Raw genomic sequence first — 114763 nt, forward strand, 5'->3', positions numbered from 1 at the left:
CCAGCATACGCGCCACGACTAATGCTCCGACGCATTGCGACAAAACCGACCACGCCAGGGTCTCGCTCTCAAGTATCTGTGCCCAACGCTCCTGAAGCCTGCAAATCCACAGTTCGGCCTGCTCGCGCACCTGAACATCTGATCGGGCGATTTCTGCGCCCAGCGCCGGCAACGCGCAACCGGCCTCAGGCTGTTCTACGTGAGCCATGCTCAGATAGTGTTTGAGACAGCGCTCCAGTCGCTCACGATCCTGCGTGCCCTCGCCTCCCAGTCGCTCAAGGCTTTGCCCCAACTCTCGCTCGACGATGGCGGTGAACAACGCATCTTTCGACGAGAAGTGGCTGTAGAACGCCGCACCACTCAATCCGATAGCCTTCATCAAACCATCGACGCCCACCGTGGAAAACCCGGAGCGCTTTGCTGACAGCGCGCTGCTCTGCAGTAGCTTTTCCCGTGTTTCCAGCTTGTGACTGGCGGAGTAACGCATGTGTTTGCCCTCGAATCGACTGCCTTGACGTTGCCTGGATCCTAGCATAACGTTCGTTCACTTAACGATCGTTTAATAAAGGGACTCACCCATGAATAACAAGAAGGTCGTATTGGTTGTCGGCGCCGGCGATGCCACGGGCGGAGCGATTGCCAAGCGTTTTGCCAGAGAAGGATTCATCGCCTGCGTCACCCGGCGCAGCGCCGACAAACTGCAACCGCTGGTGGACGCGATCAAGGCTGAAGGCGGCGAAGCTCATGGTTTTGCCTGCGATGCGCGCAAGGAAGAAGACGTCATCGTCTTGATTGAAGACATCGAAACCCGACTCGGTCCGATCGAAGCCTTTGTGTTCAACATCGGCGCCAATGTGCCGTGCAGCATCCTCGAGGAAACCGCTCGCAAGTATTTCAAGATTTGGGAAATGGCCTGCTTCTCAGGTTTCCTCAATGCCCGTGAAGTGGCCAAACGCATGGTCACGCGCAAACGCGGCACTATACTGTTTACCGGTGCCACCGCCGGACTTCGCGGCGCCTCCGGGTTCGCCGCATTCGCCGGTGCCAAACACGGTATCCGCGCGCTGGCGCAAAGCATGGCGCGGGAACTGGGGCCGATGAACATCCACGTCGCCCATGTGGTGGTCGATGGTGCGATCGACACCGATTTCATTCGCAACAGTTTCCCCGAGAAGTACGCCACCAAAGATCAGGATGGCATTCTCAATCCCGAGCACATCGCCGAGAACTACTGGTATCTGCACAGTCAACCACGGGATGCCTGGACGTTCGAGCTGGATCTGCGCCCGTGGAACGAACGCTGGTAAGACCCCTGCCATAACAATAACGACAGAGACGCAAAAATGACTAAAACCGTGGAGTTCTATTTCGACCTCGGCAGCCCTGCCACCTATCTGGCCTTCACCCAACTGCCGAAGATTTGCGCCGAAACGAACAGTGAACTGATCTACATCCCGATGCTGCTGGGTGGCGTGTTCAAGGCAACCGGCAACGCATCGCCGGCGATGATTCCGGCGAAAGGTCGGTATATGTTTCAGGATCTGGATCGCTACGCGAAACGCTACGGGGTGCCGCTGACATTCAATCCGCATTTCCCGATCAACACACTGATGTTGATGCGTGCGGTCACTGGCATCCAGTTGCGGCAACCGGAACGCTTCCAGGCGTTTATCGATTGTCTGTTCACGGCGTTATGGGTTGAAGGACGTAGCCTCGACGAGCCTGCGACCGTCGCTGCCGTGCTGAGCGAACACGGTTTCGATCCGCTTGAAGTGCTGGCACTGACTAACGACGAGTCCGTCAAAGCCGTTCTCAAGGACAACACCGAAACCGCGGTTAAACGCGGTGTGTTCGGGGCACCCAGTATGTTTATCGGCAATCAGCTGTTCTTCGGCCAGGATCGGCTCGACTTTGTTGGGGAAGCCTTGCGCCAAGGCTAAGCGATCATTCAGGCGCTGAAAACAGCGCCTGAATTCCAACCGGTCAGATGGCAGCAGTACGAGTGTTCAACCATTCCAGCGCAGCACCCTCAAGCAATGGACTCAAGCGCTCACGCACTTGTGCGTGGTAGGCGTTGAACCACTGCTTCTCTTCCTCCGTCAGCAGCGCTGGCAGCAGGCAACGTGTGTCGATCGGGCACAGCGTCAAGGTTTCAAACTTGAGGAATTCACCGAATTCGCTGCTGCCCGCCTCGCGGTTCATCGCCAGGTTTTCGATACGCACGCCCCAACGACCCGGACGGTAAGTGCCCGGCTCGATCGAAGTGATCATTCCCGGCTGCATGGCCGTCTGCGGTGCCGGCGCTGCCTGATACGCAATCACCTGTGGACCTTCATGAACGTTGAGGAAATAGCCAACGCCGTGCCCCGTACCGTGACCGTAATCCACGCTGTCGGCCCAGATCGGCGCACGGGCAATGGCGTCCAGCAGCGGCGACAGAATGCCTTTCGGGAACTGCGCGCGCGACAGGGCAATCACGCCCTTCAACACGCGCGTGCAATCGCGCTTCTGCTCTTCGCTCGGCGTACCGACCGGCACCATCCGCGTGATGTCCGTGGTGCCGCCCAGGTATTGACCACCCGAGTCAATCAGCAGCAAGCCGTCACCCTCGATCACCGCATGCTCTTCTTCGGTGGCGTGGTAATGCGGCATGGCGCCGTTGGCGTTGAACGCGGCGATGGTGTTGAAACTCAGCGATACATAATCCGGACGACGTTGGCGGGCAGCGGTGAGTTTTTCGTCGATAGTCAGTTCGGTGATGCGTTCGCGGCCCCAGGCCGATTCCAGCCAGGCGAAAAACTCGCACAGCGCGGCACCGTCCTGCTCCATCGCTTGGCGGATGTGCTGAGCATCGGCTTCACTTTTCTGCGACTTGGCCAACGTAGTCGGGTTCAAGCCTTCGACCAGTTTCACGCCGCTGTCGAGGCTATCCAGCAAACCGCTGGTCACTCGCGCCGGGTCGACCAGCAGGCTCGCGCCACTCGGCACGGCACGCAGGGCATCGGCGACTTCGCTGTAATCACGCAACGTCACGCCGTCCGTCTCCAGCACCGCGCGCAAATCCGCGTCGACCTTGCTCAGTGCTACGAACAAAGTGGCCTGCTGCTGACCGATCAAGGCAAACGAAACAAACACCGGGTTGAACGACACATCGCCACCGCGCAGGTTGAACAGCCAGGCAATGTCGTCGAGGGTGGCGATGAAATGCCAGTCAGCCCCACGCTCTTGCAAGGTTTCGCGCAGCTTGGCGAGTTTCTCGCCACGGCTGACGGTCGCTTGCGGTGGCAGATGCTGATAGATCGGTGCATTCGGCAGGCTCGGGCGATCACTCCAGACTTCCTGCAGCAGATCGATATCGGTACGCAGGCGCGCACCGCGTGCTTCGAGCTTGCTGCTCAGGGTACGCGCCGACGCCACGGCCATCACCGCACCGTCAACCGCGACCACACCACCTTCCGGTGTCTGCTCGGCGAGCCAGTCCAGCGGGCTCGGCTGACCCGGTTGCAGTTTCACCAGTTCAATGCCACTGCCCTTGAGCTCCTTCGTCGCTTGCTCCCAATAACGGCTGTCGGCCCAGACGCCGGCGAAATCAGCGGTGACGATCAACGTCCCGACCGAACCATGGAAGCCCGACAACCACTGCCGGCCCTGCCAGTAACCCGGCAGATATTCCGACAAATGCGGGTCGGCGGACGGCACCAGCAGTGCGTGAATGCCTTCGCGGCGCATCAGTTCGCGAGTGTGCGCCAGGCGCTGGGGCACCGATCCTTCGGTCGAGGTCTGGGTACTCATCATGTCTCCTGCTAATCACTTCATCGTTATTGTTCGTAGCCGTGAGATCGGCTCGTTTAAAGCCCTGTCGCCCAGAATGCCGGAGCACTGGCGCAGGCGGTCTTGATCAGTTGAACAGCCTTGTCGATATCCTCGGCAGTGGTGAAACGGCCGAGGCTCAAGCGAATGGTGCGACCGGCCAGATGCGCGTCATGCCCCAGCGCCAACAGCACGTGGGACGGCGCGTTACTCGCCGAGTTGCAAGCCGAGGTCGCGGAAAAGGCGATCGAATGGCTCAATGCCGCACTGTTGAACTCGCCTTCACTGAAAGTCAGGCTCAAGGTGTGCGGAATGCGCTGAGTGGCGCAGCCGTTCAAGCGTACGCCCGGCAAACTCAGCAGTTGTTCGAGCAAGCGTTCGCGCAGCGCGACGATGGTCTTTTTCTCGGCATCGAACGCATCGGCGGCCAAGGCAAACGCGGCGCCCATGCCGGCAATCTGGTGCGTCGCCAAGGTTCCGGAGCGCAAACCACCTTCGTGACCGCCGCCGTGAATCTGCGCTTGCAATCGCTGCTGCGCCCGTGGGCCGACGTACAACGCGCCGATGCCTTTGGGGCCGTAAAGTTTGTGCGCCGAAAACGACATCAGATCCACCGGCCATTGCGCCAGATCGATGGCGACTTTGCCGGCGCCCTGGGCCGCATCAACATGGAACAACGCCTCACGACCACGCACAACGGCGCCAATCGCTTGAACATCGTTAACGGTGCCCAACTCGTTGTTGACCAGCATCAGCGACACCAGAAAGGTGTCGTCGCGCATGGCTTCACTGACCGCTTGCGGCGTGATCAGGCCATCGGCGTCCGGCACCAGATAGGTCACGGCGATTCCCGCGTCCTGCAATTGGCGGGCGGTATCGAGGATGGCTTTGTGTTCGATCTGACTGGTAATGATGTGGCCGCCGGACACACCTCGGGCCTGCGCCACGCCTTTGAGGGCGAGGTTATTGGACTCGGTGGCACCGGAGGTCCAGACAATCTGTTCGGCATTGGCGCCGACCAGTTCGGCGACTTGCCGGCGGGCCTGCTCGACCGTGTGCCGGGCCTGCTGGCCGTAAGCATGGGAGCTGGAAGCCGGGTTACCAAAGTTACCGTGAAACCCCAGACACTCGATCATCACCTGGATGACCCGCTCGTCAACCGGGGTGGTGGCGGCGTAATCGAAATACAACGGACGTGTGTTCATAAAAGACTCGCAGAGCGTGTTCCGGGATCAGGAGGCTCGTGTCTGCAAACGGTACGGCGCAGCCTTGTGAGCTGCGCGTCGGTTCGAGAGCGTCATCAATACCTGATCGGATGCCGTTAAAGAAGAACAACTTCATTTAAAAGTGCGTAGGAACGCTCCTGAAGTCGAGCTTAACAGGCATCCGGCCTGCGGTTGAAGCGATGCGTCAGCTAAAGCTTTCGAGAAGTAACGGGTACAGCGAAATCACCAACAGCGCCGCCATGCCCCAGTTGAACACGCGTAACCAGCGCGGATCCTTCAGCACATTGCGCAACAACGTACCGCAGGCCGCCCAGACGCCGACGCTGGGCAGGTTGATGATGGCGAACACTGCAGCAATCACCACGACATTGGTGAAATAGCCCTGCATCGGCGTGTAGGTGCTGATGGCCCCGATGGCCATGATCCACGCCTTGGGATTGACCCACTGAAACGCGGCGGCGCCGAGGTAGCTGATCGGCTTGGCCTCGCCTTCGGCACTGTCACCGACAGGTCCCGAGTGAGCGATTTTCCACGCCAGATACAACAGATATGCCGCGCCAACATAGCGCAGAACCGTGTAGAGAATCGGGTAAGTCTGAAACACCGCGCCGAGGCCAAAGCCCACGGCCACGACCAGAACGAAGAAGCCGCAAGTGATCCCGAGCATGTGCGGGATGGTGCGGTTAAAGCCGAAATTCACCCCCGATGCCAGCAACATGGTGTTGTTCGGCCCCGGCGTAATCGAGGTGACAAGGGCAAACAGGGCAAAGCCCAACAGCAGGTCAAGCGAGAGGTTCATGGCAGGCAATCCATCAGGGTCATTCAGGTGTTGACCCTATCCCACGTCGTCCGGCAAGCCCACGGACAGTTGGGTAAAACTTCGAGCAGTACAGTTTGCTTTCAGCTAGGACGCCCGTGCAGCTGTACGGCACGTTCGGCACTCATTTCAGCTTTTTTGTCGAACTGCGTCTGACCGAGCAATTGCGCTTTTTTCGCGTGGTATTCGTCGAAAGACAAGCCGCTGCGATTCAGTGCTTCCATCGCCAATTCGCGGGATTCTTCGTCGGTGTAAGGGCGCAACTCCGGCGAAACATGTCCGGCACAACCGGCGAGTACAGAGACAGCGAGCAACAGGGAAACAGTCAGTAAACGATTCATGGGAGCGTCCTGGCGAGCAATGGGGAGTCGATGAACAAAGGCTACGCCCGAGCACGCTCGCGCAGAAATCAACGCTCTCAATAGTGGCTATCAGGAAATTGACACGCGTCGACGCATATCTCTTAACGATCTATAAATATCGATTAACGTTCTTTTACGGAATAACAAACAGCCTTTATAACTTCACCCATGCGGTGAGCACTGTTGCTCCAGCAACTGTTGCTCAGCCAACACCGATTCAACAAAGCGCCCCGCTACTCACAGGGGCGAACACCACGCTAACGCTCAACGCCTTGTAAACCGGGGCTTCCAGGAATTGGTACAGCGCTTGCTCAGACCCGGTGACTTACTCACTGCTCGCTGAGCAACTGTTGAAAAAAGGAACTGATCATGTCGCGTCCCCTGAAAGTCGTCGCCCTCTCCGGCGGCACCTGGCGTCCGTCCCGTACCTTGGTGCTGACCCAGGCCCTGCTCGCCGAACTGGCCGGGCACCTGACCATCGAAAGCCATTTGATCGAACTCGGTGATATCGCCCGTCCGCTCGGCGGCGCGCTGTCGCGTCAGGAACTCGGTGCTGAGGTTGAAGCCGAGTTGCAGGCCATTGAACAGGCCGATCTGCTGATCGTTGCCGCGCCGGTGTATCGCGGTTCCTACCCGGGCCTGCTCAAGCATCTGTTCGACCTGATCGACCTCAACGCACTGATCGACACGCCGGTGCTGCTGGCCGCAACCGGCGGCAGCGAACGCCATGCGCTGGTCCTCGATCACCAGTTGCGGCCGCTGTTCAGCTTTTTCCAGGCCATGACCTTGCCGATCGGCGTGTACGCCACCGAAGCCGACTTCGCCGATTACCAGATCACCAGCGAACTGTTGAAGGCGCGCATCCGCCTGGCCGCCGAACGCGCGGCGCCGCTGTTCGCCACACAAATCAAACCCTTGCTGAAAATCGCCTGAGGAGCCGTTCATGGATGTTTTCTGGTTCCTGCCGACCCACGGTGATGGCCACTATCTGGGCACCACCCAAGGTGCGCGCCCGGTCACTCTCAATTATCTGAAACAAGTGGCGCAGGCGGCTGACAGCCTCGGCTACCACGGCGTGCTGATTCCCACCGGACGCTCCTGCGAAGACTCCTGGGTGATCGCTTCGGCGCTGGTGCCGTTGACCGAACGTCTGCGTTATCTGGTGGCGATCCGTCCGGGGATCATCTCGCCGACGGTGTCGGCGCGCATGGCGGCAACTCTGGATCGGTTATCCAACGGGCGCTTGTTGATCAACGTGGTGACCGGCGGCGATCCGGATGAAAACCGTGGCGACGGCAGTTTCCTCAGCCACGCCGAACGCTACGAAGTCACCGATGAATTCCTGAAGATCTGGCGCCGCGTGTTGCAAGGCGAAGCGGTGGATTTCGACGGCAAACACCTGAAGGTGCAGAACGCCAAAGCGCTGTATCCGCCGGTGCAGAAACCCTATCCGCCGCTGTACTTTGGTGGTTCCTCCGATGCCGCGCATGATCTGGCCGCCGAACAGGTCGATGTCTATCTGACCTGGGGCGAACCACCGGCCGCTGTCGCGGAAAAACTCGCCGACGTACGCGAACGCGCCGCGCGACATGGACGCAAGGTCAAGTTCGGCATCCGCCTGCATGTGATCGTGCGCGAGACCGCCGAAGAGGCCTGGAAAGCCGCGGACAAACTGATCGAACACATCAGCGACGAGACCATTGAGGCGGCACAGAAATCCTTTTCGCGTTTCGACTCCGAAGGTCAGCGGCGCATGGCGGCGTTGCATGATGGCCGTCGCGATAACCTCGAAATCGCCCCGAACCTGTGGGCCGGTGTCGGTCTGGTGCGCGGCGGTGCCGGTACGGCGCTGGTTGGCGATCCGCAGCAAGTGGCGGCGCGGATCAAGGAATACGCGGATCTGGGCATCGAGAGTTTCATCTTCTCCGGTTATCCGCATCTGGAAGAGGCTTACCGCTTTGCCGAGCTGGTGTTCCCGTTGCTGCCTGAGCCTTACGCGAGTCTGGCCGGGCGTGGCGTGACCAATCTGACCGGGCCGTTTGGCGAAATGATTGCCAATGATGTGCTGCCCACAAAAGCCTCGGCATAAACAAATCCCCTGTAGGAGCTGCCGCAGGCTGCGATCTTTTGATCTGGTGTTTAAAAATCAACGTCAAAAGATCGCAGCCTGCGGCAGCTCCTACACCGGCTGAGTGAATTCAGGAGTGTTGGTGTGACCGCCAAACCGCAAAGTACTTTGTTATCCCCGCTGCAGACCGCCCGCCAACTGGCGGCCGAATTTGCCCTGACTGCCGTTGAGCGTGATGAACGTGGCGGCACGCCGAAAGTCGAGCGTGATGCCCTGCGCGACAGCGGCCTGCTGGCCCTGAGTATTCCCACTCGCTACGGCGGCCTCGGCGCGAGCTGGAGCGAAACCCTGCAAGTCGTCCGTGAGTTCGCCAAAGTCGACAGCTCGATCGCCCACGTCTTCGGCTTTCATCACTTGATGCTCGCCACCGTGCGCCTGTTCTCCCGGCCGGAACAATGGCAGCCGTGGTTCGAACAGACCGCACGGCAGAACTGGTTCTGGGGCAATGCGCTCAACCCGCTCGACACCCGCACCGTGGTCAAGGATCTCGGCGGCTGGCGCGAATTTTCCGGGAAGAAAAGCTTCTGTTCCGGCGCCAGCGACTCACAGATGCTGATCGCCTCGGCCGTCGATGAAAGCGCCGGCGGCAAGTTGCTGATCGCGGCGATTCCCAGCGGCCGCAGTGGCATCACCCTGCACAACGACTGGAACAACATCGGCCAGCGTCAGACCGACAGTGGCAGCGCGACGTTTGAACGGGTGCGCGTCGAAGAGTCGGAGCTACTCCTCGATCCCGGTCCGTTGAGCACGCCGTTCGCTTGTTTACGGCCATTGATCGCACAGCTGACCTTCACACACATGTTTCTCGGGATTGCCGAAGGCGCCTTTGAAGAAGCGCGGCAATACACCCTCAGCGAAACCCGGCTCTGGCATAAATCCTCGGCGCGCGATGTGCGTGAAGATCCATACGTACTCGCGCATTACGGCGAGTTCTGGGTAGCGCTGGAAGGCATTCGTCTGCTGGTCGAACGCGCGGCCGCATTGCTCGATGAGGCCTGGGCCAAGGGTGCGAGTCTCAGCGCCGAAGAGCGCGGTCATGTCGCCACCGCGATTGCCACGGCAAAAGTCGCCGCCAGCCGCCAGGGTCTGGATATTTGCAGTCGTCTGTTCGAAGTGACCGGCGCGCGCTCAACCCACGCGTCCCTGCGCCTCGACCGCCACTGGCGCAACCTGCGCACGCAAACCCTGCACGACCCGCTGGACTACAAACTCCATGAGCTGGGCGACTGGGCGCTGAACCAGTCGCTGCCGGTGCCGACTTTCTATTCCTGACCTGCCTGCATTTGAACTAAAAAGAAGGACGAGCCCATGCAACTGCTGACCCTACCGCCCTCCCCCGCGCTCGCCACCTCGATCCGCGCCACCGCGCAGGTGTTCGAAGACCCGAAGTCCCAGGCCCTGCTTGCGCATTTGCAACAGGTCGCGCCGAGTGAAGCCAGTGTGCTGATCATCGGTGAGACCGGCACCGGCAAAGAGCTGGTGGCGCGGCATATTCATAACCTCAGCAACCGTCGCCACCGGCCGTTTATCGCGGTCAATTGCGGGGCGTTTTCCGAATCGCTGGTGGAGGCAGAATTATTCGGTCATGAAAAAGGCGCGTTCACCGGTGCGCTGAGTGCCAAGGCCGGATGGTTCGAGGAAGCGGACGGCGGCACCTTGTTTCTCGATGAGATCGGCGATCTGCCGATGGCGATTCAGGTGAAGTTGCTGCGGGTTTTGCAGGAGCGCGAAGTGGTGCGGCTTGGCTCACGCAAAAGCATTCCCATCGATGTGCGGGTGCTGGCAGCGACCAACGTGCAGCTGGAGAAGGCCATCAATGCCGGCCATTTCCGCGAGGATCTGTATTACCGCCTTAATGTGGTCAATCTGGAATTGAGCCCGTTGCGTGAGCGTCCCGGCGATATCCTCCCGCTCACGCGCCATTTCATCGAGGCCTACAGTCAGCGCCTCGGTTACGGGCGGGTCAGCATCAGCCCGGGCGCCGAACACAAACTGCGTGCTTACAGTTGGCCGGGCAACATCCGCGAACTGGAAAACGTCATCCACCACACGTTGTTGATCTGCCGCAATGGCGTGATCGAACGCGATGATTTGCGCCTGTCGAATCTGCGCATCGATCGCCCGGACGATCATCACAGCAGTGCCGACGATTCACCGGAGGCGTTGCTGGAACAGGCCTTTCAAAAACTGTTCGCGCAACAGGCCGGCGCTTTGCACGAGAAAGTCGAAGACGCCTTGCTGCGCGCAGCGTATCGCTTTTGCCATTACAACCAGGTGCACACCGCAGCATTGCTCGGTCTGAGCCGCAACGTCACGCGTACGCGACTGATCAAGATCGGTGAACTGGCGGTGAACAAGCGGCGACTCACGGAAAATCTGCAAGGCGAGCGCTTGATCCAGTTGTCGATCTAGCCGATCAGGTTGCAGTGCAGCGCATCGTCGTGGCTGCGGGCGATGCTGCTCAGCACCTGGAACGAATTGAAGGTGATGGTTTTCGCCTGATGGGTATGGATCAGTTGCCAGAAATCCTGCTCGCCACTCTCAAAGCTGCGAAACGCTGCCTCACCCGCCTCGCGGGACTGCCATTGGAGAAAACTCAACACACGCCGGCCGTCATCGCTGGCCTGCACACTGGCGCTGACAAAACCGTCATAGCGCTGAGCCAGACGTTCGGTTTGCCTCGATAGTGCGGTCACCAGCGCAGGTTGTTGGCGTGGTTCGATTTCAAATTCGATCAATTGGGTGAAACTGCGGTTGTTCATGGAATGCCCCCACTCAGCGTAAGACGAGCCTTGCGACTCGAAGACCTGCAGGGTAAAACCTCTAGTTAAGTCAAGGTCAAGAGCTGTCTGCAGATGATCAGCAAAGAAAATGTGCACAAGCAGTTAACAGTCGGTGAAGTCGCCGCACGCAGTGGCGTGGCCGTCACCGCCCTGCACTTTTATGAATCCAAAGGCTTGATCAAGAGCCAACGCAATGCCGGCAATCAGCGGCGCTATCCGCGCGAAGTACTGCGCCGGGTGGCGTTGATCAAAGTCGCGCAGCGGCTGGGGATTCCGCTGGCAGAGATTGGCGAAGCGCTGAAAACTCTCCCGGACGATCGCGCACCCAGCGCGGCAGACTGGAAAATCCTCTCGCAGCAATGGCGCCGGGAACTGGATCAGCGGATCGAGCAATTGACCCTACTGCGCGATCGGCTCAATGGCTGCATCGGTTGCGGGTGTTTGTCGATGGAGGCCTGCCCGCTGCGTAATCAGGGCGATGTGCTGGGTGAACAGGGACCGGGGCCGCACTTTCCCGAAGACTGACGCTCGTCGGGCAAAAATTTGCACGGCGAAGACGGTTCTATAGTGAATCTTCCACAAATCCGGTGGAGCCACATTCATAGAACAAAAATCAGGGAGAACGTCATGAGCGTCAAACCCATTCCCGAGGGCTATCACAGCATTACCCCGTATCTCGGCATCCACAAAGCCGCCGAGGCCATCGATTTTTATAAAAAAGCCTTCGGTGCCACCGAAGTCATGCGCCTGGCCATGCCCGACGGCGGCATCGGCCACGCCGAACTGCGCATTGGCGACAGCGCGATCATGCTCGGTTCGCCGTGCGATCAGGGGCCGCTGAGCATTCCTGATAAAGCCGTGTCAGTTGGTTTGCATCTGTATGTGACCGATGTCGACAAATCATTTCAACGAGCGCTGGATGCCGGCGCGACGACGGTGTCCGAGGTCAAGGATCAGTTTTACGGTGATCGCAGCGGAACATTGAAGGATCCGTATGGGCATCTGTGGTTTCTCGCCTCGCGCAAGGAGGATCTGACTGAAGAGCAGATCAAGCAGCGGGCGATGGAGATGTTTAGCCAAGGCTGATTTTTTCTGTGTGTTCAATGGCCTCATCGCGGGCAAGCCCGCTCCCACAGGGTTTTGTGGTTGGACATAGATCGCGACCACACCAAAGATCCCTGTGGGAGCGGGCTTGCCCGCGATGGGGCCGGAACGGCCAGCACCCATCACACTTCATGAACCGGCCCACCACGCTTTGCCCCTTGCCGCGAACGCCGGACAATTTCAGGATGCAGCCAACAAGAACCCTGAAACAGGATCAGCCCGATGTTTGCCGGATTCCGCAAAGACCAGCGCCACGTCAACGGCGTCGACATCGCCTACCGCCTCGGCGGCAACGGCCCCGGCCTGTTGCTGTTGCACGGGCACCCGCAGACCCACGTGATCTGGCACAAGATTGCCGAACAACTGGCCGCACACTTCAGCGTGGTCGCCGCCGACCTGCGCGGTTACGGTGACAGCAGCCGCCCGGCTGCGGATGAGTTGCACATTAATTATTCGAAACGCGAAATGGCCTGCGACAATGTCGAGCTGATGCAGTCGCTGGGCTTCGAGCAGTTTTCGATCCTCGCTCACGACCGTGGCGCGCGGGTCGCCCATCGCCTGGCGCTCGATCACCCCGCCGCCGTGCAACGGATGATGCTGCTGGACATCGCACCGACTCTGTCGATGTACGCGCAAACCAACGAAGCCTTTGCCCGCGCCTACTGGCACTGGTTCTTCCTGATCCGCCCGGCGCCACTGCCGGAAACCTTGCTCGAAGCCGATCCCGAAAGCTATCTGCGCAGCGTGATGGGCAGTCGCAGCGCCGGGCTCAAGCCGTTTACCGATGAAGCCTTCGGCGAATACCTGCGCTGCCTGCGACAACCGGGCAGCGCCCGCGGTATCTGCGAAGACTATCGCGCCAGCGCCGGCATCGATCTTGAGCACGACCGCGCCGACATCGCCGCCGGGAATCATCTGAGTCTGCCACTGCGCGTGTTGTGGGGCGCCGAGGGCACGGTCGGGCGCTGCTTCGAGCCGCTCAAGGAATGGCAGCAAGTGGCGACCAACGTCAGCGGTCAGGCATTGCCCGCCGGCCACTACATTGCCGAAGAAGTCCCCGAACTGTTGCTCGCCGAAGCACTGGCCTTTTTGCGCTGAGCCGAGCCGCCGGATCTCGGTGCTATGCTGGCGGCTTCTGCCGCCAGTGTTCGTTTTGACATGTCCCAGAAGAAAGACACCGTGCCCCTGCCCGAAGACCTGCGCGTGCTGCTCACCGTGATCCGCAAGAACGGCTTTGCCGCCGCGGCCGATGAACTTGGCCTGTCACCGGCCTACGTCAGCAAACGCATCCAGATTCTCGAAACCACCCTCGGCACGCGCCTGCTGCACCGCACCAGCCGGCGCGTCTCGCTGACCGAGGATGGTGAACGCGTGCAACGTTGGGCGTTGCGCATTCTCGATGATTTCCAGCAACTGCACGACGAATTGTCCGACGCCCACGACAGCCCGCGTGGGCGTTTGCACATTTGCAGCAGTTTCGGTTTCGGTCGCAATCACGTAGCCCCAGCGGTGTCGTTGCTGGCGGAACGTTATCCCGAACTGGAAATTCGCCTCGACCTGTTTGACCGGGTGGTGGACATCATCAATGAAGGCTTCGACCTGGAGATCCGCGTCGGCGACGACATTCCCGGTCAGCACATTGGTCGGCGCCTGGTCAGCAATCGGCGCGTACTGTGTGCCGCCCCCGGTTATCTGCAGCGTCGCGGCACCCCGCAGACGCTGGACGAACTGCAACAGCACGATTGCCTGGTGATCAAGGAGCGCGACAACGCCTTCGGTATCTGGAACCTGGACCGTGATGGCGGGCAAGAGAGCGTGCGAGTCAGCGGGCCCTTGTCGTCAAACAACGGCGAGATCGTTTTGCAGTGGGCGCTGGATGGGCGCGGGGTGTTGTTGCGCTCGTTGTGGGATGTGAAGCCGCTGCTGGAGCAAGGACGCCTGGTGCAGGTGCTGGAGGATTGCAGCCAGAGTGCCAATGTCTGGGCGGTGTACCCGACGCGGCTCGCGCATTCGGGGAAGTTGCGCGCGTGCGTGGAGTTTTTGCAGGCGCATTTCAAAGGATTGTCGCTGTAGCCCAGACACCCAGGCACCACAAAGTCCTGTGGAAGCTGGCTTGCCAGCGATAGGGCCAGCATATCCAACACCTGTGCCGGCTGAACTGACGCCATCGCTGGCAAGCCAGCTCCCACAGGGTATGCGTTCAGCCTAACCAAGGGTTGTTGGCCAGGTGCTCGCGTTCGAAATCTTTGATCTGTTCGCGGCGTTGCAGGGTGCTGCCGATGGCGTCCAGCCCCAAGAGCAATGCGGTTTTACGCAAAGTATCGATCTGGAACTCGAGCACGCTGCCATCCGCCAGGCCAATCTGCTGCGCCTCCAGATCGATGCTGATCCGCGCCGTTTCAGCCTGACCTACAAGCCGTCCGATGCGTTGCACCTGCGCCTCTTCCAGCGTGATCAACAACACCCCGTTACGCTGGCAATTGTCGTAGAAGATCCCGGCGAAACTGCTGCCGATCAACGCGCGAATGCCCATCTGCTGCAAGCCCCAGACCGCATGTTCACGGCTGGAACCGCAGCCGAAATTCGGCCCGACCAGCAGAAAACTCGCCCCGTGCCACGGCGCTTTGTTCAACACAAAATCGGGGTCGGGACTGCCATCGCGCAGAAACCGCAGATCGAAAAACAGCCCGCGATCGAGTCCCTGGCGATCAATGCCTTTGAGGAACTGCTTGGGCATGATCACGTCCGTGTCGACATTGGCCGCCAGTAACGGCGCGGCCTGACAGCTGACGCAGGTGAAGGGTTGCAGGCTCATGGACGTTCTCCAAAGTGGCGAATATCGGTGAGTCGACCGCTGATCGCAGCGGCGGCGACCATCGCCGGGCTCATCAAATGAGTGCGCGCGCCGGCACCCTGACGGCCCTCGAAATTGCGGTTGGTGCTGGACGCACAGCGGTCGCCGGGCGCCAGTACGTCGTCGTTCATCGCCAGACACATTGAGCAGCCCGACTGGCGCCATTCGAACCCGGCGTCGATAAAGATCTGCGCCAGCCCTTCGGCCTCGGCCTGCGCGCGAACTTCGCTGGACCCGGGGACGATCATCGCCCGTACATGCCCGGCCACTTGCTGACCACGCACGACGCTGGCGGCATCGCGCAGGTCTTCGATCCGCGCATTGGTGCACGAACCGATAAAGGCGTGGCTGATGACGATATCGCTGAGCGCCATGCCCGCTTCGAGGCCCATGTAGTTGAGGGCGCGGCGCATGTCCTGACGCAGGATCGGGTCGCTGATCGCTTGCGGATCTGGTACCCGCGCACCGATTGCAGCGGCCTGATCGGGGCTGGTGCCCCAAGTGACCATCGGTTCCAGAATGCTGGCATCGAGGTGAATCTCGCGGTCAAACAGCGCTCCGGGATCACTGCGCAGTTCGCGCCACTTCTCCACGCCCCGTTCCCACAGCTCAGCTTGCGGCGCGCGCGGCTTGCCCTTGAGATAGGCGAAGACCTTGTCATCCGGCGCCATGAACGCCCCGCGCGCGCCGGCCTCGACGGCCATGTTGCAGATGGTCATGCGCGCTTCAACGCTGAGGGCATCGATGGTCGAGCCGCAGAACTCGATCGCGTAACCGCTGGCCCCGGAAGCACCGATGCGGCCGATCAGGGCCATGATCACGTCTTTCGACGTCAGGCCCGCTGCCAGGTCGCCGTCGACGGTCACGCGCAGGCTTTTCAGGCGTTTGTAGACCAGGGTCTGCGAGGCCAGCAGGTGTTCGATCTCCGATGTGCCGATGCCAAAACCGAAGGCGCCGAGCGCGCCATAGGTGGTGGTGTGGCTATCGCCAGCGGCAATGACCATGCCGGGCAGAATAAAGCCCTGCTCGGGAGCGATCACGTGCTCGATGCCCTGACGTTTGTCGAGGATGTCCAGCAACTCGATGCCGAAGTCCCGGCAGTTCTCCGCCAGATACGACACTTGCCGCGCGCCGCCCGCATCAGGCATTGCCGCGATGCGCACAGGCGTGGTCGGGTTGACGTGATCGACCACCGCCAGCGCCGTGCCCGGCCGCCAGACCTCGCGCCCGGCCGCGCGCAAACCGCTGAACGCCTGCGGGCTGGTGTATTCGTTGATCACCTGACGATCGATATACAGCAGGACATGGCCCTGATCGTCGAGGCGGCACACCGTGTGCGAATCGATGTGTTTGTCGTAGAGGGTTCTGGCGGTCATCAAGGCGCTCACTCAGGGAAATCGGGTGATTCCCATCATAGGGAGCGTGGGTCGGCCATCAATTGGCAGAGAGTGATGGCGTAAATCATGAATCGTGTTTGATCGGCCGGACCGCAAAATCCAGTAGGAGCTGTCGAGTGCAACGAGGCTGCGATCTTTTGATCTTGTTTTTAAAGATCAAGATCAAAAGATCGCAGCGTGCCGCAGCTCCTACAGTTGAATCTCTCACACCCTGCGAACTGGGAAACATTTGCTTTCATATCACCTTTCGGGATTTACCTCGCTCATCCGTCCTATAGAGATGCAGGCCGTTCGCGTAGGCAAAAGCCACGAACGCCTTTCGGGACTCCCGTGCTGCGAAGCCCGTAGCCAGGCACCCTTTCACCGCTATCAAGACGCACAATCATGTCGAAGAAATCCCGCTCCAAACTGTGGTTCCTCGTTCATAGCTGGCTGGCGTTACCGATCTGGTTCTTTGTGCTGATCGTCTGTGTCACCGGCACACTGGCGGTGGTCAGCCAGGAAATCGTCTGGCTGGCCAACCCGCAGATGCGCGCCAGCCAGCCTGCCGACGATGCACCGCTGCTCAGCTATGACCAGATTCTCGCCGCCATCAAGAAGGCCGAACCGCAAACGGTCGTGCAGAGCATCAGCCGCCCCGACGAATCGCATTTCGCCCTGGACGTCGACGTCAGCTACCCCGATGGTCGCTCGCAGACCGTTTACGTCAATCCGTACACCGGCGTGATTCAGGGCGGTGCACCGGATTTCAACTTCAAGGCCTTCACCCGCGCGTTGCATGGCTGGTGGCTGGTGCCGTTCACCAATGGTTACAGCTGGGGCTGGTATCTGGTGTCGTTCCTCGGCCTGCCGTTGCTGGTCTCGCTGATCACCGGGCTAGTGGTCTATAAACGCTTCTGGAAGGGTTTCTTTAATCCGACCCTGCGTTTTCGCCACGGTGCGCGGATTTTCTGGGGCGACTTCCACCGTCTGAGCGGTATCTGGTCGATCTGGTTTATCGCGGTGATCTCGGTCACCGGCACCTGGTTCCTGATCGAAGCGCTGCTGTCCGACAACCACATCTCCATCTCCAGCGAGCCGATCATTCCGGCGATGGCCCGTGAAGCCGTGCCGATTTCGGCTGACGGCACACCACCGCCGCGCATCAGTCTGGATCGCGCCATCGAAGTCGCCCAACAGAAAATTCCCGGACTGGAGGTCAGCTTCGTCAGCTTGCCGGGCAACGCCTACAGCCATATGAGCCTCGGCGGCCGTGGCTGGTATCCGCTGATGTTCCAGACCGCGACGCTCAACCCGTTCAACGGGGAAGTGGCGGCTTCGCGTCTGTTGTCCGATCGCACTTCGCTGGAGTTCGTCACCGAATCCATGCGCCCCCTGCATACCGGTGATTTTGGCGGGCTGTGGATCAAGCTGATCTGGTTCTTCTTCGGCCTGATACTGAGCATGATGGTGCTCAGCGGCTTGTTGATCTGGACCAAACGCACCGCGCTGGCCACGGCCAATGCACTCAAGCGTGAGTCGAAGAAAAACCGCGTTCAGGCTCAACCGGCCATGAACCGTGAAGCGTCGGAGGTCAACGCGTGAGCAAATCCACTGCCGCACCTCAACCGTCGCGTCTGAGCCTGTTCTGGCACAAATGGCGCTTTCACATCAACGTGCTGTTGCTCCTGATTCCGCTGGGCTTCATGCCCAAGTACTTCGCCGATGCCGCACTGTTTCGTGGCGACATCGGCCTCGGGGAACGGGACGTCGGCGAGGTCACGGTCGGCCCCTGGAGCCTGCGCCTGGCCGAGCTGCGCAACGAAGCGCCACGCCTCGAAGGCCCGGCCGGTTACATGAAAGGTTTCAACGCCGCCCTCTGCGATACCTGCATCGATCAGGTCAAAGCCACCTACCTGCGAATCGGCAAACCTCGCAGCCTGCGCGCCGCCGGGGTGATTTTCTTCGGTACGCCCTACCGCATGGGCGCGCAATTGCCGGTGCCGGAAAAAACCAAAGCCGACGCTGAACTGTGGATCACCATGGAGGGCTGGGACGGCAGCATGCATCAGGCTTCGATCCCTCTGAGTCAGGCCTCCCCCGCCACCATTGCCTGGTTGAACCAACAAGGAGCCAAACGATGACCCGCCCGCAACGCCCTTTCCGCCTGCGGCTGAGCGCCGCGCTGCTGGTGCTCGGCGCCGGCTTCAGTGCCAGCGCTCTGGCGCATAACCCGATGTGCGAATGCAAAGCCATCGACGCCGAGCAGATCAAATGCACCGGAGGTTTTTCAGATGGCAGCGGCGCGCCGGGGGTGACCCTCGATGTGATCGGCTATGACGAAACGATTCTGGTGCCGGGCAAACTCGGCAGTGACTCGACCCTGACCTTCAAGAAACCTGGCGCCGAGTTCTACGTGCTGTTCGATGCGGGCCCGGGCCACGTGGTGGAAATCGACCAAGCGGATATCGAAGCGCCATGAGCACGCCAACCACACAAATCGTGCGTCCGGCCGGCGCCGGTCATGAAACCCTCAATGTGCTGCTGCTGTGCCTGTTGATTCTCGCGGTCGCCGGCTCGGTCGTCGCGTGGCGCGGGGTTTCCCACGAACCGGAGCCGGTGGCGACAAATCAACTCGACGCGCGCCGCGACCTCAGCGCTTCAGAGCAAGGCATCTACGCCGACCTGCGAGTGACCCTCGACGAAATCCGCTTGCTGCGCGAAGAGCAGCAAGCCCTGCCGACCCCGCAAACCCTGGCAGACGAAGGCTTTGCCCCGTTTGCCCGGGATGCGAGTTCGGTCAGCCGCGGTGGCCATGCCTGGCAGTTGCTGGCGAATACCGCCTATTTCGGCCACAGCCAAAGCACAGCTGTCGCCGGTTCGTTCGTGATGCTCCTGAGCGCCGACGACAAGGCAGCGCCGGACATCTGGCTCAACCGCGGTGCCAATCTGACAGCGCCGAGCGAACTGACCGAAGCCGCCCTGTCCGCCTCTGGCTGGAAACAGATCGTCGCGCAATACGATGCCGGGGTTACCCGCGAACATCGTCATTGATTCCTCGCCCTCATCCGAGAGAAGACCGTTTTCCCATGTCTATTTCATCGCCTCGCCGCCCATTGTTGCGTCTGTTTCTGCTCGGCCTCTGCGCCTGCCTGCTGAGCCCACTGGCCAGTGCCGATCAGGCCAAACGCCTGCGTATCGGTATCACCCTGCACCCTTATTACAGCTATGTGGCGAACATCGTCGGCGACAAAGCCGAGGTGGTGCCGCTGATCCCCGCCGGTTTCAACCCGCACGCCTACGAGCCGCGCGCCGAGGACATCAAACGCATCAGCGGGCTGGATGTGATCGTGCTCAACGGTGTCGGCCATGACGACTTCGCCGACCGCATGATCGCCGCCAGCGAAACGCCGGACATCAAAACCATCGAAGCCAACGAGAACGTGCCGCTGCTGGCGGCCACCGGGGTTGCCGCACGCGGCGCCGGCAAAGTGGTGAACCCGCACACGTTCCTGTCGATCAGCGCCTCCATCGCCCAGGTCAACAACATTGCCCGCGAACTGGGCAAGCTCGACCCGGACAACGCCAAGACCTACACCCAGAACGCCCGCGCCTATGGCAAACGCCTGCGGCAGATGCGCGCCGATGCCCTGGCCAAACTGACTCAGGCGCCCAACGCCGAGCTACGCGTGGCCACGGTGCATGCGGCTTACGACTATCTGCTGCGCGAGTTCGGCCTGGAAGTGACCGCCGTGGTCGAGCCCGCCCATGGCATCGAGCCGAGCCCAAGCCAGTTGAAGAAGACCATCGACCAGTTGCGTGAACTGGACGTGAAAGTGATCTTTTCGGAGATGGATTTCCCCTCCACTTACGTCGAAACGATTCAGCGTGAGTCCGGGGTGAAGCTGTATCCGCTGTCGCACATTTCCTACGGTGAATACACCGCCGACAAGTACGAAAAGGAAATGACCGGCAACCTCAACACCGTGGTGCGGGCGATTCAGGAGTCTGGCGCATGACTTCCAAAGAAACGATTTCGAACGAACTCCAATCCCCTGTGGGAGCGAGTTTGCTCGCGAAGGCGCCGGGTCAGCCAACATCTTTATCGAATGACACACCGCATTCGCGAGCAAGTCGAATCGTCGCACCGTCGCTCCCACAAGTCTGTGGGCCGACTCTGGATTTTGCGGGGGTTGGTCTGACGCTGGGGCGCACAACGATTTTGGACAACGTCACCTTCCAGGTGCAGCCCGGCAGCGTGCATGCCCTGGTCGGCCCCAACGGTGGTGGCAAGAGTTCGCTGATAAAGACCCTGCTCGGGCAAATGCCGCATCAGGGCCAGCTCAGCCTGCAATGGCCCGACGAACCCGGCACCATCGGTTACGTGCCGCAGGCGCTGGAATTCGATCGCGGTCTGCCGATGACCGTCGACGATTTCATGGCTGCGATGTGTCAGCGACGCCCGGCGTTTCTCGGTTTGAGCAAGCGTTACGCCAGTGCCATTGGTGAAGCGCTGGAACGCGTCGGTATGCAGGACAAACGCAAGCGTCGCATGGGCGCGTTGTCCGGCGGTGAGCGGCAGCGGGTTCTGCTCGCCCAAGGGCTGATCCCGGCGCCGCAATTGCTGGTGCTGGATGAGCCGATGTCGGCCCTCGATGAAGCCGGGATTCAGGTATTCGAACGCCTGCTAAATGACTGGCGCGCGGCGGGCATCACTGTGTTGTGGATCGAGCACGACCTGGAAGCAGTCGGCCGTCTGGCCAGTCGTGTCACCGGTCTTAACCGTCGGGTGCTGTTCGATGCCACACCACAAGAGGCGCTGACCCCGGAACGCCTGCTGACGCTGTTCTCGACCCATCCACGGAGCGCTGCCTGATGAGTTACGAAGCCTTTCGTTTGATGGTGCAAGGCTGGGCCTCCTCCGGTTACCTGCCGGAGGCGCTGGCCTACGGTTTTGTGGTCAATGCGCTACTTGCCGGGCTGTTGATCGGCCCGGTACTCGGCGGCCTCGGCACGCTGGTGGTGGTCAAGCGTTTCGCGTTTTTCTCCGAAGCGGTGGGCCACGCTGCGCTGACCGGTGTCGCCATCGGTATTCTGCTCGGCGAACCTTACACCGGCCCCTATGGCAGCCTGTTCGGTTACTGCCTGTTGTTCGGCATTCTGCTCAATTACCTGCGCAACCGCACCGGTCTGGCACCGGACACACTGATCGGCGTGTTCCTCTCGGTGTCGTTGGCACTGGGCGCGAGTCTGCTGCTGATTCTGGCGGGCAAGATCAATGTGCACATTCTCGAGAACGTATTGTTCGGCTCAGTGCTGACCGTCAACGGCAACGATCTGGCGGTGCTGGCCATCGTCGGTTCGCTGGTCATGGCCCTGGCCTTGCCGCTGTACAACCGCATCATGCTCGCCAGTTTCAACCCGCAACTGGCTGCGGTGCGCGGGGTGGCGGTGAAGACCCTGGATTATCTGTTCGTGATTCTGGTGACGTTGATCACCGTGGCGGCGGTGAAAGTCATCGGTGCGATTCTGGTCGGTGCACTGCTGGTGATCCCAGCGGCGGCGGCGCGTTTGCTCAGCCAGTCGCTCAAGGGCTTTTTCTGGTGCTCGGTGCTGATCGCCACGGTCAGCACGCTGTGCGGGATTCTGGCGCCCATCGTGTTTGATCTGCCGATTCCGTCCGGCGCCGCGATCATTCTGGTCGCCGGCATCGCTTTCGCCCTCGCCGCCATTGCGCGCGGGGTTGTCCCGAGTCTGAAAGGGAATCTTGGATAAATGACTTTTTCACTGCGCAAACTGACCCTGGCCATGACCCTGTGCGGCGTGGTCTGCACACCATTGATGGCTGCCGAAAATGCTAAACCGCTGCGAGTGCTGGCCTCGTTGCCGATCACCTTTGGCTTGGGCGAAGTGCTACTCAAAGGCACTGACGTCAGTCTGGAACGTGCGGCACCCGCCAATTTGCCGGGCAGTCGCCAGACCGCGTATTTCACCGGTCGCGGTGCGCCGGCGCTGAGCAAACTGGCAACCGGCGCTGACGCGGTGATTGGCGTGCGCTCACTGTGGGCCGATGATCCGCTGTACCCGATCGCCCGTCGGAGCAATATCCGCATCGTTGAAGTCGATGCCGCGCGTCCGGTGGATGGCGCCCTGCCCGGCATCGCCGTACAAGCGGATCTGAAGATTGATGGTTTGAACAGTCAACCGTGGCTGGCGAGCAACAACATGGGGCGCATGGCGGATGTGATGGCGGCGGATCTGGTGCGCCTGGCACCGAATGCCAAGCCTGCGATCGAAGCGAATCTGGCGACGTTGAAGCAGCGTTTGCTGAAGCTCAGCGCCGACAGCGAGGCGCGTCTGGCCAACGCCGACAATCTGAGCGTGTTGAGTTTGAGCGATCATTTCGGCTATTTGATCGGCAGTCTGAATCTGGAGCTGGTCGGCGAGGATCCACGACCTGATACGGAGTGGACGCCCCAGGATCTGAAAAAACTCACGGCAACGCTCAAGGACAATGATGTCGCGGTGGTGCTGCATCATCGGCAGCCATCGGACGCGGTGAAAGCGGCAATTGCCGAGTCGGGCAGCCGACTGGTGGTGCTGAGTACCGATGCGGCGGATCCGGTGGCGGAGCTGGAAGGCAATGTGGATTTGGTGCTGAAGGGTTTGAGCGGGGCGTGATTCGAGTTGCACCGCGTTATCGTTCATCGCTGGCAAGCCAGCTCCCACAGGGTTCTCGGTGAACTCAGATTTTATAATCACCAAAATACCTGTGGGAGCTGGCTTGCCAGCGATGAGGCCCTAAAAGACAACACAAACTCCAGCCATAAAAAAACCCGCTGACTGTCACCAGTCCAGCGGGTTTGTTTTTGCCCGGCCGCTTATTGCGCTGCGGCCTGCCCTTCCATCTTCTGACGCAGGCTCAGTGGACGCATGTCAGTCCAGACTTCTTCGATGTAGGCCAGGCATTCCTTTTTCAGGCCGCTCTTGCCCACGGTGCGCCAGCCTTCCGGCACGGCTTTGTAATCCGGCCAGATCGAGTATTGCTCTTCGTGGTTGACCACGACCTGAAAGAGGATGTCCTCGCGGTCGAATACTGACGTCATGCTGGTTCTCCATCGTTGTAAGGGTAGGCTGCACGCGGGGTGCAGCCGGGTATGTAGAAAGAACGTTCGGCGCGGCGAAAAATTTACAGCGCCGTGGTGGCAGCGGCCAAAGCTCGACCAAAGATTTCCGCAACGCGGTCGATCTCGGCGGCAGTGATCACCAGTGGTGGCAGGAAACGCACCACCGCGCCGTGCCGACCGCCCAGCTCCAGAATCAGCCCGCGCTTGAGGCATTCGCGCTGGACCAGCGGCGCCAGTCGCGCAAACGCCGGCGGATGACCGAGCGCATCCGGTGTGCCGTTCGGCTCGACCAGTTCAACGCCAAGCATCAGGCCACAACCGCGAATGTCGCCCAGTTGCGGGAAGTCGCGTTGCAGGATGCGCAGGTGTTCGCTCAGGCGCTCGCCCATGGCGGCGGCGTGTTCGCAGACCTTGTGTTCGACCAGGTAACGCATCACCGCAGAACCTGCCGCCATGGCCATCTGATTGCCACGAAAGGTGCCGGCATGCGCGCCCGGTTGCCAGGTGTCAAGCCAGTCGCGATAGACCACCACGGCCAACGGCAGGCTGCCGCCGATGGCTTTGGACAACACCACCACATCCGGGATGATGCCGGCATGCTCGAAGGCAAACATCTTGCCGGTGCGGGCGAAACCGCTCTGGATCTCGTCGACGATCAGCGCCACACCAGCCTTCTCGGTGATCCGGCGCAAACCGCGCAGCCACTCGATGTCCGCCGGAATCACGCCGCCTTCGCCCTGTACCGCCTCGACGATCACCGCAGCAGGCAGTTGCACGCCGGCCTCGGGGTCGTTGAGGAGGTTTTCCAGGTAGCTCAGGTTAGCCTTCACGCCTGCTTCGCCACCGAGGCCGAACGGGCAACGGTAGTCATACGGGAACGGCATGAACTGCACGCCGTTGCTGAGCAGCGCGCCCAGCGGTTTCTTCGGGCCCAGGCTGCCCATCAGGCTCAGCGCGCCCTGGCTCATGCCGTGGTAACCGCCGGAAAACGACAGCACGGTGCTGCGCCCGGTCGCCGTGCGTACCAGCTTCAACGCCGCTTCCACCGCATCGGTGCCGGTCGGGCCGCAGAACTGGATTTTCGCTTCAGCCGCGAGGGCGGGCGGCAGCAAACCGAACAGGTCCTGGACGAACTGATCCTTGACCGGCGTGGTCAGGTCGAGAGTGTGCAGTGGCAATTCATCGGCCAGCACCTGCTGGATCGCTTCGATCACCACCGGGTGGTTATGCCCCAGTGCCAGCGTGCCGGCGCCGGCCAGGCAGTCGATGAAGGTGCGCCCTTCGACGTCTTCAACATACAAGCCTTTGGCGCGCTTCAGGGCCAGCGGAATGCGCCGTGGATAGCTGCGCGCGTTGGATTCCTGTTGAGCCTGACGGGCCAGCAATGGCGACTCATTGAACTGGTACAACGTTTCGGCCGGCGCCGAGGTAACCCGGGACGACGACTCTTCGATAAGGCTGGTGGCGACTGACATCTCTCGACCCCTCAATTGGCTATGGATAGTGACCAAAACAGCACACCGGACAGGTGCGCATTCCGATCGCGGGGCGCACTTGCAGGTTTTCCTGTTCTGGAGACGCTTAAGGGGCCTGAGGATTTAGCCTGTGATCGCGTTGTCAGACCGGCGCGATCAACAACTTGTGCATGGGTATGGTCTGCAAGCCTTGGTATTCGAGGGTCGGCGCTGACTCGCAATAGCCCAGACGGCGATAAAAGGCGTGACCGGTGCGCGTACTGTTGAGATCCGCGTGAGGCGCTTCGCGGATCCGCAACCAGCCCTCCAGATCCAGCATCAGCGCCCGCCCGACGCCCCGGCGAAATGACTCCGGCTGGACATGACACAGCAAAATGTCGCCGCTGGCCTGCGCCATGCCGACACCGACCGGTTTGTCCGCCAACGACGCTATGCAGAGATAGAAGTGCGGATCGGCCAGTAGAGCACTGATGAAATCGGCGGATTGCCGGCCGATCCATTGGCTGACGAGTGACGGATCGTTACGGTGATCGAGTGCACAACCAATGCGGATCGAACGCTCGATGATGCGGCTGATGATGCCGGCGTCGGCCAGTGTGGCCGGACGAATGCAGATGGGTGCTTCCATGGCGCAGTTCCCTCAATCCATTGAGTCAAAGCTGCGCTGACCTTACCCCCACCCCGGCTGGATAGCGAACGCCGAGAAGTTACATTTGATGTGCCACAACACCTTCCCCTGTGGGAGCGAGCCTGCTCGCGAAAGCGGTTTGGCAACCACATTGATGCTAAGTGTGCCGCCGTCTTCGCGAGCAGGCTCGCTCCCACAGGAGATTTGCGGTGGAATCAGACAGGCTGCAACGGCATGGTCAGTTCGACGCGCAGGCCATCCGGACGGCTGTCGAAATGCAGGGCGCAGTCACAACGCTGGACAATCGCCTGGACAATTGCCAAACCGAGGCCGCATCCGGTGCTCTGGCCGTTACGCCAGAAGCGTTGGGTCAAGTGTTGCAGGTCATCCGGCGCAATCCCCGGGCCATGGTCGCGCACGACAAAACGAACACGGTTGCCAATGGTTTCCAGGCTCAGCTCAACCGCACAGTCTTCGAGCGTATGGCGCAAGGCGTTGTCGAGCAGGTTGCGCAGCGCCGCAATCGACAGCACGGCCGGCATCTGCAGCGGTGCAGCCGACAGGTCGGTGGGCAGCTTCAGTTTGATGCGCAAACGCTCTCCCCCCGTGGCGTCCTGGATCGCCAGACGTGCCACTTGCTCGGCACTGCATTGCGAACCGTCATCGAACGACAGACTGCCCTCTACCCGCGCCAGCAACAGCAATTGCTCAAGGGTGCGATGCAAGCGATCGGCGCCCTCCTCCGCCCGCGCCAGCGATTGATCGCGGGCACTGCCATCGGTCATGCGCGCGACTTGCAGGTGCGTCTTGATCGCCGTCAGTGGGCTGCGCAGTTCATGGGCCGCGTCACCGGTCAGACGGCGTTCGCGCTCGATGGTCTTGCCAATGCGCTGGAACAACTGGTTTTGCGTTTCGAGCAGCGGCTTCAGTTCACTGGGGAAGGTCTGGATCTGCAACGGCTCAAGCGAGTCGGCATTGCGCCGCATCAACGCTTCACGCAGTCGGTTGAGCGGCGCCAGCCCCTGGCCGATGCCCAGCCATAGCAAACACAGACAACCGAGCAAGGCCACACCCACCGGCACCGACGCCGCCAGCAGAATCGACATGTTCAGGGCTTCGCGCTCGATCTGCCGGTCGGCGGTGGTGATGCGCACATCGCCGCGGGCGAGGGTGAAGCTGCGCCACGGCGCGCCGTCGATCATCTGGTCATGGAAGCCCATTTTCTCGGCTTCCAGCGCTTGTTCGGGATTGTTGTGACTGCGCGCGAGAATTTCCCCGCGCAACGAACTGACCTGACAGGCCATGCCGCCGGGAATATTCAATTGCTCGGCACTGAAGTGAGTGCCCTCGCCTTTGCTCGGCAGTGTCGGCAACTGTTCCAGCAGCCCGGCAACCATGCGCGCCGATGCAACCAGACGCTGGTCGAGGGAGAACATCATCTGATTGCGCAAATCACTGAGCATCCAGGCCGCCGCCAGCGCCCAGATCAGCGCAAACGCGGCGCCGAGGGTCAGGCTCAGGCGCAGTCGCAGGCTCATCACTTGCCTTGATCTCCACCGTCAGCCGGGCCGAGGCGATAGCCCAGACCGCGCACGGTTTCGACGATGCCTTTGCCCAGTTTGCTGCGCAGGTGATGGATGTGCACGTTCAGCGCGTTGCTTTCCAGTTCATCGTTGAAGCCGTAGACACTGTCCTTCAATTGCTCGGTGGACAGCACCCGGCCACGATTGTGCAGCAGCGCCTGCAACAGCGATTGCTCGCGGCGCGACAAGTCCACCGGTTGCCCGGCCAGCATGGTTTCGCGACTGCTCGGGTCGTACGTCAGTGCACCGTGCTCAATCAGGTTTACGCTGCGCCCGGCGACCCGGCGCAACAGGGTTTGCAGACGGGCGAACAGTTCACGCAGATCGAATGGTTTGAGCAGGTAATCGTCCGCCCCGGCCTGCAAGCCGTCGACACGGTCGGTGACCGAATCGCGCGCGGTCAGGATCAGCACCGGAATTTCCAGGCCGCTCTGACGCAGTTGTTGCAGCAACTTGAGGCCATCTTCGTCGGGCAGGCCAAGATCGAGCACCATCACGTCGAATTCAGCAACTTTAAGTATCGCGCGGGCCTTCGATGCCGTGTTGACGTGTTCGACGGTCAGGCCTTGGGCACTGAGCCCCGCAACAATACCGCTGGCGATCAGTTCATCGTCTTCGCAAACCAGTACGTGCATGGGTACTCCGGAAACAAAAAGGCGAGTGAAACAGGCGAGGATTAAGGCGCAATTATGGCCGTCACCGACGCTGACGGGAAGCCGGGCGCAAAGACGTGTCTGCCCCCGGCTGCGGAAAACCATAGCTACGCGGCATCGAAACTTCTCCCAACTAATAAAGAAACAATTCCTGCCTTTGTAAGAATCCTTCGATCATTTAGTTTTCAGTCGGCAATTACCTACAACTTTTAAAGGGACTTAATAAACATGCCTCAACTAAAAAACTTCGTCGCGATCGATTGGCGCTCCGGCCCCGACCGGATTTATTTCTTCTTCAAAGACAGCGACACCTATTCCCGATTCGATCTCGGTGACAACAAGGTATCCAGCAACTATCCCGCCCCGGTTGCCGATAGCTGGGACAGCTTTGGCCCCCATGCCAAAGACTTGCGTTTCGGACTGACAACCACCTCATTCGGCTGGAACACCTCATCCGACGAAGATATTGCCTGGTTGTTCTTCTATCAGGGCACCACACCCGTGGTGTGTAAATACAATCAAGACAAAGACAAGGTCGATGCCTTTTATAAAGTTTCCGATTCGATCTGGAAGCCGATATTGCCCTACTTCGACAAGATCATCGCCGGCACCTGGTTCCAACTGACCGGTCACCCGTTTCTGTTCAGGTTCATCCTCAACGACGGACACTATCTATCGTTTAACTACAAGGCAAAGACCCTGACTTACAAATCCTTCGGGGATCATCAGCTTGGCGCACTGATACCGTACAAGGACCGCATCATCACAGCGGCGCAAAATGACCGGTCTTTTGCCGACAGCTACTGGTACATCTTCCTGACGGGCAACCAATACCTGACTTACAACATTCAGTCCGACCGCCTGGTCTCCGGACCGAAAACCATCAATGACGCGAACTGGCCCGGACTGCTGCGAGGCTGATTGGCCGAAGCCCGGAGGGCCTTGTAGGATACGGTTAATTATCGGTTAATCGCAGCCGCCCATTCTGCGCCTCACTTGCACAGGGACAAGGCTCCTCCATGCGTCATTTTTTTCTATTGTTTGCTCTGCTGATTTCCAGCCTGGCCCAGGCGGGGAACAATCCATTTGAGTCAAAACCGGAGTTTCTGCCGGTCGACAAGGCGTTTGTGCTCACGTCCGAACGTCTGGAATCCGGTGAAACCCAGCTGTTCTGGCAAATCACCGACGGCTATTACCTGTATCAGAAACGCTTGAAGTTCGACGGGCTGAGCGCGGCACAGCAACCGACGCTGCCGGAAGGCGAATCCCACAGCGACGAGTTTTTCGGAGAGCAACCGGTCTATCGCCAAGGGCTGGAAGTGAAAATCCCGGCGGCAGCCACGGGGCAGATCAAGGTCAGCTATCAGGGCTGTGCCGATGCCGGTCTGTGCTATCCGCCGCAAACCCGGGTGATTGATCTGGGCGGCAAAGCAGCGGTGGCTGCAGGCGCCGAAGCACCGGATCAGGCGTTGGCCAGCAGTCTGCAACAACGGGCGCTGGGCTGGAGTCTGCTGGTGTTTTTCGGCCTAGGTCTGTTGCTCGCGTTTACACCTTGCACGTTGCCGATGCTGCCGATTCTGGCCGGCATGGTGGTCGGCAGTGGTGCCACCCCGCGTCGCGGTTTCGCGCTGGCCGGCAGTTACGTGATTTGCATGGCGCTGGTGTATGCGGCGATGGGCGTGATTGCTGCGCTGCTCGGCGCGAACCTGCAGGCGTGGTTGCAGAACCCTTGGCTGCTCGGCACATTCGCCGCAATCTTTGTGGTGCTGGCCTTGCCGATGTTTGGCTTCTTTGAATTGCAATTGCCGGTGGCCCTGCGTGATCGCCTGGAACACGCCTCGCGCAGTCGCAGCGGTGGCAGCCTGATCGGCGCCGGGGTGCTCGGTGCCTTGTCCGGTCTGTTGGTCGGGCCTTGCATGACCGCGCCGCTGGCCGGTGCATTGCTGTATATCGCGCAGAGCGGCAACGCCCTGCACGGTGGCTTGATCCTGTTCTCGCTGGGCATCGGCATTGGTGTGCCGTTGCTGTTGCTGGTGACTGTGGGCAATCGCTTCCTGCCCAAACCCGGCGCCTGGATGAACCTGCTCAAAGGCGTGTTCGGTTTCCTCTTCCTCGCCACCGCGCTGTTGATGCTGCGTCCGGTGCTGGATGCTTCGTTGTGGCTGGGCCTGTGCGGTGCACTGCTGTTGATCGCCGCGTTCTGCGCCTGGAAACAGTCCGAAGGTTTTGGCCGCGTCGCGCAGTTGTTCGGCGCCAGTTCGTTGCTGCTCGGGTTGTGGGGCAGTCTGCTGGTGATCGGTGCGGCGGGCGGCAGCGATGATCCGTATCAACCGTTGCAGGTCTACAGTGCCGGCCGCGCCAGCACAGCGGCGTCGTCGGCTCACGATGCGTTCACCACGATCAAGGAGCCGGCCGCGCTGCAACGCGAACTCGATGCCGCCAAGGCTCAAGGCCAGTGGGTGCTGCTCGACTACTACGCCGACTGGTGTGTGTCGTGCAAGGTCATGGAGAAGCAGGTGTTCGGCAAGGACAAGGTCATGCAGGCGTTGAGTGATGTACGCCTGCTGCGGCTCGATGTGACTGCCGACAATGCCGCCAGCCGTGAACTGCTCAGCCGCTACAAAGTACCGGGGCCGCCGAGCTTCGTCTGGATCGGTACCGATGGCGAAGAACGCCGCAGCCAGCGCATCACCGGCGAAGTTGATGCCGAGACGTTCCTGCAACGCTGGGCCACCACCCGGGACGCTAATTAATGCTGACTCTCACCCTCGGCACCTTTGCCATCGCGCTTAATCACCTGCTGCTGATCAGTGCCCTGGCGCTGGCGACCTTTGTCGGCTGGCGGGTGGCCAAACGTGGTGGCGATAACCCCGAGTCGGCATTGTTCAGTCTGTTTCTGCTGGGCCTGCTCGCGGCGCGCATTGCCTTTGTGCTGCTGTACTGGTCGCACTATCGCAACGACCCGTGGCAGATCATCGATTTGCGTGACGGTGGTTTCCTCGCCTGGCCGGGGGTGATCGTGCTGTTACTGGCGGCGCTGTATCGCGGCTGGCGCCGTCCGGGCTTGCGTCGCCCGCTGGGTTTTGGCGTAGCCAGCGGCGTGGCGTTCTGGCTGTTGGCGACGCTGTCGTTGAACATCTATGAACAAGGCACCCGACTGCCGGACATCTCCCTGCGCAATGCGGCCGGGGAAACCATCCAGCTCAGCGACTATCAGGGCGGCCCGCTGGTGATCAATCTGTGGGCGACCTGGTGCCCGCCGTGCCGACGCGAGATGCCGGTGCTGGAAAACGCCCAGCAACAACGCCCGGACCTGACCTTCCTGTTCGTCAATCAGGCCGAAAGCATGCAAAGCGTGGCGACGTTTCTCGAAACCCAGGGCCTGAGCCTGAACAACGTGCTGTTCGACCGCAGCGGTCGGCTAGGTCAGGCCGTGGGCTCCATGGCATTGCCGACTACGCTGTTCTATAGCCCTGACGGTCGGTTGCTGAGCAGTCACCTTGGTGAGCTATCGAACGCCAGCCTGGCGCGCGCGCTGGAAAATTTCGCCACGCCGAATCCGAATTCGACCCCGGCCACTGCACCGGCCACCTCTGCAAGGAAACTGCCATGCCCCGCCTCCGCCACCTGCTGACGCTGACTCTGGGCACCGCCCTGCTGCACTTGCCGTCGGTGCTGGCCGCTGAAGAATTGCCTGCGGCGATCAAGCAGATCGAAGCCAAAGGCGCGAAAATCGTCGGCCAGTTCGACGCCCCCGATGGCCTGCGCGGGTATGCGGCGCAGTATCAGAACCGTGGTATGGCGCTGTACCTGACCCCGGATGGCAAACACGTTTTGCTCGGTAATCTGTACGACGCCGACGGCAAGGACTTGAGCAGCGAGCCACTGCAAAAACTGGTTTATGCGCCGATGGCCAAGGAAGTCTGGGCCAAGTTCGAAGCGAGCAACTGGATTCAGGACGGCAACAAGGATGCACCGCGCACCGTTTACCTGTTCAGCGATCCGAACTGCCCGTACTGCAACATGTTCTGGGAACAGGCGCGGCCATGGGTGAAATCCGGCAAGGTGCAACTGCGGCACATTATGGTCGGTATCATCCGCGAGGACAGCCCGGGCAAATCGGCCGCGTTGCTGGCCGCGAAAGATCCGGCCAAAGCCCTGGAAGATCACGAAAAGGCTGGCAAGGGCAGCTCGCTCAAAGCGCTGAAAGATATTCCGGCGGCCGTGCAGACCAAACTGGCGGCGAACATGCAGTTGATGGAAGACCTCGATTTGCAGGCGACGCCGGCGATCTTCTACATGGATGACAAGGGTGAACTGCAACAGCAGCAAGGCGCGCCTTCGCCGGACAAGTTGGCGAAGATTCTCGGGCCTAAATAAGCAAAATCAAAAGATCGCAGCCTGCGGCAGCTCCTACATGGAACGCGTTTTCTGTAGGAGCTGCCGCAGGCTGCGATCTTTTCAACGGCGTTCAGCCAGGAAGGAAAACAGCACCTCGGTGACAAACTCGGGATTCTCCAGATTGGAGATATGCCCCGCCTCCGGTACCAGCACCCATGGGCAACCGATCAACTCGGCCATTTCCTTTGCTTCGGACGGTGGTCGTGGTTTGTCCTGATCGCCGCACAGGACCAGCGTAGTCGGCGCATTCAATTCGCCCAGACGTGGCAACAGATCATCCCGGCCAAAGGTGATACGCCCCATCGGTACGATGCTTTCGCGTAAACGATCGGACGAGTACGCCGCCAGTTTCGCGCGAAAATCCTGATACAGCGCCGACTGCGGATCGATGCCCGGACGGAAGAAGATCGGCACGACGATATCCAGTAATTGCTCGGAGATTTCGCCGGTTTCTTCAATCTGTTTGAACAGCGAGAAGTAGTACTGACGAGTCGGCTCCGGCTCGACGCCAACATACGTGTCCATCAGCACCAGACCGTTGATCCGCTGTGGGGCCGACAGTGCCAGGCGCACACCCCACATGCCGCCGACCGACAGCCCGACAAGAGTGACCTGATCGATATCCAGATGATCGAGCAAGGCCTGCGCCTGACGGGCGATGTCGTCCAGTGATGTCGTGCCTTCCGGCAATCGCCCCGACTGGCCGTGCCCCCACAGGTCCAGCGCAATCACCCGATAGTGCGGCGACAACGCGGCAATCTGCGGTGCCCACATGGCCTGGTCCCATAGATAGCTGCCAGCCAGCAACACCGCCGGACCAGTGCCTTGATCAATGTAATGCAGCGCTTGTCCGTCAACCGTGAAAAAAGGCATCGACCACCCCCACGACAAAAAAGAGAACCGGCAGACTGAGCTGCCGGTTGCTGGTCGTCAATCCTCGAAATGTACGTGAATGTAGCGGTTTAATTGTGTTGAACGCACTGACGCCATCGCTGGCAAGCCAGCTCCCACAGAGATCGAATGTGTTCACAGGTTTCGTGCTCACATCAGGACATTGTGGGAGCTGGCTTGCCAGCGATGAGGCCGGTACAGACACTAGAGAACTAGAGGCCCTCCAGCTCCGCCATCAGATCATTCAACCGATCCACTTTCTCCTCGGTAATATCACTCGCCGCCAACCCATCGATGTACTCGGCCAACTCCTCCACCGTGCTGCACTCGAACATCGCCCGCAGCGGCACATCGCGCTGCAGGGTTTTCTGCACCCGCGAGGCGATCTGCGTGGCCAGCAACGAATGCCCGCCCAGTTCGAAGAAGTTGTCGCGTACACCAACCTGCTCGACCTTCAGCACCTCAGCCCAGATATCAGCCAGCGTCTGCTCCAGCTCATTGCGCGGGGCCAGATAATCCTGACTCTGCAACTGACCGATCTCCAGCGCCGGCAAGGCTTTGCGATCCAGTTTGCCGTTGGCATTCAGCGGCAGCTGATCGAGCCACAACCAGTGCAGCGGCACCATGTATTCCGGCAGTTCGGCGCGCAGGCGCTGCTTGATCCGCTCCAGTCGTTCACTCGGATTCAGCGCGCTATCAGCAGCCACCAGATAACCGACCAAGTGTTTACCGTTGACGCCCTCCTGCACACCGACCGCACCATCGCGCACTTCCGGTTGTTCATGCAGACGCGCTTCGATCTCGCCCAGCTCGATGCGGTAACCGCGAATCTTCACCTGATGATCGACCCGGCCAACGTACTCCAACACTCCGTCGCTGCGACGCCGCGCCAGGTCTCCGGTGCGATACAGACGTTCGCCCGGTGCACCGAACGGGTTCGGCACAAACACCGGTGCGGTGCGTAACGGGTCGCTGACATAACCACGACCGACGCCCGTCCCGGCGACACACAACTCACCCACCGCGCCCAACGGCACCAGTTCCAGCGCACCATCGACCAGATACAGCAAGTTGTTGTCGGTCGGCGTACCGATCGGCAAGTAACTGCCGCGCGTCGAGGCCATGTCGACGCGGAAGAACGCCACGTCATCCGAGCATTCCGCCGGGCCGTAGGCGTTGACCAGACCGATGTCCGGGTAACGCAGCAGCCACTGGTGCGCCAGCTCCGGCGGCATTGCCTCACCGGTCGGCAGCATCCAGCGCAAGCCATCAAGGCTCAGGCGATCCGCGGCGAGCATGCCCTGAATCAGCGACGGCACGCTCTCCAGCACAGTGATGCCCTGCGTTTGTACATGCACCAGCAACCCTTGCGGATCGTGAGCAATCGTATTTGGCACGATGTCCACGCGAGCGCCGAACAGCGGCGCGGCGAGGAACTGCCAGACCGAAATATCGAAGCTTTGCGAAGCGGTCTGGGCGATCACGTCGGCGTCGCTCAGATTCAGGTAAGGCACCTTGCTCAACTGGTTATTGAGCATGCCGCGCTGCTCGACCATCACGCCTTTCGGCAGGCCTGTCGAACCCGAGGTATAGATCACGTAGGCGAGGTTGTCCGGGCCGCTGTAAATGCCCAAGTCCTGCGCCGACGTCGCCGCCGCTTGAATCTCTTCCCACACCAGCAAGCGCGGGCGATTGGCGCAGCTGAATTCATCCAGCAAGGTCTGTGCCTGTGTGCGGCACGCCTCGCTGCAGACCAGCACCGGCGTGCGGCTCAGCTCGATGATGCGTTGCAGACGCTGGCTCGGCAGGCCCGGATCCAGCGGCAGATAACCCGCGCCAGCCTTGAAGCTGCCGATGATCATGCCGAGCAGATCGAGATTGCGTTCGCCGAGCAAGGCCACCGGTTGATCCATCTGCACACCGGCGGCGACCAGTGCATGGCCGAGACGGTTGGCGTTGTGGTTCAGTTCGGTGTAGCTCTGTTGCTGATACAGGCAACTGGCGGCGATGCGCTGCGGATGCGCGGCAACCTGCGCTTCGAACAGCGCAACGTAGCTCTGCTCCAGCGGATAATCGTGGGCACTCTGGTTGCAACCGTGGAGCAGGAAGTCCTGTTCCTCGACGCCCAGCAGCGGCAAGTCAGCCATGTCGCCATGGAAACCATCGACCAGCGCCAGCAACAGACGCTTGAACTCGCCGAGCATGCGCTCGATGGTCGATTCGTCGAAATAACGCTGGTCATAAGACAGATGCAGGCCAAGGTCATCGCCCGGGTAGCACACCGCCGTCAGCGGGAAGTTGGTGTGGGTACGGCCCGAGTCCGAGGTCGCGTTCAGGCTCTGCGCCCGATCGAGCACCGACACTTCCACCGGGGCATTTTCGAAGACGAACAGGCTGTCGAACAGCGGCTGGCCTTTCGGCAGTTCGCTCTGTTCCTGAATGTTCACCAGCGGCAGGTATTCGTACTCGCGCAGCTGCATGTTGCTGTCGAGCAGACCACTGAGCCACTGCCGCACGCTGCTGCGCTGATCGTCCTCAGGCATTTTCACCCGCAGCGCGATACTGTTGATGAACAGGCCTACCGTGCGTTGCATCTCCGGCATTTCCACCGGCCGCCCGGCGACGGTCACGCCGAACAGCACGTCACGATCACCGCTCATACGCCGCAGCACCAAGGCCCACGCTGCTTGAGCAAAAGTGTTGATGGTCAGTTGATGGGCCTGCGCCAGTTCACGCAGACGCGCACCGTCCTCGACATTGAGGCGGGTGTAGCGGTCGCCGACGATCATGCCGCCGCTTTCACCGGCGTGTTCACGCAGGAACGGCCGGTCGCTAGGGATCGGCGTGGTGCGCTCGAACCCTTGCAGATTCTGCTGCCACCACTGCCGCGCTTCGGCCAGGCTCTGGCGTTGCAGCCAGCCGATGTAATCGCGGTAACGCGGTGGCGTGCTCAATTGCGCTTCGCGACCTTCACCCAGAGCGGTGTAGATCTCGAAGAAATCGTTCATCAGCAACGAGCGGCACCAGGCATCGATGAGGATGTGGTGGTTGCTCATCATGAACCAATAACGCGCCGCGCCGACCTTGATCAGGCGCAAGTGGAACGGTGCCTGATTGAGCAGATCGAACCCGGCCTCGCGCTCGCTTTTCAGCAACGCTTGCAGCTTGGGCTCCTGCTCGGTTTCGGCGATGGCGCTCCAGTCCAGATACTCGATCGGCGTGCGACCCGGCGTGTGAATCACCTGCAGCATGTCTTCGCCAACGTTCCAGCAAAACGACGCGCGCAGCGCTTCGTGACGGGCGACCACCGCTTGCCAGGCCTGGGCGAAACGCTCGGCGTCGAGTTCGCTGTTGATGCGGTAGCGATCCTGCATGTAGTACAGACCGGTGCCCGGTTCGAGCAAGGTGTGCAGCAACATGCCTTCCTGCATCGGCGTCAGCGGATAGACATCTTCGATATGCGCGGCCGGCACCGGCAAGGCATCCAGTTGCGTCTGAGTCAATTTCGCCAACGGGAAGTCCGACGGCGTCAGGCCGCCGGCCTCGTCTTGCAGGCAATGGGCGATCAGGCTTTGCAGCTCGCCGAGGTAGGCATCGGCCAGATCGTTGATGGTTTGCGCCTCGTAACGCTCGGCGCTGAAGGTCCAGCGCAGGAGCAATTCACCGCCGTAAACCTGACTGTCGACGCTCAGCTCGTTTGGTAACGGCGCGTGCGGATCGTGGGCGGCACCGATCGGCTCATCCAGCGGACGGAACAGCGCATCGCTACCGAAACTCTGGTCGAACTGACCGAGGTAGTTGAAGGTGACCGGCGCGTTCGGCAGCGCGGCCATGCTGCGCTGGCTGAGGTCATCGGCGAGATATCGCAGCACGCCATAACCGAGGCCTTTGTGCGGCACGGCACGCAGTTGCTCCTTGATCGCCTTGATCGAAGCGCCCTGCCCGGCGGCTTCTTCGATGTTGTGCGGGGTCAGGCGCAACGGATAGGCGCTGGTGAACCAGCCGACGGTGCGGGTCAGGTCGATCTCGTCGAACAGGGTTTCGCGGCCGTGGCCTTCCAGTTGAATCAGTGCCGACGGCTGACCGCTCCAGCGGCACAACACGCGGGCCAGTGCGGTCAGCAGCAAGTCGTTGACCTGTGTGCGGTAGGCACTTGGCGCCTGTTGCAGCAGTTGTTTGGTGTACTCGGCATCGAGGCGCACGCTGACGGTTTGCGCGTGGCGATTCTGCTGGCCGCCCTGCGGGTTTTCGCACGGCAGATCGGCATTCGGCCCGGCCAGTTGGGTCTGCCACCAGTCGAGTTCTTCGCGCAGGGATTCGCTGCCGGCGTAGGCCTGCAGGCGTGCCGTCCAGTCCTTGAAGGCACTGGTTTTCGCCGGCAGTTTCACCGCTTGGTCGGCTTCGAGTTGGCGGTAAACGATTTGCACATCGTCGAGCAGGACACGCCACGACACGCCGTCGACCACCAAGTGATGAATCGCGATAAACAGACGTTGTTGACCTTGCGGGCCATCGACCAGCACGGCGCGCACCAACGGCCCTTGTTCAAGGTCGAGGCTGCGCTGGGCATCGGCGAACAGCGCTTCGCACTTGTCCATCGAGGTCACGCGCACTTGCCACAGTACGGCGGCATCGGACACCGGTTGGTGCGTCGCTTGCCATTGACCGTTAGCCTCGGTGAAGCGCAGACGCAAAGCGTCATGCTGCTCGATCACCGCCAGCAACGCCCGCTCCAGACGAAGAGGCTCCAGCGCCACGGTCGGCTCCAGCAACAGCGCCTGGTTCCAGTGCTGACGTTCAGGGATTTCCGTGTCGAAGAACCAGTGCTGAATCGGCGTCAGCGCCGATTCACCAACCACCAGACCTTGCTCGGCCGTCACCTGCTCGGTGCGGCTGGCCACGGCGGCGAGGGTCTGCACGGTCTGATGCTGGAACAGATCGCGCGGGCTGAAATGAATGCCTTGCTGGCGTGCACGACTGACCACTTGAATCGACAGAATCGAGTCGCCGCCGAGTTCGAAGAAGTTGTCGTTGAGGCCGACCTGCTCGACGTTGAGCACTTCGCACCAGATCTGCGCCAGGGTGATTTCCAGCTCGTTGCTCGGGGCGACGTAGTCCTGACGATTCAACTCAGGATCCGGCGCCGGCAAGGCGCGGCGGTCGAGTTTACCGTTGGCGGTCAGCGGCATGCTCGCCAGCAGAATCAGGTGGGTCGGCACCATGTAATCCGGCAACTGTGCCTTGAGGTGCGCCTTGAGGGCGTCGCGCAATTCAGCCTGTCTGGCTTCGCTTTGCTCGGCGACTTCAGTCACCAGATAGCCCACCAGTTGTTTGCCGCTTGGTGCATCGAGTGCAAGCACCACGGCTTCGCGGATCGAATCATGATCGAGCAGACGGGTTTCGATTTCGCCGAGTTCGATACGGAATCCACGGATTTTCACCTGATGGTCGATCCGGCCCAGGTATTCCACCAAACCATCGGCGCGCTGGCGCACCAGGTCGCCGGTGCGGTACATGCGCCCGCCATCAGTGGCAAACGGGTCCGCGACAAAACGTTCGGCGGTAATGCCCGGACGATCGTGATAAGCCTGCGCCAGACCGGCGCCGCCAACGAACAACTCACCGGTCGCACCTTGCGGCACCAGCGCCAGATCGGCGTCGAGAATGTACGCCACCCGCGCACCGATCACGCTGCCGATCGGCACGCTGCCGGCGCCCTCTTCCAGCACCTCCGGCGCCAGACTGGCCAGTGGCATGACCACGGTTTCGGTCGGGCCGTAGGCGTTGAAGAACATCGCCGGTTTGAACGCTGCGCGAATCCGTTGCAGATGCTCGCCGGTCAATGCTTCACCGCCGGTGATGATCATCCGCACCGGGAGGATTTCATTTTGCGTTGAGAGGAACTGCGCCAACTGGCTGCCGTAGCTCGGGGTGAAACCGAGCACGTTGATTTTATGCGTGCGGATCAAACCGCAGATTTCTTCCGCGTCCCACTGACCCTGAGCACGCAACACCACCTGCGCACCGCTGAGCAACGGCACCAATAGGCGCTCGGTGGCGGCGTCGAAGTTGATCGAATAGAAGTGCAGTTCACAGTCGTCCGGGCGCATGCCGAAACGCTCGATCACGGCTTGGCAGTGCATGGCGATTTCGCCGTGGGAGACCACCACGCCTTTCGGTTTACCGGTCGAACCCGAGGTGTAAATCAGGTACGCCTGATGCTGCGGCAGGCTGATAAACGGCAGCTCGCTGGCCGGGTAAGCGGCGAGTGCTGCGCTGTCATCTTCCAGGCACCAGCGCACCACATTTGGCGGCAGATCGCCGAGGGCTTTGAACATCGCTCGATCGCTGAGCAGCACGCCGATGCGGCTGTCTTCGATCATGTAGTGCAGACGGTCGAGCGGGTATTCCGGGTCCAGCGGCACATACGCACCGCCAGCCTTGAGAATCGCCAGCAGGCCGATGACCATTTCCAGAGAACGCTCCAGCGCCAGACCAACCCGTACTTGCGGGCCGACGCCACGCTCTCGCAGCGCCCAGGCCAGACGATTGGCGCGCGCATCGAGTTCGGCGTAGCTCAGGGTCTGCCCGGCGAAGGTCAGGGCCGGCGCGTCTTTGCGCGCCAGCGCCTGCTCGGCGAACAGGTGATGAATGCACTGGTCGAGGCGATGCTCGCCCGGCTCGATGCCGAGGCTGTCGAGCAACTGCTGTTGTTCCGGTTGATCGAGCAGCGGCAATTCGCTGAGACGTTGTTGCGGATCGGCGATCAACGCTTCGAGCAGATTGCGCCAATGTTTGGCCATGCGCGCGATGGTCGGTTCGTCGAACAGATCGGTGCTGTAAGTCAGGCAGCAACCCAGGCGGTGGTCGAGGTCGGTGACTTCCAGGTTGAGGTCGAACTTGGTCGCCCGCGCATCGTTGGCCAGATACTCGACGGTCATGCCGGCGAGCATGCGGCTCTGCTGGAACTCCCAGCGCTGCACGTTGCACATCACCTGGAACAGCGGGTTGTAAGCAGCACTGCGCGGCGGCTGCAACGCTTCGACCAGATGATCGAACGGCAGATCCTGATGCGACTGTCCTTCGATCACGGTGTGGCGCACCTGCTCGAACAGTTCACCGACCGACATCATGCCGTCGAGCTGGCAACGCAGCACTTGGGTGTTGAGGAACGCACCGATCAGCCCTTCGCTTTCCGGACGGATGCGGTTGGCCACTGGTGCGCCGATGCGCAGATCGGTCTGGCCGCTGTAGCGGTAAAGCAGTGTAGCGAGCGCGGCGGTCATGGTCATGAACAGGGTCAGACCGTTTTGCGCATTGAACGCACGAACGCGCGCGGCGAGGTCATCGCTCAGGTCGAAGCGGAACAGTTCGCCCTGATGGCTTTGCACTGGCGGACGCGGACGATCGCCGGGCAATTCCAGCAGCGGATGTTCACGGCCGAGTTGCGCGGTCCAGTAGTCGAGCTGGCGCTGACGCTCGCCGGACTCCAGCCAGTTACGCTGCCAAACGCTGTAGTCGAGATACTGCACCGGCAGCGGCTCAAGCGGCGAATCGCGGTCGTCGACAAACGCTTCGTACAACGCGCTGAGCTCGCGGGCGAAGATATCCATTGCCCAGCCTTCGGTGACGATGTGGTGCAGGGTCAGCACGAAGTAATGTTCGTGCTCGGCAGTCTTCACCAGGCAGGCGCGCAGCAGTGGGCCGGTTTCCAGATCGAACGGCAGATGCGCCTCTTCGTCGGCGAATTGCTGAACCTTTTGCTCACGCACGTCGGCGGCAAGTTTTGAGAAATCCTTCCAGCTCATGCGCACGCCGGTTTCGGCATGCACCTGCTGACGGGCAACGCCGTCGACGCTCGGGAACGTGGTGCGCAGGGTTTCGTGACGCAGGATCAGTGCTTGCAGCGCCGACTCGAAACGCTCGACATGCAACACGCCACGCAAGCGCGCCATGCCGCCAACGTTGTACGCCGGGCTGTCCGGTTCCATTTGCCAGAGAAACCACATGCGCTGTTGCGAGTAGGACAGCGGCACCGGTTTGCTGCGATCAACCTTGTCGATCGGCGGCTGTTTGTTGGTGCGGCCGCTGGCCTGGATCAGGCGGATCTGTTCGGCGAAATCACCAAGTTCGCTGTGCTCGAACAAGGCGCGCAACGGCAGTTCGACGTCACAGGCCTGACGGCTGCGCGAGATGATTTGCGTGGCCAGCAGCGAGTGACCGCCGAGGGCGAAGAAGTCGTCGCGCAGGCCAACTTGTGCCAGACCGAGCACTTCGCGCCAGATCGCGGCGATCTGCTGTTGCAGTTCAGTGACCGGTTCGACGTGTTCACGCACTTGCCATTGCGGTTCGGGCAAGGCGCGGCGGTCGAGTTTACCGCTTGGGCTGAGGGGCATTGCGTCGAGACGCATCAGTTGCGCCGGGACCATGTACTCCGGCAGTTCAGCGGCCAGTGCGGTTTTCAGCCGAGTGATTTGTTCGTCTGCGTCTTCGCTGGCATAGGTTGCGGTGAAGTAGCCAATCAGCTGTGCGCCGGCAGCGGTTTCGCGCACCAGCACCACGGCTTGAGCGACGCCGTTCTGGGCGAGCAAGCGTGCTTCGATTTCTTCCGGTTCGACGCGGAAGCCACGCAGTTTGACCTGCTGATCGAGACGACCGAGGTATTCGATCACGCCATCGGACGTCCAACGCGCACGGTCACCGGTGCGGTACAGCCGCGCGCCCTGCTCGCCCAGCGGATCGACGACAAAACGCTCTGCGGTCAACGATGGACGGCCGAGGTAGCCGCGAGCCAGACCGATGCCGCTGATGCACAATTCACCCGGCACACCGGCCGGCACTGGATTGAGATCGGCATCGAGAACGCGGCAAATCACGTTGCCCAGCGGCCGGCCAATCGGTGAGCGCTCGCCATCGGCCGTGGTGCAATGCCAATGGGTGACGTTGATTGCGGTTTCGGTCGGGCCATAACGGTTGTGCAATTGCACTGCTGGTAGTTGCGCGATTACGCGATTGCGCAGTTCGGCTGGCAGCGCTTCACCACCGGAAAACACCCGGCGCAGGCTGGTGCATTCGGCGCTCAGCGGTTCGTCGATAAACAGCGAAAGCAGCGGCGGCACAAAATGCAGCGTGGTCACGCCATATTCTTTAACAAGCTGCGCGATGCGATGCGGATCGCGATGTTCACCGGGGCCGGCGATCAGCAGGCGCGCACCGGTGATCAGCGGCCAGAAGCATTCCCACACCGACACGTCGAAACTGATCGGCGCCTTTTGCATCAGCACATCGGTTTCGTTGAGCGCGTAAGCGTTCTGCATCCATTGCAGACGTTCGGCCAGCGCGGCGTGAGTGTTGCCGACGCCTTTCGGTTGGCCGGTGGAGCCCGAGGTGTAAATCACATAGGCGAGGTTGTCGCCGTGCAAGTGCAGACCCGGTGCCTGGCTCGGCCAGTTTTCCAGGTGCAGCGCGTCCATGGCGATCACGCTGACGCCGTCGCTGGCCGGCAAACGCTTGAGCAATTCGGTCTGGGTCAGCAGCAATTCGACGCCGCTGTCGCTGAGCATGTAGGCCAGGCGGTCGGTCGGGTAATCCGGGTCCAGCGGCACATAGGCGCCGCCGGCCTTGATGATCGCCAACAGGCCGATCAGCAATTGTGGCGAACGCTCGGCAGCGATGGCCACGCAGACATCCGGGCCGACGCCTTTGTCGCGCAGATAGTGCGCGAGACGGTTGGATTGCGCGTGCAGCTCGGCGAAGTCGAGGCTGCCGCCCTCCCACACCAGCGCGGTGCGTTCCGGGGTCAGACGCGCCTGTTCATTCAGCAGGTCTGGCAGCCAATGTTGTGCTGGGGTGCACGGAGCGACGCTCCAGTTTTTTTGCAGATCGTGCTCGCCGACGGTAAGCAGTTGCAGGTCGCCAATGGCGTGTTGCGGGTGTTCGCAGACGTCGCGCAGCAGGTTGCTGAAGTGCTCGGCCAGACGCTCGATGGTCGCGGCGTCGAACAATTCGTTGGCGTAGTCGAACGACAAGGTCAACCGACCATTCCGATCTTCTTCGCTATGCAATTGCAGATCGAACTTGGCTTCGCGGCTGTGCCACGGCAGTTCTTCGGCGAGCAGACCCGGCAGACGCTTGAGCGCACTCAGATCACGCTGCTGGTGGTTGAACATGACCTGGAACAGACCTTGTTCGCGGGCCTGCGGGAAGGCTTCGAGCAGTTGTTCAAAGGGCAGATCCTGATTCGCTTGCGCACCGAGTGCGGCCTGGCGAGTCTGGGCTAACAGCTCAACAAACGGCAGGCGCGAATCGATCTCGGCGCGCAGCACCTGGGTGTTGATGAAGAAGCCGATCAGGCCCTGGGTTTCCAGACGCGGACGGTTGGCGTTGGGCACGCCGATGCGGATGTCGCGCTGACCGCTGTAGCGATGCAGCAGGGTCTGGAATGCTGCGAGCAACAGCATGAACGGTGTTGCTTGATGAGACTGAGCGGTGTGGCGAATCGCATCGCTGAGGCTCGCGCCCAGACGCACAGTGTGGCGTGCGGCGCTGTGGATTTGTTGAGCCGAACGCGGATGATCGGTGGCCAGTTCCAGGGTTGGATGTTCGTCGCCCAACTGCGCTGTCCAATACGCCAATTGCCGCTCACCCTCGCCTTGCGCCAGCCATTGGCGCTGCCAACTGCCATAGTCGGCGTACTGGGTTGGTAGAGGCGCAAGGTTGGCGGTTGCGCCTTGCGAAGCGGCGGCATACAGGCGTGAGAATTCGTCGATCAGCACGTTCAGCGACCAGCCGTCGGCGATGATGTGGTGCAGCGTTACCAGCAGTTGATGATCTTCGTCATCAAGGCGCACCAGCGTTACCCACAGCAACGGACCGTTTTCCAGGTCGAACTGAGTGCGCGCTTCGTCCTCGCGGATTAGCTGAGCGCGAGCTTCGCGCTCATGCGCCGGCAGGTCGCTAATGTCGATCAGTTGGAGGTTGAATTCGGCAGCGGCATCGACTTGTTGCAGGGCTACGCCGTCGCGTTCAAAGAAGCGCGTGCGCAGGGATTCGTGGCGTTCGATCAGTTGCTGGAAGCTGGCGCGCAAGGCGTCTTCGTCCAGTTCACCGCGCAGACGCAGGGCACCGGGAATGTTGTAGGCGCTGCTCTGCGGGTCGAGTTGCCAAGTGATCCACAGACGGTTTTGCGCCAGCGATTGCGGCATCGGCTCGCTGCGCGACAACGCGGTGATTGCACCTTGGGCGCTGCCGCCGTCCTGTTGCTGTTGCGCCACGGCGGCGGCGAACGCGGACAAAGTCGGCGCTTCGAAGAGCAGGCGCAGGTTCAGCTCAAGCGCGAGTTCTTCGCGGACGCGGGCGATCACTTGGGTGGCGGCGATCGAGTTACCGCCGAGCAGGAAGAAGTGATCGTCGGCATTGACCTGTTTGACGTTGAGTTGCTCGGCCCAGATTTTGCCGATCAAGGCTTCGAGTTCAGAAGCGCTGGCTGTCGGGTCCTGCGTTTCTGACGTGGTCGAAGGGAACACCGCGTAGCTGTCGAGGCTGCCATCGGCCAGTCGATTGCGGCACGCCGAGCGCTGCAATTTGCCGCTGGAGGTCTTCGGCAGCGCACCCGGATTGAGCAACACCACCACGCTCGGCGCTTCCTGATACGCCTCGGCCACCGCTTGGCGAATGGCTTTGATCAGCGCTTCCGGCGGCAGGATTTTCTGCACGCTGCGGCTGATTTCCGCCGCGATACCGATGCCCTCTTCGCCATTCTGGCTGACGGCGAAGGCCGCGACGCGACCCTTGCGCACCACTTCCACTTCGTTCTCGACGGTCTTCTCGATGTCCTGCGGATACAGATTGTGACCGCGCACGATCAGCATGTCTTTCAGGCGACCGGTGATGAACAGCTCGCCGTCGCGGATAAAACCCAGGTCACCGGTGCGTAGCCAGGTGCGGCCGGCGTGCTGAACGAAAGTCTTGGCGCTGGCCCCGGGGTTGCGCCAGTAACCGTGAGCGATGCTCGGGCCGGCCGCCCAGACTTCACCGACGGCGTTGTCGGCCAGTTCTGCGAGCGTGTTCGGCTCTACGATCAGCACCGCGTGTTCCGGCTGGCTGATGCCGCAACTCATGATCGGGCTGCCATCGCCAGGCTCGGCACGGTTTTGCGCCAGGGCTTGATCATCCACGCGCAATGCCGGAATGCCGGTGCCCCGCGGGGTGCCGGCAACGAACAACGTCGCTTCGGCCAGACCGTAGGAGGCCATGAAGCTGTCTTCGCTGAAACCACACGTCACGAATTTCTCGGCGAAGCGCTCCAGCGTGTCGAGACGAATCGGCTCGGACCCGGAATAGGCCACGCGCCAACGGCTCAGGTCGAGACGTTCGAGTGCCGACTCACTGACCCGCTCGCTGCACAAGCGATAGGCGAAGTCAGGCCCGCCGCTGATGGTGCCGCCGTATTGGCTGATCGCTTCCAGCCAGCGCAGTGGTCGACCGAGGAAGTACGCCGGTGACATCAGAATGCACGGCACGCCGCTGAAAATCGGCTGCAGCAGACCGCCGATCAGACCCATGTCGTGATACAGCGGCAGCCAGCTGACGATGACGTCGTCCGGGTTCACGTCGATGCCGAAACCGTGACGGATCAGCAGTTCGTTGGCGACCAGGTTGCCGTGGCTGACCTGCACGCCTTTGGGTAATGCGGTGGAGCCGGAGGTGTATTGCAGGAAGGCGATGTGGTCGGGCGGCAAGGTCGGTTCTTGCCAGTTGTCGGCCAGCGCGCTGTCGAGGGTATCGACACATAGCAGCGGCGGCGCGCCTTCGATCTGCTGCAAGGCGTCGCGCAGGTCGGCACTGGTCAGCAGCAGACGCGGTTCGGCGTCGGCGATGATCGACAGCAAACGCTCCTGATGGTGACGACGCGCGGATTCCGGCGGATAGGCCGGCACCGCGATCACACCGGCGTACAGGCAACCAAAAAACGCCGCGACGTAATCTGGGCCACTGGGAAACAGCAGCACCGCACGATCACCGAATTCAGTATCAGCCTGCAACGCGGCGGCGATCATGCGTGCGCGTTGATCCAGCTCGCGATAACTGAGTACCACAGCCTGTTCTTCGTTATCGGCAAGAAAACGCAAGGCCAGTTGATCCGGTGTCAGGGCCGCGCGGCGCTGGAGGGCTTGGACCAGGGTGCTGGGGAGTTCGAACGCGTCGGTCATGAGGTTTCCTGCCTGAATTCGGCTTGCTAATGGAATCGGGTTGCTGCGTCACGCCCCTCGAAGGGCATGCAGGGCGCGGTCTTTGCCGACCGCGCAAGGCATTGGAATGCTGTCTGGCCGGGTGCTTTACCCGGAACCATTCACCAATGAGAACGGATGACGTCTTGAAATAATTAGTCGGCAGGCTGGATCGTCAATGGGGCCGGGGTGTGGCGGCGTGTCGCAGTTCTCAGAACGCACCTATGTGGCGCATTACTTCTCTTTCTCAATTGACAATCATTATCATTCAACATAATTTGTCGCTCGATGTGTAGGACGGCCCCGTCCCCAGGCGTCCCACTAACCTATTTGGCAGCAAGGTGATTTCCATGACGGAACAAGTATCCACAAGCAGGTGCGATTCACCGCTACTTCAGGCATTCGTCGACAATCGACTGATTCTGGTCAAGATTGCAGCCCGCATTACCGGCTGCCGATCGCGCGCCGAGGACGTGGTGCAGGATGCGTTTTTCCGACTGCAATCGGCGCCACCGATCACGTCGTCGATCAAGGCTCAACTGAGCTATCTGTTCCAGATCGTGCGCAACCTTGCCATCGATCACTACCGCAAACAGGCGCTTGAGCAGAAGTACTCCGGCCCTGAAGAGGAAGGGCTGAATGTGGTCATCCAGGGTGCTTCGCCGGAAACCTCGCACATCAACTTCTCGACCCTGGAAAACATCGCCGACGCGCTGACCGAACTGCCCAGCCGCACGCGCTACGCGTTCGAGATGTACCGCCTGCACGGCGTGCCGCAAAAGGACATCGCCAAGGAACTCGGCGTGTCGCCAACCCTGGTCAACTTCATGATTCGTGATGCCCTGGTGCACTGCCGCAAGGTCTCGGGCAGTCGTCGGGATGTGGTGATTGCGGGTCGTCGCTAAGACCGCGTTGCCAGATAAAAAGATCGCAACCTTCGGCAGCTCCTACATGGAAATGCATTCCTCTGCAGGAGCTGCCGAAGGCTGCGATCTTTTGCTTTTAAATCACCTCAGGCCAGTTTGCACCGATCAAAAAACCGCTCACGCCCCAGCATCATCAGCGCCGCGCGTTTATGCGGGAAGTCGAACTCCTTCTCGCAGTGGAAGCACTGATTCTGCATGTGGCCAATCATCTTCGCGTTGTCGGCACGCGGCTCGGCGACTACGCGCTGCGTGCGCGGATCATCGAGAAACAGGTAATGCACCAGCGCCGATAACCAGCTCGCCACTTTGTGCGGGCCGCGATGATCTTCCTCGCCCACCAGCATGTGAATGCCACGATCGTAATTGTCGGCATCGTAGAACGGTGCAATGCGATCTTCCTTGGCCCAATAGGCTTCGAAATAGGCGAACGGTTGATCATCGAAGCAGCCGATCAAGGTCAGCGTGTGCGGGTCGGCATCGAGTTTGCTCAGGTATTCGCGGTGCTTCTCGAGACTGCCCTCTTCCTGCCAGAAACTGGCCACCCTTGGGCTGTTCTGCCAGCGATTGAAACGCGGCAAGTCTTCCTCAATCTCTACGGTGCGCAGGGAAATCCACGCACCCAGACGCGCATCGAAACGCCGATACACTTCACCGCGCGGCTTCACCGGCCGCAGTGGATGACGCTTGCCCTGGCTGATAACCATTTGCTGCGGATAACTGCCGGTCAGCGAAGTGCCAAGCCACGGTTGTGGCAGTTGCCAGAACAGCGTGCGTTCACAGCGGTATTCACCCGCGACTTCGGTGTTCACCAGCAAGCCACTGAGCAAGGCCTCGGTTGGCGGCTGATCCAGTTGCCAGGTCAATTGCCGGCACGCCGGATCCCGCGCGAACAGCCAGTAACAGGCCGCCCATAACGCCTGCCCGGGCGGCAGCGCAAAGCACTCATCGATCTGGATCGGCCCCTTGACCTCCCGATCAAGGCGCAGGCGGATCAGCGGTTGCCCGTCCAGGCTCAGGCTCAGACGGCTTTCGGTAGCATCAGCGATCAGTTGACTGCCCGAAGGCAAGGCCAGGGCAGTCAGGTCATTCAGATTGGACATGGGTCGGGCTCACGATAATCGTCGACAGTTCAACGATGGGACGTGAGCCGGCAAGGAAAATTTAGGCTTTACCCAGAAATCGGTGCCTCAGTGGTGAGGCACCGGCACGACGGCAATCTTGTACGGATCGAAAATCTTCAGCATTTCGCCGTTGTCGCGCAGACCCTGCAGCAACTTGCCGAACGCAGCGCCGGTGATCGGCGCCGTCGGGCGAAGAATGGCGTAATGGTGATAGACCTGATCAATGCGCTGCGACACCAGCAATTCGTCGCGCACCTTCTCGTTACGCAGCAGGTAATCGAACAGATACGAACGCGTCACCAGGGCGATATCCGCCCGCGAACGCAAGACCATCAGCAGATTGCTGTCGTGGGAATAGGTCAGCGTGGCGTTGTAATTCTGAGCCAGATACTTGGGGTCGGCGTTGAAGTTGGCGAACTCGTAGTGATAACCGCTGAAAAGCGCCAGACGCTTGCCGGTGAGATCGGCGAAATAGTTTTGCTGGCGACCGTCTTCGCGTTGCGCGACGAAAATCTCTGCGTCCTCAAGGCCCATGTCGACATCCGTGTGCGGAATGTCTTTCCAGCCCCAATCGGGATTCTCGAAAATGGCCATGTCGATTCGGCCCTGCTTGAAATCACCGAAACGCCGGGGGATGGAGGTAGGCACAAGGACGAACTGATAGTCGCTTTGCAGGCGATTGAGGGCCTCGACCAATTGCGGCAAGAGGCCGGTGTCGGCACCGCTTTCCGGGCGAATGGTGTAAGGCGGAAAATGCGCCGCGCCAACCCGGACCAGTTGCGCTGCCTGAGCGGGCAAAACCCAAAATGCAGCCAGCGCTGCGAGCATCAACCCCGCGGCCGTCCGAATTGGCGAAGACTTCAAAACACCCCACTCCCCGAAAAAATACCGATCAATGCATTCAAGCTAGGCGGTTTCGCCCAGTTAGCCAGTTTCCCGGCCGGATAGAAAGTGCTTCAACGCGCTTCGAGGACCAGAATCAACGCCTCTTCGGCCAACTGTTCAAGGCTCAGACTGCCGCCGGCACGGAACCAAGTGGTGGTCCAGGACAATGCGCCAGTGAGGAAACGTCGAGTAATAAAAACATCGCCACGAATAAATCCGGCCTCTTTGGCTTCACCCAGCACTTGCAGCCAGATGTCTTCGTAGACATCGCGCAGCGCCAGCACTTGGGCCTGGCCGTCTTCGGACAGCGAGCGCCACTCATAGACCAGCACCGCCATGGCTTCACCGCTGCCACCCATGATCGACTGCAATTCGCAGCGGATCAGCGCCAGCACGCGTTCGCGCACATCAGCCGCGTCGGCCAGCGCCGCGCGCATCAGTGCCGTGTTGTAGCGGATGGTTTCTTCCATCACCGCACGGAGGATTTCATCCTTGCTTTTGAAGTGATGAAAAATGCTTCCCGACTGGATACCCACGGCACCGGCCAGATCGCGCACCGTGGTGCGTTCGTAACCTTTGTTGCGAAACAGGTGAGCGGCCACTTGCAGCAATTTGCCGCGAGCGCTGTCGGGATCGGTCAACTGGCCCCCGTCGACCAAATCGCGCATGACCCTCAGGGCTTTTTGCTCGTCCACCCGTTCTCTCCTACAGTCGATCAGTCTGTTGCCCCCTGAAACCGCAGGGTTGCGCGCAATTTAAGCCGCCAGCGGCAACCAAGCAAGCGCTTGGGCAGAAGATAGTTTCAACTGTTTACAAACCAAGCGCTTGCTTGGTAGCCTCCAGACACTTCTGTCGCAGGTTGCTGAGTCGGAGATAAAAATGCCCACCACCGTCCGTATCGGATGCGCCAGTGCCTTCTGGGGTGACACCTCGACCGCCGCCGCCCAGCTTGTGGCCGGCGGACGCCTGGATTATCTGGTGTTCGATTACCTGGCCGAGATCACCATGTCGATCATGGCCGGCGCACGCATGAAGGACCCGCAGGCAGGGTTCGCCGCTGATTTCATCGAAGTCCTTGCCCCCCTGCTGCCGCAGTTGGCCGAGCAGAACATCCGCGTGATCAGCAATGCTGGCGGGGTCAATCCACAAGCCTGCGCCGCTGCACTGCAAGCTGCCTGCGACAAGGCCGGCATCGATTTGAAAATCGCCGTACTGCTCGGCGATGACCTGCAACCACAGTTCAAACAACTCAGCGGCATCACCGAGATGTTCAGCGGCGCCCCGCTGCCAGCGATGTGCGTATCCACCAACGCCTACCTCGGCGCGCCGGGCATTGTCGAAGCGCTACGCCTGGGTGCCGATATCGTCATCACCGGCCGAGTAGTCGACAGCGCGGTGGTCAGTGCGGCGCTGGTGCATGAATTCTCCTGGTCGTGGCACGACTACGACAAACTCGCCCAGGCCGCGCTGGCCGGGCACATCATCGAATGCGGCGCACAATGCACCGGCGGCAATTTCACCGACTGGCGTGACGTGCCGGATTACGAACACATCGGTTTCCCGATCGTAGAAGTCAGCGCTGACGGCCAGTTCATCGTCAGCAAACCCGAAGGCAGCGGCGGACTGGTCACACCGCTGACCGTCGGCGAGCAGATGCTGTATGAAATCGGCGATCCGCAGGCCTATCTGTTGCCTGACGTGGTCTGCGATTTCACGCAGGTCAAACTTCAGCAACAAGGCAAAAACGCGGTGCACGTGCACGGCGCCAAAGGCCTGCCACCGAGCGATAAGTACAAGGTCAGCGCCACGTATCCTGACGGTTTTCGCTGCACTGCCAGTTGCCTGATCGCCGGTATCGATGCGGTGGACAAGGCGCATCGGGTCAGTCAGGCGATCATCGACAAGACAGCGGAAATGTTCAGCCAACGCGGCTGGGCGCCTTACTCCGAAACCCATATCGAACTGCTCGGCAGCGAAGCCACCTACGGCCCCCACGGCCAGCGCCACGACAGTCGGGAAGTGGTGATCAAACTCGCTGTGCGCCACCCGAATAAACAGGCACTGGTGCTGTTCTCCCGGGAAATTGCCCAGGCCGCCACCGGCATGGCGCCGGGGCTGACCGGCATCGTCGGCGGGCGGCCAACGGTGTATCCGCTGATTCGTCTGTTCTCTTTTCTGATCGACAAAAGCGCTTGCTCGCTGCACATCGACATGGCCGGTGAACATTATCCGTGTGCCCTGCCCTCACTGAGCGCGCTCGACAGCGAGGATTTGCCTCTGCCCCATCAACCGCCCAAACCACCGGGCCGCGCCGATGCCAGTGTGGCGCTGGTGAAACTGGCCGTGGCGCGCTCCGGCGACAAAGGCAATCACAGCAACATCGGCGTGATGCCGCGCAAACCCGAATACCTGCCGTGGATCGCCGAGGCGCTGACCCCGGCCGTCATTGTCGACTGGATGAGTCACGTGCTCGACCCGATCCACGGCCGGGTCGAGCGCTGGTATCTGCCCGGCACCCACAGCCTCAATTTTCTCTTGGAAAACGCCCTCGGCGGTGGCGGTGTGGCGAGTCTGCGCATCGACCCGCAAGGCAAAGCCTTCGCCCAGCAATTATTGGAAATCCAGATCCCGGTGCCGCAGAGCATCGCCGAACAGCTCGACTAGAGGATTGTTTGCATGGCTTACGCGTCGATTTTCAACGCCGATCTGTTCTGCGGCCAGACCATCATCGTCACCGGCGGCGGCAGCGGCATCGGCCGTTGCACCGCGCATGAACTGGCAGCGCTCGGCGCGAATGTGCTGCTGGTCGGACGCAAGCCGGAAAAGCTCGAAAAAGTAGCCGCCGAAATCGCCGAGGACGGTGGTCGCGCACACTGGAAGGCCTGCGATATCCGTGATGAAGAAGCGGTGAAGCAACTGGTCAAGGAGCTGATCGTCGAGCACGGGCCGATTCATGGTCTGGTCAACAATGCCGGCGGCCAGTACCCGTCGCCATTGGCCTCGATCAATCAGAAAGGTTTCGAAACCGTGTTGCGCACCAATCTGGTCGGCGGCTTCCTGATGGCGCGGGAAGTGTTCAACCAGTCGATGAGCAAACACGGCGGCAACATCGTCAACATGCTCGCCGACATGTGGGGCGGCATGCCCGGCATGGGTCACTCTGGAGCGGCGCGTTCGGGCATGGACAACTTCACCAAGACTGCCGCGTTCGAATGGGGTTACGCCGGCGTGCGAGTCAACGCGGTGGCGCCGGGCTGGATTGCCTCCAGCGGCATGGACACTTACGAAGGTGCGTTCAAAGCGGTGATTCCAACCCTGCGTGAACATGTACCGCTCAAACGTATTGGCACCGAATCGGAAGTCAGTGCGGCGATTGTGTTTCTGCTCAGTCCGGCGGCAGCGTTCATCAGTGGCAGCACCTTGAAAATCGATGGCGCGGCCAGCCTCGGCAGCCGTGCATGGCCACTGCACAAGGCCACTCACAGCGAGTCGTTCAACGGGTTCCACCGGGCGTACCTTCCCGATGTCCTCAAGGACAAGGAGTAAGCCATGCCGCAGATCCAGTCCCGACTCGACCCCCACAGCGAGGCCTTCGCCAGCAACCGCACGGCCATGCTCGCGGCCATCGAGCAGGTGCAGCAACTCGAACAGAACCTGCTGAAAAAGGCCGCCGAAGCGAAAGCCAAATTTGACAAGCGCGGGCAACTGCTGCCGCGCGAACGCCTGAACCTGTTGCTCGATCCCGGCGCGCCATTTCTCGAACTGGCCAGCCTTGCCGGCTATAAATTGCACGACGACAAGGACGGCAGCGCGGCCGGTGGCGGATTGATTGCCGGCATCGGTTACGTGTCCGGCATCCGCGCGATGGTGGTCGCCAATAACAGCGCGATCAAGGGCGGCACCATCTCGCCAAGCGGTTTGAAAAAGTCTCTGCGCCTGCAACAGATCGCCCAGGAAAACAAACTCCCGGTGATCACCCTCGCCGAAAGCGGTGGTGCCAACCTCAATTACGCCGCCGAGATTTTCGTCGAGGGCGCGCGCAGTTTTGCCAATCAGGCACGCATGTCGGCACTGGGTTTGCCGCAGATCACTGTGGTGCACGGCTCGGCCACGGCGGGCGGCGCCTATCAGCCAGGGTTGTCGGATTACGTGGTGGTAGTGCGCGGCAAGGCCAAACTGTTTCTCGCCGGCCCCCCACTGCTGAAAGCGGCCACCGGCGAAGTCGCCACCGATGAAGAGCTGGGCGGTGCCGAGATGCACGCGCAGGTCGCCGGTACGGCTGAATACCTCGCTGAAAACGATGCCGATGGCGTGCGACTGGTGCGTGAAATCCTCCGAATGTTGCCATGGAACGAGCAACTGCCGTGGTTGCCGGAGCCGCAATACAAAGAGCCGCTCTACCCCATTGATGAGTTGCTCGGGCTGATCCCGGACGATCCGAAAAAACCTTACGACGTGCGCGAAATCATCGCGCGCATTGCCGACGAATCCTGCTTCGTCGAATTCAAGAGCGAGTTCGATCAACAGACAATTTGCGGCCAGTTGAAGATTCAGGGCCGCGCTTGCGGTTTCATCGGCAACAACGGCCCGATCACACCGAACGGTGCGAGCAAAGCCGCGCAGTTCATTCAACTGTGCGACCAGAGCCAGACGCCGCTGCTGTTCTTCCACAACACCACCGGTTTCATGGTTGGCACCGAATCGGAACAGCAAGGCGTGATCAAACACGGCTCGAAACTGATTCAAGCAGTGGCCAATGCACGGGTGCCTAAACTGACCATCGTGGTCGGCGGCTCATACGGCGCCGGCAACTATGCGATGTGCGGCCGCGGACTCGATCCGCGCTTCATCTTCGCCTGGCCGAACAGCCGTACGGCGGTGATGGGCGGTGCGCAGGCCGGCAAAGTCTTGCGCATCGTTACCGAAGCCAAGCAGCTCAAGGACGGCCTGACGCCAGACGCGAAAATGCTCGACATGCTCGAACAGGTCACCGCGCAGAAACTCGACAGCCAATCCACCGCGCTCTACGGCAGCGCCAACCTGTGGGATGACGGGCTGATCGATCCGCGCGACACGCGCACCCTGCTCGGCTACTTGCTGGATATCTGCCACGAGGCCGACATTCGCACGTTGCAACCCAACAGCTTCGGCGTCAGCCGGTTCTGACCACCACGGACCCTACGGAGAACAATAACAATGATCTTCACCCCGGAACACGAAGCCCTGCGCCGTACCGTCCGCCAATTCGTCGAACACGAGATCAATCCGCACGTCGAAGAATGGGAAAAGGCCGGCCGCTTTCCCATCCACGAGATTTTCCGCAAGGCTGGCGATCTCGGTTTGCTGGGTATTTCCAAACCGGAAAAATTCGGTGGCATGGGCCTCGACTACAGCTATTCGATCGTCGCCGCCGAAGAGTTCGGCACCATTCATTGCGGCGGCATTCCGATGTCGATCGGCGTGCAGACCGATATGTGCACGCCGGCGCTCGCCCGCTTCGGCTCCGATGAGTTGCGTGAAGAGTTCCTGCGCCCGGCGATCACCGGCGAGCAGGTCGGCTGCATCGGCGTCTCCGAAGTCGGCGCTGGCTCCGACGTCGCCGGGCTGAAAACCACCGCGCGCAAGGACGGCGACGACTATGTGATCAACGGCAGCAAGATGTGGATCACCAACTCGCCGAGTGCTGACTTCATCTGCCTGCTGGCCAACACCTCGGACGACAAACCGCACATCAACAAATCGCTGATCATGGTGCCGATGAACACACCTGGGATCAGCCTCAGTTCACATCTGGACAAGCTCGGCATGCGCAGTTCGGAAACCGCCCAAGTGTTTTTCGACAACGTGCGCGTGCCGCAGCGCAACCGCATCGGCCACGAAGGCGCCGGGTTCATGATGCAGATGCTGCAGTTTCAGGAAGAACGTCTGTTCGGTGCGGCGAACATGATCAAAGGCCTGGAATATTGCGTCGACAGCACCATCGAGTACTGCAAGGAGCGCAAGACCTTTGGCAATGCGCTGATCGACAATCAGGTGATTCACTTCCGCCTCGCCGAATTGCAGACCGAAATCGAATGCCTGCGTGCGCTGGTCTATCAGGCCACCGAGCAGTACGTGAAAGGCCAGGATGTCACGCGGCTGGCGTCGATGGCCAAGCTCAAGGCCGGACGCCTCGGTCGCGAAGTCAGCGACAGCTGCCTGCAATATTGGGGCGGCATGGGCTTCATGTGGGACAACCCGGTGGCCCGTGCCTATCGCGATGTGCGGCTGGTATCGATTGGCGGCGGCGCCGACGAAATCATGCTGGGGATCATCTGCAAACTGATGGGCATCCTCCCGGGGAAAAAGAAATGAGCAGCCTGCCGCAATGCCAGACGCTGTTGCTGGAACTGCATGGCGGCGTGCTGCACATCACCCTCCATCGGCCGGAAAGCCGCAATGCGATGAGCCTGCAGATGGTCAGCGAACTGCGCGCGGTGCTGGCGGCTGTGCGCGATGACCGCGCTGTTCGGGCGTTGGTGCTCAGCGGTGCCGGTGGGCATTTCTGTGCCGGCGGCGATATCAAGGACATGGCCAATGCTCGCGCTCAGGGCACCGAGGCTTACCGCGATTTGAATCGCGCGTTTGGCGCCCTGCTGGAGGAAGCACAGCACACCCCGCAAGTGTTGATCACCGTGTTGCAAGGCGCTGTGCTCGGCGGTGGGTTCGGTCTGGCCTGTGTCAGCGACATCGCGATTGCCGACCATCAGGCGCAATTCGGTCTGCCGGAAACCAGCCTTGGTTTGTTGCCGGCGCAAATTGCGCCGTTTGTGGTGCAGCGCATTGGTCTGACCGAAACCCGAAGATTGGCGCTGACGGCTGCACGATTTGATGGGCATCAGGCACGACGTTTGGGGCTGGTGCATTTTGTCGAGCAGGATGCACAAGCGCTGGCCGAGCGGCTCGATGAGGTGTTGCAGCACGTACTGTGTTGCGCGCCGGAGGCGAATGCGATGACCAAGAAATTGCTGTTGGCGAGTGCCGGGCAGCCTTCGAGTGATTTGCTTGATGAGGCTGCGCAGTGGTTCAGCGAAGCAGTGACTGGCGACGAAGGGATCGAGGGCACCATGGCTTTCGTGCAAAAGCGTAAACCTCGGTGGGCTACCTGAAAGCATCGCTGGCAAGCCAGCTCCCACAGGGGATTTGCGTCGCTCACAAAACCTGTGGGAGCTGGCTTGCCAGCGATGAGGCCAGCAAATGCAATGCAACTTTCCAAGGAAATAGCCCATGCCTGCATTCCACAAAATCCTGATCGCCAACCGCGGTGAAATCGCTTGCCGCATCCAGCGTACCGCCCAGGCCCTCGGCTACCGCACCGTCGCCGTCTTCAGCGATGCCGACGCCGACGCCCTGCACGTACAAATGGCCGATCAGGCCGTTCACATCGGCCCGTCCCCGGTGCAGCAGTCCTACCTGAATATCCCGGCCATTCTCGACGCCGCCCGCCGCAGTGGTGCCGATGCGATCCACCCCGGCTACGGTTTTCTCTCGGAAAACGCCGGGTTCGCCCGCGCCTGCGAGCAGGCCGGGCTGATTTTCATCGGCCCCAGCGTCGAAGCCATCGAATTGATGGGCAGCAAACGCCGCTCAAAAATCGCCATGCTTGAAGCCGGCGTACCGTGCATTGCCGGCTATCAAGGCGCTGAACAGGACGACGCCACCTTGTTGCGGGAAGCCGGGCGCATCGGCTATCCGCTGATGATCAAGGCCAGCGCCGGCGGCGGCGGACGCGGCATGCGTCTGGTGCAGGATGCCGCTGATCTGCCGGCGCAACTGCGCACCGCACGCTCCGAAGCCTTGAACGGTTTCGGCAGCGACGAATTGATCCTCGAGCAAGCGTTGGTCGAACCTCGGCATGTCGAAGTGCAACTGTTCGGCGATCAACACGGCAACCTGATCTACCTCGGCGAACGCGACTGTTCGATCCAGCGCCGCCATCAGAAAGTCATCGAAGAAGCGCCTTGCCCGGTGATGTCCACCGAGTTGCGTCAGGCCATGGGTGAAGCGGCATTGAAAGCCGGGCGCGCAGTGAACTATGTCGGCGCTGGCACGGTTGAGTTTCTGCTCGACGCACGCGGACAGTTCTACTTTCTGGAGATGAACACCCGCCTGCAAGTGGAGCACCCGGTGACTGAGTTGATCACCGGGCTGGATCTGGTTGCGTGGCAATTGCTGGTTGCTGAGGGGCAGCCGTTGCCGCTGACTCAAGAGCAAGTCCAGCTCAACGGGCATGCCATGGAGGTGAGGCTTTACGCCGAAGACCCTGCGCAAGACTTCCTGCCACAAACCGGCCGAGTAGAAGCCTGGGAACCGGCGCTACAGCACGCTGCGCGAATCGATCATGGCTTGCTTGAAGGGCAATCGGTCAGCCCGTTTTATGACCCGATGCTGGGCAAACTGATCGCCTTTGGCGCCACGCGCGAAGAGGCCCGGCGCAAATTGTTGCGCGCGGTACAGGACACAGTGTTACTGGGCGTGCACAGCAATCAGCGCCTGCTTGCCGGCCTGCTGCAACATCCGCAATTCATCAGCGGCGAATTCAGTACCGCGTTCATCGCCCGGCACTTCAGCGATCATCCCTGCCTGCACCGCTACCTTCCCGATGCCAAAGAGCTGGCGATCGCAACGCTGCTTTTCTATCTAGGCAGCGCCCTCTCCCACCGCGCGCCGCTCTCCGGCTGGCGCAACAACGCCAATGTGCCGCTGCATTATCGCCTCGGCCTCGACGATCAGAACTGGACCGTGCAACTGCTCGCGCAAGCGCAATGCGTGTTCAAGGTGCAGGTAGCGGAACGTACGCTCGAATTGAAGCTTATCGACCATGATGCTCAGTCGGTGACGCTGGAAATCGACGGTTTGCGCCAGCATCACGCCTATCGACTCGATGCCGGGCACCTCTGGTTGTTCACCCATCCTGGCAGCTTGCACCTGGAGGATCGAACTCACGCCGTGATCGACAGTCAGACCAGCGCCAGTTCCGGCACCTTGAAAGCGCCGATGGACGGTGCCATCGTCGACGTACTGGTCAGCGAAGGCAGTCCGGTCAGCAAAGGTCAGTTGCTGGTGGTACTGGAGGCAATGAAAATGGAGCACCCGCTCAAGGCCGGCATCGACGGCGTGCTCAAGCGGGTGCAGGTCAAGGTCGGCGATCAGGTAAAAAATCGTCAGGTTCTGTTGCAGGTCGAGTAGTCGCCCACACACCCATGCGGGTTTTGACTACGCTCTGAGTTATCAGAACGCGGAAATCAGGAACCCTGCGATGCCCCACTGGCTGGTCATAGATCTGGAAGCCACCACCGATGAGGGTGGCTGGCCGGTCACCGAAATGGAAATTATCGAGATCGGCGCCACCTTGGTCGATCGCGCCGGACGCGAGCAGGATCACTTCCAGCGCTTCGTCAAACCAACGCGACGGCCGTTACTTACGCCTTTCTGTCGTGAACTGACGCACATCACCCAGGCCAATATCGACACGGCGCAGCCGTTGACCGAAGTCTGGCCGGCGTTCGAATGCTGGCTCGCGCAACATCAGACACGCCTTGAAGGCTGGGCCAGTTGGGGCGATTACGACCGCAAGCAGTTGTTGCATGAATGGCAGCGTCTGCAAATCGACAGTGGCTTGAGCAAGGTGCCGCACATGAACCTCAAACAACGCTTCGCCAAGGCCCGACGCCTGGAACGACCGCTGGGTCTCAACGGCGCGCTGCAACTGGCCGGCATGCAGTTCAGCGGTCAGCAGCATCGAGCGCTGGAGGATGCGCGCAATACGGCGCGGTTGCTGCCACTGGTCTTGCCACTCTAGGGTCAATTCGAGAACTCAGCGGACAGGCGCCGGGCAGGTGACGGCGTTGAAAGCCTTGTGCATACTGGCCGCCTCCAATTTTTAACCCTTTTCGAGGAATCGCCCATGTTTAAAGTCAACGAGTACTTCGACGGCACCGTCAAGTCGATCGCCTTTGGCACCGCTGAAGGTCCGGCGACCATCGGCGTCATGGCCCCGGGCGAATACGAATTCGGCACCGCTCAGCGTGAAATCATGCACGTTGTGTCTGGCGCACTGACCGTCAAACTGCCCGACAGCAGCGACTGGGAAACCTTCGCCGCCGGCAGCCAGTTCAACGTCCCGGCCAACAGCAAGTTCCAGTTGAAGGTAGCGGTCGACACCGCTTACCTGTGCGAGTACCGCGGCTAAACCCACGGCTTTCACTGCGATAAAAAAATGCCCGTGTCCAAGGACACGGGCATTTTCGTTTCAGGCATGGGTTACTCGAGGATTTCCACCGGCATGCCGACTTCGAGTCGACCATTGCTGTCATTCACCAGATTCTGCCCGAACATCGCGCCATCGGCTTCGGCACGATATTTCTGCAAGGTCGCCAGCGGCTCGCGATCGGCACTGCGCTCGCCGGTTTGCGGATCAATCGTGGTGAGGATGCAGCGCGAACACGGCTTGACCACGCGTAATTCGACATCGCCAATGCGAATGCGCTTCCAACTGTCTTCGGCATAGGCCTGACTGCCTTCGATGACCAGATTCGGCCGAAAACGCAGCATTTCCAAGGGTCGTCCGACCTTCTGCGACAGATCCTGCAGGGATGCCTCGCCGATCAACAACAAGGGAAATCCGTCGGCGAACGCGACCTGGTCATCATCGTTGCCATAGCCGGCTTGCGTAGTGCGGGCGCGACCCAGCGGCACCTGTACCAGTCGGGTAGGTTTGCCGATGAAATCACTGACCCAGCGTGCGGCCTCATCACCGGCATCCGGCACGCGCAAGGTATCGCGCCAGATCGTCACGCCGCGCAGTTCGGCGTCGCTGCCTGGCAAGGCGATTTCGATGGAGGACTGTTCAGGTGCGCTCAGGGTCAGACCGCCCTGCGCATTCCACAGGGCCGACAACTGGCTCATCTTCGCTTCAGCGCGCTGGGTCAGGAAGCGGCCGCTGGCTTCGTCCACGAGCATCCAGCGTCGGTCGCCATCAAGCCCCAGCTTGTCGAGGTCGACGCTTTGCAGCACATCGACTTTGCCGGATTTCAACGGGTAACGATAAAGCGCGCTCAGACGCAGCATGGCCAGCTCCCTGGAGGATAAAAACGCCACCCTATACGAGCTTTATCCGCGAATCAAAGGAGTTTGTGTGCGGAAAACCTTGTGGGAGCGAGCTTGCTCGCGAAAGCGGAAATTCACTCAACACATGTGTCGACAGGGAATCCGCCTTCGCGAGCAAGCTCGCTCCCACAGGAGGCTGAAGCGACAGGATCAGGCCGGAACTTCGTCGAGCATCAGGCGCTGACGCACCACGTCGACCAGTTTGTCCGGCTGGAATTTGGACAGGAAGTTGTCGCAGCCGACCTTCTTCACCATCGAGTCGTTGAAACTGCCGGACAGCGAAGTGTGCAGCACCACGTACAAGCCTCGCAGACGCGGATCATTGCGGATTTCGGTCGTCAGACGATAACCGTCCATTTCCGGCATTTCCGCATCGGTGAAGATCATCAGCAGCTTGTCGGTCATGTTCACGCCGGTATCAGCCCAGGCCTTGAGCATGTTCAGCGCCTTCAGGCCATCGCTGGCAATGTGCATTTTCACCCCAAGTTGACCGAGGGTGTCGCGCAATTGCGAGAGTGCCACGTTGGAATCATCCACCAGCAGCACTTCACGGCCACGGGCGCGCTCCAGCACCGGATCATCCAGTTTGTCGCGCGAGACTTTGGCGTTGTAAGGGACGATTTCGGCGAGCACCTTCTCGACGTCGATGATCTCCACCAGTTGATCGTCGACCTTGCTGATCGCGGTCAGATAATGCTGACGCCCGGCACTGGTCGGCGGCGGCAGAATGGCTTCCCAATTCATGTTGACGATGCGATCCACACCGCCCACGAGGAAGGCCTGCACCGAGCGGTTGTATTCAGTAACGATGATGGTGCTGTTCGGGCCTGGCACCAATGGACGCATACCGATCGCCTGCGACAGGTCAATGACCGGCAAGGTCTGACCGCGCAGATTGACTACACCGCACACAAACGGGTGACGCTGTGGCATCAAAGTCAGTTTCGGCAGTTGCAGGACTTCCTGAACCTTGAACACGTTGATCGCGAACAACTGACGTCCGGCCAGTCGAAACATGAGAATTTCCAGGCGATTCTCACCCACCAGTTGCGTGCGTTGGTCTACCGTGTCGAGAATGCCGGCCATCAATGACTCCTGGGCTTGTTCTGATGAATTCACTATGCGAGGTTATCGGCGGCAAATGGCGGTTCTTGATTGCCATACCCGACCCCGTCAAAAATGCCATGATCAGGCATTGATGTCACATTAACATCATGCTTTACTGGCCCGGTGATTTTCATCTGCTACATTCTCTGCGGCGCGACCTCGGTTTGCACGGTAGGTTCCCGTGTCTAAGGGATTCCCCTAGTAACAATCAGGCCCAACCTGATATTCGCAATATCCAATAGCCATTAATGTGACGCCATTCTCATTGCATGAACGGAGTCAGGCTATTGTGTGCGATCGCAGTTCAGTGGAAACAAGCCCTCTGGAACCCCTCAGCCTGTGCACTTGCGCATCTGGGCGCGATCTCCTGTCGATCCACGATCGTCGCCACACACGGCATTCCCTCATCAGACATGACGTTGTGGAGATAAGCATGCCAATGGACCGCAAAGAGTGGGTACAACGCTTCCCCGAATTCCTTGTCGAGGCCGAGCAACTCCTGGCCAAGTCCGAAGAATGCCTCAGCCATCTGCAACTGATCAGCAATGACAAGGACGCCATCGAGTGCATGCTCGGTACCCTCCTCAAACTCGCACGCCGGGCCGAAGCCTTGGCGCTTGAGGCAATTTCCGAGTTTTCCCTGCACATCTACAGCCTGCTCAATCTGAGCCAGGATCACGTCGACCTCCACGAACAGGCCCTGGATGCTTTGCAGGATTGCTTCACGCTGATGGCCTGGCAACTGGAACTGGTCGATCAGAAAACCGGGCAACTGAGCCTCGATGAAAGCGAACAGGCTTCGCTGATTGAAGCGCTTGCCTTTCAAGTCGGGCAAAGCCAGCTTCAGCCGCCGCTTGCGGGCAAACGTTTGCTCCAACTGCCCTACCCGGGACAGGCCTGAGCAGCACGCTGCGCCCACACGGGTACTTCCCATGCAAAACGTTGAATGTCGTAATTGAATAGTTCATACCTGCCAGCGACAAATCGAATTAAATAATCAGCTCTGACAGCCACGAATATTTTCTGCCGGCCTCAGGGTTTGCCTGTGTCTCAAGAAGCACAACTTCAGACAAAACCGACATCCCGCCGAAAACAACAAATCGACTTTTTCCATTATGGAACTTGCGTCCAATCTCATGTACTTCCTGACTCAATGGACATATATAGCAAACGCGACCAACGGTATCTTAAGTGGTATTATGCCGCCCACTAGTTGCTTTCAAATTAATGGCACAGTGATTTCATGGATAGCTATCCACTGAAGTTGGCGGTCAATACGTTTACTGAACCGCGTTGAAATCAATAAGATAATTGACAGCATTTTCAGACAGAGACCCGCCCGCCTCCGGCCGGTCTGCCCGCAGCGAACATCCATTGGCTCCATCCGTTATGTACGCCAGCCTCAAGTCAATCACTACATGGCCACCCTCCCGGGAAAATGCACGCCGGTTCACACTCATACTGTGTGTCGCAGCAACGCTCGGCAGCCTGCTGACCTACGGTTTTTCGACACACCTTAGCCTGGGCTTGCTGCTGCTCAATATCGCCGCTACTGCGTGTGTCTGGGTGCAATATCGACTGTCACGCAAATCCATCAAATTTCAGCCACAGGAACTCGCTGACCGCTTGCTGGAAGTCCAGGAAAACGAACGCCATCGCCTCAGCCGCGAACTGCATGACGATATCGGCCAGTTGCTGACCGCCGCCAAATTGCAGAGCGAGTGGCTCAAGCGCCGCATGCCGGATGACTTGCACGAGCAATGCACGGCGTTGTGCGACACCCTGGAAGAAACCCTCGACAAGGTGCGCGACGTTTCGGCCATTCTCAATCCACGCCAGTTGACCAGCCTGGGGCTTGAAGCCAGCCTGCGCGCGCATCTGCTCAAGACATTGACCAACACCAGTGTGCACTGGAGCCTTGATTGCCAGCAGCGCCTCAACGGTATCCCGGAAGAAATGGCGGTCGCCGCCTTCCGTATTACCCAGGAGGCGGTGACCAATACCCTGCGTCACGCGCAGGCGAAAAATCTGGTGATACGCGTGCAACGTCTGCCAAAAGGGCTGACGCTGCTGATCAGCGATGACGGTCTGGGTTTCGCCCCGGCTGCCAATCCCGGTCGCGAAGGACAACGAGGCATGGCCGGAATGGCCGAACGAATCGAGCAACTGGGCGGCACTCTGAACGTCATCAGCGAGCCGGGCAAAGGCACTCAAATCGAAGCACTCTTCCCCTGGGCGCCTCGCGCACTCGAGCGGGCCAGTACGAATAAGGTTATGCGTTGACTTGCAACTTACTTCTGGTGGATGACCACTCGCTGATCAGGGCCGGCGTGCGCGCTCTTGTGCTGGATATTCCCGGTTACGCGGTGATTGGCGAGGCCAATGACGGTTCGCAGCTGCTCGAAATGGTCGAGCAACTGAGTCCGGATATCGTGTTGCTGGATATCTCCATGAAAGAAACCGGTGGCCTGGAGGCCCTGCAACGGCTCAAGCGAGTGCGCCCGCAGAGCAAGGTGCTGATCCTGTCGATGCACACCGATCCGGCGCTGATCATGCAGGCACTCGAGTCCGGCGCCCACGGCTACCTGCTCAAGGATACGACGGCCACCGAGCTCGAACATGCACTGGAAGCCTTGCGCAACAACGAGCGCTACCTGAGCCCGGCCATCGCTCATACCGTGATCAATCAGGCCCTGACCCGGAATCAGAAGCAGCAGCCGGAAATCGCCGACTCGCACAATCTGACCGCCCGACAACTGGAAATCCTGCGCTTGATCGTGCGGGGCAAATCCACCCGGGAAATCGCCAATGGCCTGGGGTTGAGCATCAAGACTGTCGAGACCCACCGCTCACAGATCATGAAGCGCCTGCAAATCTACGACGTGGCAGGCCTGGTGCTGTTCGCTGTACGCGAACAGATCATCAGCCTGGACGACTGACCGATCCGGCGCGACTCAACAATGGAGAGTGCTCCGGCAAATGCACACGCAACGCCGCCGGACGCGCTTCAAATCGCATACTGTCACCTTCCAGCGGCTCGCCATCAAGGTTGATGCAAAGTCCTTCGGCCACCTTGATTTCGACCCATGGCAAACGGGTTCGAACAAACATGTTATCGATCCCGAAACCATCACTGAGCAGCGTCTTCAACGTGCCCACCAACTCCTGTGGCGCCGGCAGGATGCTGATATCAAGCAACCCGTCATCGGCCAGCGCCTCCGGGCACAATACGTGCCCACCGCCGGCCTGACGACCGTTGCCGATGCCCAATGCCAACAGCTCACCACGCCAGTGAAAATCCGGCCCCTGAAGTTCGCCATAAGCAGCATGCAGCTCGCTGAACCGAGACAGGCCAGTGAACAGATAGGCTGCACCGCCGAGTACTTTTTTCAGATCCTCGGACGTATTGGCCGTGACCTGGCTGCCGAAACCACCGGTGGCCATATTGAGGAAAATCTGCCCGCCCACTTCACCCAGATCAATAGCGCGCGGCGGTACATCGAGCAGCTCAAGGGCTTCGGCAGGCTCCAATGGCACGCCGGCTGCGCGGGAAAAATCGTTGGCAGTGCCCAAAGGCAAAAGGACCAGACTGGCTTTGCCCGGATGCGCCGCGAGTGCTTCGGCGATGTCGCGCAACGTGCCATCTCCACCGCCGGCGATAATCTTTGTGTAGCCGTCCGCCAAGGCTTGCTCCACCCAACGCTGAGCATCCCCTGCCTCCCACGTCAGACGCACGGCCAGCTCCCAGCCTTGCTTGCGCTTGTCCTCGACGGCGGTGCGTACCGCCTCGTTGAGTGCCTGCTTGCCATGCAGAATCAACAGCGCCCGGCGTTCACTCATCTCATCACTCCAAAATCCGATCGGTTGAGTCATCTTGACCACTGCCGCACGTAAAAAAGCCGTCGGCCTCACAATTAATTCATCCTTCGGACCGAGACGTCCTACACGGCGGTATTTTTTCTTACAAAACATGCGGAATCGGCTTAATTGACCCGGCTCAAGCATTGGGTCACCGTGTGCTGGCGGTATCGATCTTCAATCCAATACACAAGGACGTGCATGTAATGAGTGGATACACCCCCAGGGCTCTTGCCAGTTCGAGAGCTGGAAAAGCTTGCAAGCGAACAATTGAAACAACCGGTGGATGCTTCCATGCCAAGTCATGAAGCCAGAATGCCAGTGAGTCCCGTTGGCCCCCTCGTCGAAAGTCGCGCGAAGCAGAAGTCCGATTTCAAAAACAGCACCAGAACCACTGGAGAAGTTGATATGGAACCCCGAGTTACCGAGCTGGAAACCCATCTCAAATACCTTCGACGGGACATGGACGAAATCCGCGGTGACGTCAGAACGATCAAGCACCGGCTTGCCTACTCGGCGGGTGCAACAGCGGTAGTGTTGGGCCTGCTGGGTTGGGTGGCCAATAGCCGATTCGATCAGCTTGTGACATTGATCAGCAATTAAGTGATGAGTCATTGCAGGCGCCGCCCGAGCCAGCCGACGCCTGCATTTGCACGACGTGATCAGCCCAGCAGGTCACTCAGCGGAATGAAGACCACTTGGTCTCCTTCGTTCAGCGTGCGACCTTCCAGCACTTCGACCAATCCATCTGCCCACGCCGCGCTACGCAGCACGCCCGAACTCTGGTTGCGGTAAATAGTCGCCCGTCCTTGCTCGAGACGGCCTCGCAAGTACTCACGACGATTGCCTGGCACCGGCCAGTCAAAACCTGCCGGCACGGTGAACTTCAGCGGCTCGACATCCCGCACGCCCTGACGGCGTAACAGGTAGGGTCGAGTGAGCAGCGCAAAGGTCACCAATGTCGACGCCGGATTTCCTGGCAAGCCAATGACCGGCACGCGGCGGAAATGGCCGAACGTCAGCGGTTTTCCAGGCTTGATCGCCAGTTTCCAAAGGGCAAGCTCGCCCTCCTCGCGCAAGGCGACACCGAGAAAATCCGCCTCACCTACCGACACCCCCCCCGTGGAAAGAATCAGGTCAACATCCTGCAACTCCGCCAGACGGGTACGGGTAGTGGCCAGATCATCCGGAAGAATACCGGCATCGATCACTTCACAGCCCAGTCGTTGCAGCCAACTGCACAGCAACACCCGATTGCTGTTGTATATCTGACCGGGCCCCAGTGCCTGGCCCGGTTCGACCAATTCATCGCCGGTGGAAATCACCGCGACTCGAACCTTGCGCACGACCTTCAACCCGGCACAACCCAACGATGCGGCCAGCCCCTGCTCTATCGGACCCAAGCGGGTGCCGGCGGGCAGGATCAGCTCACCGACAGTGGTTTCCTGGCCTTGCGGACGGATGTTCTGCCCCGCCTTCATCGGTTCGAGGAAACGCACCTGTTCATCGGCTTGTACCTCAGCGTTTTCCTGCATTTCCACGCAATCAGCACCCGCCGGCACCGGAGCCCCGGTGAAAATCCGTGCACAGGTACGCGGCTTCAGCGGTTCGGGGGATTGCCCGGCAAACACCTTCTGACTGACCGGCATCGGTTCGCCCGTCCAGTCGGCCAGATTCAGCGCATAACCGTCCATGGCACTGTTCGGCCACGGCGGCAGATCCAGCGTCGAAATCAGGTCTTCGCTCAGTACCCGCCCCTGAACCTGAGCCAGAGGCAAATATTCATGCTCGACAATGGGCGAGGCTTCAGCCATTTCGAGCAGGCGCGTCAACGCCACCTCGACCGGCATCAGTGCCCCGGTCTTGCCCGGCTTACCCACGGGATTCACAAGGCGCCGCCTGCTTCAAATGAGTGACGAAATTGCATGGGCGGTGACGCGCGTCCAACTGCTCGCCCAGGATGCCATCCCAACCGGTGCGCACGGCATTGGTTGAACCCGGCAAGCAGCAAACCAGCGTGCCATTGGCCAGGCCCGCCAGCGCACGGGACTGCACGGTCGAGGTCCCGATATCGGCGACCGAAATCTGCCGGAACAACTCACCAAACCCGTCGACCTGTTTGTCCAGCAGGCAGGCAACGGCTTCCGGTGTGCTGTCGCGACCGGTGAAACCAGTACCGCCGGTGATCAGCACAACCTGCACCACATCGTCGGCAATCCAGGTGGCGACTTGCGCGCGAATTTTGTAGAGGTCATCTTTGAGCAGAACCCGCTGCGCCAGAAAATGACCCGCCGCCGTCAAGCGGTCGACGAAGACCTGGCCTGAGGTGTCGGTTTCCAGGGTTCGGGTGTCACTGACTGTCAGTACCGCAATATTGAGCGGCACGAAAGGTACATCAGCCTTGGCTTTCATAGGCTCGTCCAGTTGTAGGAGAAACAGCCCGGTGTTATATCACAGCGCCCCATTTTTTCGCCGCCCCACTGGAGAGCTGCCATGACCCTCGATACGCAACTGCCCGCCTGCTCCATTCTGCTCCTCGCAGGCGGACGCGGCCAACGCATGGGCGGTCAGGACAAAGGCTTGATCGAGTGGCTGGGCGAGCCGTTGATTGTGCACTTGCAGCGCAAGGTCCGCGGGCTGACCGACGATCTGATCATCTCCTGCAACCGTAATCGCGAGCGTTACGCGCCGTTTGCCGATCAATTGGTGGTCGATGACGAGGGCGATTTTCCAGGGCCATTGGCCGGCATTCGTGCAGGCTTGAAAGCTGCGCGCCATACGCACCTTCTTGTTTTACCCTGTGATGTCCCGCGAATTGATGCGGCATTACTGCAAAGCATGCGCGAAGCCGCCAATCAGCATCCTGAAAAACCTTTAATGTTGCGCCATGACGCGCATTGGGAACCGTTGCTGTGTGTGATTCCGGTGGCCTTGCTAGATGCCTTCGAAAACGCCTGGAACGCCGGTGAACGCAGCCCCGGCCGGGTCATGCGCAATCTCGGCGCCACTGCCCTGGAGTGCCCGGACAACGACCCGCGACTAGCCAACCTCAACACCCCCGAACTGTTAAATTCCCACAACACTGTGTCAGACTGACACCATTCAAGGAACTCTCACGCCTTGTATACGTCTCAAGCTCAGTAACCAAAAGAATTCCCATTCGGAGACACACCCATGACTCAACGGACCCTCGCCACTTTCATGCTCGCACTGGGCCTTGCCACCCTCGCCGGTTGCTCGTCGCCTACAGTGATCACCTTGAATGACGGTCGCGAAATCCAGGCCGTCGACACCCCGAAATACGATGACGATTCGGGCTTCTACGAGTTCAAACAGCTGGACGGCAAAGAAACTCGCATCAACAAGGATCAGGTTCGTACCGTTAAAGAGCTGTAAGCTCTGGGTCGATACCGGATACAGAAAAGCCCGCATTGATTGCGGGCTTTTTCATGGGCGCTCGAAAAGTGAGGCGGTTTCACCACTGCAGCGTGATCCGGCTCTCGAATTCGCGCTCCTCACCGGTCACCGGGTCGACAAACCGCAGCCCCTGCGCCAGCAGCTTCAGCGGATTGGCGTAATCGTCCTCGACGTCTTTCAACACCTGCGGATAGAACGGATCGTTGCAGATGCTCGCCCCCAGCGCAGTCATGTGGACGCGCAGTTGATGTTTCTTGCCAGTCACCGGAAACAAACCATAGCGCCACAGATCGCCATGCTTTTCCCGAACTTCCACCGCCGTTTCGGTATTGCTGGCACCGGCGCCTTCCTGCATGCGGAAAAACGGTTCGCCGTCCACCAGACGACTCTTGTGTACCAAGGGAAAATCCAGATCTGGCAGCGCCGGTGCAATAGCCTCATAGCGCTTGTCGATCTGCCGCGTGGGGAACAGCGACTGATAAGCCGATCGGGTTTGCGGATTGGCCGAGAAAATGACCAGTCCCGCTGTGTGCCGGTCGATGCGGTGCAGTGGCACCAGGTGAGGATTGTCCAGGCGACGAATCAGCCTGCGCAACAAGGTTTGCTCAACGTATTCGCCGGCGGGCGTCACCGGCAGAAAATGCGGCTTGTCAGCCACCACCAGATGTTCGTCTGCATACAGGATCGACTCGACCACCGGGATCGGTTTTTCGTCCGGCACTTCGCGAAAATAGTGAATCCGCAAGCCTTCCTTGTAAGCCAAATCCACCGATATCGGCTGGCCATGGCCGTCCAGCACGCGTCCCCGAGCGATGCGGTCCAGCCATTGCTCGCGGTCAATGGCGCGGAAATGCTCGCACAGGCAATCGAGTACGGTCAGCCATTTACCGGGCGGCAGATAAAGTGTGCTCGCCTGATTCTGAGCAGCAGAGAATGTAGATGTGGACATACGGAAATCGAACCCTCAATACAGGGCGGCATTATCCAGCAGTGAGGGAAACGAACCTAGCGCAGAATGCTCAGGCCGGGATTGTTTTCAGCGCGGCAGCGTCGGTGAATTCCTTGAGCCAGCGCAATACGTCAACTGCATCCCAGCGGCCCGGATCGTACAAGGCGTAAAGCAATCCCTGATAACCGACCACATCGAGTTGCTTGTGATAACCGGCACGCTGAAACAAGGCCTCGATCTCGGCAAAGCAGGTATTGAAATGCAGTTTGTTGAAGGGCGTCTTGCCTTCCGTGACCAGCCCGTCCAGGCGCAATTCGAGAACGGCCTCGCGCACCACGTCAACCGACATCCGGTTCACGCTGTTCTTCAACTGTTCGACATTGACCACGGTTCATCCCTCTGACGCTTTACTGTATGAACATACAGTAACCGAACAAAGCGCAAAATGCCAAGGAATGGATGGCAGCGGCGACCGGCGGGATAAACCGGAAAAGCGGATTAACGCAGAAACGCGACGACTTCATCAGCGCTGAATGGCCAGCCCAGTTCAGCCCCGGTGTCGATGCGGCGCAACACCGGAATTCGCAGACTGTAAGCTTCGAACCACGTTTCATCGTCAGCGATATCGACCAGTTCAACCAGCAGGCCATGCTCAACGAAAGGCATCAACTCGGCCTCAGCGACTTCGCACAAATGACACCCAAGGGTGCCGAACAGCTGACATTCAGGAGGCATGATTGCTCAACCAAAAAATGAGTGGGCCTATTCTAGGCCGCACCTGAAAACCCGTCGAGCCACCTCCGCCCAAAGGCTCCAGCCCCCCCGACAAAGGCTCACAGGCAAAACCCTGACGCAAATCAGTCCGCAGAAATACCAATTACGCGATCCTCCCGGTCTTTTTGCCTCTACGCTTGAAAAGCCTGAATCTGACATCGGAGTGTCCAGTGTTTGCCAATCTGTTGATCATCCTCGCCTCGTCTCTCGTGGTGATTGCCCTGTTCCGGCGCCTGCGGTTGCCGCCGGTTCTGGGCTATCTGTGCGTGGGATTGCTGGTGGGGCCGAGTGCATTCGACTGGGTCAACGAGAGCGAACATCTGCCGGATGTGGCCGAATTGGGCGTGGTGTTTCTGTTGTTTTCACTGGGTCTGGAGTTCTCCCTGTCGAAGATGATCGCCTTGCGCCAGGTGGTGTTCCGTCTCGGCAGTCAACAGGTGCTGATCAGCACCGCGCTGCTCGGTCTGCTGCTGATACTGCTGGGCATGCCGATGACGCCGGCGCTGTTGCTCGGTGCCGGGCTTTCGCTGTCATCAACGGCAATTGTGACAAAGGAATTGGGCAGCCTCGGTGAAGTGTTCAGCAGCCATGGCCAGAATGCCGTTGGCGTCTTGCTGTTTCAGGACGTTGTCGCGGTGTTGTTGCTGACGTTGGTGCCGGTATTTGCCGGCAGCAGTGAGCAGGCCTGGTACTGGGCGTTGCCACTGACGCTGGCAAAAACCGTGGTGTTGTTTGTCGGTCTGCTGCTGGCCAGTCGCTGGTTACTGCCGCGGCTGTTTCATGAAGTGGCCGCGTCACGCTCGGCAGAATTGTTCGTGCTGCTGGCGCTGGTGATTGTGCTGTTGACTGCCTGGCTGACACACCTGCTCGGCCTGTCCCCTGCGCTCGGTGCATTTCTGGCCGGCATGTTGCTCGATGAAAGCCACTATCGACACCAGATCGAGGCCGATATCCGGCCATTTCGCGACATCCTGCTCGGGGTGTTTTTCGTCAGCATCGGCATGCTCATCGACCTGCAACTGTTCGTCAGTCACAGTCTGCTGATCCTCGCGCTCACCGTCGGTTTGATGGTGATCAAGGGTATCGTCGTCGCCTTGCTGGTGAAGTGGCGCGGCAGTGACAGCGAAACGGCGTGGCGTAGCGGTCTGGCGCTGGCTCACGGGGGCGAGTTCTGCTTCGCCCTCATGGCGCAGATGCAACAACACAGCATGATGCCCGAAGCGCTGGGCGATCTTCTGCTCGCTGCAACGTTCTGCTCAATGCTCCTGACGCCATTGCTGCTGCGCGCGGCACCACGCATCGCTGCAGTGCTGCACCGCAAACCCAATCAGGAGGCGCAGATCGAAGAGATCAGCGCCCTCAACGCCGACCTCAACCAACACGTGGTGATTTGTGGCTACGGCCGCGTCGGCCAATCCATCGGGCGTTTCCTGCGCAATGCCAAACAGCCTTTTATCGCCCTGGACAATGACCCGGTGCGGGTACAGGAAGCCGCCAGCGGAGAAAGCGACGTGCATTACGGCGACTCGTCGCGCGGCGACCTGCTGACCGCCGTGGGCCTGCTACGCGCCAGACTGCTGGTGGTTGCGGTGGATCAGAGCGACATTGCCCTGCGCATCCTCAAGGAAGCCCGCCGGCTCAACGCCCATGTGCCGATCCTGGTACGCACCCGCGACGACAGCCAATGGGCCGAACTGAAAGCCGCCGGCGCCACCGAAGTGGTGCCGGAGCTGTTGGAGTCGAGCCTGATGCTCGCCTCCCACGCTTTGATCATGCTTGGCTTGCCAGCGCATCAGGTGCAGGAAAAAGTCGATCAGGTGCGCATCGACCGCTATCGCCTGCTCCACGGCTTTTATCCCGGTAGCGACGATGCCGAGACTTAATCCTGGCTCACCGCGCCGATCTTGTGCAGCGACAGATCGGCGCCGTAATACTCTTGTTCCTGACTCAGGCGCAGCCCGTGCAGCGCCTTGATCACGCCGTAGACGACGAAGCCGCCGATCAGCGCCACGGCGACGCCGAGTGCGGTACCGATCAACTGACTGATCAGACTGACGCCGCCGATCCCGCCGAGCGCGGTCTGGCCGAAAATCCCGCAGGCAATCCCGCCCCACGCGCCGCACAAACCGTGCAGAGGCCATACACCCAGGACATCATCGATACGCCATTTCACCTGCGCAGCGGTAAAGCACCAGACAAACAGTGCGCCGGCGATCGCGCCAGTCACCAGCGCACCGACCGGATGCATCAGATCGGAGCCGGCACAGATCGCCACCAACCCGGCCAATGGGCCGTTGTGCAGAAAGCCCGGGTCATTGCGCCCGACGAGCAGCGCCGCCATGGTGCCGCCGACCATCGCCATCAACGAATTGACCGCCACCAGACCGCTGACGCCTTGCAGTGTTTGCGCACTCATTACGTTGAAGCCGAACCAGCCGACAATCAGAATCCACGACCCCAGTGCCAGAAACGGAATGCTCGACGGTGCGAACGCCACCAGGCGACCGTCGCGGTAACGACCATTACGCGGTCCCAGCAGCAATACCGCCGCCAGCGCCAGCCAACCGCCCATGGCATGCACCACCACAGAACCGGCGAAATCATGGAAAGCGGCACCGAACTGCGCCGTCAACCATGCTTGCAGGCCGTAGTTGCCGTTCCAGATCATGCCTTCGAAAAACGGATAAATGAACGCGACGATCAGCGCCGTGGCACACAACTGCGGCACGAAACGCGCCCGCTCGGCGATGCCACCGGAAATGATCGCCGGGATCGCAGCGGCAAAGGTCAGCAGGAAGAAAAACTTCACCAATCCATAACCATGATCGGCACTCAGCACCGCCGCCGGCTGCATAAACGTCACGCCGTAGGAGATCCAATAGCCTATAAAGAAATAGGCCAGGGTCGAGACGGCGAAATCACTGAGAATTTTCGACAGCGCATTGACCTGGTTTTTCTGGCGGACCGTACCGACTTCCAGAAAGGCGAAACCGGCGTGCATCGCCAGCACCATCACCGCACCGATCAGAATGAACAAGGTATTGGAGCTGTGAACCAGGGTGTCCACAGCGCTTTGCAGATTTTCCATAAGCAGGCAGACCTAAAGGCGAAAAAGGCACCAAAGCGGTTCATGCGTACATTTCATGCACCAAGTTGCGACCGCGCAGTCACCGATTCGAAGGTCCTGCGAACTGCTTTGGCGCACGAGGTCGATGTCCTGACACAAACCGGGATTGTTTGGGATAAGGTTTCTCAGCGCGCACGCCCGGCAACAGCGCACAACAGCCCGGCGACGCACCATGACACAGCAAAAGTTGTACCAGTCATTTGTACTGAACCTTCGCGCAAGGCTCATACTCGAACGCTTCAGACGTCACTTACGGAGATCCACCCATGGCCAGCATCAAGGCAAAGACTGCTCAAGAAATCCTCATGAACGACTTCCAGACTTTGGTCGCCGACACCGAACGCTTGCTCGAGCACACCGCCACTCTGGCCGGCGATCAGGCTGATGAGCTGCGCGAGCAGATTCACGACAGCCTGCTGCGCGCCCGCGAAACCCTGAAACTGACCGAAGACACCCTGCGTGATCGCGGTCAGGCTGCGGTAACCGCCACCGAAGATTACGTATCGGCCAACCCTTGGCAGTCCGTCGGTATCGCTGCTGGTGTCGGCTTCCTGATCGGCCTGCTGGCTACTCGGCGCTGATTATGTCGATCGGTGAATCCGGCCCGACTGCGGGCACCGCCTCTTCCACGCGACGCTTGGGCGCCGCCGTTCTCGGTCTGCTGCACAGCCATGTCGAGTTGTTCGGCATCGAATTGCAGGAGCAGAAATCACGTACCGTCAGCCTGCTGCTGTTCGCAGGACTGGCGTTGGTCTTTGCCCTGTTGCTGCTGGTGGGTTTATCGACATTGGTGATGATCGTGTTCTGGGACACGTACCGTCTTGCCGCGATCATTGGCCTGTGTGTCTTCTATACGCTGGCTTCGATCTTCTGCGGGCTGCGTCTAAAGGCGGCGATCTTCGATGAGTCCTCGCCTTTCCACGGCACGCTCGAAGAGCTGGCCAACGACCGGGAGCGCCTGCTGCCATGAGCCTGCCTGAATTGCCACACAACAGCTCGCGTCGGGAAATGCGCAAGGCGTTGATCCGCCTGCGCATGGAAATGCATCGTCAGGAAATCCGCCACGAAGCCGGGCAAGTGCTGCAGCCTCTGCATCGCATGCGCGGCATGACGCAAAACCTGCAAGGTGGCTTCGGCATCAAACACGCGCCGTTGTGGGGCGTGGCCGCCGTTACGCTATTGGGCTTCATCACCGGCAAAGGCGCGAAAAGCGGCGGTGGCGGATTGACTCGCTTGATCCGGCTCGGCACCAGCCTCGGGCCGCTGATCAAACTGGTCATGCAGAGTTCGGCGAAACGCTGAACAGATACATCTGGCTACATTCTTGCACTGTCGGCGGGATGAACCTCTTTATCCGGAGGTTCAATCCCGTGCGCCTACCCGGTCGGCGGGGTTCACCAGAACAAGAACCACTAAGGAGGCCCCGTGATCGACGGGCAACCGCTCGCCTGCTTTCAGCCTTTCATCGATACCGCCACGGGACGCATTGCTGGCGTCGAAGCGTTGGGTCGCCTGCGCCAGGCTGACGGTCAACTGAATTCGGTCGGGCCATTGTTCGCCGACCCGCGTACGCCCGCCATTGCGCTGCGCCGTCTCGACCGGCAAATCCGCGACAACGCCTTGAGCCGCTTGCATGAAGCGCCGGCAGACTGGTTTCTCAGCCTGAACATGTCGCCGCGCTGGATCAGTCGCCTGCGCGCCGATCAAGCCCTGCCCAGTCTCAAGCAATTGGCGCGCTACAGTATCGATCCGCAACGCATCGTCTTCGAGATCACCGAACTGGGTGGCAATGGTCAACGCCTGGCCGAAGTTGTCGCGCGCTATCGCGAGGCGGGAGCGAGAATCGCCATCGATGACTTTGGCGCCGGCTACTCGCAACTGGATCGGGTGCTGGCGCTGCAACCGGACATTCTCAAGCTCGATATGCGCCTGTTCCAGGCCGCAGCACTGGGAGGGCCGAGCAGCGATGTGGTCAAGGCTCTCGCACAGATGGCCGAGAAGACCGGCTGCTGGATCATCGCCGAGGGCGTCGAGACTGAAGCGCAGTTGAATTTCGCCCTGGAATGCGGATCGCGCTATGTGCAGGGCTTCCTGTTCGCGCGGGCGCAAGAAGAGTTCTTTCCCACCGATGCGTTTGTGCAACGCTTCGCCGAACTGCGCCAGCGCTATGTTCGGCAGAAACTCGCTGAGCGCGGGCGACTGATGCAAATGCGCCAGCAACTGGCTGAACTGATGTCGATCCTGCAAGCCTGGGCTCAGGCACATGCGCCATTGAGCGCATTGCCACAACTGGACGCCTTCCCATGGCTGTTACGGTTCTATCAATGCGATCGCCACGGCACGCAACTGACGCCCAATCTCGAATGGCGCCAGCACGGCTGGGTCGCCGACAATCGTTATCTGGGGCACAACTGGTCGTGGCGTCCGTACTTCTATCATTTGCTCGCCGAAGGCTGGGAGGAGCGGCGTCTGACGCTCTCCAATACCTACCGCGATGCCACCAGCAATCAGTACTGCCTGACGGCCGGGCAGTTTTTCGACAACGGTGAGCGTTTGCTGCTCATCGACATTGACGCCGCCGGACTGTAGTTCCGCTTGCAGGGGCAGGCGTGAACCGGGAAGCTAGGGGCCAACGCCCCCAGTCACCTGACGGAGAGAATCAGCCTTGGATTGGCACACCCTGCTCAACCGCGAACGCCTCGGCAAGCCACTGCACAGCCCGCAAGAACTTGGCCGCAGCCCTTTCCACAAAGACCATGACCGCATCATTTTCTCCGGCGCCTTCCGTCGTCTCGGGCGCAAGACCCAAGTGCACCCGGTCACCAGCAACGACCATATTCACACGCGCCTGACCCACTCGCTGGAAGTCAGTTGCGTTGGCCGTTCGCTGGGCATGCGGGTGGGTGAAACCCTGCGCAGTGCCTTGCCCGAATGGTGCGACCCGGCCGATCTCGGCATGGTGGTGCAGTCGGCGTGTCTGGCTCACGACATCGGCAATCCGCCGTTCGGCCATTCTGGTGAAGATGCCATTCGCCACTGGTTCCAACAGGCGGCCGGGCGTGGCTGGCTCGACGGCATGAGTGAACCCGAACGCGCTGACTTCCTCAACTTCGAAGGCAATGCCCAGGGCTTCCGCGTACTGACTCAGCTGGAGTATCACCAGTTCGATGGCGGCACCCGACTGACCTACGCGACCCTCGGCACCTACCTGAAATACCCGTGGACCGCACGCCACGCCGACTCCCTGGGCTACAAGAAGCACAAATTCGGTTGCTATCAGAGCGAGTTGCCGCTGCTTGAGCAGATCGCCCACAAACTGGGCCTGCCGCAAATCGAAGACCAGCGCTGGGCACGGCATCCGCTGGTGTACCTGATGGAGGCCGCCGACGACATCTGCTACGCGCTGATTGATCTGGAAGACGGCCTCGAAATGGAGCTGCTGGAGTACGCCGAAGTCGAATCGCTGCTGCTCGGGCTGGTGGGCGATGATCTGCCGGAAACCTATCGTCAGCTCGGCCCGCAGGATTCGCGCCGGCGCAAACTGGCGATCCTGCGCGGCAAGGCCATCGAGCATTTGACCAACGCCGCCGCTCGAGCGTTTGTCGAGCAACAAGGCGCGCTGCTTGCCGGCACGCTGCACGGCGATCTGGTCGAGCACATGCACGGCCCGGCCAAGCGTTGCGTGTTGAATGCCAAGGACATCGCACGCAGGAAAATCTTTCAGGACAAACGCAAAACCCTGCATGAAATCGGCGCTTATACCACACTGGAGATCCTGCTCAATTCGTTCTGCGGCGCGGCGCTGGAACAACACAACGGTCGTACACCATCGTTCAAAAGCCGGCGCATTCTCGATCTGCTGGGCAATAACGCACCGGATCCGCAAGGTTCGTTACACACTTCGTTTCTGCGCATGATCGATTTCATTGCCGGCATGACCGACAGCTACGCCAGTGACATGGCGCTGGAGATGACCGGCCGCTCCAGTCACTGACCCCATCGCATGCGGGCAGCCATAAGGCTGGCCGCCCACATGCACCTACTCTGCCCTCGTCGACCGGCGAGTATTTAATTAACGACTGATATGGCGGGAAAAGCCACTGTTGCCAACAGAACAGCCAGCAACTTTAAACATTTATAAAAAGCCATTTACAGCCAGTACTTGCAAATCAATCAAGGCAAACTATAAGCCCGTTCAAATCCTGCACTTCCTTACGTCAAACCTAGTTTGGCCGTAGTCCTTTTCCTCATTAATTGTAGGAATAATCCGATAACGTGACTGGGGCCATGTCACTCCATGCGAGTGCTCATTCAACTGAGCTAAGGTGCGCGCTTTATTCGTGCTTGCATGGGATTTGATTATGAACTCCGTTTTTATTGTCGACGATCACCCGGTCATCCGTCTCGCCGTTCGAATGCTGCTGGAGCATGAAGGTTACAAGGTCGTCGGTGAAACCGATAACGGGGTCGATGCCATGCAGATGGTGCGCGAGTGCATGCCGGATCTGGTCATTCTCGATGTGAGCATTCCCAAGCTCGACGGCCTGGAAGTCCTGGCCCGCTTCAATGCCATGGGTTCTCCGCTGAAGATCCTGATTCTGACGGCACAGTGTCCGACACTGTTCGGCATTCGCTGCATGCAATCCGGCGCATCGGGATATGTCTGTAAACAGGAAGACCTGAGCGAACTGGTCAGTGCAATCAAAGCGGTACTTTCCGGTTACAACTATTTCCCCAGTCAGGCATTGAACCCGGTCCGCAGTGACGACGTTCGCTTTGCCGAACTGGAACTGTTCAAGTCCGTCAATGATCGCGAATTGATGGTATTGCAACTGTTTGCCCAGGGGCGCACTAACAAGGAAATTGCCAAGGGCATGTTCCTGAGTAATAAAACCGTCAGCACCTACAAAAAACGCCTGATGCAAAAACTCAAGGCCAAATCCCTTGTAGAACTTATCGAGATGGCCAAACGAAACGCACTCGTGTGAGAACCCGCATGCCCAGCCGTTTAAAGGACTATTTAATTACGTTGAGCGCAGGTCTTTACCTGAGCGCCAACGCGTTCGCCACACCCGGCCCGTCAGCGGACTATGCCCTGCTCAGCCGCTCGGCGAACGAACCGGTGCCAGTGACGCTCGAACAGTCCCAACGGCAATGGCTGCTTGCACGTAGCGAACTGGTGCTGGGCACCTCGGCGCCCGATTACCCGCCTTTTGACATGACGGTCAGTGGCAAGGATTACGAAGGTCTGACGGCCGACTACGCCGGCCTCCTCGGCCAGGCCAGCGGATTGCCGATCAGGGTGCAGCGCTTTCCTTCCCGGGATGCCGCCATTCGCGCACTGATCGATGGCCGGGTCGACCTGCTCGGCACCGCGAACGGCTTCGAAGCGGGCAATGCCAACCTGGCGTTGTCGACCCCCTATGCCATAGACCTGCCGGTACTGGTCACCCGCGAAGACGAAACCCGCTCGCTCACCGAAGGCCTCGCCGGGCTGCGGCTGAGCATGGTCTATCACTATCTGCCGTTACCCGAAATCAAAGCGCTGTACCCCAAAGCGCTCATCACCTGCTACCCCTCTTACCAGAATGCGATCAACGCGGTGGCGTTCGACCAGGCCGATGTGTTCCTCGGCGACACCCTTTCAACTCACTACATGATCAACAAGGGTTACCTGAACAACGTGCGCATGGCCAATTTCGGCAAGCAGGAAGCCCAGGGATTCAGCTTCGCCGTGCGCCGCAACAACCCGCAACTGCTGAGCATCATCGACACCGTGCTGAAAGCGGTACCTGCCAGTGAACGTGACAATATTGCCAAGCGCTGGAGCGCTGGCAGCGACCTGTTGCTCACCGACCGGAAACTGCAACTGACCCTGCGCGAAGAAGCGTGGCTCAAACAGCATCCGGTGGTCAGCGTGGTCGTGAATGAAGCGTTGGCGCCCCTGACATTCTTTGACAACGATGGCAATTTTCGCGGTATCAGTGCCGACTTGCTCGAGCTGATCCGCCTGCGCACCGGCCTGCGTTTCGAGATCCGTCGCAGCCGCAACGACGCAGAAATGATCCAGCAGATAGATCACCATCAAGCCGATCTGATTGCTGCGTTACTGCCAACGACCGAGCGCGAAAAAACCCTCAACTTCAGTCGTCCCTACCTTGAAAACTCCTATGTGCTGCTGACCCGCAAGAGCGCCGACGGCCCGACCAATCTGGGCCAGCTCAAAGGCAAGCAACTGGCGATTGCCCAGGGCAACCCGATGGTCGAGTACTTGCGCCGAGAGTATCCACGCATCCAGTTGATCGAAACGGCGGATACATTCAGTGCGGTGTCGTTGCTCGCTGAAGGCCATGTCGACGGCGCGGTGAATTCGCTGGTGATTGCCAACTACTTCATTTCTTCGCGGGTCTTTAACCAGGCGCTGCAGATCACCACCACCATCGGCACCGGCCAGGCAGCATTCTCACTGGCGACCGCGCGCGACAACACGGAACTGGCGTCGATCATCAATAAGGCATTGTTGAGCATCGCCCCCGACGAACTGGGTGTGATCAATGGCCGCTGGCGCGGTTACTCCACTGCTTCGCAGAACATCTGGCACAACTATCAACGGCTGTTCTATCAAGTGATCATCGGCGCTTGCCTGGTACTCCTGCTGCTGTTGGCCTGGAACGCCTACATGCGCCACCAGATCAAACAACGCCAGGCCGCCGAGCGCGCGTTGAACGACCAGTTCGAGTTCATGCGTTCGCTGGTCGATGGCACCCCGCATCCGATTTATGTTCGCGACCGCCAGGGCCTTTTGCAAAGTTGCAATGAAAGCTACCTCGAAGCCTTCAATGCCAGACGCGAGGACGTCATCGGCAAAAGCGTCATCGAGGGCAGCCTGAGCAACGCTTTCGAGGCCCAGGCCTTTCAGGCCGACTACCAGCGGGTCGTCGCCGAAGGCACACCGATGGTCGTCGACCGGCCTTTGCACATCGGCACCCGACGCCTGACGATCTATCACTGGATCCTGCCGTACCGTGACTCCAGCGGCGATGTGAAAGGCATCATCGGCGGCTGGATCGATATCAGCGAGCGCCGTCAGTTGTTTGATGAGTTGCGCACGGCCAAAGAGCAGGCCGACGAGGCCAATCGGGCGAAAAGCACGTTTCTGGCGACCATGAGTCACGAGATTCGCACACCGATGAATGCCGTGATCGGCATGCTCGAACTGACGCTCAAACGCATGGATCAACAGCATCCGGATCGTTCATCGATCGACACGGCCTATCATTCGGCCAAAGACCTACTGGGTCTGATCGGCGATATTCTCGACATTGCGCGGATCGAATCCGGACGCCTGAGTCTTTGCCCGGAACGGGTCAATCTGGTCGATACCGTAGCGTCTGTGGCGAGGATCTTCGACGGCCTCGCCCGGCAGAAAAACCTTACCCTGCAAGTCATCTTCAATCCTCCGGATCTGGCGGTCGATGTGCATCTGGACCCCCTGCGTTTCAAACAGGTGCTGTCGAATCTGGTCAGCAATGCGATCAAATTCACCGAGCAAGGGCATGTGCGGATAACCCTGGAACTCTTGAACACCGAGGTCCCCGCCCGCGCCCTGATGCAGCTGACCGTACAGGACAGCGGTGTCGGTATCAGTGCCGAGGATCAACAACGCTTGTTCGAACCTTTCGCCCAGGCGGAAACCAGCAGTCAACAAGGCAGAAGCGGTGCGGGCCTGGGGCTCGTGATCAGTCGCAACCTGTGCGAAATGATGGGCGGGCAATTGCAATTGAGCAGCCAGCCGGGCATCGGCACTCAGGTCTGCGTTTCGCTGGCGCTGGACACCCTGCCGATACAGCTGAGCACGGTCAAAAGCGAACCGGCGATCAAGGCCTCGCAGACACCCCTGCGCGTGCTGGTGGTGGATGACCATCCGGCCAATCGCTTGTTGATGTGCCAGCAACTGGAGTTCCTCGGCCATCACTTCAGCATTGCTGAAAACGGCTGCAGCGGTCTGAAGCTGTGGAAACCCGGCCACTTTGATCTGGTGATTGTCGACTGCAACATGCCGTTGATGAACGGCTATGAATTGACCCGCGCCATTCGTCAGCAGGAGCAGCAGGCACACTGCCCGCCCTGCACCGTGCTGGGCTTCACGGCCAATGCGCAGCCCGAGGAAATCCAGCGCTGTAAACAGGCCGGCATGAACGATTGCCTGTTCAAACCACTGAGCCTGAACGTGCTCAGCCAGTGGGTCGACGGCATCACGCCGACCTCTGCACCACCGGCCTTCAACCTGCAAAACATGAACATGCTGACGGGCGGTAACCCTGCACAGGCGCGTCGCCTGCTGGCTGAATTGCTCAAAAGCAGCCGCCTCGACCGTCAGGAACTGCTCGCGCTGTCGCCCGAACATGATCGCGGAGCGCTGGCGGTGGTCGCTCACAAGATCAAGGGCGCGGCGCGTATCGCCCAGGCATCGCGGGTGATCGAGTGTTGCGATGCGCTCGAACAGGGCTGCGCCGAGGCCATGTCGACAGACGAGATCGCTCGCCGTTGCGAGGCAAGCAACCGGGCGATGCTCGATCTGGAGCAGGCTTTGCAGCACCAATTGGCGTTGTCGGATCGAAGCACAATGAGCTTGCCTTAACTATGCTTGGCGCTGAGCAGTGAGTTAACCATCATGGAGAGCCAGAAATGCCCAGCCCACTGCGCCCGGAGCAACGCCGGTTTCCGCTGCATGTGCACATCAGCGTCATGTTCACCCTCCTGTTGCTGCTCACCGGGGTCGTGCTGGGGCTGTTCAATTATCACCAGACGACGCAAATCATCCTCTCGAGCAGCGAAAAGCTGTTCGAGCGGATCGAGCAGGACGTGCGCCTGGACATGTCTTCCACCTATCAGCCGATCCGCCACCTGCTGAGTTTGCTGGCGGATGACCCCGCCACTCAGGCCGCGCGCCTTGAACAACGCTTGCCCTTGCTCCGACCGTTCAGCCAGTCGCTCAGCGACAATCCCAATCTGGCGTCGCTATATCTGGGTTATGCCAATGGCGATTTCTTCATGGTGCGTCCGCTGCGCAGCGCCGCCATCAAGACATTGCTCAAGGCCCCTGAAGCGGCGGCGTATCAGGTCTGGAGCATCGAACGTGACCCGCAGGGCACGGTGCACTCGCAATCGCTGTTTTTCGATCAGGCACTGACGCCGATCAGCCGTCAGGACAACCCCGACGACAGCTACGATCCGCGAAGCCGCGCGTGGTTCAACCATGCTCGCCAGCAAAACCAGCAGATCACCACCGAGCCCTACGTGTTTTTCTCCACGCGCAATGTCGGCACAACGTTGGCCCGCCGCAGCGGCGAGAATGCCGTGATCGGCGCTGACCTGACGCTGGTCGCGCTGTCGGCTGCGCTGAGCAAACATGTTGTCACACCCTCCACCGAGATTGCCCTGTTCGATGCCGACGGCAACGCCGTGGCCTATCCCGCCAGCGAACGCCTGATCGTCGACAGTAGCGGCGCGCATCTGGCCAAAGCGGCGGACCTGAGTCCGGGCTTGCATGCGCTGTTGTCCGGCGCAGCCACGGGCAATCGCCTGGAAGCCGATGGCCGCCAGTGGATCGTCGCCCGCAGCAGCATTCAGGAGGGCGGCCCGAAAGGTTTGCAGTTGGCGCTGCTGGTGCCGGAAGACGAGCTATTGATCGATGCCTACCGTTTACGCTGGCAAGGCGCGCTGATCACCCTCGCGACCCTGCTCTTGTGCCTGCCGCTGGGCTGGGTGATTTCGCGGATATTGGTCAAGCCCCTGCATGCGCTGGTCAAGGAAGCGGACGCGATCCGCAGTTTCGATTTCAACTTTCCTCTGGCACGTCGCTCGCCAGTGCTTGAAGTCGACCAGTTGAGTGTGTCGATGGCGCGGATGAAGGACACCCTGGCAAGTTTCTTCCGGATCACCGACACCCTTGGCGCCGAAACCCGCTTCGCCCCGCTGCTGCAACGGGTGCTGTTTGAAACGGTGCAGATTGCCCAGGCGCAGGCAGGGCTGATCTATCTGCGTGAAAGTGACAGCAGCCGCATGGAGCCTTACGGATTGGTGATCGATGGTACGTCTCAGGCCTTGGAAGCGTTCGACATTCAGGGCCACGACCTGCAACAGAACAAAGGGCCGGCGTGGTTTGAACAGTTGGTCGGCGCCAACAACGTGGTGAGCAACTTCGGCGTCGATCAGGCCGGAGATCTGCAGAAGGTTCTGCTGGCGATGCAATCACCACGCATCCATCTGATCGGCATCCGCCTGCACAATCGCCACGACGAAACCATCGGGCTGCTGATTCTGCTGGTGAGCGACAGCGGCACGGCAGCCGATCTGGAGAAACTGCGCCCTGATCGCATCGCCTTCCTGCAGGCAGTCTCCGGCGCGGCGGCAGTGAGCATCGAGAGCCAGCGCCTGCAAGCCCGGCAGAAGCAACTGCTCGATGCGTTCATTCAATTACTCGCCGGCGCCATCGACGCCAAAAGCCCTTACACCGGCGGGCATTGTCAGCGTGTGCCAGAGCTGACGCTAATGCTCGCCCAGGCCGCAGCGGCCAGTCAGGCGCCCGCCTTCCGCGCCTACCAGCCGAACGAGGATGAATGGGAAGCCTTGCACATTGCCGCGTGGCTGCACGATTGCGGCAAGGTCACGACGCCGGAATACGTGGTCGACAAAGCCACCAAACTGGAAACCATCAACGACCGGATTCATGAAATCCGCACCCGTTTCGAAGTGCTCAAGCGTGATGCCTGGATCAGTTACTGGCAGGCGCGGGCCTTGGGCGGCGACGAGGGCGCACTGGCCGAGTTGCGCGACGCCACGCTGACAGCGCTGGACGACGACTTTGCGTTTGTCGCCCGCTGCAATCTGGGCAGTGAAGCAATGGCCGAAGCAGATCTGCAACGCCTCGATCATCTGGCCCGGCGCACCTGGCTGCGCACCCTTGATGATCGACTGGGTGTGTCATGGGAAGAAAATCGGCGTCAGTCGCGCACACCGGCGCCGGATTTACCGGTCAGTGAAAAGCTTCTGGCAGACAAGCCCGAGCATTTGCTCGAACGGGACCCGAACGAGTTGATCCCCGAAGACAATCCGTGGGGCTTCAAGCTGGATGTACCGCACTACAAATACAATCGCGGCGAGCTGTACAACCTGAGTATCAGTCGCGGCACGCTGACCCGCGAAGAGCGCTATGTGATCAATCATCACATGGTGCAGACGATCATGATGCTCAGCCATCTGCCCTTCCCCGGCCACCTCGACAGCATTGCCGAAATCGCCGGCGGTCATCATGAAAAAATGGACGGCACCGGTTACCCGAAACGCCTGAAGCGTGAAGACATGAGTCTGCCGGCACGGATGATGGCGATTGCCGATATCTTCGAGGCGCTGACCGCAGCCGACCGCCCGTACAAGAAAGCCAAAACCTTGAATGAAGCGTTGACCATCATGGCGACCATGTGCCGCGAAGCGCACATCGATGCCCAGTTGTTTGGCTTGTTCATCAATGAGGGCGTGTACATGCAGTACGCCGTGCGCTTTCTCGATCCCGCGCAGATCGACAGCGTCGATCCGGCCAGCCTGCTTCATAAGGCTGGCCTAACCGTATGATCAGCAGTCGGTCAGACGCAGGAAAATCGCTGCCAGTTGCTCGATACCGGCCTGATCCTGCGCACCGAAACGCGCCAGTTTCGGGCTGTCGAGGTCGAGTACACCGATCAGACGACCCTCCTTGACCAGCGGCACGACCAGCTCACTGTTCGAAGCGCTGTCGCAGGCGATATGCCCCGGGAACGCGTGGACGTCTTCAACGCGCTGGGTTTGCAGAGTCGCTGCCGCCGCGCCACACACGCCACGGCCGAACGGAATGCGCACGCAGGCGATCTGCCCCTGGAACGGACCGAGCACCAGTTCTTCGTTGCGATTGAGGTAAAAACCCGCCCAGTTCAAGTCATCGAGCTGGTTGAACAGGAACGCCGAAAACTGCGCGGCGTTGGCGATGAAATCGCGTTCGTCCGCCAGCAGCGATTCCAGTTGTGCGGCCAACATGCCATAGCCTTCGAGGCCCTGGCCGCTTTGTTGCAAATCAATCATGCCTTGTGCTCCAACAATTTCAGTCCCACCCAGTAACGGGCGAATTGGTACGCGCAACGTCCGTTGCGATTGCCGCGGCCGGTGGCCCAACGCACGGCAAGGATGTCCAGTTCTTCGTCGCGCTGCCAGCTCAGGCCGGCCTTGGCAGCCAACTGGCCGATCCAGTGTTCGACGACATTGAGGAAGTGTTCTTGGGTAAACGGGTAGAACGACAGCCACAGACCGAAACGGTCCGACAGCGCGATCTTGTCTTCGACGGCTTCGCTGGGATGCAATTCGCCGTCGACGCGTTTCCAGTTTTCGTTGTCGCTTTCCTTCTCCGGCACCAGGTGGCGACGGTTGGAAGTGGCGTACAGCAAGACGTTGTCCGGGGCCTGCTCAAGCGAGCCGTCGAGCACGCTTTTGAGCACGCGATAATCGCCCTCACCGGACTCGAACGACAAGTCATCGCAAAACAGCACGAAACGTTGTGGCAGTTTGCCGATCTGCTCGACCACGCGTGGCAGATCCGCCAGGTGGTCACGCTCGATCTCGATCAGGCGCAGACCAGCGCCGGCGTGTTCCGCCAGCAAGGCGCGGACCAGCGACGACTTGCCGGTACCGCGCGAGCCCCACAGCAACGCATGGTTGGCCGGCATGCCATCGAGAAACTGCTGAGTGTTGCGCCCCAGTTGTTCGAGCTGACGGTCGACACCGATCAGGTCGGACAGGCGCATGTCGAGGCTGACTTCCAGCGGCATCAGATAGCCACTGCGCCCGTCGCGTTGCCAGCGCGCCGCCAGACAAGTGCCCCAGTCGATCACCGGTCGTGGTGCCGGCAACAACGGTTCGATACGCGCCAGAACCGACTCGGCGCGTTCAAGAAAAGCATTCAATCGGGAATCCACGTCTTCTCCTCGGGCACGTTCACAGTGATGATGGCGATTGCTGCGACGACGCACAGATAAAAATCACCCTACCAAGCCTTGTTACAAGGCGATTCGGGAACCTCGGTATCCATACATGATCGACTATGCTTGAGCAGCGAAGGGAAACGGAAGTGGTTCAACACCCCATGGATATCAAATTCACCCACCGGCTGTCTTACAAGCAAGCCAGGCTTACTGTGCTGGTCGGGTTCATTCTGGGCACGCTGCTCAGCCTGCTGCAAATCGGCATCGATTATGCCAGTGAAGACGCCTCCATCAACCGTGAAATCCTGTCTTTGCTGGAAATCAGCCATAACCCGGCCTCACGGATCGCCTACAACATCGACGCCGAACTGGCGCAGGAACTGACCCTGGGCCTGTTGCGCTCACCGGCGATCATTTCGGCGCAACTGATCGACAACAACAATACGGTGCTGGCCAGCGTCAAACGCCCGGAACTGCAAAGCGGCTATCGCGTGATCAGCGACTTCCTGTTTGGCGCCAAGCGTCAGTTCGAGGATCGTCTGTATCTGGATCATCTGCCCAACGAATCGCTGGGCATCTTGAGCCTTGAAGTCGACACCTATGCCTTCGGTAGCCGCTTCCTGCGCCGCGCCGAGGTGACCCTGCTCAATGGCTTCGCCCGCAGCCTGATTCTCACCGGCATCCTGTTGGCGCTGTTCTATGTGATGTTGACCAAACCACTGGTGCGGGTCATCCGCGAACTCAGCGGGCGCGACCCGCGCAGCGCCGAGCCGACCACGCTGGAGTGCCCGTCCGGCCACGGCAACGATGAAATCGGCGTGCTGGTCAAAGTCGCCAATCAGCAATTCGAGAACATTGCCACCGAGATCCAGCAGCGGCGCAACGCCGAAAACCGCCTGACCGACTACCTCGGGCAACTGGAAAACATCGTCTCGGCGCGCACCGCCGAACTCAAGGCAATCAACGCGCGGCTCAGCCAGTCCAATCAGGAACTCGAAGTCGCCCGCAGCACCGCCCTGGAAATGGCTGAAGCACGCTCGGCGTTCCTCGCCAACATGAGCCATGAGATCCGCACTCCGCTCAACGGCCTGTTGGGGATGATCGCGCTGTCCCTCGACGGCCCGTTGAATGCTGAACAGCAGCAACAGCTGTCGATCGCCCACGATTCGGGCAAGGTGCTGGTCGAATTGCTCAACGATATTCTCGACCTGTCGAAGTTCGATGCCGGGCAACTGGAGCTCGAGCACATCCCGTTCGATCTTGGCTCGTTGATCGAAGACACCGCCAACCTGCTGTCGCAGAATGCCGCGCCGAGCGTCGAACTGACCTGCCTGATCGACCCGCACTTCCCGGCACTGGTACTGGGCGATCCGACCCGGGTGCGGCAGATCGTCAGCAACCTGCTGTCCAACGCCCTGAAATTCACCCGCTTCGGTCGGGTGGATGTGCGCTTGTCAACCTGCAAGGATGGCGTGCGCATCGAGGTCTGCGATACGGGCATCGGTATCGCCCAGGACGCGCAGCTGAAAATCTTTCAGCCGTTCACTCAAGCGGGCGCTGGCATCACCCGCCAGTACGGCGGCACCGGGCTGGGGCTGGCGTTGACCTACAACCTCTGCGAAGCGATGCAGGGGCGCCTGACCATCAGCTCCGAGACCGGTTTCGGCAGTCAGTTCTGTGCCGAGTTGCCATTGCCGTGTCATACCCGCGCGCTGGTCCCGGCCCCTCTGCACGGGAAAGTGCTCGCCATCACCGCGGCCAGCAGTGGTTTGGCGGAACTGCTGCAAAGCCTGCTGCCGGTGTGGGGCCTTGCGTATGAGCAGCGCACCATCGATGACTCACTGCTGGGCCTGACGTCGGACGTGGTGATCACCGATTGTCCGGAGTGCCTGTTCGGCTTGCGCCCGACGCTCGCTGCGCCGATTCTGCTGGTGACCGCCTACGGCAGTTTCCTGCCGAGCGAAGAAGCCGCCGCACTCGCGCCTTTGCAACAACAGGCACGACCGCTGGCGCGTAACGCGCTCTACCAGAACCTGCGGCGCACGCTGCAACCGGACGTGGTCGCCATCAATGACGCGCAACTTGAAACAGCGCCCTCGGTGCGGCGCGGACGGGTGTTGCTGGTCGAGGACAACCCGGTCAATCAACTGGTGGCCAAAGGCATGCTCGGCAAACTGGGCTGCGAGGTCATCGTCGCCGCCCACGGTGCCGAAGCGCTGGATCAGTTGGAGTATCACGAATTCGATCTGGTGCTGATGGACTGCAACATGCCCGTGATGGACGGCTACGAAGCCAGCCGGCAGATTCGCCAGAGCGGGCGCTGGCCGCACCTGCCTATCGTCGCCCTGACCGCCAACGCGATGTCCGAGGAACGTGAGCGCTGCCGTGCAGCCGGCATGAGCGACTATCTGGCCAAGCCGTTCCGCCGTGAAGAACTGGCGGCACTGCTCGATCAGTGGATTCCGACTACGACAGCGCTTTGATCTGCCCCAGCAAGTGATCGAGGCCGTTACGCAACTCATTGAGTCGGTCCAGATCCACCCCGCTGTCGCACAGCAGTCGGGCCTTGAGTGGCCCGACCTGCTCGCGCAAGGCTTGCCCTGCGGGCGTCAGGCTCAGATGGACTTCCCGCTCGTCGCGCGTCGAACGCTGGCGCTGCACCCATTGCAACTGCTCCAGGCGCTTGAGCAACGGCGTCAGCGTGCCCGAATCCAGTGCCAGACGCTCGCCCAATGCCTTGACGGTCGGTTGCTCCGGCGCGGCGTCCTGCCATTCCCACAACACCAGCATCGCCAGATACTGCGGGTAGGTCAGACCGAGCTGATCGAGCATCGGCTTGTAGGCACGAATCACCGCCCGGGAGGCGGCGTACAGCTTGAAGCACAACTGGTTGTCGAGCTTCAGCGAATCGACCGGCAGGCCGTTCATTTGAGCAGGGCTTCGATCTCGCGGCTCAGGTCCTGCGGCTTGGTCGCCGGGGCGAAGCGTTTGACCAACTGGCCGTCCTTGCCGATGAGGAACTTGGTGAAGTTCCACTTGATGCCTTGCGAACCGAGTACGCCCGGGGCGCGTTTCTTCAACTGCACGAACAATGGATGCGCGCCGGCGCCGTTGACTTCGATCTTCTTGAACAGCGGAAAGCTGACGCCGAAGTTCAGCTCGCAGAATTCGCTGATGGCACCCTCGTTGCCCGGCTCCTGCTTGCCGAACTGATTGCAGGGGAAGCCCAAGACCACCAGGCCCTGATCCTTGTAGGTCTGCCACAGTTCTTCGAGGCCTTTGTATTGCGGGGTAAAACCGCACTTGCTGGCGGTGTTGACCACCAGAACCGCTTTGCCGGCGAAATCGGCCAGGGTCTTTTGCTCACCTTTGATCGTGGTGCACGGAATGTTCAGCAGGTTGTCGCTCATGGCATGGGGCTCCGCAGACAGTCGGGAAAGACCAAACATAGCGAGCAATTAAATTGCGTGCAATTTAATTATCGAATAACAAGGCGACCCAAAGGTCGCCTTCGATCGTTTATGCGCGCGGTTCGAGGTTCAGGCACACCGAATTGATGCAATAACGCAAACCAGTCGGCGGCGGGCCGTCCGGGAACACATGGCCCAGATGCGCATCGCAGCGCGCGCACTTCACTTCCGTGCGAATCATGCCGTGAGTGGTATCACGGATTTCGGTCATGGCGCTTTCGCCGATCGGCGCGTAGAAGCTCGGCCAGCCGCAGCCGGAATCGAATTTGGTCTTGGAGTCGAACAGCGCTTCGTTGCAGCAAACACAGTGGTAGACACCGTCGGTCTTGGTGTCGTTGTATTTGCCGGAGAACGGGCGTTCGGTCGCACTCAGACGACAAACGTTGTATTGCTCGGGGTCGAGCATCGCCTGCCATTCTTCCAGGGTTTTTTCCAACTTTTCCATCATCACACCTCAGCGGCTGAAAAAGCCCGATCTGTACCTTTTCCACGGATCGGGCGGCACGTATGATTGCGCCTCGTCACGCACCAGTCTGGCAGCCAGACCGGGCGCATTCAAACGGATTATGGGAGCCACGGCTCAAGACGTCCGCCTGTGTGAAAACACAGGAATCCCAGCACGGTTGTCCATTCGCCGCCTGGATCGTTCATTTTCGGGATCACATCGCCATGCAGTTCAGCAAATCGAACAAGCTCGCCAACGTCTGCTACGACATTCGCGGCCCGGTGCTCAAGCACGCCAAACGACTGGAAGAGGAAGGCCAGCGCATCCTCAAGCTGAACATCGGCAACCCGGCGCCGTTTGGTTTCGAAGCGCCGGATGAAATCCTCCAGGATGTGATCCGCAACCTGCCGACCGCGCAAGGCTACAGCGACTCCAAAGGCCTGTTCAGCGCGCGCAAAGCGGTGATGCAGTACTACCAGCAAAAGAATGTCGAAGGTGTCGGCATCGAAGACATCTACCTGGGCAACGGCGTGTCCGAGCTGATCGTGATGTCGCTGCAGGCGCTGCTCAACAACGGCGACGAAGTGCTGGTGCCAGCCCCGGACTATCCGCTGTGGACTGCCGCCGTCAGCCTCGCCGGCGGTAACGCCGTGCATTACCTGTGCGACGAAGGCGCCGAGTGGTTCCCGGATCTGGCCGACATCAAGGCCAAGATCACCCCGAACACCAAAGCCATGGTGATCATCAACCCGAACAACCCGACCGGCGCGGTGTATTCGAAGGAAGTGTTGCTGGGCATGCTGGAAATTGCTCGCGCGCACAACCTGGTGGTGTTCTCCGACGAAATCTACGACAAGATTCTGTATGACGATGCCGTGCACATCTGCACCGCGTCGCTGGCGCCAGACCTGTTGTGCCTGACCTTCAACGGTCTGTCGAAGTCCTACCGCGTGGCCGGTTTCCGTTCCGGCTGGATCGCTATCTCCGGGCCGAAACACAACGCCCAGAGCTACATCGAAGGCATCGACATGCTGGCCAACATGCGTCTGTGCGCCAACGTGCCGAGCCAGCATGCGATCCAGACCGCTCTGGGCGGCTATCAGAGCATCAATGATCTGGTGCTGCCGCAGGGTCGCCTGCTCGAACAGCGCAACCGCACCTGGGAATTGCTCAACGACATTCCAGGGGTCAGCTGCGTCAAGCCGATGGGCGCGCTGTACGCGTTCCCGAAAATCGATCCGAAGGTCTGCCCGATCCATAACGACGAGAAATTCGTCCTCGACCTGCTGCTCTCCGAGAAGCTGCTGGTGGTGCAAGGCACGGCGTTCAACTGGCCGTGGCCGGATCACTTCCGCGTGGTCACCCTGCCCCGCGTCGACGACCTGGAAATGGCCATCGGCCGCATCGGCAACTTCCTCAAGTCGTACCGCCAGTAACTGGCCAGCAGTGCGCAACGGCCAAACGTTGCGCACTGTCTGATTCAGCAACACTTCTGCGTTCCGCCTCTGCGCACGCCTTCTACACTTGCGATTCGTACCCTTTACCTGCGTCCAGCGTAATGGCGACGGGTCGCGGCTGGTCGTCATCCCTATCGTTATCCGTTGTGGGAAATGTGCCGAGCACTGAAGAATCCGCTGTAGGACACAGTTTGAAATAGTCACTCAGTTGAATAGCCCGGTGCGGCACCTTATATACCCCGCAGTACGCTACATCTTTAGCTTGAGGAGATTTCTACAACCATGATGCGCATCCTGCTGTTTTTGGCCACTAACCTGGCGGTCGTGCTGATAGCCAGCATCACCCTGAGCCTGTTTGGCTTCAACGGGTTCATGGCGGCCAACGGGGTTGATCTCGACCTTAGTCAGCTGCTGGTTTTCTGTGCAGTCTTTGGTTTCGCCGGCTCGCTGTTCTCGCTGTTCATCTCCAAGTGGATGGCGAAGATGAGCACCGGTACCCAGATCATCAGCCAGCCACGTACCCGGCATGAGCAATGGCTGCTGCAAACTGTCGAGCAACTGTCCCGCGAAGCCGGGATCAAGATGCCCGAAGTCGGTATTTTCCCAGCCTACGAGGCAAACGCCTTCGCCACCGGCTGGAACAAGAACGACGCGCTGGTCGCGGTCAGCCAGGGCTTGCTCGAGCGTTTTTCGCCCGATGAAGTGAAAGCTGTACTGGCCCACGAAATCGGTCACGTCGCCAACGGCGACATGGTCACCCTGGCGCTGATCCAGGGCGTGGTGAACACTTTCGTGATGTTCTTTGCGCGGATCATCGGCAACTTCGTCGACAAAGTGATCTTCAAGAACGAAGAAGGCCAGGGCATCGCCTACTACGTGGCGACCATCTTCGCCGAACTGGTGCTGGGTATTCTGGCCAGTGCGATCGTCATGTGGTTCTCGCGCAAGCGCGAATTCCGTGCCGACGAAGCCGGCGCACGTCTGGCCGGCACCAGCGCGATGATCGGCGCACTGCAACGTCTGCGCGCCGAACAGGGTCTGCCGGTGCACATGCCGGACACCCTGAACGCCTTTGGCATCAACGGTGGCATCAAACAGGGCTTTGCCCGCATGTTCATGAGCCACCCGCCGCTGGAAGAGCGTATCGACGCGCTGCGTCGTCGCGGTTGATCAGACCGGTAACAATGAAAAGGCCCGCAGTGATGCGGGCCTTTTTTGTTGCCATGATTAGTTGGCGGTTGCTGATGGCCCTATCGCTGGCAAGCCAGCTCCCACAGTGGGCTGTGGCGTTTTGAAGATCGAGAGAGCACGATTGAACCCTGTGGGAGCTGGCTTGCCAGCGATGAGGCCAGTACTACCTCTAAAGAGCTATAGGCCAGAAACGCGGTAAACCCGCTCCTCAAGCCGCGTCACACCCGCCTGCAGGAACTTCCCGCTCTCCCCCAGCACATCCTGCTCTTCCAGCACCTGCACCTGCCAGGCACCACTCAGCAACCGCTGCACCTCATCATCCCCCACCGCAAACGGCGGCCCCGGCATCTGCGCCTGGTCGTAGTCCAGAGTGATCAACAACCCTTGCACAGCCAGCGGCAGAATCTGCTGAAGATGCGCCGCATAACGCTCACGCATCGGCGCCGGCAAGGCAATCAGCGCGGCGCGGTCGTACAACGCGGTGCAATCGGCCACATCCGCGGCGGTCAGCGCGAAGAAGTCGCCGCACCACAGCTCGATGGTTTCACCGCGATAGACCTTGAACGCGCCCTTCTGGCTGATCCGCGGCTGTATCTGATGCTCATTGAAAAAGTCCTCGATAGCCTTTTCCGATAGTTCGATCCCGAGCACCTGATGACCGCGACCCGCCAGCCACGCCAGATCCAGACTTTTCCCACACAAAGGCACGAACACTCGCGCCGCTGCCGGTGCCACCCAGTGCCGCGGCAAATACGGATTCACCTCGGGCAGGTGAAAACCGATCTGGCCCGAAGCCCACTTCTTGTGCCAAAACTCAGGCTGCATGCATCACTCCAAATAATTCGATCAAAAAGCGTTAAAACTTATATTAGATTTAGATCAATGATCTGAATGAAGATGAGGCCATCTTAACGCTCAGGAACCCATCATGTTTCCCAGCCTGTTTATTTCCCATGGTTCGCCCATGCTGGCGCTGGAACCCGGCGCCAGTGGCCCGGCGCTGGCGCGTCTGGCCGCCGAATTACCCAAACCCAAAGCCATCGTGATCGTCTCCGCCCATTGGGAGAGCCACGAACTGCTGGTCAGCAGCCATGCACAACCGGAAACCTGGCACGACTTCGGCGGCTTCCCTCGTGCACTGTTTGAAGTGCAATACCCGGCGCCGGGCAATCCGCAACTGGCTGCGGAGATCGCCGCACTGTTGACTGCCAACGATCTGCCCGCACGCCTCGATCCACAACGGCCATTCGATCACGGTGTCTGGGTACCGTTGTCGCTAATGTACCCGCTGGCGGATATTCCAGTGGTGCAGGTCTCCCTGCCAACCCGTGCTGGCCCGGCGCTGCAAACCCGGGTTGGCCGGGCGCTGGCAAGCCTGCGTGATCAAGGCATTTTGCTCATTGGCTCCGGCAGCATCACGCACAATCTGCATGAACTGGACTGGCATGCCGGCCCGGAAAGTGTCGAGCCGTGGGCGCGGGATTTTCGTGACTGGGTGATCGAGAAATTGGCGGCCGACGATGAGGCGGCGCTGCATGATTATCGCCAGCAGGCGCCGCATGCGGTGCGCAGCCATCCGAGCGATGAGCATTTGTTGCCGTTGTATTTTGCCCGGGGCGCGGGGGGTGAGTTCAGCGTGGCGCATAAAGGCTTCACGATGGGTGCGCTGGGCATGGATATCTATCGCTTCGGCTGACGTCATCGCTGGCAAGCCAGCTCCCACAGGGTTTTGTGAGAACCCAAAAATCAGGCAAAAAAAATCCCCGAACCAGTCGGGGATTTTTTATGCTCGATCAATCAGCCCAAGGGCGGATCAATCTTCGCGATAGCGACGCAGCTTCAACTGCTTGCCAGCAACGCGAGTGTCCTTCAGTTTGGTCAGGAGTTTGTCCAGACCATCTTCCGGCAGCTCGACGAGGCTGAAGCTGTCACGCACCTGGATGCGGCCGATCGCTTCACGGGCCAGACCGCCTTCGTTGAGGATGGCGCCCAGCAGGTTTTTCGCAGCGATACCGTCACGCGCGCCCAGCGCGGTACGGCAACGAGCACGGCCTTCGCCCAAAGGCATTGGCGCGCGACGCTCGCGGTCACCACGATCAGGACGATCACCGGTGCGCTCAGGACGGTCGCCGCGCGGTGCGTTGTTCGGCACCAGTGGACGTTCCTTCTCGATCGCCGCCAGGTTCAGCGCTTGACCGTTGGTGGCTTTGCGCAGCAGCGCAGCAGCCAGAGCACGCGGAGTGCAGCCGATGTCTGCAGTCAGACGATCGAGCAGCTCACCGTGAGTCGATTCAGCATCAGCCACCAGCGGCGACAGGCTGTTGGTCAGTTTCTTGATGCGCGCATCGAGAACGGCTTGAGCGTCCGGCAGGCGTACTTCGGCAACTTTCTGACCGGTTACACGCTCGATCACTTGCAGCATGCGGCGCTCACGTGGAGTCACCAGCAGCAGTGCACGACCTTCGCGACCGGCACGGCCAGTACGGCCGATACGGTGAACGTAGGATTCCGGATCGTACGGCATGTCAACGTTGAACACGTGAGTGATGCGCGGAACGTCCAGACCACGAGCAGCTACGTCGGTCGCGACAACGATGTCCAGACGGCCATCTTTCAGCGAGTCGATGACGCGCTCACGCTGGTTCTGGGCGATGTCACCGTTCAGCGCCGCGGCTTTGTAGCCTTTGGCGTCGAGGGCGCTGGCCAGATCCAGGGTCGCTTGCTTGGTACGCACGAACATGATCAGAGCGTCGAAATCTTCCACTTCCAGCAAGCTGAGAACGGCCGAAGTCTTCTGGTCAGCGTGAACCAACAGGTGAGCCTGTTCGATCGCGGTAACGGTCTGGGTCTTGGTCTGGATCTTAACGTGTTGCGGATCGCGCAGGTGGCGTTCGGCAATGGCGCGGATCGACTGCGGCAGGGTAGCCGAGAACAAAACGGTCTGACGGGTCGCTGGCAGAGCCTTGAAGATGACTTCCAGGTCATCCATGAAGCCCAGTTTCAACATTTCGTCAGCTTCGTCGAGAACCAGGTGGTTCACGGTCGACAGAACTTTTTCGTCGCGACGCAGGTGGTCGCACAGACGGCCCGGAGTGGCGACAACGATCTGTGCGCCATTACGGATTGCTTTCAGTTGTGGGCCCATCGGCGCGCCGCCGTAAACGGCCACAACGGTAACGCCCGGCATTTGCTTGGCGTAGGTTTCAAAAGCGGTTGCTACTTGCAGCGCCAACTCACGAGTTGGCGCCAGGATCAGGGCTTGCGGTTCGCGCTTGGCAGGATCGATGCGGTGCAGAATAGGCAGTGCGAACGCGGCGGTTTTACCGGTACCGGTTTGCGCCTGACCAATCATGTCCTGGCCGGCCATGATGATCGGGATCGATTGCTGCTGAATCGCCGAAGGCTCTTCGTAGCCAGTCGCTGCGACGGCTGCAAGAATATTCGGGTTAAGATTAAAAGCGGCGAATCCGCCGGTTTCCTGGGTCATGGGTCTGCCTCTAAGTGCATCCGCAAAGACCCATGCTCCAAAGCTGCGCATGCCGTGTTGAGACTCAAGAGTCGCCCTGGCAGCTTTGTCGGCGGGGATTTGCGAAAACGAATGAATGAAAAAAAGAATCGTCCGGGAAGAGCCCGCAATGCGGACGTGCAGCCGAAGCTGACTTCGGGAAATGCGCTACCTAAACGCGGCCCGGTTAAAGGCCGGCGCGCACTATACCGGATTTTGCCCAAAAAGGGAGCTTTTTTTATCGCCTGAATGCGTGTGTCACCGCTGTGTAATGGGGTTTTGCGGATAATCGCCCCAAGGTCTATTTTTCAAAGGCCCGGCCCTGTGGGCGATGACGCTTAAACGATTCACTGATGTGCGGCATACCGTCGCTGCACCCGCCCTTCCCGCCCGAGGATTTCGCCATGAATCAGCCCTGCCCCGGCCGCGTCAGCCGTGAACGTCGTGGCCACGTCCATCTGATTGGCCTGGATCGAGCGGCCAAGCGCAATGCTTTCGACCTCGCCCTGCTCAATGACCTGAGCCTGGCCTACGGCGAGTTCGAGGCCGACAGCGAAGCGCGGGTGGCGGTGGTGTTCGGGCATGGCGAGCACTTTACCGCTGGCCTGGATCTGGTCAACGCCAGTTCCGCCCTCGCCCAGGGCTGGCAGGTTCCGACCGGCGGTTGCGATCCGTGGGGCGTTTTCGTCGGGCCACGGGTGAGCAAACCAGTGATTGTCGCCGCGCAGGGTTACTGCCTGACCATCGGCATCGAGCTGATGCTGGCAGCCGATATAAACCTGTGTGCGAGCAATACCCGCTTCGCGCAGATGGAAGTGCAGCGTGGGATCTTTCCTTTTGGTGGTGCGACTTTACGTTTTCAGCAGATCGCCGGTTGGGGCAACGCGATGCGCTGGCTGCTGACCGGCGATGAGTTTGATGCGCACGAGGCGTTGCACCTGGGGCTGGTGCAGGAAGTCATGGCCAGCGAAGACCTGTTGCCGCGGGCGATTGAATTGGCTGAGCGGATTGCCCGGCAGGCGCCGCTGGGGGTGCAGGCGACGTTGATGTCGGCGCGCCAGGCGCGATATGAAGGTGAGACGGCGGCGGCGCAAGGGTTGCCGGCGTTAGTGAAGAAGTTGTTGGCCAGTGAAGATGCCAAGGAAGGTGTGCGGTCGCTGGTGGAACGGCGGCCTGGCATATTCAAGGGGATCTGAGAATTATGGCGCCTGTCAGGGCGTCATCGCTGGCAAGCCAGCTCCCACAGTGACCGCGTCGTTCACACATTTTGCGTACGGCGCGAATCCTGTGGGAGCTGGCTTGCCAGCGATGGGGCCTGCACTGACGAATCAGGTGGCCGGGCGAATACTGTTGATCAACGACTGCAACGAATACCCCAACTTCGGCGCCAGCGCCTCCGCCCGGGCAGTCAACGCCTGCATGTCCAGCTCCTGATCGAGGTCCGCCGGCACAATCAGAATCACGTTGCCCTCCTTCACCGGCAGCTCCCAGTAATGCCGGTGATAGAGCCCGCGCAACAACGCCGCGCCCAACGGCTTGCCGTCATCGGTGGCCCACTGATTGATCACCAGCCAGCCACCCGGATTCAAGCGTTTCTGACAGTCGCCAAGAAAACTCCAGGCCAGATGCCCGACGCCCGGCCCGACATCGGTATACAGATCGACGAAAATCAGATCCGCCGGCTCAGCGCTCGGCAGCAACTCCAGCGCGTCGCCGACGCGAATGTACAGGCGTGGATCATCGTCCAGGCCAAGGTATTCGATGGCCAGGCGCGGCACATCCGGACGCAGTTCAATGGCTTCGACATCTTCCAGCGGCAGAAACTTGAGACAAGCCTGAGTCAGCGTCCCGGCGCCCAGTCCGAGAAACAGCGCGCTCTCCGGCTGCTCATGGCACAACGCGCCGATCAGCATTGCGCGGGTGTAATCGTATTCGAGCCAGCTCGGGTCGGCGGTGAACACGCAGCTCTGCTCGATCGCATCGCCGAACTCGAGAAAGCGGTAATCGGCCACTTCCAGCACGCGAATCACGCCGAACTCATCCTGTACTTCGGCGAGCAGATGCTCGACGCGCTCCTCAGTCATTTCGTCTCCTGATGGTCACCGGGCGCGGTGACGCGATGGCACCGCTGTGGCGCCGTGGCAAAGCGGCGATTGTCGGTGATGGGGCAGCAGCAGGTCACGCACTAATTGCTGCTAACATGGCCTTCCGTGCGTAGACCCCTAGAGACCGTGATGAGCCAACCGTGGAGCCCTGACAGCTGGCGCGCCCTGCCGATCCAGCAACAACCTCAATACCCCGACGCCGCGCACCTGCGCCAGGTCGAGCAAACCCTGGCCAGTTATCCGCCACTGGTGTTTGCCGGCGAAGCGCGCGAACTGCGCCGTCAGTTTGCCGAAGTCACTCAGGGCCGGGCCTTCCTGCTGCAGGGCGGCGATTGTGCGGAAAGCTTCGCCGAATTCTCCGCAGCGAAAATTCGCGACACCTTTAAAGTGTTGCTGCAAATGGCGATCGTCATGACCTTTGCCGCCGGTTGCCCGGTGGTCAAGGTCGGGCGCATGGCTGGCCAGTTCGCCAAGCCGCGCTCGGCCAACGACGAAACAATCGATGGCGTGACCCTGCCGGCTTATCGCGGCGACATCGTCAACGGCATCGGTTTCGACGAGAAAAGTCGCGTACCGGATCCGGAGCGTCTACTGCAGTCCTATCACCAGTCCACCGCCACGCTGAACCTGCTGCGCGCGTTCGCTCAGGGCGGCTTTGCCGACCTGCATCAGGTGCACAAGTGGAACCTCGACTTCATCGCCAACTCGGCGCTGGCCGAGAAGTACAGCCACCTCGCCGACCGCATCGATGAAACCCTGGCGTTCATGCGCGCCTGTGGCATGGACAGCTCGCCGCAACTGCGCGAAACCAGTTTCTTCACCGCCCACGAAGCGTTGCTGCTGAACTACGAAGAAGCCTTCGTACGCCGCGACAGCCTGACCAACGATTACTACGATTGCTCGGCGCACATGCTGTGGATCGGCGACCGCACCCGTCAGCTTGACGGCGCTCACGTCGAATTCCTGCGTGGCGTGAACAACCCGATCGGCGTGAAGGTCGGCCCGAGCATGGATCCCGACGATCTGATCCGCCTGATCGATGTGCTCAACCCGGACAACGATCCGGGGCGCCTGAACCTGATTGCGCGGATGGGCGCGAACAAGGTCGGCGATCATCTGCCAGCGCTGATCCGCGCGGTGCAGCGTGAAGGCAAGCAAGTGCTGTGGAGTTCCGACCCGATGCACGGCAACACCATCAAGGCCAGCAGCGGCTACAAGACCCGCGACTTTGCACAGATCCTTGGCGAGGTGAAGCAGTTCTTCCAGGTGCACGAAGCGGAAGGCAGTTATGCCGGCGGCATTCATATTGAAATGACCGGGCAGAATGTCACCGAGTGCATTGGTGGTGCGCGGCCGATTACTGAAGACGGATTGTCGGATCGCTATCACACCCACTGTGATCCACGGATGAATGCTGATCAGTCGCTGGAGTTGGCGTTCCTGATTGCCGAAACCCTGAAACAGGTTCGCCGCTAAGGTTCGACCTCTTTAGCGCCTTGGCTGGCCTCATCGCTGGCAAGCCAGGCTCCCACAGTGATCGCGTCGATCACAAAATACAGGTACGACGCGGACACTGTGGGAGTCTGGCTTGCCAGCGATGGCGTCAGGTCAGTCGCCCCCAATCTGCGCCAATGCCACCCGCAACCGCGCTGCACTCTCGCGCTGACAATTCAACTGCACCCGCGCCAGCCCCAGCCAATCCGCCATCCGCTGCAAATTCACCGCCAGCGCCAGCATCCCCTGCTCATCCAGCCCCGGCTCTTCCTCGTGTACCGCATGCACTGCCAACTGCCCGGCCGCCCGTTCCGCACGCAGATCAACCCGCGCGGCAATCCGCTCGTTGTGCAAAAACGGCAACACGTAATAGCCGTAAACCCGCTTGTCCTGCGGTGTGTAAATCTCCAGCCGATAGCGAAAATCGAACAAACGCTCAGTGCGGCTGCGCTCCCAGATCAATGAATCGAAGGGCGACAACAGCGCACTGGCCGCCACCTTGCGTGGGACTTTCGGCTCCGGCAGGCAATAGGCTATTTGCCGCCAACCGGCGACTTCGCACATTTGCAGTTGCCCTGCTTCAACCAGTTCGGCCAGACGCGGACGCGCATCCGCCGGGTTCAGGCGAAAGTAATCACGCAGGTCTTTTTCAGTGCCGACGCCCAGTGCCTGCACCGCGTGCAGCAGCAACCCACGCTGCGCCTCAGCCTCGTCAGGTAACGCTTGCTGAAGGATCGAAGAGGGAATCACCCGCTCAGGCAGATCATACAAACGCTCAAATCCGCGACGCCCCGCCACCGTCACTTCACCGGCGGCGAACAACCACTCCAGCGCATGCTTTTCCGCGCTCCAGTCCCACCACGGTCCGGCCTTGTCTTCACGGGTCGACAGACTGCCGGCCCCGAGTGCGCCCTGCTCTTCCACCGAATTCAAGACCCGACGAACCACGTCCTGCTGCTCGCGACCGAATTTGGCCAGTTGCTGATAAATATCCTCGCCCCGCCTGGCCCGCTGCATCCGCCAGCACAATAACGGATACATCGACAGCGGCAGCAGCGACGCTTCATGGCCCCAGTATTCGAACAACGTGCGACGTCGGCCCGAACTCCAGGCGGCCTGGTCGAGCAAATCGGAAGAATAGGAACCGAGACGGGAAAACAGCGGCAGGTAGTGCGAACGCACTACGGCGTTGACGGAATCGATTTGCAACAAGCCCAGCCGTTCGATCAGCCGGTTGAGGTGCGGCGCCATGACAGTCGGCGGCTGGCGCCCGTTGAAGCCTTGGGCCGCCAGCGCCAGTCGTCGCGCCTGTTTGAGGGAAAAGGATACTGTTGCGGGCATGAGCATCTCCTTGTCTGCTCGCAACCTACCTCACTGGAAGTGGGTTTGTGTAGCGCTCTGCTCATCATTTATGCAGCGGTCATTTATGCATCGGGTCATCCCAGAACGGCCGCACGGCTTCGTGTTCAACGTCGGCACGACTGACCCCGATATCCTTCAACGCTTCGTCGCTCAGACTGGCAAGCAACTCGCGTTCACGGTGCAATTCGTACCAGCGGCTAAACTTGTGCAACAGGTCGGAAACGATATGGCCGTGGCCGGAAAATTTTGCGTCGTCTACATACTCTCTTTGACCTTTCATCGTGTTGCCTCCTTTGTGGATGGCTCAAGTCTCGCGCCGGCGCTAAGATCAATCCAACGAATGTTTCTGATGGCATGCATCACGGAGATTCATCAATTGTCGGCCTACCCCAGTATCGATACCGATGTCCTGCGCACCTTCGTCGCCATCGCTGATCAGGGCGGTTTCACCCGCGCCGGCGAAATGGTCAACCGCACGCAGTCGGCGGTGAGCATGCAGATGAAGCGCCTGGAAGAAGACGTCTTGCAGCGGCAGTTGTTCGAGCGCGACGGCCGCCAGGTGCGCCTGACCGCTGAAGGCCAGGTGCTGCTCGGTTACGCGCGGCGCATCCTCAAGTTGCACAGCGAAGTGTTCAACACGCTGCGCGAGCCGCACATGGTCGGCACCGTGCGCATCGGCACGCCGGATGATTACGTGATGCGGTTTCTGCCGGGGATCCTGTCGCGGTTTGCACAGTTCTATCCGCTGATCCAGATCGAAGTGCATTGCGAGTCGACCAAACAACTGTTGCAGCGCACTGACCTGGACTTGTCGATCGTCACCCGCGAGCCGGGCAACGAAATCGGCCAGTTGCTGCGCAAAGAACGGTTTGTCTGGGCCGAGGCGCAGAATTTCAGCGCCCACGAACAAACGCCACTGCCCTTGGCGATGTTCAACAGTGATTGTTTCTGCCGCTTGTGGGCGTGTAATGCGCTGGATGCGATGGGCCGCGAATACCGCATCGCTTACAACAGCACCAGCCTCTCGGCGCTGATGGCGGTGGTGAGCGCCGGTCTGGCGATTACCGCGCAACTGGAGAGTTTGATAACCCCGGACATGCGCATTCTTGGCGCCTCCGAGGATCTGCCGCTGTTGCCCGAAGCCAGCATCATGCTGATCCGCAACCTGAACAATCCGTCGCCGATCACCGAGTGCCTGGCCGAGCACATCGTCGAGGGCTTTAAACTTTAAACGCGAGCATCACCGCACACAGCACCAGAAAACCGCAGAACAGCCCGCGCAGGAGTTTTTCCGGCATGGCGTGGGCAACTTTCACTCCCCAACTGATACTCGCCAGACCACCGATGGCCAGCGGCAGGCCGATCATCCAGTCCACTTCGTGATGCACCGCGTAGGTGACCAGGGTCACGCCGGTGCTTGGCAACGCCAGCGCCAGCGACAGGCCTTGGGCGACGACCTGCGTGGTGCCGAACAGGCTGGTCAGCACTGGCGTAGCCACCACCGCCCCACCGACACCGAATAAACCGCCCATGGTCCCGGACGCCGCGCCAAGCACGCCAAGCCACGGCCAGGAATAACGCATTTCGGAAGTCGCAGCAGGTTGCTTGCCGAACATCTTCAACAGGTTGTACGCCGAGAGCACCACAAGAAAAGCCACAAAGCCGATGCGCATGGTTTGCGCATCAATGCCCACTGCCCAGATCGAACCGATCCAGGCAAAGCAGAAACCCATCACCGCCAAGGGCAGCGCATGCCGCAGTTCGATGCGATTGCGCTGGTGATACCGCCACAGCGCCAGCATCACGTTCGGTACGACCATGACCAGCGCCGTACCTTGGGCGATCTGTTGATCAAGGCCAAACCACACGCCGAGCAACGGAATGGCAATCAAACCACCGCCGATGCCGAAGATGCCGCCAAGTGTGCCAAGGGCAGCGCCAAACAACAGGTACAACAAAAACTCCATCACAGCTGAATTCCTCTTACGTCAGGCGATTCATCCTACGCAGTCGTGGCTGGCGGGGAAACGCACAGCAACGCACAATGGCTGTGCCGATTTCGCACAAGCGTGAGTTCTTATGAACCCCAATCAACTGACTGAACAATTAGGGCTGTTTCTTGATGTGTTGGAGAGTGGCAGTTTTTCCGCCGCCTCGCGCCGACATCCGCTGACACCTTCGGCCGTCGCGCGACGGATCGATAGCCTGGAAAGCGCCGTCGGCAGCCAGTTATTTGTTCGCAGCACCCATGCAGTTCGCGCGACGCCCGCCGGCCTGGCGTTTGCTGAACGCGCCCGGCGGATTGTCGCCGAGTTGCAACTGGCCCGCGCCGAAGCCGTGTCGCTCAGCAGTGCGCCGGAAGGACTTATTCGCATTGATGCACCCGCCGCGTTCGGACGCCGGCATCTGGCGCCGGTGATTGCCGACTTTCTCGTTCTGTATCCGGGCCTGGATGTGCAGTTGCACTTGATCGACAGTTTCGTCGACATGGGCGGCTCAAACCTGGGCAAGGTTGATCTGGTGCTGCGCGCCGGACAAATGGCTGATACACGACTGGTGGCCACGCCATTGGCGAGCATGGTGCGTATTGCCTGCGCCAGTCCGGACTATCTCAAACGCCGGGGCGTGCCCGGCAGTCCGGCGCAACTCGGTGAGCATGATGGTCTGGATTGGGAAGGCCTGGCCCCGCCCTTCGCCTGGCGGTTCGAGCACGACGGCCAGATGCACTTGCACCGCCCGGCGCGCATCCGCATGAGCGCCAACAATGCCGAGGCGCTGGTGTGTGGCGCTTTGGCGGGGTTAGGGGTTGCGCACTTGCCGACCTGGCTGGCGAGCGAATATCTGCTGCGCGGAGAACTGGTACCGCTGTTCTGCGAAAACGGCCTGCCAAGCCCGGAATCAACCGGCATCTACGCACTGCGCATGGAGCAACAAACCCACTCGCGCAGCCGTTTGCTCCTCGAATACCTGAAGACCCGATTCAGTCCCGTGCCGCCGTGGGATCTGGCACTGCAACGGGATCTGGGACGCCATTAGATCCGGAGAATTATCTGGCGCATTAAAGATTCGAGCGCTAGATTCATGACCATCACCGAACAAGGCTTTGACATGACTTCCGAACGCGACACCTGCGACGACCTGCTGCTGGATAACCAGGCCTGCTTCGCCCTGCATTCCACTTCACTGATGATGACCAAGGTCTACAAGCCTTTGCTGCAAGCCTTGAACCTGACCTATCCGCAGTACCTGGCGATGATGGTGTTGTGGGAGAAGGACGGTTTGACCGTCGGAGAAATCAGCTCGCGGTTGCTGACGGATCCTGGCTCGCTGACTCCGCTGCTCAAACGCCTGGAAGGCGAAGGTTTGCTCAGCCGTACGCGCAGTCGTGAGGATGAGCGGGTGGTGATTGTTGAACTGACCGAACAAGGCCAAGCGCTGAAAGAAAAAGCCCAGACCGTTCCGCAATGCATCCTCGGCGCCAGCGGCTTCACCCTGGAACGCCTGCAACACCTGCAAGCGGAGTTGCAGGCGCTGCGTAGCCATCTACAGAACAGCCTGATCTAAAGCCAATACTGTCCCCCTGTGGGAGCGAGCCTGCTCGCGAATGCGGTCTGTCAGCCGACTGATTTGTTGCATGAGAGATCCTATTCGCGAGCAGGCTCGCTCCCACATTGATTTCATCGCCAGCAAAATATTTTCCAACACCTGCCTCCCGCGCAATCCGCTCTGAATCAAGCCTTACAGCCCGCCTCCAATAACCGTCTTTTCGTCGAAACGCAGATTTCTCAAAAATTTATCTTGCGCACTAAATATTCACGCGATACATTCACCTCGCACTTACTTAGCGCGCAAACAATTAGCGCACACAAACACAACCAATGAGGCTCACACCATGCAAACTCTCTACACCGCAATCGCAACCTCCACTGGCGGCCGTGATGGTCGTGCGATCTCCAGCGACAACATCCTCGACGTCAAACTCGCCACCCCGAAAGAACTCGGCGGTGCTGGCGGCGCGGCGACCAACCCTGAGCAACTGTTCGCTGCCGGCTACTCGGCCTGCTTCATCGGCGCTCTGAAATTCGTCGCCAGCCAGACCAAACGCAAAATCCCTGACGACGCCTCGATCACCGCCCACGTCGGTATCGGCCAGATCCCTGGCGGCTTCGGTCTGGACATCGATCTGCACATCAGCCTGCCCGGTCTGGAACAAGCCGACGCGCAATCGCTGGTCGATGCGGCCCACCAGGTCTGCCCGTACTCCAACGCCACCCGTGGCAATGTCGATGTACGTCTGCACGTCACCGTCTGAAACCAGACACAAATCGCAGGCACAAAAAAGCCCGACTCAATGGTCGGGCTTTTTCTTTCCGCAAAAACCGATGCTTATTTAGCACGGCCTTTGTAGGAACCGCCTTCGCGGGTGTCGATTTCGATCTTGTCACCGATTTCGATGAAGTCAGCAACCTGCAGCTCAGTACCGTTAGCCAGCTTGGCTGGCTTCATGACTTTGCCGGAAGTGTCGCCGCGAGCCGAACCTTCGGTGTAGTCAACTACGCGCACGATGGTGGTCGGCAGCTCTACGGAAACCAGACGCTCTTCGAAGAAGATCGCTTCGCAAACATCGGTCATGCCTTCTTCAACGAAAGGCAGAACAGCTTCGATGTCTTCAGCGTTCAGCTCGTACATGGTGTAGTCGGTGGTGTCCATGAACGTGTAGGTGTCGCCGCTGATGAAGGACAGGGTCGCTTCTTTGCGGTCGAGGATTACGTCGTCCAGTTTGTCGTCAGCGCTGTAAACGATCTCGGTCTTGTAACCGGTCAGCAGGTTTTTCAGCTTGGTCTTCATGATCGCGCTGTTACGGCCCGATTTGGTGAATTCAGCTTTCTGAACCAGCCAAGGATCGTTTTCGAGACGGATCACGGTACCGGGTTTCAGTTCTTTACCAGTTTTCATTGCGAATATCCGAATTTGGATGGGATTTACAAAAATCTAGGCCGCGTATCATATCCAATTTAGGTAAAACTGTACCAGCGCTGCGGCAAGATCGGCCTGCAAGCCTTGTTCCAGACACCACGCTTCGGCATTTTTCTGCAGTTCTGGCCAATGATTACGGGCGGCGAGCCAGTGTTCACCGATGGGTTGACCGGCACTCCAGGCGCGCCAGAGACCGTTCATCGCCTCGGCAGCGGCCGGTGACAGGCCTTTTGTGTAGAGCGCGAGGAAAGCGTCGAGCTTGTCCAGATGGATGTCTTCGTCCTGCTGATAGATGTGCCAGAGCATCGGCAGCCCAGCCCATTGCGCACGAACGAACGAGTCTTCACCGCGCACGGCATTGAAATCACAGCACCAGAGCAAGTGGTCATATTGATCCTGACGGACGAACGGCAATACCTGCACGGTCAGCGACTGGCGCACCTGTATCGCGCCGACCGCCAGGGTTTCCACGCCGAGCCAGCGTGCGACATCGCCAAGAATCCGCCCTTCCGGCACCAGCAGATGGGTCGGCGCTGCATCGGCCGCCAGCACATCAAGCCAACTCGCCAGCCCGGCATTCTCGTAGGCAAACAGCGAAATCAGTTGCGCACCCGCTGCACGATCGACCCCCAGACCTTGCAGAAACCGCTGCTGAGCCTCGGCATCCTGCTGAAACTGCCGACGTTGCTCGATCAATCCGCGCTCACGCAACAGCCCGCCAGTCCCCGGCTGAAAGCCTGGAAAGAAGAAGATTTTCTGCACGTTTTTGTATTTGACCGACGGCAACCCGTGACAGCCAATCACCCAGTCTTCAGCGCTGAGATAGTCGAGGTTCATCCACAGCGGCGGCTGTTCACGCCCGGCCATCGCGTCCATGTAATCACTGGGTAATTGACAGGCAAACGCGGCGATCACCACATCCGCCGCATCTGTGTGCACCCACGCGGCCGGCCAGTGCCGCACTTCGACACCTTGCTGCCATTGCTGCGCGGCGTTGATCTCGATCGCCGGGCAAATACGTTCGAATGCGCGCAGATCATCGACCCACAGTCGCACCGTCAAACCGTGTTCGGCCGCCAATTGCCGGGCCAGACGCCAGGTCACGCCAATGTCGCCAAAGTTGTCGACCACTGTGCAGAAAATATCCCAGCGGGTTTTCAATTGCGCCATTCAAGACTCCCGTTGGCAAAAGCAGCGATTGTCCGCATAAATGACCTCGCGCAGAAGAGCCGACGGCGATTAATCTTCGTGCGACAATCGCCACTTGCCCGCAATCATCCGCCAGGAGGCAGCCATGCCCTATCGCCCCAACCCGCACCGCCCGTTGCCTGTTCAGCTTAGCGCGCTGCATTTGACCGGCAGCATTGCCTTGGGTATGTGGCTGGGCTTCCTTGCCATAGCACTGACCTGCTGGCTACTGGCGCATTTCCTGTTCAAAGAACAACTGGCACCGGTTGCTCAGGCGGTGCAGCAATTGGCCCACCCGCCGGCGGTAGTCCAGCCTCAGCCAGATATTCCGCCGCCAAGCCCGCTGTTCGAACAGTACGAAGAAAACCTGCGCAAGAACGAGCAGCAGGCGCGTCTGGATCAGGCGCGTGGCAGCACGCGTAATCTGTCCAATCCAAAATGCCAGTTCTGGTTGCAACAAGATCAGACGGCTCCCAGCGAAAAATCCCGCGCCAACGTTTTGCAATTCTGCGATTGATCATGAACAAGCACATCGTCCACCAACTGATTCTCGACAAATTGCGCGTCGATCTCGACATCGCCGAACGCGCCGCGCAAACCGCCTACGAAACCGCAACACACGAAGAGAATATTGCCGAAAACAAGTACGACACGCTGGGCCTGGAAGCGTCGTACCTGGCAGCCGGACAAGCGAAACGGGTCGAGGAAATCCGTCAGTCACTGGCGCTGTGTCAGAACCTGACGCTGCGTGCCTACGATGAAAACCGCGGCATCGAAGTCGGCGCCCTGCTCGGCCTGGAAGACGAAAAGGGTCGCGAGCAATGGCTGTTTCTGGCGCCGGATGCGGCAGGGCTGAAAGTCGATGTGGTCGGTCAGCCGATTACCGTCATCACTCCGCGCTCGCCGCTGGGCAAAGGTCTTTTGGGCAAGTGCGAAGGTGATGAGGTGGAGATTCTGGTGGCGGGCACCCGGCAACAGTTTGCTGTCACCGAGGTGCTTTAAGGTAGTTGATCAGTGAACCGGCAGTTCGACGCCGTCGAACAGCTCTTCCAGTTCCTGCTTGTTGTGGCACTGAATGGCTTTGGCCATGACTTCGCGGGTCAGGTGCGGGGCGAATTTCTCGATGAAGTCGCACATGAAGCCGCGCAAGAAGGTACCGCGACGGAAACCGATTTTGGTAATGCTCGATTCGAACAGTTCGCTGGCATCCAGCACCACCAGGTCGTTGTCGAGTTTGGTGTCGACCGCCATTTTAGCGACGATGCCCACACCCAGACCCAGGCGCACGTAAGTCTTGATCACGTCGGCGTCAGCGGCGGTGAACACCACTTTCGGCGTCAGGCCGCGATGGCTGAAAGCTTCGTCGAGTTTCGAACGACCGGTGAAACCAAATACGTAAGTCACGATCGGGTATTCGGCCAGTGCTTCCAGTGTGAGCTTCGGCAGTTTGGTCAACGGGTGACCCTGCGGCACGACCACACAACGGTTCCAGCGGTAGCACGGCATCATCACCAGATCGCCGAACAGCTCCAGCGCTTCGGTGGCAATGGCGAAATCGACGGTGCCGTCAGCAGCCATTTCGGCAATTTGCATCGGCGAACCCTGGTGCATGTGCAGCGCCACGTCAGGGTATTGCTTGATGAAATTGCTGATCACCGGTGGCAGCGCATAACGTGCCTGGGTGTGGGTGGTGGCGATCGACAGAGTGCCTTTCTTCTCGTTGGAGAATTCCTGGGCGATCTGCTTGATGCTTTCGACCTTGCGCAGAATCTCACCGGCGGTGGTGATGATGCGCTCGCCGGCCGGGGTCACGCGGGTCAGGTGTTTGCCGCTGCGGGCAAACACTTCGACGCCGAGTTCGTCTTCCAGCAGGCGGATTTGTTTACTGATGCCCGGTTGCGAGGTGTAAAGGCTTTGGGCTGTAGCGGAAACGTTGAGGTCGTGGTGCGCCACTTCCCAGATGTAGCGCAGTTGTTGAAGCTTCATATGTATCCCTCAAAGCAGGTAGACGCCACGGGCATCAGCGACGGTATATAACTATATTAATGGTTTGAATAATAAATCTAGAACTTTTTTATCAAAGCGCCATTATTCCTGCTTCAGCGATCCTCCCGCCGCCGCCGCTCCACTAACGGCACCAGATAAACCGGCACCTTGGACAATTGCAGGACCCGCGCTGCCGTGCGCCCCAACGGCGTTTCCGCGCCCACCCCGTGGCTGTGACTGCCTACGATCAGCAGATCGACAGAGAGTTTCTGCACCTGGTCGAGAATCACCTGCGACGGATCGCCCTGCAGCACGCGCACGGCGCGAATACGCTGCAGATCCTGCTCGCCTTCATCTCCCAGTTCTTCGCGAAAACTTTCCAGTACCCGCTGCTCGATATTGGCGATGACAGTTTTCAGACCCTGGCTGTGAAATTCGTTCAATGCCTGCTCGTCGAGGTAACTCTGCAACACCGATTCGGCAAACAGCCCCATCGGCTCCACCGCGTGCACCACGTACAAATCGGCATTGAACGTTCGCGCCAACGCCAAGGCATGCTGCATCACTAACGGTGCGTACAGACCGAGGTCAGTGGCATACAGCATCGAACGAATCATATGACCTCCTCGCGTGCCAACATGGCGGAGATTTGATTCAGCTTAGCAGTGCCTTGGCGAGTACGACGTGCGACGCAACGTCTTGAACCAAAGGGCTTTAGATCGACGGTTCGTTGCTGATGCCGTGCGGCACGTGGCCAGTGGCAACGACTTCGCGGGCGAGTTCGCAGTGGCCAGCCTGATCGTCGAAAAACACGTCGGCGGCGAATGCTTCGAGAAACGCCGATTTGGTCAGGCCGCCGAGAAACAGGGATTCGTCGAGACGGATATCCCACTCGCGCAAGGTGCGGATCACCCGTTCATGGGCCGGTGCCGAACGCGCGGTGACCAGCGCCGTGCGGATCGGGCAGTCGTCATCGGGAAACTCGCGCTGGAGCAAATTGAGCGCCGCCAGAAACCCCTTGAACGGCCCGCCGCGCAGCGGCTCGCGCGCCGATTCGCGCTCCTTGGCCTGGAACGCTTCGAGCCCGCCGGACTGATAGACACGCTCCGACTCATCGGAAAAAATCACCGCGTCACCGTCGAAGGCGATGCGCAATTCGTCACTGGCCGCACGACTGGCACCACCGGACAGAATCGTCGCCGCTGCGAATCCGGCGTCCAGTGCCGCGCGCACGTCTTCGGCATGCGTCGACAGAAACAGGTCGCAACCAAAAGCTTTCAGATACGGATACGGACTGCGCCCGCCGACAAACGCGGCGCGGGAAATCGCCAGACCATAATGATGAATCGAGTTGAATACGCGCAGGCCGGTGTCGGCGCTGTTGCGCGAGACCAGAATGACCTCGACCCGCGCGCGGCCGAGGCGACTGTTCAGATTCAGAAGCTTTTCCACCAGCGGGAATGCATCGCCGGGCGCAAGAATCTCGTCCTCGTGTTCGATCTGATATTGCCGATAGGCTTCGACGCCGCTCGACAGATAGACCTTGTGGCTCTCGCTCAGGTCGAACAAGGCGCGCGACGAAATCGCCAGCACCAGTTTGTCATCGATGTTCTCGGCCATGCCTTCCCCCAGAACGACCGGCTTAAACGTTGCGCCGGTCGATAAAACTTAAATTGCGATACAACGCTTCGATTCGCGGCAACTCACAACCCGCGGCTTTCGCTGCCGCCAATGGCCGAGCGTAGATCGCTTCCAGCTCCAGCGGTCGCTTGTGTAAAAAGTCGTGGTACATGCTCGGCCAGTAGTCGGGCATTTTCTCGGTCATCATGAACAGATAGTCGGCGTATCCCGGCGGCACGTCGTGGCCGCACGCTTTGGCGCCCTGAACCACTTCGGCCATCAACGCCTGGATCAACGCGCGGCTGTCGGCATCGGCCATCAGCGGCGTGGTGCCGGCACCGAGCAGCACCGAAAGTCCGTTGTAGGGAATATTCCACACCAGTTTCTGCCAGCGCGCCTGCCGCAGATTGGGCATCGCCTGGGAATCGATCCCGGCAGCGCGGAACAACCCGCAACCCTCCTCGACAATCGCCATACGTGCGGCGTCATCGCTGGCCGGACCGCTGTGATAACCGACATTCACCGCGCCCAAGGCTTGGTGGGTGACTTGTCCAGGTCCCTCACGATGCACGCAGATCAGGCACAAACCGCCCAGCAGGTGAAGAGAATCGGGAAGCAGTTCACGCAGGCTGTCCTCGACGTCGAGACCGTTTTGCAGGACCAGCACTTTCGCATCGGGTTTGGCCGCTTGAATGATTGAAGGCGCGAGGCCGGCGTTGCTGGTGGTTTTCGCCCCCACCAGCAACCAGTCGCACTTGGGCATGTCTTCGGCGGACGAATAGGCCTGCGCTGGATGCAACGTCAGCGGGCCATGCACCGCGCTGTTGATTTGCAAGCCACGCTCAGCCACCGCCGAAAACTCGCTGCGCAACAGAAAGTGCACGTCGAAACCGGCACGCGCCAGCATCACACCGTAAAAACCACCAATCGCGCCGGTGCCGATAATTCCTACGACCGGTTTATTCACTGCCCCCATCATGGCAACTCCTCTGCAATTCGACCCAGTGCCTGCGCCAGCGCTGCGTTCAGCGCATCGGCCGTCAGGCGCGTGTGCAATGCCCCAAAGAACTCGCCGTCGCGCACCACAAACAGCGCCGGCAAATGAAAGACCTGATAGCGCTCCACCAACCCGCCGTTGTCGCCGGCATCGATCCAGCACAGGCGATCGATGGCCAACGCCATATCCGGCAACACTTCGCGGGCATAACGGCAACTCGCGCAGCCGACACTGGTGAAAATCACCAGCGAAACGCCGCTCATCGCCAATAGCCGTTGATCGGCGTCGAAATCGGTCAGTTCGGATTCGACCACTATACTGGGGGAAACAATGTCAAATGGCCGACACAGGGAGTCTGTGCTCATGGGACGTTTCATTCCTCATCCGGACGAGGTGCCGGTTGAATTAACCTTGCTCAAGCCTGAGTGTATTTCCAGGCAACAGCTGCACACTATCAGCCTCGGCGGCATCGCTTGCAATTACCACCGTGCCTGGCGCCATGGCACAGCGCTGCAAGTGCGCATGCCGTCACTGAATGCCGACATTTGTTATCCGGGCTACGTGGCGTGGTGCCTGCGGCGCAAAAAAGGCTATCTGGTGGGCATCGCGTTTACCGATGAGCAGACGCTGTTCAGTGCGCGAATGGGTGAGCAAGTGTGTCAGATCGAGCGCTACTGCCGCATGCACGACACCCACGATGACCTGCAAGAAATTCAGGCGGTGGCCCTGCAATGGGTCGAGCAACACGCCGACGAGTTCTCCCACGACAGCGTGCGCAAGGCTTTCGCCCAGCCAGTGCTGGACTGACGCTCTTCTCTAAACCGTTACATGCCCATTGTCGAGCAGGCGCTTTACGCGCTAAGGTTCCGCTCCCCGACGCGCTTTAATCTGCTGTGCTCCGCCGCGCGGGGATCGCTGGCGGCCGGCACCCGTGACCTGACGAGTAAACGATGGCTGATTTACCGATCAACGACCTAAACGTCGCCTCTAACGAGACCCTGATCACTCCCGATCAGCTCAAGCGTGATATCCCTCTGAGCGATGCTGCCCTGCGCACCGTCACCAAGGGCCGCGAAGTCATTCGCAACATTCTTGATGGCACCGACCACCGTCTGTTCGTAGTGATCGGCCCGTGCTCGATCCACGATATCAAGGCTGCCCACGAGTACGCCGATCGCCTCAAGGTGCTGGCGGCGGAAGTCTCCGACACCCTGTATCTGGTCATGCGCGTGTATTTCGAGAAGCCACGCACCACCGTCGGCTGGAAAGGCCTGATCAACGATCCGTATCTGGACGACTCGTTCAAGATCCAGGACGGTCTGCACATCGGTCGTCAGTTGCTGCTGGATCTGGCCGAAAAAGGCCTGCCGACCGCGACCGAAGCCCTCGACCCGATCTCCCCGCAGTATCTGCAGGACCTGATCAGTTGGTCGGCCATTGGCGCGCGTACCACCGAATCGCAAACCCACCGGGAAATGGCCTCCGGCCTGTCCTCGGCCGTCGGCTTCAAGAACGGCACCGACGGCGGCCTGACTGTGGCGATCAACGCCTTGCAGTCGGTGTCCAGCCCGCACCGTTTCCTCGGTATCAACCAGGAAGGTGGCGTGTCGATCGTCACCACCAAAGGCAACGCCTACGGTCACGTGGTGCTGCGCGGTGGCAACGGCAAGCCGAACTACGATTCGGTCAGCGTGGCCCTGTGCGAACAGGCGCTGGACAAGGCGAAGATCAAGCCGAACATCATGGTCGATTGCAGCCACGCCAACTCCAACAAGGATCCGGCCCTGCAACCGCTGGTGATGGAGAACGTCGCCAACCAGATCCTCGAAGGCAACCAGTCGATCATCGGCCTGATGGTCGAAAGTCACCTGAACTGGGGCTGCCAGGCGATTCCGAAAGATCTCGCCGACCTGCAATACGGCGTGTCGATCACCGATGCCTGCATCGACTGGTCCGCCACCGAGAACACCCTGCGCAGCATGCACGCCAAGCTCAAGGATGTTCTGCCGAAACGCCAGCGCAGTTGATCAGCGTTTTACAGGCATAAAAAAACGCCGGGCAATGCCCGGCGTTTTTGTGTGTGCGATTCAGATCTTCGCGGCGCGGCGCTGATGGCGCTCCATGTAGCGCTCAACGTAAGAGCACGACGGGATCACCGTGTAGCCCATTTCTTCGGCGTACTGCAGCGCGCTTTCGG

At 60.1% G+C, this 114763-nt stretch carries 106 protein-coding genes (2 of these 106 running past the window's edge); 60 read left to right on the plus strand and 46 right to left on the minus strand.

Annotation, left to right across the window (positions count from 1 at the left end; genetic code table 11):
* A protein-coding gene (locus tag RMV17_RS20365; protein ID WP_311882080.1) for a TetR/AcrR family transcriptional regulator crosses the window boundary here: on the minus strand, positions 1-487 show its 5' portion. It extends 77 nt beyond the left edge of the window; 487 of the gene's 564 nt are visible here — the first part of the coding sequence; the start codon lies at positions 485-487; its stop codon lies beyond the left edge, outside the window.
* A 91-nt stretch (positions 488-578) separates the two neighbouring features.
* Here RMV17_RS20365 and RMV17_RS20370 point away from each other — a divergent pair, with 91 nt between their 5' ends.
* Both RMV17_RS20370 and RMV17_RS20375 read left to right on the plus strand, forming a co-directional pair.
* Positions 579-1307 (plus strand): SDR family oxidoreductase, encoded by a 729-nt coding sequence (locus RMV17_RS20370; protein WP_311882082.1) that lies wholly within the window; start codon positions 579-581, stop codon positions 1305-1307.
* A gap of 36 nt (positions 1308-1343) precedes the next feature.
* The gene (locus tag RMV17_RS20375) at positions 1344-1940 is read left to right on the plus strand and encodes a 2-hydroxychromene-2-carboxylate isomerase (RefSeq protein ID WP_311882084.1); all 597 of its coding nucleotides are present in this window, start codon (positions 1344-1346) and stop codon (positions 1938-1940) included.
* A 43-nt stretch (positions 1941-1983) separates the two neighbouring features.
* On the opposite strand, the gene RMV17_RS20380 is transcribed toward RMV17_RS20375, so the two are convergent.
* The 4 genes from RMV17_RS20380 to RMV17_RS20395 all read right to left on the minus strand — a co-directional run bounded on the left by RMV17_RS20380 (position 1984) and on the right by RMV17_RS20395 (position 6194).
* A complete protein-coding gene (locus RMV17_RS20380) occupies positions 1984-3792 on the minus strand; it encodes an aminopeptidase P family protein (protein ID WP_311882086.1) in 1809 nt (602 codons plus the stop codon).
* A gap of 56 nt (positions 3793-3848) precedes the next feature.
* Positions 3849-5015 carry an aminotransferase class V-fold PLP-dependent enzyme gene (locus tag RMV17_RS20385; RefSeq protein ID WP_311882088.1) on the minus strand — a complete coding sequence of 389 codons (1167 nt, stop codon included), beginning with the start codon at positions 5013-5015 and terminating at the stop codon, positions 3849-3851.
* 205 nt (positions 5016-5220) lie between these two features.
* Positions 5221-5835, minus strand: coding sequence for a LysE family translocator (locus RMV17_RS20390; RefSeq protein WP_034155169.1), 615 nt, complete (start codon positions 5833-5835; stop codon positions 5221-5223).
* Between the two features lie 101 nt (positions 5836-5936).
* Positions 5937-6194 (minus strand): hypothetical protein, encoded by a 258-nt coding sequence (locus RMV17_RS20395; RefSeq protein ID WP_007917547.1) that lies wholly within the window; start codon positions 6192-6194, stop codon positions 5937-5939.
* Positions 6195-6584: 390 nt separating this feature from the next.
* On the opposite strand from RMV17_RS20395, the gene msuE reads away from it, so the two are divergent.
* The 4 genes from msuE to RMV17_RS20415 all read left to right on the plus strand — a co-directional run bounded on the left by msuE (position 6585) and on the right by RMV17_RS20415 (position 10755).
* The gene (gene msuE / locus RMV17_RS20400) at positions 6585-7148 is read left to right on the plus strand and encodes an FMN reductase (protein WP_311882092.1); all 564 of its coding nucleotides are present in this window, start codon (positions 6585-6587) and stop codon (positions 7146-7148) included.
* Positions 7149-7158: 10 nt separating this feature from the next.
* Positions 7159-8304, plus strand: a complete 1146-nt coding sequence (gene ssuD / locus RMV17_RS20405; protein WP_007949711.1) for an FMNH2-dependent alkanesulfonate monooxygenase — start codon at positions 7159-7161, stop codon at positions 8302-8304.
* 123 nt (positions 8305-8427) lie between these two features.
* The gene (locus tag RMV17_RS20410) at positions 8428-9615 is read left to right on the plus strand and encodes an acyl-CoA dehydrogenase family protein (RefSeq protein WP_311882095.1); all 1188 of its coding nucleotides are present in this window, start codon (positions 8428-8430) and stop codon (positions 9613-9615) included.
* Between the two features lie 36 nt (positions 9616-9651).
* Positions 9652-10755: a sigma-54 interaction domain-containing protein gene (locus tag RMV17_RS20415; RefSeq protein WP_108225896.1), complete on the plus strand. Its 1104-nt coding sequence runs from the start codon at positions 9652-9654 to the stop codon at positions 10753-10755.
* On the opposite strand, the gene RMV17_RS20420 is transcribed toward RMV17_RS20415, so the two are convergent.
* Positions 10752-11105 carry an antibiotic biosynthesis monooxygenase gene (locus RMV17_RS20420; protein WP_311882100.1) on the minus strand — a complete coding sequence of 118 codons (354 nt, stop codon included), beginning with the start codon at positions 11103-11105 and terminating at the stop codon, positions 10752-10754. The two genes, RMV17_RS20415 and RMV17_RS20420, sit on opposite strands and share 4 nt — an antisense overlap.
* Positions 11106-11198: 93 nt before the next feature.
* On the opposite strand from RMV17_RS20420, the gene soxR reads away from it, so the two are divergent.
* The 4 genes from soxR (at position 11199) to RMV17_RS20440 (ending at position 14303) form a co-directional block, all read left to right on the plus strand.
* Entirely contained in the window at positions 11199-11651 is a 453-nt protein-coding gene (gene soxR / locus RMV17_RS20425) for a redox-sensitive transcriptional activator SoxR (protein WP_034155174.1), read from the plus strand.
* Positions 11652-11753: 102 nt separating this feature from the next.
* On the plus strand, positions 11754-12212 hold the full coding sequence (locus tag RMV17_RS20430) for a VOC family protein (RefSeq protein ID WP_311882103.1): 459 nt from the start codon (positions 11754-11756) through the stop codon (positions 12210-12212).
* 240 nt (positions 12213-12452) lie between these two features.
* A complete protein-coding gene (locus tag RMV17_RS20435) occupies positions 12453-13328 on the plus strand; it encodes an alpha/beta fold hydrolase (protein ID WP_311882105.1) in 876 nt (291 codons plus the stop codon).
* Positions 13329-13352: 24 nt separating this feature from the next.
* The gene (locus RMV17_RS20440; RefSeq protein WP_311882107.1) at positions 13353-14303 is read left to right on the plus strand and encodes a LysR substrate-binding domain-containing protein; all 951 of its coding nucleotides are present in this window, start codon (positions 13353-13355) and stop codon (positions 14301-14303) included.
* Between the two features lie 127 nt (positions 14304-14430).
* Here RMV17_RS20440 and leuD read toward each other — a convergent pair whose 3' ends face one another.
* A complete protein-coding gene (gene leuD / locus RMV17_RS20445; RefSeq protein ID WP_311882109.1) occupies positions 14431-15045 on the minus strand; it encodes a 3-isopropylmalate dehydratase small subunit in 615 nt (204 codons plus the stop codon).
* On the minus strand, positions 15042-16460 hold the full coding sequence (gene leuC, locus RMV17_RS20450) for a 3-isopropylmalate dehydratase large subunit (RefSeq protein WP_311882110.1): 1419 nt from the start codon (positions 16458-16460) through the stop codon (positions 15042-15044). The genes leuD and leuC overlap by 4 nt, the downstream gene beginning before the upstream one ends.
* Positions 16461-16865: 405 nt before the next feature.
* Here leuC and RMV17_RS20455 point away from each other — a divergent pair, with 405 nt between their 5' ends.
* From RMV17_RS20455 to RMV17_RS20490, 8 genes are read left to right on the plus strand one after another with little or no spacing between them, the layout of a single operon-like run.
* Positions 16866-18065: a PepSY-associated TM helix domain-containing protein gene (locus RMV17_RS20455; RefSeq protein ID WP_108225890.1), complete on the plus strand. Its 1200-nt coding sequence runs from the start codon at positions 16866-16868 to the stop codon at positions 18063-18065.
* Positions 18062-18604 carry a hypothetical protein gene (locus tag RMV17_RS20460; RefSeq protein ID WP_034155180.1) on the plus strand — a complete coding sequence of 181 codons (543 nt, stop codon included), beginning with the start codon at positions 18062-18064 and terminating at the stop codon, positions 18602-18604. Before RMV17_RS20455 ends, RMV17_RS20460 begins: the two co-directional genes overlap by 4 nt.
* The gene (locus RMV17_RS20465; protein ID WP_034155181.1) at positions 18601-18942 is read left to right on the plus strand and encodes a hypothetical protein; all 342 of its coding nucleotides are present in this window, start codon (positions 18601-18603) and stop codon (positions 18940-18942) included. The genes RMV17_RS20460 and RMV17_RS20465 overlap by 4 nt, the downstream gene beginning before the upstream one ends.
* Positions 18939-19514 carry a DUF6162 family protein gene (locus RMV17_RS20470; RefSeq protein WP_311882114.1) on the plus strand — a complete coding sequence of 192 codons (576 nt, stop codon included), beginning with the start codon at positions 18939-18941 and terminating at the stop codon, positions 19512-19514. The genes RMV17_RS20465 and RMV17_RS20470 overlap by 4 nt, the downstream gene beginning before the upstream one ends.
* Before the next feature lie 35 nt (positions 19515-19549).
* Positions 19550-20479: a metal ABC transporter substrate-binding protein gene (locus tag RMV17_RS20475; RefSeq protein WP_102900420.1), complete on the plus strand. Its 930-nt coding sequence runs from the start codon at positions 19550-19552 to the stop codon at positions 20477-20479.
* Positions 20476-21336: a metal ABC transporter ATP-binding protein gene (locus RMV17_RS20480; RefSeq protein ID WP_311882117.1), complete on the plus strand. Its 861-nt coding sequence runs from the start codon at positions 20476-20478 to the stop codon at positions 21334-21336. Before RMV17_RS20475 ends, RMV17_RS20480 begins: the two co-directional genes overlap by 4 nt.
* Complete coding sequence (locus RMV17_RS20485; protein ID WP_007917717.1) at positions 21336-22235, plus strand: metal ABC transporter permease; 900 nt, start codon at positions 21336-21338, stop codon at positions 22233-22235. The genes RMV17_RS20480 and RMV17_RS20485 overlap by 1 nt, the downstream gene beginning before the upstream one ends.
* Positions 22236-23141, plus strand: a complete 906-nt coding sequence (locus RMV17_RS20490; RefSeq protein WP_311882120.1) for a metal ABC transporter solute-binding protein, Zn/Mn family — start codon at positions 22236-22238, stop codon at positions 23139-23141.
* Between the two features lie 200 nt (positions 23142-23341).
* Here RMV17_RS20490 and RMV17_RS20495 read toward each other — a convergent pair whose 3' ends face one another.
* The 5 genes from RMV17_RS20495 to RMV17_RS20515 all read right to left on the minus strand — a co-directional run bounded on the left by RMV17_RS20495 (position 23342) and on the right by RMV17_RS20515 (position 27908).
* Positions 23342-23566 (minus strand): MbtH family protein, encoded by a 225-nt coding sequence (locus tag RMV17_RS20495; protein WP_003226665.1) that lies wholly within the window; start codon positions 23564-23566, stop codon positions 23342-23344.
* Positions 23567-23649: 83 nt separating this feature from the next.
* On the minus strand, positions 23650-25062 hold the full coding sequence (locus RMV17_RS20500) for an aspartate aminotransferase family protein (RefSeq protein WP_311882124.1): 1413 nt from the start codon (positions 25060-25062) through the stop codon (positions 23650-23652).
* 142 nt (positions 25063-25204) lie between these two features.
* A complete protein-coding gene (locus RMV17_RS20505) occupies positions 25205-25690 on the minus strand; it encodes a GNAT family N-acetyltransferase (RefSeq protein ID WP_311882125.1) in 486 nt (161 codons plus the stop codon).
* A gap of 215 nt (positions 25691-25905) precedes the next feature.
* Positions 25906-27228, minus strand: coding sequence for an ATP-binding protein (locus tag RMV17_RS20510; protein ID WP_311882127.1), 1323 nt, complete (start codon positions 27226-27228; stop codon positions 25906-25908).
* Positions 27228-27908, minus strand: a complete 681-nt coding sequence (locus RMV17_RS20515; protein ID WP_311882129.1) for a response regulator — start codon at positions 27906-27908, stop codon at positions 27228-27230. Before RMV17_RS20515 ends, RMV17_RS20510 begins: the two co-directional genes overlap by 1 nt.
* A 246-nt stretch (positions 27909-28154) precedes the next feature.
* Here RMV17_RS20515 and RMV17_RS20520 point away from each other — a divergent pair, with 246 nt between their 5' ends.
* From RMV17_RS20520 to dsbG, 4 genes are all read left to right on the plus strand, one after another.
* Positions 28155-28847 (plus strand): hypothetical protein, encoded by a 693-nt coding sequence (locus RMV17_RS20520; RefSeq protein WP_108225884.1) that lies wholly within the window; start codon positions 28155-28157, stop codon positions 28845-28847.
* A gap of 98 nt (positions 28848-28945) precedes the next feature.
* The gene (gene dsbD / locus RMV17_RS20525; RefSeq protein ID WP_311882133.1) at positions 28946-30679 is read left to right on the plus strand and encodes a protein-disulfide reductase DsbD; all 1734 of its coding nucleotides are present in this window, start codon (positions 28946-28948) and stop codon (positions 30677-30679) included.
* The gene (locus tag RMV17_RS20530) at positions 30679-31560 is read left to right on the plus strand and encodes a TlpA disulfide reductase family protein (protein ID WP_311882135.1); all 882 of its coding nucleotides are present in this window, start codon (positions 30679-30681) and stop codon (positions 31558-31560) included. Before dsbD ends, RMV17_RS20530 begins: the two co-directional genes overlap by 1 nt.
* A complete protein-coding gene (gene dsbG / locus RMV17_RS20535) occupies positions 31536-32306 on the plus strand; it encodes a thiol:disulfide interchange protein DsbG (protein WP_311882137.1) in 771 nt (256 codons plus the stop codon). Before RMV17_RS20530 ends, dsbG begins: the two co-directional genes overlap by 25 nt.
* An 81-nt stretch (positions 32307-32387) precedes the next feature.
* Here dsbG and RMV17_RS20540 read toward each other — a convergent pair whose 3' ends face one another.
* Together RMV17_RS20540 and RMV17_RS20545 are read right to left on the minus strand one after the other, a co-directional pair.
* Positions 32388-33200 carry an alpha/beta fold hydrolase gene (locus RMV17_RS20540; RefSeq protein WP_311882139.1) on the minus strand — a complete coding sequence of 271 codons (813 nt, stop codon included), beginning with the start codon at positions 33198-33200 and terminating at the stop codon, positions 32388-32390.
* 230 nt (positions 33201-33430) lie between these two features.
* Positions 33431-46429 (minus strand): non-ribosomal peptide synthetase, encoded by a 12999-nt coding sequence (locus RMV17_RS20545; RefSeq protein WP_311882141.1) that lies wholly within the window; start codon positions 46427-46429, stop codon positions 33431-33433.
* A gap of 368 nt (positions 46430-46797) precedes the next feature.
* On the opposite strand from RMV17_RS20545, the gene RMV17_RS20550 reads away from it, so the two are divergent.
* Positions 46798-47352, plus strand: a complete 555-nt coding sequence (locus RMV17_RS20550) for an RNA polymerase factor sigma-70 (RefSeq protein ID WP_034155198.1) — start codon at positions 46798-46800, stop codon at positions 47350-47352.
* 107 nt (positions 47353-47459) lie between these two features.
* Here RMV17_RS20550 and RMV17_RS20555 read toward each other — a convergent pair whose 3' ends face one another.
* The 3 genes from RMV17_RS20555 to RMV17_RS20565 all read right to left on the minus strand — a co-directional run bounded on the left by RMV17_RS20555 (position 47460) and on the right by RMV17_RS20565 (position 50074).
* Positions 47460-48473 carry a GNAT family N-acetyltransferase gene (locus RMV17_RS20555; RefSeq protein WP_311882142.1) on the minus strand — a complete coding sequence of 338 codons (1014 nt, stop codon included), beginning with the start codon at positions 48471-48473 and terminating at the stop codon, positions 47460-47462.
* Positions 48474-48560: 87 nt separating this feature from the next.
* The gene (locus RMV17_RS20560) at positions 48561-49358 is read right to left on the minus strand and encodes a transporter substrate-binding domain-containing protein (protein ID WP_311882143.1); all 798 of its coding nucleotides are present in this window, start codon (positions 49356-49358) and stop codon (positions 48561-48563) included.
* A 92-nt stretch (positions 49359-49450) separates the two neighbouring features.
* Positions 49451-50074: a TetR/AcrR family transcriptional regulator gene (locus RMV17_RS20565; protein ID WP_311882146.1), complete on the minus strand. Its 624-nt coding sequence runs from the start codon at positions 50072-50074 to the stop codon at positions 49451-49453.
* A gap of 184 nt (positions 50075-50258) precedes the next feature.
* Here RMV17_RS20565 and RMV17_RS20570 point away from each other — a divergent pair, with 184 nt between their 5' ends.
* The 8 genes from RMV17_RS20570 to RMV17_RS20605 all read left to right on the plus strand — a co-directional run bounded on the left by RMV17_RS20570 (position 50259) and on the right by RMV17_RS20605 (position 59610).
* On the plus strand, positions 50259-52043 hold the full coding sequence (locus RMV17_RS20570; RefSeq protein ID WP_311882147.1) for an acyclic terpene utilization AtuA family protein: 1785 nt from the start codon (positions 50259-50261) through the stop codon (positions 52041-52043).
* A gap of 12 nt (positions 52044-52055) precedes the next feature.
* On the plus strand, positions 52056-52925 hold the full coding sequence (locus RMV17_RS20575) for an SDR family oxidoreductase (RefSeq protein ID WP_311882149.1): 870 nt from the start codon (positions 52056-52058) through the stop codon (positions 52923-52925).
* Between the two features lie 3 nt (positions 52926-52928).
* A complete protein-coding gene (gene atuC, locus RMV17_RS20580) occupies positions 52929-54545 on the plus strand; it encodes a geranyl-CoA carboxylase subunit beta (RefSeq protein WP_311882150.1) in 1617 nt (538 codons plus the stop codon).
* Positions 54546-54575: 30 nt separating this feature from the next.
* Positions 54576-55733, plus strand: a complete 1158-nt coding sequence (atuD, locus tag RMV17_RS20585) for a citronellyl-CoA dehydrogenase (RefSeq protein ID WP_108562891.1) — start codon at positions 54576-54578, stop codon at positions 55731-55733.
* Complete coding sequence (locus RMV17_RS20590; protein ID WP_311882152.1) at positions 55730-56527, plus strand: enoyl-CoA hydratase-related protein; 798 nt, start codon at positions 55730-55732, stop codon at positions 56525-56527. Before atuD ends, RMV17_RS20590 begins: the two co-directional genes overlap by 4 nt.
* A 118-nt stretch (positions 56528-56645) precedes the next feature.
* On the plus strand, positions 56646-58607 hold the full coding sequence (locus RMV17_RS20595; protein ID WP_311882154.1) for an acetyl/propionyl/methylcrotonyl-CoA carboxylase subunit alpha: 1962 nt from the start codon (positions 56646-56648) through the stop codon (positions 58605-58607).
* 70 nt (positions 58608-58677) lie between these two features.
* Positions 58678-59220 carry an exonuclease domain-containing protein gene (locus RMV17_RS20600; RefSeq protein ID WP_311882156.1) on the plus strand — a complete coding sequence of 181 codons (543 nt, stop codon included), beginning with the start codon at positions 58678-58680 and terminating at the stop codon, positions 59218-59220.
* Between the two features lie 105 nt (positions 59221-59325).
* Positions 59326-59610, plus strand: coding sequence for a pyrimidine/purine nucleoside phosphorylase (locus RMV17_RS20605; protein ID WP_003226701.1), 285 nt, complete (start codon positions 59326-59328; stop codon positions 59608-59610).
* Between the two features lie 71 nt (positions 59611-59681).
* Here RMV17_RS20605 and RMV17_RS20610 read toward each other — a convergent pair whose 3' ends face one another.
* Both RMV17_RS20610 and RMV17_RS20615 read right to left on the minus strand, forming a co-directional pair.
* On the minus strand, positions 59682-60488 hold the full coding sequence (locus RMV17_RS20610; protein WP_311882158.1) for an MOSC domain-containing protein: 807 nt from the start codon (positions 60486-60488) through the stop codon (positions 59682-59684).
* A gap of 189 nt (positions 60489-60677) precedes the next feature.
* Positions 60678-61613: a chemotaxis protein CheV gene (locus RMV17_RS20615; protein WP_034155209.1), complete on the minus strand. Its 936-nt coding sequence runs from the start codon at positions 61611-61613 to the stop codon at positions 60678-60680.
* A 454-nt stretch (positions 61614-62067) separates the two neighbouring features.
* On the opposite strand from RMV17_RS20615, the gene RMV17_RS20620 reads away from it, so the two are divergent.
* From RMV17_RS20620 to RMV17_RS20630, 3 genes are all read left to right on the plus strand, one after another.
* Complete coding sequence (locus tag RMV17_RS20620) at positions 62068-62535, plus strand: hypothetical protein (RefSeq protein WP_311882161.1); 468 nt, start codon at positions 62068-62070, stop codon at positions 62533-62535.
* 488 nt (positions 62536-63023) lie between these two features.
* Positions 63024-63917 carry a sensor histidine kinase gene (locus RMV17_RS20625; RefSeq protein ID WP_311887074.1) on the plus strand — a complete coding sequence of 298 codons (894 nt, stop codon included), beginning with the start codon at positions 63024-63026 and terminating at the stop codon, positions 63915-63917.
* Positions 63914-64573 carry a response regulator transcription factor gene (locus RMV17_RS20630; protein ID WP_034155212.1) on the plus strand — a complete coding sequence of 220 codons (660 nt, stop codon included), beginning with the start codon at positions 63914-63916 and terminating at the stop codon, positions 64571-64573. Before RMV17_RS20625 ends, RMV17_RS20630 begins: the two co-directional genes overlap by 4 nt.
* Here RMV17_RS20630 and yegS read toward each other — a convergent pair.
* Complete coding sequence (gene yegS, locus RMV17_RS20635; RefSeq protein ID WP_108225870.1) at positions 64557-65474, minus strand: lipid kinase YegS; 918 nt, start codon at positions 65472-65474, stop codon at positions 64557-64559. The two genes, RMV17_RS20630 and yegS, sit on opposite strands and share 17 nt — an antisense overlap.
* A 312-nt stretch (positions 65475-65786) precedes the next feature.
* Here yegS and RMV17_RS20640 point away from each other — a divergent pair, with 312 nt between their 5' ends.
* Positions 65787-66095: a hypothetical protein gene (locus tag RMV17_RS20640; RefSeq protein ID WP_311887075.1), complete on the plus strand. Its 309-nt coding sequence runs from the start codon at positions 65787-65789 to the stop codon at positions 66093-66095.
* A 59-nt stretch (positions 66096-66154) separates the two neighbouring features.
* On the opposite strand, the gene glp is transcribed toward RMV17_RS20640, so the two are convergent.
* A complete protein-coding gene (gene glp / locus RMV17_RS20645; protein ID WP_311882165.1) occupies positions 66155-67381 on the minus strand; it encodes a gephyrin-like molybdotransferase Glp in 1227 nt (408 codons plus the stop codon).
* Positions 67365-67904 carry a molybdenum cofactor biosynthesis protein B gene (moaB, locus tag RMV17_RS20650; RefSeq protein ID WP_007908664.1) on the minus strand — a complete coding sequence of 180 codons (540 nt, stop codon included), beginning with the start codon at positions 67902-67904 and terminating at the stop codon, positions 67365-67367. The genes glp and moaB overlap by 17 nt, the downstream gene beginning before the upstream one ends.
* 81 nt (positions 67905-67985) lie before the next feature.
* Here moaB and mobA point away from each other — a divergent pair, with 81 nt between their 5' ends.
* Positions 67986-68588, plus strand: coding sequence for a molybdenum cofactor guanylyltransferase MobA (gene mobA / locus RMV17_RS20655; protein ID WP_034155215.1), 603 nt, complete (start codon positions 67986-67988; stop codon positions 68586-68588).
* 78 nt (positions 68589-68666) lie between these two features.
* Positions 68667-68888, plus strand: coding sequence for a YgdI/YgdR family lipoprotein (locus RMV17_RS20660; protein WP_007908660.1), 222 nt, complete (start codon positions 68667-68669; stop codon positions 68886-68888).
* Between the two features lie 79 nt (positions 68889-68967).
* On the opposite strand, the gene RMV17_RS20665 is transcribed toward RMV17_RS20660, so the two are convergent.
* From RMV17_RS20665 to RMV17_RS20675, 3 genes are all read right to left on the minus strand, one after another.
* Positions 68968-69858, minus strand: coding sequence for a pseudouridine synthase (locus RMV17_RS20665; RefSeq protein ID WP_108225868.1), 891 nt, complete (start codon positions 69856-69858; stop codon positions 68968-68970).
* Positions 69859-69928: 70 nt separating this feature from the next.
* Complete coding sequence (locus RMV17_RS20670; protein ID WP_016985469.1) at positions 69929-70246, minus strand: transcriptional regulator; 318 nt, start codon at positions 70244-70246, stop codon at positions 69929-69931.
* A gap of 110 nt (positions 70247-70356) precedes the next feature.
* On the minus strand, positions 70357-70593 hold the full coding sequence (locus tag RMV17_RS20675; protein WP_311882171.1) for a glutaredoxin family protein: 237 nt from the start codon (positions 70591-70593) through the stop codon (positions 70357-70359).
* A gap of 209 nt (positions 70594-70802) precedes the next feature.
* On the opposite strand from RMV17_RS20675, the gene RMV17_RS20680 reads away from it, so the two are divergent.
* On the plus strand, positions 70803-72515 hold the full coding sequence (locus tag RMV17_RS20680) for a monovalent cation:proton antiporter-2 (CPA2) family protein (RefSeq protein ID WP_311882173.1): 1713 nt from the start codon (positions 70803-70805) through the stop codon (positions 72513-72515).
* Here the strand turns inward: RMV17_RS20680 and RMV17_RS20685 are convergent.
* On the minus strand, positions 72512-73720 hold the full coding sequence (locus RMV17_RS20685; RefSeq protein ID WP_311882175.1) for an ammonium transporter: 1209 nt from the start codon (positions 73718-73720) through the stop codon (positions 72512-72514). The genes RMV17_RS20680 and RMV17_RS20685 overlap by 4 nt on opposite strands.
* Before the next feature lie 305 nt (positions 73721-74025).
* Between RMV17_RS20685 and RMV17_RS20690 the strand changes: the two genes are divergently transcribed.
* The 8 genes from RMV17_RS20690 (at position 74026) to RMV17_RS20725 (ending at position 85393) form a co-directional block, all read left to right on the plus strand.
* The gene (locus tag RMV17_RS20690) at positions 74026-74340 is read left to right on the plus strand and encodes a YqjD family protein (protein WP_025113166.1); all 315 of its coding nucleotides are present in this window, start codon (positions 74026-74028) and stop codon (positions 74338-74340) included.
* Between the two features lie 2 nt (positions 74341-74342).
* Positions 74343-74729: a phage holin family protein gene (locus RMV17_RS20695; RefSeq protein WP_016985474.1), complete on the plus strand. Its 387-nt coding sequence runs from the start codon at positions 74343-74345 to the stop codon at positions 74727-74729.
* Complete coding sequence (locus RMV17_RS20700) at positions 74726-75061, plus strand: hypothetical protein (protein WP_034155220.1); 336 nt, start codon at positions 74726-74728, stop codon at positions 75059-75061. The genes RMV17_RS20695 and RMV17_RS20700 overlap by 4 nt, the downstream gene beginning before the upstream one ends.
* Before the next feature lie 123 nt (positions 75062-75184).
* Positions 75185-76348 (plus strand): EAL domain-containing protein, encoded by a 1164-nt coding sequence (locus RMV17_RS20705; RefSeq protein WP_108225866.1) that lies wholly within the window; start codon positions 75185-75187, stop codon positions 76346-76348.
* A 76-nt stretch (positions 76349-76424) separates the two neighbouring features.
* Positions 76425-77753 (plus strand): deoxyguanosinetriphosphate triphosphohydrolase, encoded by a 1329-nt coding sequence (locus tag RMV17_RS20710; RefSeq protein ID WP_311882180.1) that lies wholly within the window; start codon positions 76425-76427, stop codon positions 77751-77753.
* Positions 77754-78120: 367 nt separating this feature from the next.
* On the plus strand, positions 78121-78747 hold the full coding sequence (locus RMV17_RS20715) for a response regulator transcription factor (protein WP_034155223.1): 627 nt from the start codon (positions 78121-78123) through the stop codon (positions 78745-78747).
* A gap of 8 nt (positions 78748-78755) precedes the next feature.
* Positions 78756-82400 (plus strand): transporter substrate-binding domain-containing protein, encoded by a 3645-nt coding sequence (locus tag RMV17_RS20720; protein ID WP_311882181.1) that lies wholly within the window; start codon positions 78756-78758, stop codon positions 82398-82400.
* Positions 82401-82447: 47 nt separating this feature from the next.
* A complete protein-coding gene (locus tag RMV17_RS20725; RefSeq protein WP_311882183.1) occupies positions 82448-85393 on the plus strand; it encodes an HD domain-containing phosphohydrolase in 2946 nt (981 codons plus the stop codon).
* Here the strand turns inward: RMV17_RS20725 and RMV17_RS20730 are convergent, their stop codons facing one another.
* Both RMV17_RS20730 and RMV17_RS20735 read right to left on the minus strand, forming a co-directional pair.
* Positions 85394-85876, minus strand: a complete 483-nt coding sequence (locus RMV17_RS20730) for a GAF domain-containing protein (protein ID WP_034155226.1) — start codon at positions 85874-85876, stop codon at positions 85394-85396.
* Positions 85873-86763, minus strand: a complete 891-nt coding sequence (locus RMV17_RS20735) for an ATP-binding protein (RefSeq protein WP_311882184.1) — start codon at positions 86761-86763, stop codon at positions 85873-85875. Before RMV17_RS20735 ends, RMV17_RS20730 begins: the two co-directional genes overlap by 4 nt.
* Positions 86764-86930: 167 nt before the next feature.
* Between RMV17_RS20735 and RMV17_RS20740 the strand changes: the two genes are divergently transcribed.
* Positions 86931-89252 carry a response regulator gene (locus RMV17_RS20740; protein ID WP_311882186.1) on the plus strand — a complete coding sequence of 774 codons (2322 nt, stop codon included), beginning with the start codon at positions 86931-86933 and terminating at the stop codon, positions 89250-89252.
* On the opposite strand, the gene RMV17_RS20745 is transcribed toward RMV17_RS20740, so the two are convergent.
* From RMV17_RS20745 to msrB, 3 genes are all read right to left on the minus strand, one after another.
* A complete protein-coding gene (locus RMV17_RS20745; RefSeq protein ID WP_311882189.1) occupies positions 89236-89697 on the minus strand; it encodes a MarR family transcriptional regulator in 462 nt (153 codons plus the stop codon). The genes RMV17_RS20740 and RMV17_RS20745 overlap by 17 nt on opposite strands.
* Positions 89694-90179, minus strand: a complete 486-nt coding sequence (locus tag RMV17_RS20750) for a glutathione peroxidase (RefSeq protein WP_034155230.1) — start codon at positions 90177-90179, stop codon at positions 89694-89696. The genes RMV17_RS20745 and RMV17_RS20750 overlap by 4 nt, the downstream gene beginning before the upstream one ends.
* A gap of 109 nt (positions 90180-90288) precedes the next feature.
* On the minus strand, positions 90289-90684 hold the full coding sequence (gene msrB / locus RMV17_RS20755) for a peptide-methionine (R)-S-oxide reductase MsrB (RefSeq protein ID WP_311882192.1): 396 nt from the start codon (positions 90682-90684) through the stop codon (positions 90289-90291).
* 224 nt (positions 90685-90908) lie between these two features.
* Here msrB and RMV17_RS20760 point away from each other — a divergent pair, with 224 nt between their 5' ends.
* Complete coding sequence (locus tag RMV17_RS20760; protein WP_311882194.1) at positions 90909-92120, plus strand: pyridoxal phosphate-dependent aminotransferase; 1212 nt, start codon at positions 90909-90911, stop codon at positions 92118-92120.
* Positions 92121-92423: 303 nt separating this feature from the next.
* Positions 92424-93311: a protease HtpX gene (gene htpX / locus RMV17_RS20765; RefSeq protein WP_007908619.1), complete on the plus strand. Its 888-nt coding sequence runs from the start codon at positions 92424-92426 to the stop codon at positions 93309-93311.
* A 198-nt stretch (positions 93312-93509) separates the two neighbouring features.
* Here the strand turns inward: htpX and RMV17_RS20770 are convergent, their stop codons facing one another.
* Positions 93510-94157 (minus strand): thiopurine S-methyltransferase, encoded by a 648-nt coding sequence (locus RMV17_RS20770; protein WP_311882197.1) that lies wholly within the window; start codon positions 94155-94157, stop codon positions 93510-93512.
* Positions 94158-94260: 103 nt separating this feature from the next.
* Between RMV17_RS20770 and RMV17_RS20775 the strand changes: the two genes are divergently transcribed.
* Entirely contained in the window at positions 94261-95028 is a 768-nt protein-coding gene (locus RMV17_RS20775; protein WP_311882199.1) for a class III extradiol ring-cleavage dioxygenase, read from the plus strand.
* Between the two features lie 117 nt (positions 95029-95145).
* Here RMV17_RS20775 and RMV17_RS20780 read toward each other — a convergent pair whose 3' ends face one another.
* The gene (locus RMV17_RS20780; RefSeq protein WP_008088238.1) at positions 95146-96819 is read right to left on the minus strand and encodes a DEAD/DEAH box helicase; all 1674 of its coding nucleotides are present in this window, start codon (positions 96817-96819) and stop codon (positions 95146-95148) included.
* A 422-nt stretch (positions 96820-97241) separates the two neighbouring features.
* Here RMV17_RS20780 and RMV17_RS20785 point away from each other — a divergent pair, with 422 nt between their 5' ends.
* The gene (locus RMV17_RS20785) at positions 97242-98033 is read left to right on the plus strand and encodes a crotonase/enoyl-CoA hydratase family protein (RefSeq protein ID WP_311882202.1); all 792 of its coding nucleotides are present in this window, start codon (positions 97242-97244) and stop codon (positions 98031-98033) included.
* A gap of 132 nt (positions 98034-98165) precedes the next feature.
* Here the strand turns inward: RMV17_RS20785 and RMV17_RS20790 are convergent, their stop codons facing one another.
* The gene (locus RMV17_RS20790) at positions 98166-98921 is read right to left on the minus strand and encodes a spermidine synthase (RefSeq protein ID WP_034155235.1); all 756 of its coding nucleotides are present in this window, start codon (positions 98919-98921) and stop codon (positions 98166-98168) included.
* A gap of 150 nt (positions 98922-99071) precedes the next feature.
* Here RMV17_RS20790 and RMV17_RS20795 point away from each other — a divergent pair, with 150 nt between their 5' ends.
* Positions 99072-100418 (plus strand): class II 3-deoxy-7-phosphoheptulonate synthase, encoded by a 1347-nt coding sequence (locus tag RMV17_RS20795; protein ID WP_077573929.1) that lies wholly within the window; start codon positions 99072-99074, stop codon positions 100416-100418.
* 132 nt (positions 100419-100550) lie between these two features.
* Here RMV17_RS20795 and RMV17_RS20800 read toward each other — a convergent pair whose 3' ends face one another.
* Positions 100551-101777, minus strand: coding sequence for a winged helix-turn-helix domain-containing protein (locus tag RMV17_RS20800; RefSeq protein WP_311882207.1), 1227 nt, complete (start codon positions 101775-101777; stop codon positions 100551-100553).
* Positions 101778-101856: 79 nt separating this feature from the next.
* On the minus strand, positions 101857-102078 hold the full coding sequence (locus RMV17_RS20805) for a DUF1127 domain-containing protein (protein ID WP_123453015.1): 222 nt from the start codon (positions 102076-102078) through the stop codon (positions 101857-101859).
* A 96-nt stretch (positions 102079-102174) separates the two neighbouring features.
* Between RMV17_RS20805 and RMV17_RS20810 the strand changes: the two genes are divergently transcribed.
* Positions 102175-103029: a LysR substrate-binding domain-containing protein gene (locus tag RMV17_RS20810; RefSeq protein ID WP_178087398.1), complete on the plus strand. Its 855-nt coding sequence runs from the start codon at positions 102175-102177 to the stop codon at positions 103027-103029.
* Here RMV17_RS20810 and RMV17_RS20815 read toward each other — a convergent pair.
* Complete coding sequence (locus tag RMV17_RS20815; protein ID WP_175553567.1) at positions 103019-103768, minus strand: sulfite exporter TauE/SafE family protein; 750 nt, start codon at positions 103766-103768, stop codon at positions 103019-103021. The genes RMV17_RS20810 and RMV17_RS20815 overlap by 11 nt on opposite strands.
* A gap of 109 nt (positions 103769-103877) precedes the next feature.
* On the opposite strand from RMV17_RS20815, the gene RMV17_RS20820 reads away from it, so the two are divergent.
* From RMV17_RS20820 to RMV17_RS20830, 3 genes are all read left to right on the plus strand, one after another.
* Positions 103878-104834: a LysR family transcriptional regulator gene (locus tag RMV17_RS20820; RefSeq protein WP_311882212.1), complete on the plus strand. Its 957-nt coding sequence runs from the start codon at positions 103878-103880 to the stop codon at positions 104832-104834.
* A gap of 45 nt (positions 104835-104879) precedes the next feature.
* Positions 104880-105362: a MarR family winged helix-turn-helix transcriptional regulator gene (locus RMV17_RS20825; RefSeq protein ID WP_409373094.1), complete on the plus strand. Its 483-nt coding sequence runs from the start codon at positions 104880-104882 to the stop codon at positions 105360-105362.
* 328 nt (positions 105363-105690) lie between these two features.
* Complete coding sequence (locus RMV17_RS20830; protein WP_034155242.1) at positions 105691-106110, plus strand: organic hydroperoxide resistance protein; 420 nt, start codon at positions 105691-105693, stop codon at positions 106108-106110.
* 74 nt (positions 106111-106184) lie between these two features.
* On the opposite strand, the gene RMV17_RS20835 is transcribed toward RMV17_RS20830, so the two are convergent.
* Positions 106185-106754, minus strand: coding sequence for an elongation factor P (locus tag RMV17_RS20835; protein ID WP_007908599.1), 570 nt, complete (start codon positions 106752-106754; stop codon positions 106185-106187).
* 48 nt (positions 106755-106802) lie between these two features.
* On the minus strand, positions 106803-107945 hold the full coding sequence (gene earP / locus RMV17_RS20840) for an elongation factor P maturation arginine rhamnosyltransferase EarP (protein ID WP_311882215.1): 1143 nt from the start codon (positions 107943-107945) through the stop codon (positions 106803-106805).
* 124 nt (positions 107946-108069) lie between these two features.
* Between earP and RMV17_RS20845 the strand changes: the two genes are divergently transcribed.
* Together RMV17_RS20845 and RMV17_RS20850 are read left to right on the plus strand one after the other, a co-directional pair.
* Complete coding sequence (locus RMV17_RS20845; RefSeq protein ID WP_311882217.1) at positions 108070-108480, plus strand: hypothetical protein; 411 nt, start codon at positions 108070-108072, stop codon at positions 108478-108480.
* Positions 108481-108482: 2 nt separating this feature from the next.
* On the plus strand, positions 108483-108965 hold the full coding sequence (locus RMV17_RS20850) for a GreA/GreB family elongation factor (protein ID WP_077573938.1): 483 nt from the start codon (positions 108483-108485) through the stop codon (positions 108963-108965).
* A 9-nt stretch (positions 108966-108974) separates the two neighbouring features.
* Here the strand turns inward: RMV17_RS20850 and cysB are convergent, their stop codons facing one another.
* From cysB to RMV17_RS20875, 5 genes are all read right to left on the minus strand, one after another.
* Entirely contained in the window at positions 108975-109949 is a 975-nt protein-coding gene (cysB, locus tag RMV17_RS20855; protein WP_007908591.1) for an HTH-type transcriptional regulator CysB, read from the minus strand.
* A 113-nt stretch (positions 109950-110062) separates the two neighbouring features.
* On the minus strand, positions 110063-110566 hold the full coding sequence (locus RMV17_RS20860) for a universal stress protein (protein ID WP_034155246.1): 504 nt from the start codon (positions 110564-110566) through the stop codon (positions 110063-110065).
* Between the two features lie 97 nt (positions 110567-110663).
* Positions 110664-111569: a 5'-nucleotidase gene (locus tag RMV17_RS20865; RefSeq protein ID WP_311882223.1), complete on the minus strand. Its 906-nt coding sequence runs from the start codon at positions 111567-111569 to the stop codon at positions 110664-110666.
* Between the two features lie 22 nt (positions 111570-111591).
* Positions 111592-112548 carry a putative 2-dehydropantoate 2-reductase gene (locus tag RMV17_RS20870; RefSeq protein WP_311882225.1) on the minus strand — a complete coding sequence of 319 codons (957 nt, stop codon included), beginning with the start codon at positions 112546-112548 and terminating at the stop codon, positions 111592-111594.
* Positions 112545-112931 (minus strand): thioredoxin family protein, encoded by a 387-nt coding sequence (locus tag RMV17_RS20875; RefSeq protein ID WP_034155249.1) that lies wholly within the window; start codon positions 112929-112931, stop codon positions 112545-112547. The genes RMV17_RS20870 and RMV17_RS20875 overlap by 4 nt, the downstream gene beginning before the upstream one ends.
* Here RMV17_RS20875 and RMV17_RS20880 point away from each other — a divergent pair.
* Positions 112930-113373, plus strand: a complete 444-nt coding sequence (locus RMV17_RS20880) for a PilZ domain-containing protein (protein WP_034155250.1) — start codon at positions 112930-112932, stop codon at positions 113371-113373. The two genes, RMV17_RS20875 and RMV17_RS20880, sit on opposite strands and share 2 nt — an antisense overlap.
* A gap of 143 nt (positions 113374-113516) precedes the next feature.
* Positions 113517-114593, plus strand: a complete 1077-nt coding sequence (locus RMV17_RS20885; protein WP_016985505.1) for a 3-deoxy-7-phosphoheptulonate synthase — start codon at positions 113517-113519, stop codon at positions 114591-114593.
* A 60-nt stretch (positions 114594-114653) separates the two neighbouring features.
* Here the strand turns inward: RMV17_RS20885 and RMV17_RS20890 are convergent, their stop codons facing one another.
* Positions 114654-114763 carry the final stretch of a GNAT family N-acetyltransferase gene (locus tag RMV17_RS20890; RefSeq protein WP_003226804.1) on the minus strand. 172 nt of this gene lie beyond the right edge of the window, so the window shows 110 of its 282 coding nt (coding positions 173-282); its start codon lies beyond the right edge, outside the window; it ends in the stop codon at positions 114654-114656.

The sequence above is a fragment of the Pseudomonas sp. VD-NE ins genome, assembly GCF_031882575.1.
Taxonomy (GTDB): Bacteria; Pseudomonadota; Gammaproteobacteria; order Pseudomonadales; family Pseudomonadaceae; genus Aquipseudomonas; species Aquipseudomonas fluorescens_BZ.

What these genes read in the sequence shown, in the direction of transcription:
- RMV17_RS20370 (WP_311882082.1), top strand. Translation starts at nt 579, where the DNA reads ATGAATAACAAGAAGGTCGTATTGGTTGTCGGCGCCGGCGATGCCACG.
- RMV17_RS20375 (WP_311882084.1), top strand. Translation starts at nt 1,344, where the DNA reads ATGACTAAAACCGTGGAGTTCTATTTCGACCTCGGCAGCCCTGCCACC.
- RMV17_RS20380 (WP_311882086.1), bottom strand. Translation starts at nt 3,792, where the DNA reads ATGAGTACCCAGACCTCGACCGAAGGATCGGTGCCCCAGCGCCTGGCG.
- RMV17_RS20385 (WP_311882088.1), bottom strand. Translation starts at nt 5,015, where the DNA reads ATGAACACACGTCCGTTGTATTTCGATTACGCCGCCACCACCCCGGTT.
- RMV17_RS20390 (WP_034155169.1), bottom strand. Translation starts at nt 5,835, where the DNA reads ATGAACCTCTCGCTTGACCTGCTGTTGGGCTTTGCCCTGTTTGCCCTT.
- RMV17_RS20395 (WP_007917547.1), bottom strand. Translation starts at nt 6,194, where the DNA reads ATGAATCGTTTACTGACTGTTTCCCTGTTGCTCGCTGTCTCTGTACTC.
- msuE (WP_311882092.1), top strand. Translation starts at nt 6,585, where the DNA reads ATGTCGCGTCCCCTGAAAGTCGTCGCCCTCTCCGGCGGCACCTGGCGT.
- ssuD (WP_007949711.1), top strand. Translation starts at nt 7,159, where the DNA reads ATGGATGTTTTCTGGTTCCTGCCGACCCACGGTGATGGCCACTATCTG.
- RMV17_RS20415 (WP_108225896.1), top strand. Translation starts at nt 9,652, where the DNA reads ATGCAACTGCTGACCCTACCGCCCTCCCCCGCGCTCGCCACCTCGATC.
- RMV17_RS20420 (WP_311882100.1), bottom strand. Translation starts at nt 11,105, where the DNA reads ATGAACAACCGCAGTTTCACCCAATTGATCGAATTTGAAATCGAACCA.
- soxR (WP_034155174.1), top strand. Translation starts at nt 11,199, where the DNA reads ATGATCAGCAAAGAAAATGTGCACAAGCAGTTAACAGTCGGTGAAGTC.
- RMV17_RS20430 (WP_311882103.1), top strand. Translation starts at nt 11,754, where the DNA reads ATGAGCGTCAAACCCATTCCCGAGGGCTATCACAGCATTACCCCGTAT.
- RMV17_RS20435 (WP_311882105.1), top strand. Translation starts at nt 12,453, where the DNA reads ATGTTTGCCGGATTCCGCAAAGACCAGCGCCACGTCAACGGCGTCGAC.
- RMV17_RS20440 (WP_311882107.1), top strand. Translation starts at nt 13,353, where the DNA reads ATGCTGGCGGCTTCTGCCGCCAGTGTTCGTTTTGACATGTCCCAGAAG.
- leuD (WP_311882109.1), bottom strand. Translation starts at nt 15,045, where the DNA reads ATGAGCCTGCAACCCTTCACCTGCGTCAGCTGTCAGGCCGCGCCGTTA.
- leuC (WP_311882110.1), bottom strand. Translation starts at nt 16,460, where the DNA reads ATGACCGCCAGAACCCTCTACGACAAACACATCGATTCGCACACGGTG.
- RMV17_RS20455 (WP_108225890.1), top strand. Translation starts at nt 16,866, where the DNA reads ATGTCGAAGAAATCCCGCTCCAAACTGTGGTTCCTCGTTCATAGCTGG.
- RMV17_RS20465 (WP_034155181.1), top strand. Translation starts at nt 18,601, where the DNA reads ATGACCCGCCCGCAACGCCCTTTCCGCCTGCGGCTGAGCGCCGCGCTG.
- RMV17_RS20470 (WP_311882114.1), top strand. Translation starts at nt 18,939, where the DNA reads ATGAGCACGCCAACCACACAAATCGTGCGTCCGGCCGGCGCCGGTCAT.
- RMV17_RS20475 (WP_102900420.1), top strand. Translation starts at nt 19,550, where the DNA reads ATGTCTATTTCATCGCCTCGCCGCCCATTGTTGCGTCTGTTTCTGCTC.
- RMV17_RS20480 (WP_311882117.1), top strand. Translation starts at nt 20,476, where the DNA reads ATGACTTCCAAAGAAACGATTTCGAACGAACTCCAATCCCCTGTGGGA.
- RMV17_RS20485 (WP_007917717.1), top strand. Translation starts at nt 21,336, where the DNA reads ATGAGTTACGAAGCCTTTCGTTTGATGGTGCAAGGCTGGGCCTCCTCC.
- RMV17_RS20490 (WP_311882120.1), top strand. Translation starts at nt 22,236, where the DNA reads ATGACTTTTTCACTGCGCAAACTGACCCTGGCCATGACCCTGTGCGGC.
- RMV17_RS20495 (WP_003226665.1), bottom strand. Translation starts at nt 23,566, where the DNA reads ATGACGTCAGTATTCGACCGCGAGGACATCCTCTTTCAGGTCGTGGTC.
- RMV17_RS20500 (WP_311882124.1), bottom strand. Translation starts at nt 25,062, where the DNA reads ATGTCAGTCGCCACCAGCCTTATCGAAGAGTCGTCGTCCCGGGTTACC.
- RMV17_RS20505 (WP_311882125.1), bottom strand. Translation starts at nt 25,690, where the DNA reads ATGGAAGCACCCATCTGCATTCGTCCGGCCACACTGGCCGACGCCGGC.
- RMV17_RS20510 (WP_311882127.1), bottom strand. Translation starts at nt 27,228, where the DNA reads ATGAGCCTGCGACTGCGCCTGAGCCTGACCCTCGGCGCCGCGTTTGCG.
- RMV17_RS20515 (WP_311882129.1), bottom strand. Translation starts at nt 27,908, where the DNA reads ATGCACGTACTGGTTTGCGAAGACGATGAACTGATCGCCAGCGGTATT.
- RMV17_RS20520 (WP_108225884.1), top strand. Translation starts at nt 28,155, where the DNA reads ATGCCTCAACTAAAAAACTTCGTCGCGATCGATTGGCGCTCCGGCCCC.
- dsbD (WP_311882133.1), top strand. Translation starts at nt 28,946, where the DNA reads ATGCGTCATTTTTTTCTATTGTTTGCTCTGCTGATTTCCAGCCTGGCC.
- RMV17_RS20530 (WP_311882135.1), top strand. Translation starts at nt 30,679, where the DNA reads ATGCTGACTCTCACCCTCGGCACCTTTGCCATCGCGCTTAATCACCTG.
- dsbG (WP_311882137.1), top strand. Translation starts at nt 31,536, where the DNA reads ATGCCCCGCCTCCGCCACCTGCTGACGCTGACTCTGGGCACCGCCCTG.
- RMV17_RS20540 (WP_311882139.1), bottom strand. Translation starts at nt 33,200, where the DNA reads ATGCCTTTTTTCACGGTTGACGGACAAGCGCTGCATTACATTGATCAA.
- RMV17_RS20545 (WP_311882141.1), bottom strand. Translation starts at nt 46,429, where the DNA reads ATGACCGACGCGTTCGAACTCCCCAGCACCCTGGTCCAAGCCCTCCAG.
- RMV17_RS20550 (WP_034155198.1), top strand. Translation starts at nt 46,798, where the DNA reads ATGACGGAACAAGTATCCACAAGCAGGTGCGATTCACCGCTACTTCAG.
- RMV17_RS20555 (WP_311882142.1), bottom strand. Translation starts at nt 48,473, where the DNA reads ATGTCCAATCTGAATGACCTGACTGCCCTGGCCTTGCCTTCGGGCAGT.
- RMV17_RS20570 (WP_311882147.1), top strand. Translation starts at nt 50,259, where the DNA reads ATGCCCACCACCGTCCGTATCGGATGCGCCAGTGCCTTCTGGGGTGAC.
- RMV17_RS20575 (WP_311882149.1), top strand. Translation starts at nt 52,056, where the DNA reads ATGGCTTACGCGTCGATTTTCAACGCCGATCTGTTCTGCGGCCAGACC.
- atuC (WP_311882150.1), top strand. Translation starts at nt 52,929, where the DNA reads ATGCCGCAGATCCAGTCCCGACTCGACCCCCACAGCGAGGCCTTCGCC.
- atuD (WP_108562891.1), top strand. Translation starts at nt 54,576, where the DNA reads ATGATCTTCACCCCGGAACACGAAGCCCTGCGCCGTACCGTCCGCCAA.
- RMV17_RS20590 (WP_311882152.1), top strand. Translation starts at nt 55,730, where the DNA reads ATGAGCAGCCTGCCGCAATGCCAGACGCTGTTGCTGGAACTGCATGGC.
- RMV17_RS20595 (WP_311882154.1), top strand. Translation starts at nt 56,646, where the DNA reads ATGCCTGCATTCCACAAAATCCTGATCGCCAACCGCGGTGAAATCGCT.
- RMV17_RS20600 (WP_311882156.1), top strand. Translation starts at nt 58,678, where the DNA reads ATGCCCCACTGGCTGGTCATAGATCTGGAAGCCACCACCGATGAGGGT.
- RMV17_RS20605 (WP_003226701.1), top strand. Translation starts at nt 59,326, where the DNA reads ATGTTTAAAGTCAACGAGTACTTCGACGGCACCGTCAAGTCGATCGCC.
- RMV17_RS20610 (WP_311882158.1), bottom strand. Translation starts at nt 60,488, where the DNA reads ATGCTGCGTCTGAGCGCGCTTTATCGTTACCCGTTGAAATCCGGCAAA.
- RMV17_RS20615 (WP_034155209.1), bottom strand. Translation starts at nt 61,613, where the DNA reads ATGGCCGGCATTCTCGACACGGTAGACCAACGCACGCAACTGGTGGGT.
- RMV17_RS20620 (WP_311882161.1), top strand. Translation starts at nt 62,068, where the DNA reads ATGCCAATGGACCGCAAAGAGTGGGTACAACGCTTCCCCGAATTCCTT.
- RMV17_RS20625 (WP_311887074.1), top strand. Translation starts at nt 63,024, where the DNA reads ATGTACGCCAGCCTCAAGTCAATCACTACATGGCCACCCTCCCGGGAA.
- yegS (WP_108225870.1), bottom strand. Translation starts at nt 65,474, where the DNA reads ATGAGTGAACGCCGGGCGCTGTTGATTCTGCATGGCAAGCAGGCACTC.
- RMV17_RS20640 (WP_311887075.1), top strand. Translation starts at nt 65,787, where the DNA reads ATGCCAAGTCATGAAGCCAGAATGCCAGTGAGTCCCGTTGGCCCCCTC.
- moaB (WP_007908664.1), bottom strand. Translation starts at nt 67,904, where the DNA reads ATGAAAGCCAAGGCTGATGTACCTTTCGTGCCGCTCAATATTGCGGTA.
- mobA (WP_034155215.1), top strand. Translation starts at nt 67,986, where the DNA reads ATGACCCTCGATACGCAACTGCCCGCCTGCTCCATTCTGCTCCTCGCA.
- RMV17_RS20660 (WP_007908660.1), top strand. Translation starts at nt 68,667, where the DNA reads ATGACTCAACGGACCCTCGCCACTTTCATGCTCGCACTGGGCCTTGCC.
- RMV17_RS20665 (WP_108225868.1), bottom strand. Translation starts at nt 69,858, where the DNA reads ATGTCCACATCTACATTCTCTGCTGCTCAGAATCAGGCGAGCACACTT.
- RMV17_RS20675 (WP_311882171.1), bottom strand. Translation starts at nt 70,593, where the DNA reads ATGCCTCCTGAATGTCAGCTGTTCGGCACCCTTGGGTGTCATTTGTGC.
- RMV17_RS20685 (WP_311882175.1), bottom strand. Translation starts at nt 73,720, where the DNA reads ATGGAAAATCTGCAAAGCGCTGTGGACACCCTGGTTCACAGCTCCAAT.
- RMV17_RS20690 (WP_025113166.1), top strand. Translation starts at nt 74,026, where the DNA reads ATGGCCAGCATCAAGGCAAAGACTGCTCAAGAAATCCTCATGAACGAC.
- RMV17_RS20695 (WP_016985474.1), top strand. Translation starts at nt 74,343, where the DNA reads ATGTCGATCGGTGAATCCGGCCCGACTGCGGGCACCGCCTCTTCCACG.
- RMV17_RS20700 (WP_034155220.1), top strand. Translation starts at nt 74,726, where the DNA reads ATGAGCCTGCCTGAATTGCCACACAACAGCTCGCGTCGGGAAATGCGC.
- RMV17_RS20715 (WP_034155223.1), top strand. Translation starts at nt 78,121, where the DNA reads ATGAACTCCGTTTTTATTGTCGACGATCACCCGGTCATCCGTCTCGCC.
- RMV17_RS20720 (WP_311882181.1), top strand. Translation starts at nt 78,756, where the DNA reads ATGCCCAGCCGTTTAAAGGACTATTTAATTACGTTGAGCGCAGGTCTT.
- RMV17_RS20725 (WP_311882183.1), top strand. Translation starts at nt 82,448, where the DNA reads ATGCCCAGCCCACTGCGCCCGGAGCAACGCCGGTTTCCGCTGCATGTG.
- RMV17_RS20730 (WP_034155226.1), bottom strand. Translation starts at nt 85,876, where the DNA reads ATGATTGATTTGCAACAAAGCGGCCAGGGCCTCGAAGGCTATGGCATG.
- RMV17_RS20740 (WP_311882186.1), top strand. Translation starts at nt 86,931, where the DNA reads ATGGATATCAAATTCACCCACCGGCTGTCTTACAAGCAAGCCAGGCTT.
- RMV17_RS20745 (WP_311882189.1), bottom strand. Translation starts at nt 89,697, where the DNA reads ATGAACGGCCTGCCGGTCGATTCGCTGAAGCTCGACAACCAGTTGTGC.
- RMV17_RS20750 (WP_034155230.1), bottom strand. Translation starts at nt 90,179, where the DNA reads ATGAGCGACAACCTGCTGAACATTCCGTGCACCACGATCAAAGGTGAG.
- msrB (WP_311882192.1), bottom strand. Translation starts at nt 90,684, where the DNA reads ATGGAAAAGTTGGAAAAAACCCTGGAAGAATGGCAGGCGATGCTCGAC.
- RMV17_RS20760 (WP_311882194.1), top strand. Translation starts at nt 90,909, where the DNA reads ATGCAGTTCAGCAAATCGAACAAGCTCGCCAACGTCTGCTACGACATT.
- htpX (WP_007908619.1), top strand. Translation starts at nt 92,424, where the DNA reads ATGATGCGCATCCTGCTGTTTTTGGCCACTAACCTGGCGGTCGTGCTG.
- RMV17_RS20770 (WP_311882197.1), bottom strand. Translation starts at nt 94,157, where the DNA reads ATGCAGCCTGAGTTTTGGCACAAGAAGTGGGCTTCGGGCCAGATCGGT.
- RMV17_RS20775 (WP_311882199.1), top strand. Translation starts at nt 94,261, where the DNA reads ATGTTTCCCAGCCTGTTTATTTCCCATGGTTCGCCCATGCTGGCGCTG.
- RMV17_RS20780 (WP_008088238.1), bottom strand. Translation starts at nt 96,819, where the DNA reads ATGACCCAGGAAACCGGCGGATTCGCCGCTTTTAATCTTAACCCGAAT.
- RMV17_RS20785 (WP_311882202.1), top strand. Translation starts at nt 97,242, where the DNA reads ATGAATCAGCCCTGCCCCGGCCGCGTCAGCCGTGAACGTCGTGGCCAC.
- RMV17_RS20790 (WP_034155235.1), bottom strand. Translation starts at nt 98,921, where the DNA reads ATGACTGAGGAGCGCGTCGAGCATCTGCTCGCCGAAGTACAGGATGAG.
- RMV17_RS20795 (WP_077573929.1), top strand. Translation starts at nt 99,072, where the DNA reads ATGAGCCAACCGTGGAGCCCTGACAGCTGGCGCGCCCTGCCGATCCAG.
- RMV17_RS20800 (WP_311882207.1), bottom strand. Translation starts at nt 101,777, where the DNA reads ATGCCCGCAACAGTATCCTTTTCCCTCAAACAGGCGCGACGACTGGCG.
- RMV17_RS20805 (WP_123453015.1), bottom strand. Translation starts at nt 102,078, where the DNA reads ATGAAAGGTCAAAGAGAGTATGTAGACGACGCAAAATTTTCCGGCCAC.
- RMV17_RS20820 (WP_311882212.1), top strand. Translation starts at nt 103,878, where the DNA reads ATGAACCCCAATCAACTGACTGAACAATTAGGGCTGTTTCTTGATGTG.
- RMV17_RS20825 (WP_409373094.1), top strand. Translation starts at nt 104,880, where the DNA reads ATGACCATCACCGAACAAGGCTTTGACATGACTTCCGAACGCGACACC.
- RMV17_RS20830 (WP_034155242.1), top strand. Translation starts at nt 105,691, where the DNA reads ATGCAAACTCTCTACACCGCAATCGCAACCTCCACTGGCGGCCGTGAT.
- RMV17_RS20835 (WP_007908599.1), bottom strand. Translation starts at nt 106,754, where the DNA reads ATGAAAACTGGTAAAGAACTGAAACCCGGTACCGTGATCCGTCTCGAA.
- earP (WP_311882215.1), bottom strand. Translation starts at nt 107,945, where the DNA reads ATGGCGCAATTGAAAACCCGCTGGGATATTTTCTGCACAGTGGTCGAC.
- RMV17_RS20845 (WP_311882217.1), top strand. Translation starts at nt 108,070, where the DNA reads ATGCCCTATCGCCCCAACCCGCACCGCCCGTTGCCTGTTCAGCTTAGC.
- RMV17_RS20850 (WP_077573938.1), top strand. Translation starts at nt 108,483, where the DNA reads ATGAACAAGCACATCGTCCACCAACTGATTCTCGACAAATTGCGCGTC.
- cysB (WP_007908591.1), bottom strand. Translation starts at nt 109,949, where the DNA reads ATGAAGCTTCAACAACTGCGCTACATCTGGGAAGTGGCGCACCACGAC.
- RMV17_RS20860 (WP_034155246.1), bottom strand. Translation starts at nt 110,566, where the DNA reads ATGATTCGTTCGATGCTGTATGCCACTGACCTCGGTCTGTACGCACCG.
- RMV17_RS20865 (WP_311882223.1), bottom strand. Translation starts at nt 111,569, where the DNA reads ATGGCCGAGAACATCGATGACAAACTGGTGCTGGCGATTTCGTCGCGC.
- RMV17_RS20870 (WP_311882225.1), bottom strand. Translation starts at nt 112,548, where the DNA reads ATGATGGGGGCAGTGAATAAACCGGTCGTAGGAATTATCGGCACCGGC.
- RMV17_RS20880 (WP_034155250.1), top strand. Translation starts at nt 112,930, where the DNA reads ATGGGACGTTTCATTCCTCATCCGGACGAGGTGCCGGTTGAATTAACC.
- RMV17_RS20875 (WP_034155249.1), bottom strand. Translation starts at nt 112,931, where the DNA reads ATGAGCACAGACTCCCTGTGTCGGCCATTTGACATTGTTTCCCCCAGT.
- RMV17_RS20885 (WP_016985505.1), top strand. Translation starts at nt 113,517, where the DNA reads ATGGCTGATTTACCGATCAACGACCTAAACGTCGCCTCTAACGAGACC.